Origin of the sequence: Variovorax boronicumulans, from assembly GCF_029892485.1 — a bacterium.
In the GTDB taxonomy this organism is placed as follows: domain Bacteria; phylum Pseudomonadota; class Gammaproteobacteria; order Burkholderiales; family Burkholderiaceae_C; genus Variovorax; species Variovorax boronicumulans_B.
On the sequence record NZ_JARXVG010000010.1, the window covers coordinates 57,256 to 170,170 of the forward strand.

A 112,915-nucleotide genomic window follows, 5' to 3' on the forward strand; every position below is an offset into this window, starting at 1 on the left:
GTGCTGGTGTGCCTGGCGGTCGGCGCCATCAACCCGGGCTTCTTCCAGCTGCCGGTGCTGTTCGACATCGTGCGGGCCTGCACGGTGCTCGGGCTCTTTGCGCTGGGCGTGCTGATCGTGCTGGCCGCCGGCGGCATAGACGTGTCGTTCGCGGCCATCGCCGCGCTCACGATGTACAGCATCACCAAGCTGGTGCTGAACTACTTTCCCGAGGCGCCCATCGCCTTGCTGCTGGCCGCGGGCGCCGTGAGCGGCGCGGTGCTGGGCGTGTTCAACGGCCTCCTGGTGCACTGGCTCAAGGCCCCGTCGCTGATCGTGACCATCGGCACGCAGTACCTCTACCGCGGCATCCTGCTGACGTTCGTGGGCACCGTGTTCTTCATGAACGTGCCCGCGCCGATGGACGCGTTCGGCAAGCTCGCGCTCTGGCGCTTCGACACCGCGCAGGGCCTGCACGTGGTGCTGCCCGCCACGGTGCTGGTGCTGGCCGGCGCGGCGGTGCTGACGTGGTGGCTGCTGAACCGCACGCTCATCGGCCGCGCGGTGTACGCCATCGGCGGCAGCCTCGCGATTGCCGAGCGGCTGGGCTACAACCTGCGCACGGTGCACATCTTCGTGTTCGCGTACGCGGGCTTCCTGTCGGGGCTGGCGGGCATCGTGCACGTCTCGAGCACGCGGCTGGCGAACCCCTTCGACCTGGTGGGCAACGAGCTGGACGTGATCGCCGCCGTGATCCTGGGCGGCGCGCGCATCACCGGCGGCAGCGGCACCGTGGGCGGCACGCTGCTGGGCGTGGTGCTGGTCACGCTGATCAACAACGTGCTGATCCTGGCCGGCGTGCCGAGCACCTGGCAGAAGGTGATCATCGGGGCGTTCATCCTGGTGGCCGGGGCCTGCTTCGCCATGCGCAAGCAGGGCTGAGCATCGCGCCGGGCCGGCCGGCCCGGCAATCGCTTCAGTCGGCCACCGCGCCCGACTTCTTCACCAGCTCGGCCCAGCGCGGAATTTCCCTGGCCATGAAGTCGCGCAGTTCTTCCGGCGTGCTGCCGACGATCTCCATCGCCAGTTGGTCCGAGAGCCTGGCCCGCACATCGGGCTGCTTGAGCGCCTTCACGATCTCGGCATTGAGGCGCTGCACGATCGGTTGAGGGGTGCCCTTGGGCGCATACACCGCCTGCCACGACGACATCTCGAAACCGGGAATGCCGGACTCGATCATGGTCGGCAGATCGGGCACCAGCGCGATGCGCTTGCCGGTGGTCACGGCCAGCAGCTTGAGCTTGCCGCTCTTGACCATCGGCAATGCGGCCGTCACCTGGTCGAACATGAAAGGCACCTGCCCCGCGGCCACGTCGGTCAGTGCGGGCGGCGTGCCCTTGTACGGCACATGGGTGAGCTTCACGCCGATGAGTTCGGCGAACATCTCGCCGGCCAGGTGGGTGGAGGTGCCGGCGCCGGAGGAAGCGAAGATGCGCTTGCTCTCGTCCTTCTTCAGCAGCGCCACCAGTTCGGCCACCGAGTTCACGCCGAGCTGGCTGTTGACGATGAGCACGTTGGGCAGGCGCGCGACCAGCGAGACGGGCTCGAAGTCCTTCATCGGGTCGTAGGGCAGCTTCTTGTAGAGGCTGGCGTTGATGGCGTGCGTGCTGATGGTCCCGCCGAAGAGCGTGTAGCCGTCCGGCGCGGCCCTTGCCACGTAGGCGGCACCGATGCCGCCGGCCTGCCCGGGCTTGTTGTCGACCACCACCGACTGCTTGAGGCTCTCGCCCAGCTTCTGGGCCAGCGTGCGGCCCACGATGTCGGTGGAGCCGCCCGGGGTGAAGGGCACCACATAGACGATGGGCTTGGCGGCGGGCCATTCCGGAGCCTGGGCCGATGCAAGCGCTGGGGCGAGCGCGGCCGAAAGCAGCGCCGCGGCGAGGCAGATGAAACGCATGTCTTGTCTCCGTGGATTCTTGTGGATGGGCTCAGCGGCCCCTGGCCTGGCGCCACGTGGCGAAGTCGCTGCGGCTGCGCTCGTCGGTGGGCGGATACAGGCCGAGGATGGAACGGCCCTCGAGCACCATGTCCTGCACGAAATCCTCGAAGACGGTCATCTCCGTCGCTTCGGCCGCGACTTCGTCGGCCATGTGGGCCGGGATGACGATCACGCCCTCGGCATCGCCCACGACCACGTCGCCTGGGAACACGGGCGCATCGCCGCAGCCGATCGGCACGTTGATGTCGATGGCCTGGTGCAGCGTGAGATTGGTCGGCGCGCTGGCGCGGTGGTGGTAGGCCGCGAAGCCGAGCTTCGCGATGTCGGGACTGTCGCGAAAGCCACCGTCGGTCACCACGCCGGCCACGCCGCGCTTCATGAGCCGCGTGACCAGGATGCCGCCGGCCGATGCGGCGCGCGCGTCCTTGCGGCTGTCGATCACCAGCACGGCGCCCTCGGGGCACTCCTCCACCGCCTTGCGCTGCGGATGGCCGCGATCAAGGAAGACGCTGATCGGGTTCAGGTCTTCGCGCGCCGGCATGTAGCGCAGCGTGAAGGCCTCGCCCACCATGTTGGGCAGGCCGGGGTTGAGCGGCCGCACGTCCTGGATGAACTGGTTGCGCAGGCCGCGCTTGAACAGGGCCGTGCACAGGGTGGCGGTGCTCACCTTCATGAGCTGCTCGCGGGTGGCGGGATTCACGTGATGTCTCCGTTCTCGGTCGAATTGATGGGGGATGAAAGGCGGATCAGAAGATGTCGGGCTCCGGCACCGGCTTGCCGAAGGTGGTCTCCAGGAAGTCGAAGTCGCAGCCCTCGTTGGCCTGCAGGATGTGACGGCCGAACATCCATCCGTAGCCGCGCTCGTAGCGCGGCGGTGGCGGCGTCCACAGGGCCTTGCGGCGGGCGAGTTCCTCGTCGTCGATCTCCAGATGGATGCGCCGCGCGGGCACGTCCACGGTGATGCGGTCGCCGGTCTTCACCAGCGCGAGCGGCCCGCCGATGGCGGCCTCGGGCGAGCAGTGCAGCAGGCAGCCGCCGTAGCTCGTGCCGCTCATGCGGGCGTCGGACAGGCGCAGCATGTCTTTCACGCCCTGCTTGAGCAGCTTGGTCGGAATCGGCAACATGCCCCACTCGGGCATGCCGGCGCCGCGCGGGCCGGCGTTGCGCAGCACCAGGATGTCGTCGCCCGTCACGTCGAGCTCGGGGTCTTCCACCGCCTTCTTGAGCGCGGGATAGTCGTCGAACACCAGCGCACGGCCGCTGTGCCGCAGCAGGTGCGGCGCACAGGCGCTGGGCTTGATCACCACGCCGTCGGGCGCCAGGTTGCCGCGCAGCACGGCCAGGGCGCCTTCGGCGTAGATGGGATTGGCAAGCGGCCGGATCACGTCGTCGTTGTAGACCTCGGCGCCTTCGATGTTCTCGCCGAGCGTGCGGCCGTTGACGGTGCGCGCATCGACCTGCAGATGGCCGCGGATGCGCTCCAGCATCGCGGGCAGTCCGCCGGCGTAGAAGAAGTCCTCCATCAGGTAGGCGTCGCCGCTGGGCCGGATGTTGGCGATCACGGGCACGCGGCGGCTGAAGGCGTCGAAGTCGTCCAGGCTCACCGCATGGCCGGCGCGGCGCGACATCGCGATCAGGTGCACGACGGCATTGGTGCTGCAGCCCATGGCCATCGCGCAGGCGATGCCGTTCTCGAAGCTGGCGCGCGTGAGCAGCCTGGCAGGTGCGAGGTCTTCCCACACCATTTCGACGATGCGGCGGCCGCAGTCGGCGCTCATGCGGATGTGGTTGGCGTCCGCGGCCGGAATGCTGGAGGCGCCGGGCAGTGTCAGGCCCACCGCCTCGGCAATGCCCATCATGGTGGCCGCCGTGCCCATGGTCATGCAGGTGCCCTGGCTGCGCGCAATGCCGGCCTCCATCTCGGCCCAGGCCTGCTCGCCGAGCCGGCCGGCGCGGCGCTCGTCCCAGTACTTGAAGGCATCGGAGCCGGAGCCCAGCACCTTGCCCTTCCAGTTGCCGCGCAGCATGGGGCCGGCGGGCAGGTAGATGAAGGGAACGCCCATGCTGATCGCGCCCATCACGAGGCCGGGCGTGGTCTTGTCGCAGCCGCCCATCAGCACCGCGCCGTCGATGGGGTGGCTGCGCAGCAGCTCTTCCGTTTCCATCGCGAGGAAGTTGCGATAGAGCATCGTGGTGGGCTTGACCATGCTCTCCGAGAGCGAGATCGCCGGCAGCTCCAGCGGGAAGCCGCCCGCCTGCAGGACGCCGCGCTTGACGTCGTCCACCCGTTGCTTGAAGTGCGAGTGGCACTGGTTGGCATCGCTCCAGGTGTTGACGATGGCGATCACCGGCTTGCCCATCCAGTCGGCATGGCTGTAGCCCATCTGCAGCACGCGCGAGCGATGGCCGAAGGAGCGGAAGTCATCGGGCGCAAACCAGCGGGCGCTGCGCAGGGATTCGTAGGTGCGTTTCATCAGGGGGGACTCCAGGATGCGCACCGTGCGTGCGCCCTTGCCGGGGGCAATTTGGCAATTAAAACACTAGTATATTAGTGCGTCAATGACACAATCGCCCGCGATGAGTGCCGCCCCCAAGATCCGAATCGACCGCACCCGCCTTGCCGCGCCGCAAGTGCTGGAGAGGCTGCGCGAGGCCATCCTGTCGATCGAACTCGTTCCGGGGACCGTGCTCGTGCGGCAGGAGCTGGCCGACCGCTTCGGGGTGAGCCAGACGCCGGTGCGCGAGGCGCTTCTGCGATTGAGCGAGGAAGGGCTGGTGGACGTGTACCCGCAGCACGCGACGCTGGTCAGCCGCATCGACATTGCCGCGGCGCGCGAGGCGCACTTCCTGCGCCGCTCCATCGAACTGGAACTCGTGCACCAGCTGGCGCAGCAAGACTCACAAGGATTGGTCGCGCAGCTGAAGGCCATCATCGCCCAGCAGGCAGCGCTGTCGGCGGGACAACGCTATGGCGATTTCGTCGAGGCCGATCGCGTCTTCCATCGGCTGATGTACGAAGCCGGCGACGTGCTCGGCCTGTGGGACCTCGTGGGCCGAGTGTCGGGCCACGTCGACCGGCTGCGCCGCCTGCACCTGCCCACTGCCGGCAAGACCGAGGCGATCCTGCGCGACCACCGCGCCATCGTCCGCGCCATCGAGGCACAGGATCCGGCGGCCGCCCAGGCGGCGCTTCGCAAGCACCTGTCGGGAACGCTCAGCGCGGTGAACGAGATCTGCAAGCAGCACCCCGACTACGTGCTGGTCTGAAACCGGGGGGGAAGCGCGGCCGAAAAAAAACGGCCCGAAGGCCGTTGGATCATTCCGCAGCGCGTGCTGCGCAAGAGATCACTTCTTCTTGGCTGGCGCCTTCTTGGCAACCGGCTTCGCGGCAGGCTTCGCAGCCGGCTTCGCGCTCACCGCCTTGTCGGCCTTGCGCTTGGCCGCCTTGGGATCGACGGCCGCCTTGAATGCCGCGCCCGGGACGAACTTCGGAACCTTCTGTGCGGCGATCTTGATCTTCGTGCCAGCTTGCGGGTTGAAGCCCGTGCGCGCGGCCCGGGCAACCTGCTTGAAGGTGCCGAAGCCCACCAACTGGACGGGATCGCCCTTCTTCACGGCAGCAACGATCGTGCTGGTCACCGTCTCGAGGATTCGAGCAGCTTCTGCTTTGCTGACGGCGTGCTCGCCGGAGATTTTTTCGACAAGTTCGATGCGGTTCACTCAGTAATTCCTTGATCTGAAAAGAGTCTTTTCCTTATGGCCCGACGACCGACCAGGGGCGGCCGTGGGCGCTGGAGTGTAGCTTCACGCCAATGGGCAGTGCCCCCGTCGATGCGCGTCGGTGCTTCAGGCGTCACAATGGAAGCGTCGAGGGGCCCCGGCAACGAGGCCCGGGCTCTCGATATCCCCCACCCTGCGGCCCTGGCGCGATCCGCGCCGACGATCGCCTGTTCTCCCGCAGTCCTTCCCGCTTCATCGCGCATGCGCCCCGCGGCCCCTCCCTTGCCAGCAACCACACGGTTCGAGAAAGCCTTCTTCATGAATCTGCAGCAACGTCACAGCATCCATGCAGCCGGAAGCGGTCCCGCGACCCTTTTCTTCGCCCATGGATTCGGGTGCGACCAGAACATGTGGCGCCTGCTCGAACCCGAATACCGCAAGCGCTACAAGACCGTGGTCTTCGATCTCGTCGGCAGCGGCAGCTCGGACCTGTCGGCCTTCGATCCCGACAAGTACGCAACGCTCGACGGCCATGCCCAGGACGTGGCCGAGATCGTGGCGGCGTACAGGGAAGGCCCGGCCGTGTTCGTCGGACATTCGGTGAGCGCCATGATCGGCGTCCTCGCGGACCTGGCCCATCCAGGCGCCGTCGCGGCGCACGCCATGGTGGGACCGTCGCCCTGCTACATCAACGACGGCGACTACATCGGCGGTTTCGAGCGCGCCGACATCGACTCGCTGCTGCAAACCCTGGAGAGCAATTACCTCGGGTGGTCGAGCACGATGGCGCCGGCCATCATGGGCGCGCCCGACCAACCCGAGCTCGGCGTCGAGCTGACCAACAGCTTCTGCCGCACCGACCCGGAGATCGCGAAACATTTCGCGCGCGTGACCTTCCTGTCGGACCACCGGTCCGCGATTGCGAAGCTGCAGACGCCGTCGCTCATTCTCCAGTGCGACGAAGACCTGATCGCTCCGGTCGCGGTCGGCGAATACATGCACAAGGTGATGCCGAACAGCATGCTCCGGATCATCGAGAACGTCGGGCATTGCCCGCATCTGAGCCGGCCCGGCGCCAGCACCGATGCGATCGATTCCTTCCTCTTGCAGCACGGGCTCTAGGCCATCGTGTCCACGCCCGAGACCGACCGCGAAGAGCTCCTCGACGCAGCACCCTGCGGGCTGATGCAGACGGATGCGAAGGGTGTCTTCCTTCGCGTGAACAAGCCGTTCTGCGTGTGGTTGGGCTATGCCAGGGAAGAACTGGTCGGCAAGAAGCGGCTCCAGGATCTGCTGACCATGGGCGCGCGCATCTTTCACCAGACGCACTGGACGCCGCTGCTGGAGATGCAGGGTTCGATCTCCGAACTGAAGCTCGACGTGAGGCATCGGGATGGAAGCGCGGTGCCGATGGTGCTGAACGTCGTTCGCCATGGGCATGGCCCGAACCACACCCAGGAAGTGGCCGCGTTCGTTGCGCGCGACCGGGACAAGTACGAGCAGGAGCTGCTGCTGTCCCGAAAGAAGCTCGAGGCGCATGTTGCGGTCGTGGAACGCCTCCAGGTCGAGACGAAGGACCGGGCTCTGTTCGCCGAGCAGATGATCGGCATCGTGAGCCACGACCTGCGCAATCCGCTGTCCGCGGTGAACACCGGCATCCAGCTGCTTTTTCGCCATGCACCGACGGACAACCAGGCACGCGTGCTGTCGCGAATGGCGCAATCGGTGGACCGCGCGAACCGGCTCGTCTCCGACCTGCTGGACTTCACAGTCGCTCGCGTGGGAAAGGGCATCGCTATCAACGCCCGGCCCGTCGATCTGCACGAAGTCGTGGCGCAGAGCCTGGCCGAGCTTGCGCTGTCGTTTCCCGGACGAACGCTGCGCCATGAAACGCAGGGCCATGGGGAGTGCAGCGTCGATCCGGACCGGCTGTCGCAGCTCGTGGGCAACCTGGTGGCAAACGCCGTGGCCTATGGCGATGTGGCCAGGGATGTCACCGTAACGACGTCGGTGCTGGATCGGGGCATCGAGATCGCCGTGCACAACTGGGGACCGGCCATTCCCGCCGATCTGCTCTCGACCCTGTTCCAGCCCATGGTGCGCGGGACGGTTGCCAGCACCGGCCGAAGCGTCGGCCTCGGCCTCTTCATCATCATGGAAATTGCCAAGGCCCATGGCGGCACGGTGACGGTGGATTCGAGCGACCTCTCAGGCACCACTTTCTCGGCATCGCTCCCCGCGCCAGACGCGAACCCGAAAGCACCCTCCTAGGACAAGGCGCACCATCCGAAGAACTGATCGAGTTCCGTCGATTTGTCGAAGATCGCATCGGCACCCAGTGCCAGGCTTCGGCGCCGCATCTCGTCGGAAGGGTAGTTCGTCAACACCACCACGCGCTGATGCGCGGAGCGCCCCTGGCAAGCCCGCAGGACCGTCAGGCCGGAGCCCTCACGCAGGAAAAGATCGACCACGGCCAGCTGCCACGTGTCGTCGAGTTTTTCAAGAATGGCAATGGCCTCGCTCGCCGTCTCCGCAGTGGCCACGACATCGGCATCGGCAAGCTCTTCCAGTGCCGGAATCAGGTTGTCCCTGATGGTCTTGCTGTCTTCGACAAGGATGGTTGTCAGCGGCATGGCGATGCGCGGAGGCGCTGTTCTTCAGTGTTGTATCGAGTTGCAGACCGCGTAGTCACCATTTATACGGGGCTGTCGCGCAATGCCTGTAGGCCATAAGCGCAACTTGTCCGAGGCGTGTTGATTTTTGAATAGCATCCGAATTGTTGCCAGCTACAAGGAATGTCATGCAAAAGCAGACACGGTCTTCGAGCGCGAAGAATGCGACCGGCCTGGCCAAGGCCCTGAAGGAGAACAAGCAGGCGACAAAGGCTGTCCAGGCTGCTGCGGACGAACTGGCCGTCGTGCACACGGTTCTGGACATGAAAGTGCCCAAGGACGCGCTGTCGCCCGATGCGCATCGGGCGGTGCAACAGACGAGCCAACTCGAAAAGCAGCTCACGGCCTCCAGCAAGAAGCTGGAGAAAGTGAATGAGTCGCTGGAAAGCGCATTGCCCAAGGACGGAGACTGAGCCAGCGCCGGCTTCGACAAGGCAAAGGGCTCCGCCTCTCAGACCCGACGGTGCGTGGCCAGGCGATCGAGCAGTTCGAAAAGGAGCGCCCGTTCCCCCGGGCTCAGGTGCGAGAGCAGCTCGCTCTCCATGCCTGTCGCCACGGCTTCTGCCTTGCGCACCAGTTCGCGGCCGCTGCGGGTGAGCCGGACGTTGGCCGAGCGCCGGTCCACTTCGCTGCGGCTTCGGCCGAGAAGGCCGCGCTCTTCGAGCCGGTCGAGCGTGACCGTGAGGTAGGGCACCGAAACGCTGAGCGTCTTGGCCAACTGCTTGGGCGTCGCATCCGGGTTGGCGTCCAGCAGCACCAGCAGCGAGTACTCGACGGGCCGCAGGCTGAAAGTCTCGCCGACATGCTTGCGGTACAGGTTCGCGGTCGGGATCGTGGCCTGCGCCAGGCTGTAGCCGAGCAGGCACCGCAAGCGCTCGTCCTGGAGGCCGCCACGCACGGGGTGAGGGGCAGGCTCAGGCGAGGGATTGGGGGTGCGGGCCGTCATGCAGGCCGGCAGTGTAGCTGCCGGCCTGCATGCGGCGCGCGGCGTACGACCGGCACATGGCCGCCGCGCGCCGCCGTGGATCAGTTGGTGCAGACGAACTTGTCCGGGTCGTTCTGCTCCGCACGCGCGGACGGCGTGGTGCCGGTGTCGCCCACGAACTTCGCGTACTGCGGGTAGGGGCACAACGGCCTCACCCGCGTGGCCGCGCCGGCGGGCAGCATCGACGCCCAGGCCGCGGTGTCGGCATTCGCTGCGCGCGAGCTCGCGATCAGGCGGTCCGGCGCCTTGCCTTTCTCCACCCAATCGACCGCCGCACTGAACACCGGGAAGCTGTCGGTGGCGGGCCCGCCCGAGCAGTGGTTCATGCCGGGAACGCCGAACAGGCGCACGAAATCCTTCACCGTGCCGTTGGCTGCGTTTCCGGACAATGAATCCACCCACTTGGCCGTGTAGTTGAAGGAGAAGACAGGGTCGCTGGTGCCGTGGTAGAGGATCAGCTTGCCGCCCTTGGCCTTGAACCTCGACATGTCGCTCGAGTGCGTACCCATGAAGCTGTATGCCGACTCGGTGTAGAGCATGTCCGTGGCCATGATCCTGGCTGCATCGGCGTTCCAGTCGAAGTTCAGCTGGTACTGCACCAGCGCGTTCGCGCTCGACAGGCCCTGCGTCGGCGGCGTCGTGAAGATCAGCGGGCCCGCGCCGCCGCCGAGGGTCACGTTGATCGCGGTGTTGGTGCCGGTGGTGGCCGGTTGCCCGGTCTTCCAGGCCAGCCAGCCGCCGGCGCCGATGCCGGCATCCCAGGGCCAGTCGGCGTAGAGGGCATCGCCCGCGCCGTTCTTCGGGCCGCGCATGACCTTCTGCATCGCGCTCACTTGCGCGGGCGCAAGGCAGTTGGGCGCGCCCGGCGCACCCGCCGCGCCGCAGGCCAGGGTGCTCACATCGAAGGTGCAGGACTTGTTGATCATGCCGTCGACCAGCCCATCGTCGGCATCGCACTTGGCGAGGATGGCCGTTCGCATGGTGCTCCATTGCGGCCCGGTCAGCGCCGCATTGAGCAACGGCGTCGTGCCCGCGCCGGCGCCGGTGGTTTCGAAGAAGCCCTGCGCTGCGGCAGCGGCGGCGAACTGCTGCGTGTCCCACGCTTCCGCGAGCCAGGCCTTGGGCAGGTCGGAGCCCGGGTCGCCGGCGACGACGCCGTCGAACTCGTCGCCGAAGCGCTGCGACACCATCATGGCTTCGCGCCCGCCTTCGGAGCAGCCCATGAAATAGGCGTAGTCCTGCTTCTTGCCGTAGTAGCGCGCGAGCAGCTGGTTGGCCAGTTGCTTGGTCTGGCCGATGGCGTTGTAGCCGAAGTCCACGCGCGCCTGGGGATCGAGGCCGAAGGCCGCCGTGCCCGCATTGTTGGGATCGAAGTTGGTCGCGTTGCTGTGGCCGCTGTCGTTGGACACCGTGGCATAGCCCGCGAGCAGCGGCTGCACCGCCTCTCCGGCGGTGATGGTGCCGGTCGTGTCGGGAATGGAGCCATCGCTGCCGCCGCCGCCGCTGAAGAACATGCGGCCGTTCCACGAGGTCGGCAGGTTGATCTGGAAGGCGATCGCATAGGTGGACTGCGCATCGGTCTGGCCGCTGGCCTTGAAGCCCTGGCGTCCGCCATTGATGGTGCCGGTGACCGCGCAATAACTCTGCGCATTGCCGCTCGCATCGGTCGCGGTCGTCCTGGCAATCTTGGTCGAGGTGATGCTCACGGTCCGGCCGGTGGCCGACAGTGCGGCCGAAAGACCTGCCACGGCCGCGCAGCCGCCGGCCTCGTCGGGGGTGTTGATCAGTCCTGTCGGTGCAGGGGCCGGTGCCGGTGCGGGTGCCGGTGCGGGGGGCGGCGTGATCACCGGGAAGCCGCTGAAGCCCCCGCCGCCGCTTCCACCGCCGCAACCGCCAACCGCGATTGCGGCCACCACGCTCGCCCACAAGGCGTTCCGTGTCTTGCGTTCCATAGATATCTCCATTTGTTAATTAATCTTCGGAGGCGCTGGATGTCGACCCATGAAACTTTCAGAGAGGCGGATGTGTCGGCATGCACAAAGCGCCGCTCAGAATAGTTATCCAACTTAACTAAAAACATGGTGGATACCCGCATCCGCCGGCAAGCGCCCTGCGGAGAGTCGGCGACACGCTCACGCAGATGCTGCTGCGTAGCGATGCCTGATCGACGCGGAGGCGAGACCGCGAATCTCCGACCATTCAGTTACGGATATCGCAAATTGATGATGTGAAATAACAGTCCGCGTGGACAATAGCGGGGAACATCAGAGCAGCCGAAGGCCGAAGAGCCTGGCAGAGGAGCGTCTCGGAAATGTCCTCAACCCTGGATCCCATGTCCCAACTGTTTTTCGCCTTCACAGGCCGCTCCGATCGCTCGGGGCACCTGGTCCGGCCCGCATCGCCGCAGCGCTTCCCACGCCTCCCTGCACTGTCGATACCTCGCGGCGAAACCGCAGGGCGACAGCCATGAGCGGCACTTTCACGGAGCGCCTGAAGGAACTCACGGCGGACATCAACCGGGGGTGGCAGGCCGACCTCGCCCGCCGCTGCGGGGTGACGCGCGCGGCAATCACCAACTGGCTATCGGGCCGGAACAGGGGGATCGAGTCGACCCACCTGTTCACCATCGCCGATTACTTCCGGGTCAATGCCCGATGGCTGGCCACCGGTGCCGGGCCCAAGTGGGCCGAGATGCCGATGCACCTGACGAAGAAGGTGCACCCCACCGTGGGCGAAGTGCTGGTCAAGCTGGAAGAAATGGCCGCGCGGCCCAAGAAGGTGAGCGATGCCGAACGGATCGAGCTCTACGTCTGGCTGGCCGGCGAAAGACTGAACTTCCAGGAAGCGCCGGAGCCGGAACCCGCCAATTCCGCTGACTCCGCCGATTGAAGGCCCGGCCTCTCAGTCCACCTTCACGCTGAACAGCACCGCCCCCGTGCCACCCGGCGCGAGCGAACCGGTGAACGACCAGCGCAGCCCGCCGGTGCCGCCCGCCGACTGGGAGGCGGTGCAAAGCACCGCAGGCGCGGGCGCCGCATTGGCCGGCGTGTTCTTGCTGCAGGCGGTCAGCGAGGCGGGCGTGGTGCCGGCCTGCGCGGCCACGAAGCTGGTGTACTGGGGCGTCGTGTCGTTGACCGTCATGCCCGAGATCGGCGAGGTTCCGTTGTTGGTGTAGGTGACGCGGTACTCCAGCGTCTCGCCCGACTTGGCCTGGTTGTTCACGCCGAAGCCCGCGCCCTGCGTGACGTTGCGCACTTCCTTCCTGAGCTCCAGCGCGCTGTTCGAGACGGTCGTGGTGTCCAGCACCGTGTAGCTCGCACTCAGCGCGGGGCCGGCGTTGGTGAAGTCGAAGCTGGCCTGCACCGTGCTCTGGTTGTTGTTGCCGTTGGCCGCGTTGGCGGGAATGAACTCCTGCATCACGATGCAGACGTTCTGCCCCGCCACCACCGTGAGCGGTGCCGACGGCGGATACAGCAGCGCGGCACCGGGCTGCTGCGCGCCGGTGCAGCCGGTGTCGGCAAAGATCTTTCCGTTCCAGCCGCTCACGGCCGGCGAATCGACCGAGCTGGAGATGCCGAAGCGCACCGTGCCGCCGGTCCGCGCGATGAAGGTGTGGGCATAGCTGACGGTGCTGCCCGGCATGCCGCTCTTGGCGCCATCGGCCGCGAAGGTGTTGCGGTCCACGTCGCCGAAATTCAGGCCCGCATGGCCCGTGCCGTTCCAGGTGAAGGCGATGCGGTCGGGCGTGCCGGTGCGCGTATAGGTGTAGCTCGTGCCGCCGCTCGCCACCGCCGAGCCCGAGGGCAGCGCCACGCTGCCGAACGAGGCGCCGGTCGACAGGCGCGAAGCGGTGTTGGTCTCTTCCACGCACAGCGGTGCGTTCGCGGCGGTGGCGAAGGGCACGGCGAGCGCGTAGTTGCCGGCGCCGTCGGTGGTGGCTGTCGACAGCACCGTGGCGCCGCAGTTGGTCAGCCGCACGCCCACGCCGGCGATGCCGCCTTCGGTGCCGTTGACCAGGCCGTCGTTCGCCACGCCCGAGCCCGTGCCGTTGTCGAGGAACACGCGGCCCGTCACGCTGAAGCCGAAGCTGTTGACGAAGGTACAGGTGATGTTGGCGCCGGCCACCATGTTGGCCGCGGGAACGGTGAGCTCGTTGCCCACCAGCGTGCCGAAGGTCACGGTGGGCGTGGCGCTGGCCGCGTCCAGGCAACTCGCGCTGACCGGGTTGGCGGGCCAGCCGGTGGGCACGCTTTCCGTGATCTTCGCCAGCTGGCCGGCCGTGCCGGTCAGGTTGGCCGCGCCGCTGGCGGTGCCGGCACCGGTCACGGTGATGCTGTCGGTCGAGGCCGAGAGCCCGCTGAGCGCAAAGCCGAACAGGTTGGTGCCGCTGCCGCCGGTGGTGGTCTTCACGATCCGCAGCCGGGGGAACGGCGGCGTGAAAGTGTTGGTGAAGGTGCAGGCGATGTTGCTGCCCGCCACAGTGGCGGCCGCATCGAGCGTCACCTTGCGGTTGGGCAGGTCGGGCGTGGCGGTGCCGCCCGCGCCCAGGCCCGTGCAGCTCACGCCGGTGAGCGCGTAGTTGGCGGGCAGCGGGTCTTCGGTGATGGTGGTGGCCACGCCGGGCGCGGTCAGCGTCTGGATCGCACCCGCGACGGCGGTGCCGGCGGTGACGGTGGTGATCGTCTGCGCCGCCAGGCCGTTGCTGCCGGTGAAGCCGAAGGGGCCGGCGCCGCCGTTGCTCACCTTGCTGACCGTCACCGTGGCCGAGGCCGCATTGGTGAAGGTGCACACCAGCGGCCTGCCGTACTGCACGCTGGCCGCGGGAATCGTGTAGGTGCGCGCATCGGTGCCGCTGCCCAGGCTGCCGACGGGCGTGCCGGCATCGGTGCAGGTCGCGCCTGCCAGGTTCCAGCCCGGCACCGCCGGCTCGGCGATGGTGATCGCGGCGCCCTGGGTCGTGGCCGAGAAAGGCTGCGTGCCGGCCGTCGCCGTGTTGCCGTCCACCTGCACCGCCGTCCCCGCGGCCACGGTGCTGACCACGCCGTTGGTCTGGGTGGTGTTGCTCAGCGTGAAGTTGAAGGGGCCGCCGGCGCCGCCGGTGGTGGTCTTCGACAGCACCACGGTCGGCGGCGTGCAGACTGCGGTGGTGGTCGCCTGCGCCAGGAAGCCTTCGGCGTTCGCCCCGCTCTTGATGTGCACCACCACCGTGTTGCTGCCCACGCGCCAGTTGCTCGAGAGCGTCGCGCTCGCCTGCTGGCCCGCCTGGTAGCCGCGGAAGTTGTAGGGATCGCCGCCGCCCTGCGGCACGCCGGGCACGGTCTGCAGCACGCCGTTGACGAACACTTCCGCCACCGAGTTGTCGGAATAGAAGTCCAGCTTCAGCGAGAAGGTCGCCGGGTTGACCGAGGCCGCCATGTTGAAGGTGAAGCGGTGGTAGACGTCGACGTTGCCCGCGTGGTTGGGGTTGTAGTTCGAATTCCAGTTGGCGTTGCCGAAGGGTGAATTGATCCACGCGCCCGGGGCCTTGTTGCCCACGTAGGCGCGCTGCCACGAGGCCACGGTGCCGGGCCCGCCGCTGGTGGCGCCTTCGCCCGATTCCCACACCGTGTCGCGGCCGCTGCTCAGCGGCGGGCCGTTGATGCCGTTGTAGGCGGTGTTGAAGATGGCGGCGTTCGAGAGGCAGCTCACCGTCGGCGGAATCGGTGGCGACGTGGTGCCGGTGTCGCCGGTGTTGGTGAAGGTGCAGACCAGGTCGGTGCCCGGCGCCGTGGCCGCGGCATTGAGCGTGAGCGTGCGGCCCGAGAGCGTGGCGGTGCCATTGGTCGGCAGGCCGGTGCAGGAGGCGGCGGTCAGCGTGTAGCCCGCGGGCGGCACGCCCTCGGTGATGGTGGTGGCCGTGTTCGCGGCGGTGAGCGTCTGCGTCGGCGCGCTGGCGGCCGTGCCGGCCGCGGTGGTGGCAATGCTCTGGGCTGCGAGTCCGTTGCTGCCGGTGAAGTCGAAGCTGCCGATGCCGTTGAGCGAGATCTTGCGGATCGTCACCGTCGGCAGCGCCAGGAACCTGTAGGCCTGCGGGCTCGGCAGGTAGCTGTTGCCGCTGGCCGTGAAGCTGCCGCCCAGTGCCACACCACCCACTGTGACCGCGGTGCTGCTGTAGGTGGCCGCCAAGGTGCTCGTTGCCGTCACCTGGCAGAGGCTCGCGGCGGTGGTGGTGCAGCTGCCTGCCGCGCCCACGGCGCCGCCGTTGAAGGCCACACCGGGCGTCGCGCCGAAGCTCACGATCACGCCGGCACCGACCAGGTTGCCGCCCGCATCGCGCACGAAGGCCTGCAGCACGTCCTGCGCCGTGCCGTTGGCCAGCTGGCCGTCGGTGACGACGCGCAGGCCCGATTGCGCGGCGCTCGCCGCGCCGACCACGAAGCTGTAGGCCGCCGGGCTCGCGCCATAGCTCTGGCCGCCCGCGGTGAAGACGCCGGTCAGCACGCCGGCCGGGATGCTGACCGCGCTGCTCTTGGCCCCGGCCACGGTGCTGGTCGCGGTGACCTGGCACAGGCCGTTGGCGGCGGTGGTGCAAGTGCCGGCCGCGCCGACCGCGCCGCCGTTGAAGGCCACGTTGGCGGTGGCGCCGAAGGTCACCACCGTGCCGGCCACCGGGTTGTCGGCCGCGTCGCGCACGATGGCTTCGAGCACGTCCTGCGCACTGCCGTTGGCCACCTGGTTGTCGGTGACGGTGCGTTCGCCCGAACGCGCCAGGACGGCGGCGCCGGCCACCACGGTGGTGGCGGCGCTGGCGCAGCTCACCGTGGCGTCGGAGGTGCAGGCCGCGCCCGGTGCCGTGGCCGGGGTTCCGGTGCCGGCCACGTTGCTGTTCGCATAGTTGGTGAGCACCGTGCCCGCGGCCACCAGCGGCGCCGTCGCATTGAGCGTGAAGCTGCGCACACCGCCGTTGGCGGGAATGCCGGCGGCCGGCAGCGTCATCGTGCAGGTCAGTGCAGCGCCGGCGGCGCTCGGGAGCGTGCCGCAGCTCACGGAGGTGACGCCGGTGCCCGCGGCCACCGAGGTGGCGACCACGCCCGGCGGAAGCTGCTCGCGCACGACCATCGACGTGCCGGTGGTTGCGGGGCTGCCGTTGGCGAGGCTCAGGACGTAGGCGATGGCTGCGCCCGGCGCCACGGTCGCCGGGGCCGTCTTGCTCAGCGCGACCGACAGCGGCGCGTTGAACTGGATCACCACCAGGCCGTTGCCGCCGCTGGCATCGCCACCACCGCCGGTGCCGATGCCAGCCGTGTAGTGGGTGTCGCTCGTGGTGGCCGCCGCACCGCCGGTATTGTTGGAGAGCGAGATCGATCCCGCCGCCGACGTCGCACCGGTGACGCCCCCCGTGTAGCCGGAGCCCCCGCCGCCCATGCCGTTGGGCGAACTGCCCTGGCACAGGCCGCCGCCGCCGCCGAAGTAGCCGCCACCGCCACCGCCGCCGCCTTCGTTCTGGTTCTCGTTGGTGGAGCCGCCGTTGCCGCCCTGCAGCGCGGCGCCGGCCGTCGGCGCGCCGAGGTTGCAGGTGCCGCCCGAACCGGCCGCGCCGCCACCCGCCTGGGTGCCGGGCCGCCCGCTGGCGGTCACGCCGTCGTCGGCTCCGCTCGTGCCCCCGCCGCCGCCGCCGGCGGGCGTGCCCACGTCAGCCCCTGGCGACGAGCCACCGCCGCCGCCGGCGATGAGCCGCGCGTTGCCCTGGGTGTAGCTCGTGGTTGCGAACACGCCTGACAGGCCGCCGCCGCTCGAACCGATGGCCGTGGCCTGCGAGGTGCCGCCCGCACCGCCACCGCCGTAGGTCGTCGAGGTGTCGTTGACGCCGCCGCCCTCGCCCACGCGAACGCCCAGCGCGGTGCCGGCCGTCACCGTCAGCGTGCCGGAGGCAAACCCGCCGCCGCCGCCGCCGCGCTGCGTGGGGAAGTAGCTGCTGTTGGGTCCGCCGCCGCCCGCGCCCCAGGCCTTGATGAACACCGAGCTCACGCCGGTCGGCACAGTGAAGCTCTGGTCGCCGCCGGAGTAGGTCACCGTCACGCAAGTGTTGTAGCCCGATTGCGGCGTGCAGGTGCCCTGCCCGGCCAGCGACGGCGCCGATGCCAGCAGCGCCAGCAGTGCCAGCCATGCGAACAGCACAGGCAGCACGCACCTGCGCAGGACGCTCGAAAAGAGGGTGTGAGTCATCTGTCCTGCCATGGCGGCCGAATCATTTCTTGTCATGGGCGGGCCGCCGGGTTTGCAGTGGCAGCGCCGGCCGAGGGGAAGCCGAGCCCCGTCTCGTCGAACTTGAAGCGCAGGCGGATGTACGCGCCCTTGCTGGTGTACTCGTTGGCCGTGAGGTCGCGGTCCTTGAGGCCGACGACGTTGTAGCCCGCCGAGACCCACAGGTTCGCCATGACCTGGTAGCCCACTTCGACGCCCAGCGTCTTCTGCAGCGCGCCGCCCTTGCCGTACAGCACGCCGGCCTGGATGCCGAAGTCCCAGTCCTTGTCGATGTCCTGCGTGTAGCGCGCCTGCAGCAGGTGGGCCCAGTAGGTGCTCTTGAGCAGGCCGTCGTCGGCGCGCGACCACTTGGCCGCATAGCGTCCGTTGATCACGGTGCCGGGCCGCGGGTTGTAGTTGAGGTGGGCCGAGACGATGTCGGCGCTGGTGCTGCCGGGCAGGCTGGCGTTGCCCGAACCCGAACCGAAGACGCTCGCGCCGTCGAGCGCGCCGGTCGAGCTGCCCGTGCCCTCCACCCGCTCCGAACGGCGCTCGTAGCGCATCAGCGCATTCCAGGTGTCGGTATCGACCGGGCGATAGGCCAGCCCGACCTGGTGGCGCGCGAGGTGGTGCGCGTTGCCCGCGTTGGTGCCCTGCCCTTCGCTGTCGCTCATCACGCTGCGCGCGAGCATGCTCCAGGAGCGGTCGATCTTGTAGCCGAAGCCGGCGCTGAAGAGGCGCGTGTTCGCATCGTCGCCGCGCCGGCCTTCGAGCACGCCGCTCGCCTTGATGCGCTCGGTGCTGTACTCGACGCCGCCGGTGATGGCGGTGGACTGGCCCAGGCCGGTCGCGCTCGAGTAGCCGGTGCCGGTGTTGCCGCTGTTGGCCAGGCCGCCGAGCTGGCGCGTGTGCTCGATGCCGCCGGTCAGGCGCCACTGGTCGTTGAGCTTGAAGGTGTTGCGCACGCCGGTGGCCGCCTGCGCAGCGCGGCCGTCGATGCTGTCGGCCAGGCGGTACTCGCTGTACACGCGGCCGCCTTCCATGTAGCTGCTCTCGATGCCCAGGATGCCGACGTTGTTCGATCCGGTGGTGCCCAGTTCGTCCTGGCCGTAGAGGCTGGAAACCAGCTCGTAGCGGCCGTAGATGCGCGTCTTGTCGCTCACGGCGTAGTTGCCGCCGATGGCCAGCACGTGGCGGTCGGACTTGTGGATGTCCTGCTCGCCCTCGACGAACACATTGGCCTGCGGCAGGCCCGGCACCTGGGCCGAGATGCGCGCGCGCACGGTCGTCAGGTCTTCGGCATTCGCATTGGCGGTGGCCGCGGCGCCCAGCGCGGTGACGTTGCCGGCACCCACGCCGCTGCCCAGGTTGCCGCTGTAGGTGGAGATCTGGCCGTAGTCGAAGCCCGAGCTGGTGCCCAGGCCCGCACCGCTCTGGCCGTGGCGCAGGCCCACTTCGGCAACCAGCTGTTCGCCGAGCTTCTTCTGCACGCTGGCGGTGAAGCCGCGGCGGGTGCCGCCGAGCAGCGCGTCCTGGCTGAAGAGCGCCTCGCCGCGCACCGCGGTGCTGGCATCGACGCGGTACTCGGCGCGCGCCGAAGCCTCGGCGCGGCCGGCGGAGAAGCTCGCGCCGGGGTTGTCGAAGCCGGTGCTGGTCTTGCTGGCCAACGCCACCACGGCGAGGTCTTCAGTCTGGTGGCGCAGCTCCACGCGGCCGCCGCTGCCCTTGCCGTTCTTGTCGGACTCGGTGCGCACCCATTCGCCGGCCATGGTGGTGTTGTCGCCCACGCGCGCGATGGCGGTGAGCGCGCCGAGCTTGCGGCGGTTCTCGGGGTTCTCGTCGGTGCTCACGACCACGCCCAGCTGCAGGTTGTCGGTGACCTTCACCTGCACGTCGGTGCCGGCCACGGTGAACTTGGGGCCGCCCGCGTCCACCTCGTAGGTCACGCGGATCGACTGCGGATTGAGGTTCGCATCGACCGAGGAGATCGCATGCGTGAACAGGATGCGGCGGGTGAGCGGCTCGATGGTGTAGTCCACGAAGCGCGCCACCGTCGTGCGCTGCAGCACCAGGTTGGGCTGGTTGCGGTCGCGCACCACCACCTCGACCTGTTCGCTGTTGTCCACGAACTCGCCGCCCGTGGCGCTCAGGTAGTACGGGCCCGAGGTGCCGACCGCGCGGAACTCTTCCACCTGCTGCGTCTGCGCGGTGCGCGAGAAGAAGCTGGTGGCGCGCACGTTGCCGTCGTCGTAGACATGCTTGAGGCCCGTGAGCGCGCGGTTGTTCTGGCTCAGGTTGCGCACCTCGGTGCTGCTGGCGGTGGTGAAGTCGCCGTACAGCAGGTAGGAGCGGTTTTTGTCGATGCGCACATAGAGCTTCTGCGTGCTTTGCGCGTCGAAGCCCTTGACCGACGAATCGCCGTACACGGGATAGAACTCGTCGGGGCGGATGTCGCGGAACAGGCGGTCGTCGCGCGTCTTGTTCGAGTCGTAGGCGGCGGTGAGCAGGTACTCGCCCTTGACGGTGCCCTTGAAGAAGAAGGCGGTGCGGGCGGCGGCCCGGCGGTTCTTGTTGCTCTCGTCGGCCAGGCCGGTGAGCTCGGCCTCGAAGGCGGCGCCGGCAGGCATCGCGCCCAGCGGCACGCCGCCGCGCTTCGTCAGGTCGAGCACGCCTTCGACGATGCCCACGCCGATCATCGGCCGCATCTCGGGCAGCAGGGCCAGGCGCACTTCCTTCACGAAGCTGCCGGCCGTCACGCGCAGGCGCGCATCGCCGGGCTCGCCGGGCGGCAGCAGGCGGAACTCCGCCGTGCCGCCTTCCATGAAGACCTGGGTGCCCGGCTCGGCGGGGTTCAGGTCTTCGTCGAGCCAGCGGCCGCGGTCGGTCTCCAGCGTGAGCTGGGTGCGCGCGGTCACGGGCACGCCGGCGGCATCGGTCAGGCGCACCTTCACGATGACGGGTGTGCGCAGGTCCGCCTGCGCCGACGGGGGCAGCTCGATCTGGATGGCGCCCAGCTTGTCGGGCGCGACCACGGTGATCTGCTGCGCGGTGCCGCGTGCATTGCCGAAGGGGTCCACGCCGTCGAGTTGAAGGCGGTTGGCGCCGGGCTGCAGCACCACGCCGATGTATTCCCATGCGCCGAGCTTCTTCGCATCGAGCTGGGTCTTCTTGCCGACGCGGCGCTCCTCGATGGCTTTGCCGTTGACCGTCAGGCGCAGCGCAAGGCCCGCCTCGCCCTTGACGCGCACATTGACCGACTGGGCCGGCAGCGTGTCGCCGTCCTTCAGGTCGATGAAGCCCAGGGCGTTGCCTTCGATCTGCGGCAGCAGCGCTTCGAGCTCGATGGGGCTGGGCGCGGCCTGAGGCAGCAGGGGGGTGGCGCGCGGCTCCAGCATCTGGGTGCTGGTGTTGACCGGGCGGCTCGCGAAGGCGCCCACGCCGGTCGCGCCGCCGCCGGTGGCCGAGGCGCCCTGTGCATTGGTGGGCAGGCCGTTCAATGCGGAGAACAGGCTGCCCGCGGGCGTGGGCGCCGGTGCGGCGCTGGCGCCGAGCGTGCCGCTCAGGGTGCTCGATGCGCCGTTGACGAAGCTGCTCGCATTGGAAGGCGCCACGGGCATCGCGATCAGCGGTGCCGAGCTGGCGATCGTGGAGCCGGTGCTGCCGCTTACAAGGGCCTGGCCGCTGGCGGGCAGCGAGCGCACATCGCCCACCGGCACGATCCTGCCTTCGGGGTCCAGCCGCATGCGCACCTGCGCCTCGGCCTCGGTGTCGGGAATGGCGGCGATGGCCGCGCGGCGCGCGATCACGTCCTTCATCACCTCGGGTGCGTCGCAGTTGCCCACGATGAAGTTGGCCTTGTGGAACTCGCCCTTCTTCAGGTCGACGAAGCGGCTTTCGGGGCGGCCGGCGTTGCGGTGGTCGAGCACCTCCAGCTGCGCGCCCCGGGGCAGCGTGGTCTGGTCGACGCGCAGCACATGGGTGACGGGCTTCAGGCCGTAGAGGCTCCACTTGCCCTCCACGTCGGTGATGACGTGGGTGCCGTCTTCCATGTAGAGGCGCACGCCAGGCACGCCGATCTCGTCGTCGCCCTCCTGCCGGCCGTCGCGCTTGCAGTCCATGTAGACCTTGCCGAACAGGAAGGCGTCGTCGGAGAACACGCCGCCGGTTACGCGCACCGTCCAGTTGGCCAGGTTCGACTGCATCGGGCCCGAGTTCGCACGGGCGCGGTTGACCGCGTCGCCGTTGGTGGGCGCGCCCACGCCGATGCGCACGCGATAGCGCACCGTGGCCGACTGGTCCACGCCCAGCTTCAGCGCCGGATAGTCGAACACCAGTTGCGGGCCCGCGCCGCCGGCCGGGTTGACGGCGGCCGAACCGTTCAGGCGCACGCTGTTCGCCACATAGGCAAAGCCCGGCGGCAGGGTGTCGGCCAGGCGCACGCCGGTGACCGGAAACCCCGTCTTGTTGGTGACGACCAGCGCGTAGTCCATGAAGTCGCCGAACTCGACCTGGCGCTTGCTGCCTTCCTTGCGCAGCACCAGCCCGAGCACATTGCCCGGATCGAGCGGGATGTGGTTGTGCACCACGTCGCAGGCTGCGCCCGATGCATCGAAGCCCGAGCTGACCGAGAAGTAATGGGTGGTCGGTTCCGCGCCCTGCGGCGGCGCGGCATTGGGCACGACGGCGCCGCAGCGGCCGAAGCTGCCGGCCGTGGCCGGGATGAGCTGCGACGGCGCCACATAACCGCTGCCGGCCGGCGGCACCACGCCGATCGCATAGGTGCACGAGCCGGTGACCGGCGGCGACTGCATGTAGAACTGGTAGGCGCCGTCGGCACCGGTGACCATCGAGACGCTGCCGTTGGCATTCACCGTGTACAGGCCCGACGAGCCGCCATACAGCTGGTCCGCGGTGATCGGCGTGACCGCCCCGCTGCTGCACGACTGGCGCGTGAAGGTGACGACCGCGCCGGCCACGGGCTCGCGCGTGACGGCGTTGTAGACCACGCCCTGCGGATCGACCAGCAGCGACTGCACCGAGCTCGCACTCGCCACCACCAGCATGGCCGGCGTGACGTTGACGGTGTTCTGGTCGAAGGCCGCGGCCCAGCCCTTGTTGGTGATCGCCATGCGGCCGCCGACGGCTGCGGGCTTCTGCGTGATGCGCACGGTGAACGACAGCTCTTCGCTCTGGCCCGGCGCGAGCGCCCGGCTGCCGTCGGTCAGGCTCAGCACGGCCTCGGTCGGCAGCCTGAAGGGGTCGCTGCTCGCGAGGGCTTCGCGGTCGCAGCTGGCGCGGCCGGTGAAGCCGCCCGCGGCATTGAGCACGCCGTTGCGCGCCTTCGGCGGACCGGTCAGTTCCCAGGCGGCCACGAGGCCGTCGGACTTGTCCATGTCGAAGGTGCAGTTCAGGTTGTCGATGAGGCGCAGGTTCGGCGCTGCGGCAACGCCGGTGTTGGTCACCTTGAGGTGGTAGTCGAGCTCGTACACGCCCTGCGACACGCGGCGCGGTGCCGAGGCCGTCTTGACCAGCGAGAGCGTGGGCAGCTGCGTGGAGACCGGCGTGGGCGAGCTGTCGTTGTTCGGATTGCCGTCGCCGTCGGCGTCGGGGTTGCTGCCGTTGACCGAGTCGTCGAAAGCCACGGGCGTGCCGCCCGGCGTGAGCGCGCCCTGCGCGCGCGCGGTGTTGTAGAGCGTGGCGGCGCGGCCGCCGACATTGAAGCGCACGTCGAAGCGCACGGTGACCTGCGCACCCACCGGCAGCACCGCCCCGGGCGCCAGCAGGTTCTGCGCACTGGCGGTGCCGTTGAATGCGCTGTCGACGGCGGCCACGGTGCCGCTCACGCCGTTGCCCTGGTTGCTCGCGATGACCAGCGTGCCCGGCACGATCGTGTACTGGTTCGCAGCCGGCACCGCCGCCGTCGTGAAGCTGCCGAACTGCGTGGTGCCGCCGCCCTCCATCACGTCGGTCGCCTGCACGCCGTAGAGCCACATGGCGCCGTAGTTGCGCACGTTGACGCTGAAGCTCACGGTGGCGGTGCCGTCGAGCTGGCCGTCGGTGCCGTGGTTCATGCGCGGCGTGGAAGCCGCCTTGGCCACGCCGATGCGCGTCTGGCTCGAGGTGATGACCACGGTGTTCGATGGCGACACCGCCGGCGACACGCCGTCGTTGTAGTAGCCCTGCGCGGTGTTGCGGATGTCGCCGGCCTGGTCGGCGGCGACCTGCACCGCGAACTGCATCGCGATCGACGCATTGCGCGCCAGCGCGGTCGGTATGCCGATGGCCACTTCGACAGCCGAGGCGTCGTCCACGGTGCGGTAGCTGAACTCCGCATCGTTCGGCAGCCGGAACAGCCGCACCGCGCCGGCCGCCGTGCTCTGCAGGCTGCCTGCGATGTAGCGCGTGCCCGTGGGCACGAAGTCGCGCACCAGCAGCAGGGCGGTGGCGGTGCCGTTCACCAGCACCGGCGTGCCGGTGGGCGCGGCGGTGCTGCCGGGGGCCGCGTCGCGCGCGCCGATGTTGGTGCCCGACACCGTGAAGTCGATGCGCGTGCTGCCCGGAACCACGATGCCCGGATAGCTCGCGGACTTGGTGAGGGCGAGCACCGCCAGGTCGCCCGCGGTGACGGTGTCGCGGTTGACCGCGCCGAGGTTCTGCAGCGCGGTGGTGGCGCTGAGCGCCACGCAGGCACTGCCGGTGGCCGCGGTGGGAACGGTGCCCTGCACCAGCAGCGAGGCGGTTTCGCCGGGCTGCAGCGCGATCGCGCCGCCGACACCCAGCGGCAGCACCGGGTCGGCCGCATCGACCACGCCGTTGTTGTTGGTGTCGCGCACCACGCGAAGCGCCGAGAGATCGAGCGTATCGGCCGGACAGCCCGCGCCGTTGTTGACCAGGCCGATGGTGTAGCTCGACGGCACGTTGCCGGCGTTGGTGAGCAAGTGGCTCAGCGTGACGACGGAGGCCGGCGGACGGTTGACCGACTGGTCGTGCGTGAGCACCAGCGCCTCCACCGGCAGCACGCTGGCGACGACGCTGTTGGAGCTGGCCGTCTCGGTCTGCGCGAGACCGGCCGGCACGTAGGTGGCGGTGGCAACGTTGCGCAGCACGGCGCCGCCGGGCGGGGGCGCGGCGTAGGCTGCGGTTCCGGCGAGCGTGCAGCACAGAGCCGCCACCGCCGCGACGGCAGCGGCGATGCCGCCTCGCCATCGCTGCGAGCGGATGCTCAGGTACGCCAGAAGAAATTGCACGCCACGAACCTTCCGTTGGCCCGCGCGCGGCGCGGGCCGTCAAAACTCAAAGAACTTTTTCCTCTGCCGCCTGCAGGGACAGGCGCGGTTGCGTGCTGCTTTGTTGGAAGCGGCAAGGGAAAAAGACGAAGCGAGCCGATGCGGCAGCGCCTCGCGAAAGCCGGCGGACCGCTAGGTCCGCCGGCGACTCAAACCCTTGTCGTTACTGGTTGATCTTCACGGCGAAGGTCAACGTGGCCGTGCCGCTCGGGGCCACGGAATTGCTGGCGCTGCCGCAGCTCACCGCGGTGGCGGTCTGCGCGTAGACGAGTGCCGTGCCGGACACGCCGGTCGAGGTGCACTGCGTTGCAGCCGTAGGTTGCGTGGCGCTCAGCGAGGTGTACGCAGGCACTGCATCGTTGATCGCGATGTTGGTGACTGGCGAGGTGCCCTCGTTGGTGGCAACGACCTTGTAGACGATGCACTGGCCTGGCTTGAGCGACAGCGGAGCTGCCGCGAATGCGCCGTCTGCCACGCCATCGCAGGTGATGTCAGCTGCCTGCGTCTTGAGAACGCGGATCTGGCCGGTGATCACGGTGCTGATGTCGGTGGCCGACGGTGCGCCGCAGCCGCCGGTGAAGGTCGCCGTCACGGTCGTGGTGTCGGTCGCGCCGGCGCTGGCACCGCCCGGTGCGAACACACGCACCAGCAGCTTCTGCGATGCGCCCACGGCCAGCGGGCCGGCTTGCGGGCCGGTCACCAGCGTGTCGCCGGCGTCGATCTGGCCGTCACCGTTGACGTCCAGGTAGATCGCGGTGGTCCAGCCGAGCGTGGCGTCGGCCGACGGCACGATGGCCGTCAGCGTGTACGCACCGCAGCTCTGGTTGCCGGTGTTGGTCAGCGTGTGCGGATACACCACGGTGCCGCCCGGTGCGAGCTGGCCGCTGTTGTTCGGCGTGAGCGTGGCGCTCGACACCGGTGCGGTGGTCACGGTCACGGCGTCGGTCTTCGTGTCGGACACGATCACACCGGTCGAAGCGATGGCGGTGGACTGCACCTGGAAGTAGACCTTCTGTGCGGTCACGGGCGACTGCGTGGCAGGCGGCGTCACGCAGGCAGCAACCTGCCCTTGTGCGCCGGCATTGACGGCCACGCTGGTGATCGCTGCCGATGCACAGGTGCCGCCCGAAGCCACGAACTTCACCGTCCAGCCGGTCGGCAGGGTGCCGGGGAAGCTGGTCGACTGGCTGGCTGCCAGGTTGTAGGTGTTGTTCACCGAGTCGTTGTTCTTGACGAACAGCGCGAACACGGTGCCGGTGCCGGCAGCCGTAGCGTTGGTCGTGGTGGGCAGCGGGCTCGGGCCGGGGCCCAGGTCGCCGTCAGCCACTGAACCCGTGCCGGTACCGGCGGCCGAGTTGGTCAGGTCGACCAGCGAACCGACGACGATGGTCACGCGGTCGAGCGTGGCATCGATCTTGGTCGTGTCGCCTGCGGAGCGACCCGTCACCGTGGCCGCGAACGGACCGGCGCCCACTGCCGTGGCGGAAGGCACATTGGCCTGCACCACGATGTTGACGCTGCCGCCAGCCGCGATCGGGCCGGTGTCGGGCACGCCGTCGCCGGTGGTGTCCAGCAGCGGCGTGACGCCGTCGGCCGCGAACAGCACGAAGGTCGTGCCGGCCGGGAAGGTACCAGCCGCCACCGTGAGGTTCACGGTGTCGGTGCCGGTGCCCGCATTGAACACCGTCTGCGGGAACTTGACGCTGCCGCCGGCCACGACCGAAGGACGCGTGGTCAGGTCGGCTGCGGTGCCGTTGGGCGTGCCGGGCGTCGTGTCAGCGGCGGTGGCAGCGGTCGACGGGTTGGTACCCACCGCGATGCTGTAGCTCGCCACGACCGTGTAGGCCGACGGGTTGGTGCTCGAGCCGAGCGTGCCGATGGCCGCTGCCGAGGCTGCAGGCGAATCCGCCGGATTGAACTGGCCCACGTTGGTGGTGGTGGACGTGCCAATCGCAGCGTTGGTGTTCACCAGCACCACGAAGCTCACGGTCTGCGTCACGTTCTGGCCCAGCGAGGCGACCACGGTGTTCAGCGTGTTGCCGGTCACCTGGAAGTCGATGCCCGCCGGATCGCCGGCTGCGCCGTCGCCCAGTGCCGTGCCGGGCGCGCTGCTCCACACCGCGGAACCCGCGACGTAGGTCATGCCGCTTGGCAGCGTGTCGGACATCGCGAACTTGCCTGCGGCGCCGCCCGTGTTGTTGAACGTGAGCGTGTAGACCGTGTATTGGCAGGTCGCGCTGGAAGCGAGGCCGGCCGACCAGGTCGTGGCGCATGCCGCCGTCGAACGCGGACCACCGCTGGTCGCGGTCGGCCAGGCGCCATTGCCCGGAGCGGCCACGGACGGAATGCCGATCGACTTGCTGACGTTGAACGCCGCTGCCGTCGTCAGCTTGATCTCGTCCTTGTCGGCTGCCGAGGTGTTGGGCGCCGTGTACAGCGCCGGGGTGCCTGGTGTGGCGGTGAGCGTTGCCGTGTCGAAAGCGCCGGTGGCGCTGGCGGCCGTACCGGGGATCGTGTAGGCCACGACGAAACGGAACACGCCGTTGTTGCCCGGCACGGTCTGCGCGGGCACGCTGCAGACGCCCGCGGCTGCGGCCGTGCACAGTGGGGTGGTGCCGTCGGGCACGCCGTCGCCGTTGGCGTCGGGGTAGACCTCGACCTTGGAGAACTTGTCGGTGTCGGCGTCGACCGTCAGCGTGAACGTGTCGGAGCCGTTGCCGGTGTTGGTCAGCGTGTGCGGTGCATAGACGATGGAACCCGCCGCGCCGATCTTGGTGTTGACGATGGTCGTCGTGACCGAGCTGACCGAGTCGAGCGTGAACGATCCCACCTGCTGGACCGTGGTCTGGACCAGGTTGGAAGTGGCCAGCTGGGTGGTGCCGGCCGCGTCGGAATAAGTGGCTGAAGCCTGGTTACCGATGACGGTATTGGCAGGCGGTGCCGCGGCCAGTGCGGCTGAACTTCCGAACAGGAAGCCCAGCGTCAAGGCTGCGGCGCCGGCCCAGGACACGGTCGGCTTGAAGCCGATGCCGCGCCGGGTTGGCAGGGTGGAAATCACGTGGTTTCTCCTCGGGTTGTCAAAAGGCGGAACATGAAAAAACCCGCATGCCGTGTTTCGTCGGTCGAAATCGCGGCAGTCGGGTTGCACTCGAAAAATTCAGGCGGCGCGGTGAAGGAAGACCGGCCGGATCAGCGTTGTGCCGTCGCCGGCGGCGCTTGCGGCGTTGCCGCAGAGACCTGCGGTGCGACCGGCACGACCGTCTCGACCTTGGCGCGCACGCTCACGGCGGTGCTGCCGTTGGCGGGCAGCTGGCCCAGCGTCCAGCGCAGCGACCGGTACTCGGCATAGGGCACCGGTTCGGTCTTGTTGCCGGCTGCCTTGCGCACGAGCGGCTCGGGGCCGAACACGGCGTCCTTCGTGGCGGCCTGAACGAGGTTCGCGCCCGGCTTGGCGCTGCGCGGCTGGTATTCCAGACCCTCCGGAATCGGAAGGTTCGCCACCAGGCCGGTGACCGGCTTGCCGGTGTTGTTGGTGTAGACGGCCCGGTATTCGACGATGTCGCCGGGCTTGACCGCGCTGGCGTCGACCAGTTGCTCCCTGCCCTGCGCGTCCTTCACCACCTTGGACTGGGTGAGGACGACGGCAACGGCCTTCTTCTGGCCGGCCTCGAGGGTGGGCGCGGACTGGGCCGCGGCAGTGCTGGTGAAACCGGCGAGCCCGGCGAGCAGGAACGCACACGCTCCCAGGCTGGATAGATGGCGAAGGGACAGGATTTGAGTCAGTTTTTTAATGGACATGGTTGCTCCAGATTCAAGACACACAGGGGTCCACCTCCGGCTCGGGCCGGTGATGAATTGAGCGGCTCGGGCCGCGGGAGAAAGCACCGGCGTTGCAACACCGGTATTTGGAAGAGCGATCGGCGCCCTTTTTCGAAAGGGCGCGATCCTCGGGACTGCCGCGATTTCTCTGTCGCTGTCAGCCGGGTCTCAGACTGTTAACTCTTATTTTTCTAGGTTACCAATTGTGTAATAAATGAGTGATTTGGTATCAATCAGTTGCGACAACCCGCCATTCGGAACGACAGTCCCGATTTCGACAACCATCTGCTGCAACGGCCTTTTCCCTCGAAAGCAGCCGCTTGCGGACGACGAAGTCCCGCCGCAAGCGGAAAGCAAGATGCAGAGGAGGAGGAGGGTCAGACCCGGTTCGGCCGTGCGCGGCCGAGGGTCCGATATGTATCAAGCCTGATTGAAGATATGCAAAACGTAATCCACAAAAGCCTTGATCTTTGGAGACTGACGGCGCGACGGCAAATAGACCAGATTGATTTCCTGCGGATTCAATTTGACCAATGGCAGCACTTGCGCCAAGACGCCGCCGTCGATATGCAATTCGGCCAGCGACAAAGGAAGCAATCCAATTCCCCTGCCCGACAAAGCCAATTTCAAAAGCATTTCCAGATCGTCCGACTGGAATACGCTCCCCGCATTGACCCGATGGGGTCGGCCCGAAATCGGAAGGCTGACTTCCTTCTTGCGCCCTTCGGCTTCGCTGACCAGGAAGGCATGCGAAGCGAGGTCCGACACGGCCTCGATGGCGGGGTGCCGCGCCAGATAGGCCGGCGCGGCGCACAGCACCATCGGCTCGTTCTTCAGATGGCGCGCCACCATCTCGTCGCAGCCCTCGCGGCCGCGCCGGATGGCCACGTCGGCCTCGTCGCGGAACAGGTCGGCGCGGTCGTTTCCAGTTTCGACCACGACTTCGAGCTGCGGGTAGGCAGACATGAATTCGGACAAGTGCCCCGCCAGCAGTTCCCTGCCGTAGTAGTGAGGGACCGCTACGCGAAGCCGCCCCACCACCGTTCCGCCCCCTGAAGAGAGGCTGAGCATGACGTCGTCCAGGATCGAGAGCACATGCTGGGCCGCCACCAGGAATTCGCGCCCCTCCTCCGTGAGTGCGAAGCGCGTGGCGCCGCGATGCAGCAGTTGATGGCCGACCGTCGCTTCCAGCCGCTGGAGCTGGCGCGACGCGGAGGCCTTGGGGACATTCAGCGCATCGGCTGCCGATGTCAGTCCGCCAAGCTGGGCGGCCTTCGTGAATAGCCGCACGTCGGACAAAGAAAAGTCTCTCATTTCCAGCTCAGCGAGGTCCGTTTTCCAATTCCCCGAACATTCCTGCAGGCTTGAACAGCTGTGTTGCAACGCAGGGCCAAATGCATCTGGCGCCATCCGCAAGAAACATTGGTTCACATTCTCAGCTGCAATAGTCCAATCTTGTTAATATTTGTCACGGACTCTGGGTGAGGAAATCGGAAGAATTTCACCTTTTTTCCAGAATTCGCCTCCAATATCTACAAAGTGCGGGAACGGACCCGTCGGACATCGACGCCACCGGAAGTCGGCAGGGGCGCGAGAAGGCATGGCAACGCGCTGGACTCGACATTGGTCAAGGCCCGATTCCTGAAGCGGGTGGCGACGAGCGCGAGAGTGGGGGTCGCCTCATCGAGGCGAACAGCATCAAGGTCGACTGACCAACCGACCTTCGTGGCTGAAGGCCGCCGCCTGAACCCAGGCGATTCGGTGACGCAAAAGAAAAAGGGTCAGGACGCGTTGACGTCCTGACCCTTATGAGTGGTGCGGCTGGCAGGAATTGAACCCACGACCCCTTGGTTCGTAGCCAAGTACTCTATCCAACTGAGCTACAGCCGCGAAGCTCGCCATTCTAACCCTCGTCCGGACCGGAGCCCGGCACCGGCCTGCTCTCCTGATACTTCTCCCACAGGTAGAGGCCCGGCATGGCCACGAGGTGGGCAACGGCCGCGAGCATCCCGGCCGCGAACAACGCGACGGCGACCATCGGGAACGCAGCGACTTCAAACACCGCACGAACATGCTTCATCATTTTTCCGAGGATGACATGGCCGCTGCGGTCATGCGAGCAAAATGAAGTTCCGGGCTCATCGCCGTCGATCGAGCGCGCGGCGACCCAGCCACGTGATCTCTTCCACTCTTGCCTGGGCGTTCATCGGATCCGTACTGACGATGACGGCCTTGACGTAGCCGACCGCCAACAGCATTTCGACGCAGGCAACGGCAGGCGTGCCCTCGACCACCAGGGGAAGCTGCTGCACCTGAATCGAGCGGAGGAAATCCGACGGATTCACCATCGCCTCCATGGTCGATGCGCCCGGGCCGCGCCATCGGGCCCGACAAGGTTCTGACGGAGGGTTGGTCTGTCATGGGTTGGCATCGCTCGTTGCATGCTGGCCTTGTTAAATTGCCAGCAAATTTCGCTCTGCGGCGCAACACCAGCGATCCGTCAATGGCGACAGCGGCTGCCAGCCGTTCTCCTACATGGAGCCCCCTCCATGGCAACCGGAAGGCTCGACATGCCTCGCGCGCGGGCTTCGTCGGGAGCATGCCGCCATTACTGGCGCACGCTCCCGATACGCCGCTCAGGCAACTTCGACCTTGATCTTCCGCGGCTTGGCGTGCTCGGCTTTGGGAATCCGAAGCTTCAACACGCCCTGCGCCAGCTCGGCCGAAACCTTCTCGGTGTCGAGCTCCTTGCTGAGCGTGAACACGCGGCGGAAACGTCCGAGCCCCACCTCGGTGTGGCTGGTCTTCAATCCATCGGGGACCGCCAGGCCCGACTCGGCTTCGATGGTCAGGGTCTCCGCCTCGACCTGAAGGTTCAGGTTGTCCCGCGAGACGCCGGGCAGATCGGCGAACAGCGTGATGCCTCCCGCGTCTTCGACCACATCGACAGGCGGCGTCAACGCAGCAGCGCTGCCATAGCGTGGCCCCTTCTGTCTGGCGTCGGTGCTTTCCGGCGCGCCCGGCGAGCGGGTCTGAATGTCGTTGCTCATGGTGTTCATCTCCTTGATTGATCTCAATGGATGGAAATGCGGCGAGGCTGGGCCGATGCGCGGCGGCGGACGGTGATGCGCAGCACACCGTCGCGCAGCCTGGCGTCGACCGCTTCAGGATCGGCATCCTCGGGCAGCGTGAGCATCCGGCGGAACGGGCCGTCGAAGCGCTCGTTGATGTGCACGGCGGCCTTCGCATCCGCCGCGGGCAGCACGCTCTTGCGCTCGCCTGCAATGGTCATGAGGCCGCGCTCGAGGTTGACCTCCAGCGTGGCCGGATCGACCCCGGGGGCAAACGCATAGATCTCCACTGCCTCCGGCGTCACGCCGACATTCAGTGCGGGAAATCCGTTGCTGCCGAAACCGCGGATCGTCGGCGCCAGGTCGAACGCCTGCTGCATGTCCCGCTGCAGGCGATCCATCTCTGCAAGCATGTCGCGTGGGAAAAAAGATCGGTACATCGCTGAACCTCCAGATCTGGAAATGAAGGAAAAGAAATGGGCCGAGGCCCCTTACTGAGGCAGGCTGTGCGTGCCGGCCGAATGCGGCGAGCCGCTGGCGGCAGTGGAACGGCGCCATGCGGTGATCCGGGGCAGGCGATTTCGCCAGCGTGGCGGGCGTGACTCCGGATAGCTGAATTGAGCCAGTTCCTCGCGTCCCTTCTGGGTGATGGCCAGTACCTGCGCGGCCGTGGGCGAGCCGGACAACGACAACGGGCTCGAAGGCGAGGGCACGAGGGCCACGACGAGCCCGGCGGCCCGCAACACCCGGACCTGATCGATGTCCTCGGTGCGATAGAAGGTGACAGGCAGGCGAGAGCCGGCGATTTGCTTGAGCAAGTTCATGGTCATTTCAATACCTCCTTTTCGGTTGACCAATTTCCGACGGAAGAGAAGATAGGAGACCTCTTGCCCGATTTCAAGGGGGAGATTTTTTCGAAGAGCGACCTCGATCGCCGGGCTCCGCGAGCGCAAAAAAGCCCGGCCACATGGCCGGGCTGAGGTTTACAGCAAGCCTGCGAGGTAGACCGCAGGAGCCGGGAATTTATAGCGGCGCCTTGGCCGCCGGATGTCGGACAAATTCGACTTTTGCCGAGCCTGCTCTCGCGGCAGATTCCTGTACTAACCCTGCGTTGCCGATGCGCAGCCCAGCGGCATGGCAAGGGTGCGCAGGCCGGCGCCGCCTCACCGATAGGCGTCGCACAGCGCCAGGTACTCGTCGCCCGAAATCTCCAGCGCCGTGGCGCGGCGCAGCACGCGCGCCTGCGGCTTGGGCAGGTCGGTCCTGATCTGGATCTGCTTGCCGATGGGAATGCCCATGTAGTTCTGGTTCACCCAGATGTTCTCGACGATGTTGTTCCACGGCAGCAGCATGCCGTTCTCGAGGGTCAGGCCTTGGTGGCCGATCACGAACGCGGGCTTGTCGATGTTGCGCAGCGTGTTGAAGCACTTGAACGCAAGCCACGCCGTGAGCAGCGCAAAGCCGGCGGCGATGAGGATGCCGCTGTTCTTGTCCTGCGCGCGGATGCACAGAACCGCGAGCACCACCGTCACCACTGCCCACAGCGCAGTGCCCGCGATGAGGCGGGAGCGGGAATAGAACACGGGGCGGTCCTGGCGGGTCTTCTCTTGCTGGGCGGCGGAGCTGTAGATTTCCATTTGTCTGATTCGCTGTGAACTTGCGTTGCGTGGTTGAAAAAAGCGGCGAGAAAAGCTCAGTGGGCAGGCAGGCGCTGCATCAGGCAGGCCATCAGTGCGGGCTCGTTGTCGAGCTTCGAGCGGTCGATCTTTCGGGACTTGCCATGGGCGACGATGACCAGGTGCTCGTCGACCTCCATGCCGTCCTCGTCGGACTGTGTGCGGATGGTGTCGATGCTCGACCACGCGATCAGCTGCCCCTTGTGCACCAGGCCATCGGCCTGCATGCCGAGCGCGCCGAACTTCACCGTCTCGCCGGCGTGCAGGCGGCGCTCGACCTCGTGCGCCATGGCGTCGCCGACGGCCTCTTCCACCTCGGCGAGCAACACATCCGATGCGTCCCACAGGTTCAGGCGCAGGCGCAGCGTCTTGCCGTCCCGGCTGCCGAGCAGCACCTGGTTGCGGTTATGGCGGTGGCGAAAGCGCGTGACGTCCGCGAAAGCCAGCGTGCGGTCGCCAAGCTGCAGGCCTTGCGCGCCCACGGTCAGCCGCCCCGGCGCGCGAAGCCATGCGAAGAAGTCGCTGCCCTGCCAGCCGATCAGATAGATCGCGGCAGGAACGGCCAGAAAGAGAACGACGATCGCGCCTCTGTGGTGAATGAAGTCCGGCGTGATGAGATACGGCAGGATGTAGACCTTCGCCGGCACCAGCATCATTGCGCAGAAGACATAGAGGGCGGCAAGACCGCCGAGCACGCAATAGAAGGAATGGCGGGGAAAGATTCTGGCGTGGCTCATGGAAAGTGTCGGGCCCGATGCCAAGACAACGGGCCGTGCAGGCAAAGAAAAACTACCCGGGCACCATACCAGCGCAGTGCAACTTTCAAGGGGCCTGGCGCATCGGTCGGTGTCTCATTCTGCGAATGAAAATTCGATCTGCGCGAGTGGCTAGACAGAAAGATTTAGTTTTCTTTCTTGCACGGTTGCAGCGCCAGCACCGGCACCGCGCAGCGATCACAGCGGCGATGGCAGCAAAGGCGAACGCTCGAACTTGCGCAGCTTCCCGATGAACGCATCGATGTCGTCGAAGGCACGTGCGTTGTCGATGCCAGAAGCCCCGAAATCGTCAACCACCAGGAGCGACGGATCACCCTCGCGACGAAAGTCCAGCAAGACCAGCGCCTCGCGCCTGGCATTCAACACCACCAGCTTGTCTGCCTCTGCAATCGACTCATGCCAGGGCTTTTCCCCAGGCGAAAAGTCGATGCGCCGCGAAAGCTCGGCCAGCGTCACGGCATATTCCATCGGCGCCAGTTCCTCGAAAGGCTCGAACTCTACGTCCGGGCCATCCATCAGAAATCGGTAGGCAACATCGCCACCGTTCTTGGCTCTCCACAATTGCTTGATCACTTCAGGCAGCTTCGCGCCGATCCGCGCTTCCGTCTCGTTGATCAATGCGTCGTCCGCCATGGCCTTCGGATGCCAGCCATCGTCTCTCCCCTTCGCCATGTTGACGAAAGGATGGTTGGCGTCGCCCCAGAACGCGGTCGCGCGACCGTCCCTGGGCAAGTCTCCCAGCGGCTTGCTGCGAAAGAGCTCGCGATCGAAGGGGCGGGGCTTTTCTTCTTTGGGCCGTCGCAACGCCTGGAAGAAAGCATCGAATGTCTCGAACGCGATGCCGGCGGCATCGCCGCTCTTGTCGAAATCGACGATGGAAACCCGGGGCTCACCAGGCCGGGAGTAGTCGAGCAGCGTCATGTCGCCATAGCGCGACTGCAGCACCAGCAGTGTGTCGGCATGGGCGGGGATGTCGTCCGGATCGTCGGTGAAGTCCTCGTAATGGGCGCGCACCGTGCGAAGGTCTTTCAACGGGCTGAGGCTGGAGTAATCGATGCTGAAGGCCCCGCGCCAGTCGTCGTAGACAGGACCCGGGCCCGTCTTCAACGGCACATAGAGTGCACCCACATAGCCACCGTCGAGCATGCGGTAGAGCGCACGCAAGCTCTCCGGCAGTGGGAAACCCAGTCGCTTTTCGGCAGCGGCGATTTCCAGTTCGCTGGCCGCCAGCGCTGGCTTCGCGACGCGTTTGCCGCGACCCTCCATCGCCTCGCGCAAAGGATCGGGCCGCCAGTATCCAGGTGACTTGAAGAAGGTCTCCGGCGTCAGCGGCCTCGGATCCATGTCGAGCTCCACCTCGTCGGTCGGGTGCGCCGCCTGATCGGCGACAGGTGCCGCCCAGGCATCCCGAGTTCCCATCGCGTTCCCCTCCAGTTTGATGATGGCGAGGGAGAAGGCCAGGCCGACCAGAAACACGAGGCCGACGGCAAGAACGTCTGCTGCGCCCAAGGCGGCGATCGGCGCAGGTGCGACCAGGCTCGCCAGTCCCCGCCCGATCAGGTAGAAAACATAGCCGAGACCCAGTTGGATGGGCAATGCCACCAGCACGCCGAGGCCGATGGATTTCAATCCACCGGCGCGCCAGGCCATTTGCCACTGGCGAAACTTTCCCAGTGCATAGAGCAGGGTCAGCGCGGGTGTTGCCAGCACGACGATCCAGGGTGAGCGGCCAAGATACCCCGCTCCCACCAGCGACACCACGACCGTCATTGCCGCGACGATGCGCAATGCGCGAGCGACCTTGCTGCTCATCCGGGCCCCTTTTGCTTCTTGGATCAAGCCATCCTATCCGCAGGGGCCAGAGCTGCCCCCGGTCTCGCGCAGTGGCGGTGCGCGGTCGGCACACAGAAGCAAAAAGCCCGCTACCTTGTGGATAGCGGGCTTTTCTGATGGGACTTGGTAGGCCGTGATGGGCTTGAACCATCGACCAACGGATTATGAGTCCGCTGCTCTAACCAACTGAGCTAACGGCCCACTGGGTCGCGATTCTATTCGCCGCCGCAGCCTACTTGCGGTGGCTCAGCGCATTGCTGACCAGCCGCGAGGTGATGTCGACGATCTGGATCATGCGTTCGTAAGGCATGCGGGTCGGCCCGATCACGCCCAGGGTGCCGACCACCTGCCCGTCGACCTCGTAGTTGGCGCTGACGATGGAGAGCTCTTCGAAAGGCACGACCTGGCTTTCGCCGCCGATGAAGATGCGCACGCCCTCGGCCTTGCTCGACACGTCGAGCAGGCGCATCAGCTGGGCCTTCTGCTCGAAGAGCTCGAAGGCGCGGCGCAGTTGGCCCATGTCGCTGGAGAAATCGGTCACGGCCAGCAGGTTGCGCTCGCCGGAGATCACGACGTCGTCTTCCTGCGCCTCGGTCAGCACTTCGGAGCTCACCTGGACTGCCGCCTGCATGAGCGCGGCAATCTCGCCGCGCAGCTTCTCGACCTCGGACTGGAGGCGGTCGCGCACCTGCTCGATGGTCAGGCCGGCGTAGTGCGCATTGATGTAGTTGGAGGCTTCGACCAGTTGCGATTGCGAATAGTCGGCCTCGGGGAAGATCACCCGGTTCTGCACGTCGCCATCGGGCGAGACGATGATCACGAGCAGCCGGTTCTCGGACAGGCGCAGGAATTCGATCTGCTTGAACACCGAGGCGCGGCGCGGCGCCATCACCACGCCAACGAACTGCGACAGGTTCGACAGGATGTTCGCCGCATTGGCAATCACCTTCTGCGGCTGGTCGGGCGGCAGGCTCGGCGTGTTCATCTGCTCGCGCTGCGCGGTCAGCATGGTGTCGACGAAGAGGCGGTAGCCGCGATGGGTCGGGATGCGGCCGGCCGAGGTGTGCGGGCTGGCAATGAGCCCCAGCGCCTCGAGATCGGACATGACATTGCGGATGGTCGCGGGCGACAGATCCAGCCCCGAGGAACGCGACAGCGTGCGTGACCCGACGGGTTGCCCGTCGGCGATGTAGCGCTCGACGAGCGTCTTGAGCAGCAACTTGGCACGGTCATCCAGCATTGCAAGATTTTAGTGTTGTAATTTGTGAGATATGACCTCTCGCTTCCGTCACGTCGCCCTGATCGGCAAATACCAGGCTTCCGGCGCGAGAGCGCAGGCGGATGCACGCGATGGTGTCATGGAGACCATCGGCACCTTTCTGGAATCGCAGGGTTGCAAGGTCTTCGTCGAGCGCTCGACCTGCGAGGAGGAGGACGCCGGCGCCCCCGCCCACGCGCGCTACGAAGCCCTGTCGGTCGAGGAAATCGGCCAGCGCTGCGACCTCGGCCTGGTGGTCGGCGGCGACGGCACCATGCTCGGCATCGGCCGGCAGCTCGCCAGCTACGGCATTCCGCTGATCGGCATCAACCGCGGCCGGCTTGGCTTCATCACCGACATCCCGCTCGACAACTACCAGGCCACGCTGATCCCCATGCTGGCCGGCGAATACGAAGAAGACCACCGCAGCCTGATGCATGCACAGGTCATGCGCGACGGCGCCTGCGTGTTCGACGCCCTCGCCATGAACGACGTGGTGGTCAACCGCGGCGCCACCTCGGGCATGGTCGAGCTGCGCGTCTCGGTGGGCAGCCATTTCGTGGCCAACCAACGCGCCGACGGCCTGATCATCGCCACGCCCACCGGATCGACCGCCTATGCGCTGTCGGCCGGCGGGCCCCTGCTTCATCCGGCGGTGCCGGGCTGGGTGCTGGTGCCGATCGCGCCGCACACGCTCTCGAACCGCCCGGTGCTGCTGCCCGACGCCGACGAGATCGTGATCGAGCTGGTCGGCGGGCGCGACGCCAGCGCCAATTTCGACATGCAGTCGCTGGCCTCGCTTGCGATCGGCGATCGCGTGGTGGTGCGCCGCTCCGACTTCCGGGTGCGCTTCCTGCATCCGCGCGGCTGGAGCTATTTCGACACACTGCGCAAGAAACTTCATTGGAACGAAGGGGGCTCCTGACATGGCGCTGCGACGCATCGCACTGCGCGACTTCGTGATCGTGCGATCACTCGAACTGGACCTGTCCGGCGGCTTCACGGTGCTGACCGGCGAGACGGGCGCGGGCAAATCCATCCTCATCGATGCGCTGCAGCTGGCGCTGGGCAACCGGGCCGATGCCGGCGCGGTGCGCGAAGGCGCCGAGCGCCTGGACGTGAGCGCCGAATTCGATGCCGACCCGGCCCTGGACGCCTGGCTCGACGAAGGCGGCTTCGAAGCCGGTGATGCGCTGCTGCTGCGCCGCACGGTCGACCTGCAGGGCCGCAGCCGCGGCTGGATCAACGGCAGCCCGGCCACCGCCACGCAGCTGCGGGAACTGGGCGACCGCCTGCTCGACATCCACGGCCAGCACGCCTGGCAGAGCCTGACCCGTCCCGAGGCCGTGCGCGGCCTGCTGGACGCCTACGCGGGCGTGCGCACCGATGCGCTCGACGCCGCCTGGCAAGGCTGGCGGCAGGCGCTGTCCGCCCTGGAACACGCACGCTCGGCGCAAGACTCGCTGCAGCGCGAGCGCGAGCGGCTGCAATGGCAGATCTCCGAGGTCGCCAAGCTCGCGCCGGGCGCCGACGAATGGGAAGAGCTGTCGACCAACCATTCGCGCATCTCCAACGCCCAGGCGCTGATCGACGCGGCGCAGGGCGCCAGCCAGGCGCTCGAGGACGACGACAACGGCGCCCTCGCCGCGCTTTCGCGTGCGGCCACGCTGCTGAAGGACTGCGAGCACATCGAGCCCGAATTCCGCTCGCTGGGCGAGGTGCTGGCCTCCTGCGTGGCACAGGCCTCGGACGCGGCACACACGCTGCACGGCTACCTGCGCAACGCCGAGGCCGATCCACAAAGCCTTGCCGAACTCGACGAGCGCATGGGCCTGTGGATGTCGCTCGCGCGCCGCTACAAGCGCACGCCCGGCGAGCTGCCCGCGCTGCTGGCGGGCTGGCAGGCCGAGCTGCAGGCGCTCGATGCGCAAAGCGACCTCGAAGGCCTGGAACGCGCCGAACAGAACGCGCAGCAGGCCTACCTGAAAGAAGCCAAGGCGCTCGGCAAGGCCCGCAAGCAGGCGGCCCCGCGCCTCGCGCAGGCCGTCACGCAAGCCATGCAGGGCCTGGGCATGCAGGGCGGCCGCTTCGAGGTCGAGCTGCAGCCGCTGGCGCAGCCCGGCCGCGCGGGCCTGGAAGACATCGCTTTCCTCGTGGCCGGCCACACCGGCAGCACCCCGCGCGCGATCGGCAAGGTGGCCTCGGGCGGCGAGCTGTCGCGCATCGCGCTGGCCATCGCCGTGACGACCAGCCAGCTCGGCGCCGCGCAGACGCTGATCTTCGACGAGGTCGATGCCGGCGTCGGCGGTGCCGTGGCGGAAACCGTGGGCCGCCTCATGAAGCAGCTCGGCCGCGACCGGCAGGTGCTGGCCGTGACCCATCTGCCGCAAGTGGCCGCCTGCGCCGACCATCACCTCGTGGTGGCCAAGCGCCAGACGACCGGCACCGGCAAGGGCGGCCCGCGCACCGAGAGCGGCGTGTCGCGGCTCGACGAAGACAACCGCGCCAACGAGATCGCCCGCATGCTGGGCGGCGAGAAGGTCTCGCAGACCTCCCTTGCCCATGCCCGCGAGATGCTCGGCCACAAGACTTCGGCGGCCACGCCATGAGCGCAGCGCCGGACCGCCCCAAGCAAGCGAACGCCCTCTTGGGGGGCGGCGCTTACACGTCAGTGAAGCGGCTGGGGGCACCATGAACCTTGACCTGGTGCTCATCACCGGCATGTCGGGCTCAGGCAAGTCCGTGGCGCTGCATGCGCTGGAAGACGCCGGCTACTACTGCGTCGACAACCTGCCGCCCGAACTGCTGACCTCGTTCATCGCGCTGCAGCACGAACAGCAGGCCACCCGCGTGGCCATCGCGATGGACGTGCGCAGCGGCGTGTCGCTGCCAATCGTTCCGCAGCAGCTCGAAGCGCTGCGCCGCGACGGCGTGTCGCTGCGTTCGCTGTTCCTCGATGCGACCACCGATGCGCTGCTGCGCCGCTATTCGGAAACCCGCCGCCGCCATCCGCTCTCACGCCAGGAAAGCCGTATTGATGTGCCCGAACAGCATCGCGTGCTGATGCAGGCGATCGAACTCGAACGCGAGTTGCTGGCCGACCTGCGCGACGGCGCCGATGTGATCGACACCAGCCTGATCCGGCCCGCGCAGCTGCAGAGCTACATCAAGTCGCTGATCTCGGCGCCGCGCAGTGCGCTCACACTGGTGTTCGAGTCGTTCGCCTTCAAGCGTGGCGTGCCGCTCGATGCGGACTATGTATTCGATGTGCGCATGCTGCCCAACCCGCACTACGTGCCTGCGCTGCGCCAGCTCACGGGCCGCGACACGCCGGTGATCGAGTGGCTGCGCGCGCATGAAGACGTGGCGCGCATGTACGACGACATCGAGCAGTTTCTTTCGCACTGGCTCGACGCGCTGGCACGCGACCACCGCAGCTACGTGACGGTGGCCATCGGCTGCACCGGCGGGCAGCACCGCTCGGTGTTCCTCGTCGAGCAGCTGGCGCACACCTTCGGCGCCCGCTGGGGTGCGCTCAAGCGGCATCGCGAACTCGACGCGAGCTGAGCCGGTCAGGCGGCGCTGCCGTTCTCCAGCAGCTTGCGCACCGGCGCGGGCAGTCCCAGTCGGCCCCACTCTTCGGTTTCGACCCAGCGTGCGACATCGCCCTGGGGCTGCACGCCTTCCAGCAGCACCGGGTGCAGGTGCAGGTCCTTGTGGGTCAGCACATGGACGAAGGGCGGAAGGTCTTGTGCGCCGGGCTGTTCGGCGGATGGCAGCGCCGCAAGCAGCTCGTCGCGGCTGTCGAACACCGGCAGGCAATAGAGACCGGCCCAGATGCCCTTGGCCGGCCGCCTCTCCAGCCAGACACGCCCTTGCGCATCGCGCGCCAGCAGCACCCACAGCGATTGCGCACTGCGCTTGAGCTTGCGGGTCTTGACGGGATAGCGCTCCGGCGATCCTTCGCGCAAGGCCACGCAGCTCTTGTTGACGGGGCAGATCATGCAGCTTGGCTTGCGCGGCAGGCAGACGGTGGCGCCGAGGTCCATCACCCCCTGCGTGTAGCTCGCGATCGCTTCACGCTCTTCGGCGGGAGGAAGGAGTTGCGTCGCCTGATCCCACAGCGCGCGCTCCTGCGCAGACGAAGACATGTCGCCGCCGAAACCGAGCACGCGCGTCAGCACGCGCTTCACGTTGCCATCGAGGATCGCCACGCGCTCGCCGAAGCAGAACGCCGCAATCGCCGCAGCGGTGGAACGCCCGATTCCCGGCAAGGTCACGAGCTCCACCGCGGTGTGCGGAAACTCTCCGCCGAACCGCTCGACGACCTCCTGCGCGCAGCGGTGCATGTTGCGCGCGCGGCTGTAGTAGCCGAGGCCGCTCCAGAGCCCGAAGACTTCGTCCTCGGTGCCCGCGGCCAGCGCCTTCACGTCGGGAAAGCGTTCGAGAAAGCGCGCGAAGTAGCCGAGCACCGTCGACACCTGCGTCTGCTGGAGCATCACCTCCGACAGCCAGACGCGGTACGGGTCACGGGTGTTCTGCCACGGCAGCTCGCTGCGCCCGTGGCTGCGCTGCCAGCTGACGATCTGCGCGGCGAAATCCGGCGGCATCTGCTGCGAACCCGTTGCCGCCGCACAAGCGGAACGCTCAGGCCGCACGCAACTCGCTGACGGCGGCCACGGCCTGCGGCTTGCCCTGCTGCGTGATCAGCGAAGTGAATTCACGCAGGCGGGCGTGCAGCTCGGCCAGATTGGTTTCCTGCGCGGCCAGTTCGAGCAGCCGTTCGTCGAGGTTGCCCGCCGCGCTCTGGATGCGCTCGATCGCCTCGATGCGCTTGCTGAAGTTGCGGCGGCGCTCCTTGAGCTGCGCATCGATCTGCGCGCTCGCGCCCTTGCTCCAGCGCTCGACCTCGGTCATCGCGGCTTCGTTGACCAGGCGCAGGCGGCTGGCCAACGCGCGAACCAGCTTGTCGCAGAAATCGGCCTGCGCGAGCTTCAGCAGGTTGCCCACGCCCAGGTAATGGATGTGGCTGCGCTCGATCTGGCTGAGTTCCTGCTCGAAGCCGGTGAGGTCGGGTTCGGCAGGCGCCTGCAGGGTGAAGCCCTGCTCGGCGTTGAGCTGGCGGAAGGTGGCGTGCAGCATCGACTGGATCTCGGCCGTCGTCGCCTGCACTTCGCGCAGGTTGTTGCGCAGCGAATCGAAGGTCTCGCCGTACACCTTGCGCACGTTGAGCTTGATGCCGGGGCGCTTGAGCGCGGCCGACAGCCGCACCATGTCGGCCTTGAGCGCGGTGCGGCCCAGCACGGCATACACCTCGCGCAGCAGCTTGCCTTGCACCGAGCGCAGCGCCAGGATGCGGGTGTTGCTGCCTTCGAACTCGGCATGTTCCTGGTCGATGCGCGAGCGCATGTGGCGGATCACCGAGACGTTCTTGCCGCGCAGCCCCTGCAGCTCGAGCGCTTGCTCGGACAGGTCGCGCTGGCGCACTTTCAGGATGCGTTCGGCCTCGGTGCGCAGCGCGGTCATGCCCGCATCGACGGCCAGGCGAAGCATGGTCTCGCGCTTGCCGAGCACGCCTTCGCCCAGCAGGGCTTCGAGTGCGGGCAGGCGGCTCGCTTCGAGCAGGCGGGGGTCGTGCTGGATCTTGGCCTGCAGGCCCTTCTGCGCGGACACCGGCAGCACCTGCGCGAGCGGCACTTCGAGCAGCCGGGCCGCGCTGTCGCGCTGGCGCTCGATCTGCGCCTCGATCTGCGCATGGGTGCTCAGCGAGTCCCACATCGTGTCGATCTTGTTGAGCACGACGAAGCGCGTGTCGCCGCCTTCGTCCTCGGTGATCAGGTGTTCGCGCCAGATCGACAGGTCGGAACGGGTCACGCCCGTCTCGGCGCCCAGGATGAAGACCACGGCATGCGCCTGCGGGATCAGGCTCACCGTCAGCTCGGGCTCGGCGCCGATCGCGTTCAGGCCGGGGGTGTCGAGAATCACCAGCCCCTGCTCGAGCAAGGGGTGCGGCATGTTCAGCACGGCATGGCGCCAGCGCGGGATTTCGACGCGGCCTTCGGCGTCCTGCACGGGGTTGTCGTCGGGCGTCTCAGGGTTCCAGAAGCCGAGCGCGCGGGCCTCGTCCTTGCTCACCCAGCGGACTTCGGCCACCTTGCCCATCGCCTGGGCCAACTGCTCGGCGTTGCCGACCTCGATCGGGATCTCGGTCCAGCGGGTCGATTTCTCGCGCCAGTGGGTCAGCGAATGCGGCTCCAGGCGGGTTTCGATCGGCAGCAGCCGCAGCTTGGGCGCGATGGCGGGGTCGTAGCCCAGCTCGGTCGGGCACATCGTGGTCCGCCCCGCGCTCGCGGGCATGATGCGGCGCCCGTAGTCGGCAAAGAAGATCGCATTGATCAGCTCCGACTTGCCGCGTGAGAACTCGGCCACGAACGCGACCATCACCTTGCTGGTGCGGATCTGCAGTTCGAGCCCCCGCAAGCGCTCGGCCACGGCCTGGTCGAGCAGCTCGTTCTCGGTCAGCCAGCGGGACAGCCACTGCAGCCGGTGGGCGAAGTTGCTTCGCCACGCACCGTGCTGATCGAGTTGTTGGTTGAAAGAGCGGCTCAAGGGAAATATGTAAGAAAGAGCTTACAAATATAGCATCGCAAACAGCGCAGCGGTTGTTTGCAGGGTATTCAATCGCAAGCCAAGCCCGCTACTTCTGACAATTGGGGCAAAAATAAGTGGAGCGCTGCCCCTGTCGCACCTGCCGGATCGGCGTTGCACAAACCCGACACGGCTCGCCGGCCCGGCCATAAACGGTGGCTTCGAGCTGGAAATAGCCGTTCTGCCCGTCCACGTTGGAGAAGTCGCGCAGGGTGCTGCCGCCCTTTTCGACCGCCCGAGCCAGTATTTCGCGCACCGCCGCATGGAGCCTGGCCGCCCGCGGCCGGCTGATGCGCGCGGCCGACAGCGTCGGGCGGATGCCTGCCTGGAACAGCGCCTCGGACGCATAGATGTTGCCCACCCCCACCACCACGTCGCCCGCCAGCAGCACCTGCTTGACCGCCGTCTTGCGCTTGCGCAGGCCCGCGTGGAAGGCATCGAGGTCGAAGGCATCCCCCAGCGGCTCCATGCCCAGGCCGCCGAGCAGCTTGATGGCCCAGGGCGCGGCCTCGTCGTCCACGTAGACCACGGCGCCGAAGCGGCGTGGATCGTTCAGTCTCAAGGTGCCGCGGTCTGTGACGAGGTCGAAGTGATCGTGCGTGCCGGGCGGCGGCAGCGCCGCGTCGAAGCGCAGGCTGCCCGACATGCCCAGGTGCAGCAGCAGCAGGCCCCGGTCCAGGTCGATCAGCAGGTACTTGCCGCGCCGCCGCACCTCGCGCACGTGCCGCCCGACCAATGCCTCGGGCAACACCATCAGAGCCCAGCGCAACGGTTTTCCGATGCGCACGGCATCGATGCGCGCGCCGGCGATGCGGTCGGCAAAACCGCGGCGGGTGACTTCGACTTCGGGTAGCTCAGGCATGAAAGTAAAACTCCGGCGAAGACGAAGCCCCACGCGTCGCTCATTCAAAAGCCTCGATTATCATGATTCGATGATTCCATCGCCCCGCCGACACCGCCTTGCGGCGGCCGCGTCTCTCGTGCTGCTGGCTTGCGCGGCCCACGCGCAAACCTCCGATCCCGCCGCCCCCAACAGCCCGGCGCCCATCATCGAGCGCAATGCGCCGCCGAGGCCCGCCGTCCGGCCCCGGGCCGCCGCCCCGAAGCCCGCGAGCGAACCCGCGCCGCAGCCGTCGGCGCTGACCGCCGACCTGTTCTACGAAATCCTGATGGGCGAGATGACCGCCCGTTCGGGCGACCCTGGCTCCGGCTATGCGCTGGTGCTCGACGCGGCCCGCCGGCTGCGCGACGGAAAGCTGTTCCAGCGGGCGGTCGAGATCGCGCTGCAGTCGCGCTCCGGCGACGCCGCGCTGGCGGCAGCCCGCGCATGGCAGGAATCCCTGCCCACGTCGCGCGATGCACGGCGCATCGAACTGCAGATCCTGATCGCGTTGAACCGCATCGGCGAGACGGTCGAGCCGCTGCGCGCCGAAGTGGCAGCCACCTCACAGATCGAGCGTCCGCTGCTGATGGCGGTGATTGCGCGCAACTACTCGCGCGCCACTGACAAGAAGCTGGCCGCTTCGGTGGTCGAGCGGGCGCTGGTCGATGAGCTCAAGAGCCCGACCACCGGCGGCTTGGCCTGGGCCACCGTGGGCCGGCTGCGCCTCAATGCCGGGGACAACGCTGGCGCCCTGGAGGCCGCGCGCAAGGGCCAGGAAATCGATCCGGCTTCCGACGCCCCGCCCGCGCTGGCGCTCGAGCTGGTCGACCCCAACCAGCCGCTGGCCGAGCCGATCGTCACACGCTACCTCGCCACCAACACCAAGGCCACGCCCGACCTGCGCATCGCCTATTCGCGCGTGCTGGTCGAGAACCGCCGCTTCGCCGATGCCCAGGCCCAGCTGCAGGCGCTCACCGCCTCGCGGCCCGAACTCGCGGAGCCCTGGCTGCTGCTCGGCAGCCTGCAGATGCAGGCCAAGCAGGACAGCGCGGCGGAGACGTCCCTCAAGCGCTACATCGAACTCTCCTCCAGCCAGAACAACAAGGACGCCGACGCGGCCGATCGCAAACGCGGCGTGACGCAGGCCTACCTCGCCCTGTCGCAACTGGCGGAACGGCGCAAGGACCTCCCCGGCGCGGAACGCTGGCTCTCGCGCATCGACAGCACCGAGGACCTGACCATCGCCCAGACCCGCCGCGCAGGCCTGCTGGCACGCCAGGGCAAGCTGCCCCAGGCCCGCGAAGTCATCCGCGCCCTGCCGGAGCGCACGGCCGACGACAAGAAGCAGAAATTCCTCGCCGAAGTGCAACTGCTGCGCGACGCCAAGCAATACCAGGCCGCCTACGACATGCTGGCACAGGCTTCCACGGCCGCGCCCGATGACGGCGACCTGGTCTACGACCAGGCGATGGTGGCCGAGAAGCTGAACCGCCTCGACGACATGGAGCGACTGCTGCGCCGGCTGATCCAGCTCAAGCCAGAGAGCCAGAACGCCTACAACGCCCTGGGCTACTCGTTCGCGGATCGCAAAATCCGGCTCGACGAAGCCCGCACGCTGATCCGCAAGGCCGTGCAGCTGGCACCGGAAGACCCGTTCATCGCTGACAGCCTGGGCTGGGTCGAGTTCCGGCTCGGCAACACGGCCGAGGCGATCCGCATCCTCGAAGCGGCTTACAAGACCCGGCCCGATCCCGAGATCGGCGCGCACTTCGGCGAAGTGCTGTGGAGTACCGGCCAGAAAGATCGCGCAGTGACGATCTGGAAAGAGGCGCTGCTGAGCGACGCGGAAAACGAGACGCTGCAGGAAACGCTCAAGCGCCTGCGCGTCAAGCCGTGACCGTGCTCGTCTCCGGACCGCAAGCCGGCCGCCGTGCGTTTCTGTCGGCGGGCGGGGCAACTCTTCTTTCGATAGCAGGCTGCGCCCAGCTGACAGGTGGCTCTTCCACGCCGCGGAGCTCGGACAGCTGGAGCGGCCGGATGTCGCTGCGCATCGACAGCGAGCCGGTCCAAACCTTCGCCGCGCTCTTCGAGCTGCGCGGCTCGGCCGATACGGGCGACCTCACGCTGACGACGCCAATCGGCAGCACCCTGGCCCAGTTGCACTGGGCGCCGGGCGAGGCCCTGCTGAAGAACGGCAGCGAGACCCGCCGCTACGACTCGGTCGATGCGCTGATCGAAGCCGCGACCGGTGCGGCGATCCCGGTCGGCGCGCTGTTCGGCTGGCTCGCCGGGCGCAACGAAAGCGTGCCCGGCTGGCGCCCCGACCTGGGCCAGCTCGCGAACGGGCGCCTCCAGGCCACCCGCGAATCCCCGAGCCCCCGGGCGGACCTGCGCATCGTGTTCGAGCGGTCATGAAGGCCCTCTACGACCTTCCCGCACCGGCCAAGCTCAACCTGTTCCTGCATATCACCGGCCGGCGCGACGACGGGTACCACCTGCTGCAGTCGGTCTTCATGCTGATCGACTGGTGCGACACGCTGCACGTCGAGCTGCGGCGCGACGGCCAGCTGACCCGCGAAGACCTGACCACCGAACTGCCTCCCGACGACCTGATCCTGCGCGCGGCCCGGGCGCTCCAGGTGCACGCGGCGCCAGGCTTGGGCGCACATATCGGCGTCGCGAAGCATGTCCCGGCGCAGGCGGGCATGGGCGGCGGTTCATCGGACGCCGCCACGTGCCTGCTGGCACTCAACCGCCTGTGGAACCTGAACCTGCCGTTGTCACGGCTCACGCAAATCGGACTGAAACTGGGCGCCGACGTGCCCTTCTTCCTCGGCGGACACCACGCATGGGTCGAGGGCATCGGCGAGGAAATCACGCCCGTCACCCTGCCGTCGGCACGGTTCGCCGTGGTCAAGCCCACCGAAGGATTGGATACCCGCCTAATTTTTTCTGCGGATGACCTTGAACGCTCAACTCCTGTTGCTATAATCTCGGGCTTTGCTGCAGATAGCGAACAGCTTGAAGCCCGGAACCTAGATAACAAGGTTTTCGACTTCGGCCACAACGACCTGCAGCCGGTTGCCCAGCGACTTTGCCCCGCGGTCACCGATGCCATCGAATGGCTCGGCGCCCAAGGATTGAAGGCCCGGATGACCGGCTCCGGAAGTTCGGTGTTCGCAAAATTGCCGCAAGGGCCGCATGAAGCGGAACTGGTCGAAGCCCCCGCGGGCTGGCAGGTTCGTCAATGCAGCAACCTGGCTGTTCATCCTCTGGTAGGTTGGGCAGCCTGAAAATGGTCAGATCGTTTTTGCGGTCCGACGCGACATATATCGGTTGATGGTGCAAACCATCGACCCGTGTAGGGGAGTCGCCAAGCTGGTTAAGGCACTGGATTTTGATTCCAGCATGCAAAGGTTCGAATCCTTTCTCCCCTGCCAAACCTATTGAAACTGCGGGCTAACCCCCGCAGTACCTTTGAAACTGCGGCCCGATGGCCGCAGTGTTTCTTCTGCAGCACACCCGCTGCAATAATCGGCGGCCCACCAGCCGCCACGACTCAAAACCTTTTGGCGGCTTCCTCAAAGCCAATTTCGCACTGCCGGGACGCGCTCATGCAGGCTAATCACCCTGACTTCATGGTTTTCACCGGCAACGCCAATCCTGGCCTCGCCGCAGAAATCGCGCACAACCTCGGCACCTCGCTGGGCGCCGCACGCGTCGGCCGCTTCTCCGATGGAGAAGTCACTGTCGAAATCAACCAGAACGTCCGTGCACGCGACGTGTTCGTGGTGCAGCCCACCTGCGCACCGACCAACGAAAACCTGATGGAACTGCTGATCATGGTCGACGCGCTCAAGCGCGCCTCGGCCGAGCGGATCAGCGCCGTGATTCCCTACTTCGGCTACGCCCGCCAGGACCGCCGCCCGCGTTCGAGCCGCGTGCCGATCTCGGCCAAGGTGGTGGCCAACCTGCTGGAAACCGTCGGCGTCGAGCGCGTGCTCACGATGGACCTGCACGCCGACCAGATCCAGGGCTTCTTCGACATCCCGGTCGACAACATCTACGCCTCGCCGGTCCTCTTGGGCGATCTGCGTGCCAAGAACTACGAAGACCTGATCGTGGTCTCGCCCGACGTCGGCGGCGTGGTGCGTGCCCGTGCGCTGGCCAAGCAACTGAACTGCGACCTCGCCATCATCGACAAGCGCCGCCCGAAGGCGAACGTCAGCGAAGTCATGAACGTGATCGGCGAGATCGACGGCCGCAACTGCGTGATCATGGACGACATGATCGACACGGCCGGCACGCTGGTCAAAGCGGCCGAAGTGCTGAAAGAGCGCGGTGCCAAGAGCGTCTACGCCTACTGCACGCACCCGATCTTCTCGGGCCCGGCCATCGAGCGCATCACCAAGGGCTCGGCCCTCGATGAAGTGGTCGTGACCAACACCATTCCTCTTTCCGATGCGGCCCTCGCATGCGGAAAGGTCCGCCAGCTCTCCGTGGCACCGCTGATCGCCGAAACGATCCAGCGCATTGCCAAGGGCGAGTCGGTGATGAGTTTGTTCTCGGACCAGGACAACCTGTTCTGACCTGAGAGCCAAAGAGCGGGCTTCCTTCCGGAAGCCTTTTTGAACCGGAGTCGCACTGGTCGCGGTGGACTCTCACAGGAGCCAGTTATGAAATTCGTCGCTTTTGAGCGCGCCAAGCAGGGTACGGGTGCGAGCCGCCGTCTCCGCGTTTCGGGCAAGACGCCCGGTATCGTCTATGGTGGTGAAGGCCTGCAGCCCCAGCTGATCGAAATCGATCACAACGCGCTGTGGCACGCCCTCAAGAAGGAAGCCTTCCACTCGTCGATCCTCGAAATGGAACTCGGCGGCGCCACCAGCAAAGTGCTGCTGCGCGACGTGCAGTACCACCCGTTCCGCCAGCTGGTGCAACACATCGACTTCCAGCGCGTGGATGCCAAGACCCGCCTGCACATGAAGGTGCCGCTCCACTTCAAGGGTGAAGAAGAGTCCGAAGCCGTCAAGACCGCGCACAACCTGGTGAACCACGTGATCACCGAGCTGGAAATCAGCTGCCTGCCGTCCGACCTGCCCGAGTTCATCGAAGTGGACCTCTCCGGTCTCACGAAGAACGCCACGCTGCACGTCAACGACATCAAGCTGCCCAAGGGCGTGAAGTTCGTGAGCCACGGCAAGACGAACCCCGTGATCGTGTCGGCCGTGCCGCCGCTGGTCGCCGAAGAGCCGGCACCTGCCGCCGAAGGCGCAGCTGCCGAAGGCGCCGCACCGGCTGCCGGTGGCAAGCCTGCCGCCAAGACGGCCAAGCCCGCCGCGAAGAAGTAATTCTTCCCGTCCCCTGCAAAAGGCCCGCCTCGTGCGGGCCTTTTGCTTTGGGGGCGGCGAGATAATTCCCGCCATGATCAAGCTGTTCGTCGGCCTCGGAAACCCGGGCCCTGAGTACGAAGCCACGCGCCACAACGCCGGCTTCTGGTGGATCGACGCCCTCGCGCGCGACTGGAAACTCAACCTCGTGCCCGAGCGCGGCTACCACGGCCTCGCGGCGCGCGCCAGCATCGGCGGCCAGAGCATCTGGCTGCTGGAGCCGCAGACCTTCATGAACCTTTCGGGCAAATCGGTGGCCGCGCTCGCGCGCTTCTTCAAGATCGCGCCGGACGAAATCCTCGTCGTCCACGACGAGCTCGACGTGGTGCCCGGCCAAGCCAAGCTCAAGTTCGGCGGCAGCCATGCGGGCCACAACGGCCTGCGCGACATCCACGCGCAGCTGGGCACCGGCGACTACTGGCGACTTCGCCTGGGCATCGGGCACCCCGGCGTGAAGTCGGAGGTCGTCAACTGGGTGCTCAAGAAACCGCTCAAGGAGCAACGCGAAGCCATCGACGATGCGATCGTCCGCACGCTGCACGCCACGCCGGCGCTCATCGCCGGCGAGATGGAGAAAGCGACCTTGCTGATTCACACGAGCAAACCGCCCCGGCCCAAACCGCCGCGGCGGGAGCCCGGCGACGGGGGCACGCCTGCCGCCACCTAGCCGGCAACCGGAGCGCAGGAGGGAGAGGAATAAAAATGAAGGCGAGAAGAAGAGAAAAGAGGGTGGGGAAATTCGGACTGGCTGTATTTTTAATAGCGGCCTGCGCGTATTCCAACGGCGTGGCGGCCCAGGATTCCGCAAAGACCTGGCGATGCGGCAGCACCTACTCGGACCGCCCCTGCGAGGGCGGCAAGACGGTGAAGGTGGACGATCCCCGCAGCGATGCGGACCGCCGGGCCGCCGAAGCCGGTGCGCGGAACAACAGCAAGCAGGCCGAGCAGATGGAGCGCTCTCGCCTGTCGCAGGAAAAAGCGGCCTACGACCGCGATCGCCAAGCGGCCCGTGAAGCAAGGAGCGCCGCAATGGCAGAGCGGCGCATGGCCTTGGCGGAGCAACAGGCCCGGGAACGCGCCACAAAGGCAGCCGGCGACCCGCGCAAGTCCACCATGAGCTTCAGCAGTGGAGCAGGTGGCAAATCGGCCGGCGATGCGCCAGCGAAGAAAAAGAAGCGGAAGCCCCGCGACTCAGACGCCGGCTGACGGCGAAACCGCCGTCACCTTGATCGCCGTGAGGCGCTGGTACTTCTGCATCAGCGTCTCGCGGCTTTCCACATGCTCGGGGTTCAGCGGGATGCAGGCCACCGGGCAGATCTGCACGCACTGCGGCTCGTCGAAGTGGCCGACGCATTCGGTGCACTTGTGCGGATCGATCTCGTAGTACTCCGCGCCCATGTAGATCGCATCGTTCGGGCACTCGGGCTCGCAGACATCGCAGTTGATGCATTCGTCGGTGATCATGAGGGCCATCCCCCGATTATCGACGGACCGGGCGGCCGGGCCATCTTGTGAATGACAAAGGCCACATTCACGGCACACTTGTTGCAGTAGTCAGTTATGCTGCGCCCCGCCCCATGAGCCTGTTTCTATTCAAGCGCCTCGCCACGTTGATCGGCACGTTGATCGGCGCTTCGGTCATCGTCTTCCTCGTCCTGGAGATCCTGCCCGGCAACGCCGCGCAGATGCTCATGGGCCCCGACGCGTCGCCCGACGCCGTCGCCGCCCTGGCCGCCAAGTTGGGCCTCGACCAGCCCGCCTGGACGCGCTACTGGCACTGGATCGGAGGTCTCCTCACCGGCAATCTCGGCGACAGCTACGCCTACAGCTCGCCGGTGCTCGACCTGATCCTCGAACGCCTCGCGCTCACCGTGCCGCTCGCGCTGCTGGCGATGGCCTTTACCGTGGTCATCGCGCTGCTGGTGGGCGTGACCGCCGCTGCTCGCCATAACAAGCTGGGCGACGTGGGCCTCATGGGCATGGCGCAGGTCGGCATCGCGATCCCGAATTTCTGGTTCGCGATCATGCTGATCCTGGTGTTCTCGGTGCAGTTGCAGTGGTTCTCGGCCGGTGGCTTCGAGGGTTGGGGCGAGGGCATCTTCGCGGGGCTCAAGTCGCTGCTGCTGCCGGCGCTGTCGCTGGCGGTGGTGCAGGCGGCGATCCTCGCGCGCATCACGCGTTCGGCCGTGCTCGAGGTGATGCGCGAGGACTTCGTTCGCACCGCACGCGCCAAGGGCGTGTCGCAGCGCATGGTGCTGTGGACCCACGTGCTGCGCAACGCGATGATCCCGGTCATCACCGTGATGGGCATGCAGTTTTCCGAGCTCTTGGCTGGCACCATCGTCGTGGAGAACGTTTTCTATCTGCCTGGTCTGGGCCGGCTCATCTTCCAGGCCATCAGCAACCGCGACCTGATCGTGGTGCGCAACTGCGTGATGCTGCTCGCGGCGCTCGTGGTCATCGTGAACTTCGTGGTCGACGTGCTCTATGCCGTGATCGACCCGCGCATCAAGGCGAGCGACATATGAGCACCGTCGTCGCTCCAAGCGCAGCCGCGCTCACCGTGCCGGGCTTCTGGCGCCGCGCGCTGCAGCACCGCAGCTTCGTGATCGGCGGCGTGCTCACGCTGCTGCTCCTGCTGGCCGCCGCCCTCTCGCTCGTCTGGACGCCCTGGTCGCCCTACGAAATGGACATGGCCAACAAGCTCAAGCCCCCGACGGGCTCGCACTGGCTGGGCACCGACACCTACGGGCGCGACGTGGCCTCGCTGCTGCTGGTGGGCGCACGCGCTTCCATCCTGGTGGGCGTGATCGCGGTCGGCATCGGCCTCGTGGTCGGCACCGCGCTCGGACTGCTCGCCGCGGCGAAGCGCGGCTGGGTCGAGGAAGCCATCATGCGGCTCACCGACTTCTCGCTCGCCTTCCCCGCCATCCTCTCGGCGATCATGATGACGGCCGTGTTCGGCGCCGGCATCGTCAACGCCATCGTCGCCATCGGCATCTACAACATCCCGACCTTCGCGCGCATCACGCGTGCATCGGCCAATGCGATCTGGTCGCGTGAATACATCGCCGCCGCGCGCGCCTGTGGCAAGGGGCCGTTCTCGATCACGATGCAGCACGTGCTGCCCAACATCTCGGCCGTGCTGATCGTGCAGATCACCATCCGCTTCGCCATCGCGATCCTCGCCGAAGCCGCCCTCTCCTACCTCGGCCTCGGCACGCAGCCGCCGCAGCCGTCGTGGGGCCGCATGCTGAGCGAAGCGCAAACGATGACGTTCCAGTCGCCCCTGCTCGCCGTGTTCCCCGGCATGGCCATCGCGATGGCGGTGCTGGGCCTGAACCTGCTGGGCGACGGCCTGCGCGACCTGCTCGACCCGCGCCTTGCGCGCGCAAGGTAAAGCGACATGCCCCTTCTCCAAGTCAAGGACCTGCACATCGAACTGCAGACGCAGCGCGGCCCCGCCGAGGCCGTGCGCGGCATTTCCTTCTCGCTGGAGCGCGGCGAAACGCTGGGCATCGTGGGCGAATCGGGCTGCGGCAAGTCGATCACCGTGATGTCGCTCATGGGCCTCCTGCCATCGAACGCGAAGGTCACCGGCAGCATCCGCTTCGACGACACCGAGCTCGTCGGCCGCGACGAAAAGGACATGTGCCAGATCCGCGGCAACCGCATCGGCATGATCTTCCAGGAGCCGATGACGGCGCTAAACCCGGTGCACACCATCGTGCGCCAGGTCGGCGAGCCGCTGCGGCTGCACCGCGGGCTCTCGAAGGCCGAAGCGCGCAAGGAAGTGCTGGCGCTGCTCGAACGCGTGGGCATTCCGGATGCGGCCTCGCGGCTCGATGCCTATCCGCACCAGTTCTCGGGCGGCCAGCGCCAGCGCATCGGCATCGCCATGGCGCTGGCCTGCGGCCCCGACCTGCTGATTGCCGACGAGCCGACCACAGCGCTCGACGTCACGATCCAGAAGCAGATCCTCGAGCTCATCCAGAGCCTGGTGGAAGAGCGCGGCATGGCGTTGATCCTGATCTCGCACGACCTCGGCGTGATCGCGCAGACCGTCTCGAAGATGCTGGTGATGTACGGCGGCAGCGTGGTCGAGAGCGGCCCGACCGAAGCCGTGTTCGCGCGCCGCGCCCATCCCTACACGCAGGGCCTGTTCGCCGCCCGCCCGGCACTCGGTGCGCCGCGCGGCGTGCGCCTGGCCACCATCCGCGGCAGCGTGCCCGAACTGGTCGACCTGCCGAGGGGCTGTCCGTTCGCTGGCCGCTGCAGCTACACGATCGACGCCTGCCAGACGACGCGGCCGCCGGCCACGATGCTGCCGCAGGACCACGCGGTGCGCTGCATCCGGCTGGAAGAAATCGCGACGCAGGTCGCCGTTGCCTCATGAGTGAATCCGCCCTCGCCCAGCCACTGCTGGAGGTGACCGACCTCGTGCGCCACTACGACCTGCCGCGCGAAAAACTCTTTGCACCGCCGCCGACCGTCAAGGCACTCAACGGCGTGAGCTTCAAGGTCGAAGCCGGCCGCAGCCTTGGCATCGTCGGCGAATCGGGTTCGGGCAAGTCGACCATCGCGCGCCTCGTGATGGCGCTCGACACGCCGACTTCGGGCAGCGTGAAGCTGCTCGGGCGCGACCTGCACACGCTGCCCAGGAGCGAACTGCGCACTGCACGACGCGATTTCCAGATGGTCTTTCAGGACCCGTACGGCTCACTCGATCCGCGCCAGACCGTCGCGCGCATCGTCGCCGAGCCGCTCGAAGCATTGGCAGAAGCATCGCGCAAGGAACAGCGCGAGCGTGCCGCCGAATCGCTCGCTGCCGTCGGCCTGCGTACCACCGACATGGACAAGTACCCGCACGAGTTCTCTGGCGGTCAGCGCCAACGCATCGCCATCGCACGTGCGCTCATCACACGTCCCAAGCTCATCGTCGCCGACGAACCCGTCAGCGCGCTCGATGTGTCCGTGCAGGCCCAGGTGCTCAACCTCATGCAGGACCTGCAACAGCAGTTCGGCGTGAGCTACCTGCTCATCAGCCACGACCTTGCAGTGGTCAACCACCTGTGCGACGACGTGTGCGTGGTGTGGAAGGGCCTGATCGTCGAACGGGGCCCGCCCGGCGAGCTGTTCCGCAACGCGCAGCACCCGTACACGCGCACGCTGCTCGACGCGGTGCCGCGCACGCCCACCGGCGGCACGCTGCTCGCTGCCTGACACCGAAGCGTCGCCGGCGCTTCGTAGGATGAGTGGGTCATAAGCATCTGGTTGCGCGGAGGTACCCGTCTCGCGGATGATGCTTGCCCCTTCCCGAGGTCACCGAGGACACAGCTTCATGCTCAAACGACGCACCCTGCTCGCCACCGGCGCCGCAGCCCTGACACCGCTCGCGCTGCCGCTCGACGCTTTCGCGCAAAGGAAGAAAGACGCGCTGGTGATCGGCCTCACGCTGGAGCCCACGGGGCTGGATCCGACTGCCAAGGCCGGCGCGGAGATTTCCGAGGTGGTGCTCTACAACATCTTCGAAACGCTCACCAAGATCAACTCCGACGGCAGCGTCACGCCGCTGCTCGCCGACAGCTGGGACATCTCGCCCGACCTGAAGACCTACACCTTCAAGCTCAAGCGCGGCGTGAAGTTCCAGAACGGCGAGCCCTTCAGCGCGAACACCGTGAAGTTCTCGTTCGACCGCGCGGCCGCGGCCAACAGCACCAACAAGGACAAGCGCACCTTCGCCAACATCGCCACGCAGGTGGTCGACGAGCACACCGTGGTGCTGATCAACAAGGAGATCGAGCCCGACCTGCTGTTCCTGCTCGGGCAGGCATCGGCCATTGTGGTGGAGCCGAAGACGGTGGAAACCAACGCCACCAAGCCGGTCGGCACCGGCCCCTACCGCCTGGACAACTGGGCCAAGGGCTCGACCATCGTGCTCGCCAAGTGGGACGGCTATCGCCACGCCGATGCCGTGCAGATCCGCAAGGTGAGCTTCCGCTTCATCTCGGAGCCGGCCGCGCAGACCACCGCGCTGCTCTCGGGCGACGTGGACCTGTTCCCGCATGCCTCGGTGTCGCGCAGCCTTCCGCAGTTCCAGAACGACAAGCGCTTCCAGGTGGTGTTCAACGCCTCGCGTGGCAAGACCATCCTGGCGATCAACAACAAGCGCAAGCCGCTGGACGACGTGCGCGTGCGCCGCGCGATCTCCGTGGCCATTGACCGCAAGGCCGTCATCGAAGCAGCGGTGGACGGCCGCGGCATTCCGATCGGCAGCCACTACGTGCCGGGCGCGCCAGGCTACATCGACACCACGGGCATCAACGCCTACGACGTGGAGAAGGCGAAGAAGCTCCTGGCCGAGGCCGGCGTGAAGACGCCGCTCGAACTCGATCTCGTGCTGCCGCCCCCGCCGTATGCGCGGCAGGGCGGCGAGCTCATCGCCGCGCAGCTCGCCAAGGTGGGCATCGTCGCGAAGATCCAGAACGTGGAGTGGGCGCAGTGGATGAGCGGCACCTACGGCAACAAGAACTACGACCTGTCGCTCATCCTGCACGTGGAGCCCTTCGACCTCGTGAACTACACCAAGCCCGAGTACTACTGGGGCTACCAGTCGGCGAAGTTCAACGAGGTGTTCGACAAGGCGCGGAATGCGCCGCGCGCGGCGGACCGGGCGCGATATCTGGGCGATGCACAGCGGCTGCTGGCCGAGGACGCGGCCAACGTGTTCCTGTTCCAGCCGCAGTTCATCACCGTGGCGTCGCGCAACCTGCGCGGACTCTGGAAGGACACGCCGATCTTCGTGAACGACATCGCCGCCCTGTACTGGGCCTAGCGCAAGCGCTTTCGCGGGCCCCGGCATCCGGGTACGTCCCGAGGAAAAACCGCTTCCGGGGCCCGTCGCCAGCCTGTCTGCTGCGAGAGAATGATCCGCTGCGCACGTGGCATCTTTCGTGCTGCATGCCTTGTCTTTCGCGGCGCTGCGCCTCCCTTCGGGGCAAGGCAGGCGCCCAAGCAGTCATTCGACCCCTGGCCGTTTTCCGGAGATACCCAAGTATGTTGAACCGTCGCACCCTCCTCACCACCGCCGGCGCCACCGTCGCACTGGCCACCCCGCTGGCCGGCATGGCCCAAGGGCGGAAGGACGCCATCGTGATCGGCATGGCGCTCGAACCGCCGGGCTTGGACCCGACGGCCGGCGCCGCCGCCGCGATCGCCGAGATCGTGCAGTACAACATCCTGGAAACGCTCACCAAGATCAACGCCGACGGCAGCGTCACGCCGCTCCTGGCCGAGAGCTGGGAGATTTCGCCCGACCTGAAGACCTACACCTTCAAGCTCCGGCGCGGCGTGAAGTTCCAGAACGGCGAGCCCTTCAACGCGGCCGCGGTCAAGTTCTCGTTCGACCGCGCCGGCGGCGAGAAGAGCACCAACAAGGACAAGCGCACCTTCGCCAACCTCACCACGCAAGCGGTGGACGACTACACCGTGGTCGTCATCAACAAGGAGATCGACCCCGACCTGCCCTTCGTTCTGGGCCAGGCCACGGCCGTGATCGTGGAGCCCAAGAGCGCCGAGGGCAACGCCACCAAGCCGGTCGGCACCGGCCCGTACAAGCTCGACGCCTGGGCCAAGGGCTCCTCGCTCACGCTGAGCAAGTGGGAGGGCTTCCGCAGCCCCGCCACCGCCAAGATCAACAAGGTGACCTTCCGCTTCATCGCCGACACCGCCGCGCAAGCCGCCGCGCTGATGGCGGGCGACGTGGACGTGTTCACCCGCATCGGCACCCGCGTGGTGCCGCAGTTCAAGGCGAACCCGCAGTTCCAGGTGATCCTGGCGGGCTCCCGCGCCAAGACCATCCTCTCGATCAACAACCAGAAGAAGCCGCTGGACGACGTGCGCGTGCGCCGCGCCATCCTCGCGGCCATCGACCGCAAGGCCGTGATCGAAGGTGCCGCCGACGGCCTGGGCGTGGCCATCGGCAGCCACTACGTGCCGGGCGCGGCGGGCTTCGTCGACACCACGGGCGTCAACCCCTTCGACATCGAGAAGGCCAAGAAGCTGCTCGCCGAAGCCGGCGTGAAGACGCCGCTCGAACTCAAGATGACGCTGCCGCCGCCGCCGTACGCGCGCCAGGGCGGCGAGGTGATCGTGGCCCAGCTCGCCAAGATCGGCATCGTGGTGAAGGTGCAGAACGTCGAGTGGGCGCAGTGGCTCAGCGGCACCTACGGCAACAAGGACTACGACCTGTCGATCATTTCGCACGTGGAGCCCTTCGACCTCGGCAACTACGCCAAGTCGGACTACTACTGGGGCTACCAGTCGAAGGCCTTCAACACGCTGTTCGACAAGATCAAGTCCACCGCCAATGCCGCCGAGCGCAACAAGCTGCTGGGCGATGCGCAGAAGATGCTGGCCACCGACGCGGCCAACGGCTTCCTGTACCAGCCGCAGTTCCCGACGATCGCCAAGAAGAACGTCAAGGGCCTCTGGAAGGAGAACCCGATCTTCGTGAACGACCTGTCCGCACTCTCGTGGGGATGAGCGGAACCGTGTCCGATGCCCCTTCGTTGAGCGACCTGTCGGCACAGGAACTCTCGGCCGCGTACCGCGACAAGCGTCTCTCGCCGGTCGAGGTCACGCAAGCCGTGATCGCGCAGATCGAGCGCTGGGAGCCGCACCTGCAGGCGACCTGGCTCTTCCGTCCCGAGGCCGCGCTCGAACAGGCGCGCGCTTCGGAAGCGCGCTGGCAGCGCGGCGATGCGCTCGGCCCGCTCGACGGCGTGCCGGCCACCATCAAGGAAAACATCGCCACGCGCGGTGACCCGATGCCCGCCGGCACGGCCGCCGTCGACCTGAAGCCCGCTGCCGCCGACGCACCACCGGCCGCGCGCCTGAAGGAAGCCGGCGCGGTGATCGTGAGCAAGACGACCATGCCGGACTACGGCATGTTGTCGTCGGGCCTCTCGAGCTTTCACACGCTCGCACGCAACCCGTGGGACCTGAGCAGGACACCTGGCGGCTCCAGCGCCGGTGCTGGCGCAGCAGCCGCGGCCGGCTATGGCCCGCTGCACCTGGGCACCGACATCGGCGGGTCGCTGCGGCTGCCCGCGAGCTGGTGCGGCATCTTCACGCTCAAGCCGAGTCTGGGCCGCATTCCGATCGATCCACCCTACATGGGCCGCGCCGCAGGGCCGATGACCCGCACCGTCGGCGATGCCGCGCTGATGATGCAGGCGCTCTCCAGGCCCGATGCGCGCGACAGCATGAGCCTGCCGGCGCAGGACATCGACTGGGCCGCCTTCGACGTATCGCCCGACCATCTGCGCGGGCTGCGCATCGGGCTGCTGCTCGATGCAGGCTGCGGCCTCGCGGTCGAGCCGGAGATCCAGACGGCCGTCGAACACGCCGCGCGCCTTTTCGAGAAGGCTGGCGCGATCGTCGAACCGATGCAGCCCTTCATGTCGCAAGCCATGCTCGACGGCATGGACCACCTGTGGCGCATGCGCTCGCTGGTGGACATGAAGGCCCTGCGCCCCGACCAGCGCGCCAAGGTGCTGCCCTACATCCGCGAATGGGCCGAGAGCGCCGCCGAATTCAGCGGCGAGCATGTGTTCCGCAGCTTCAGCCAGTTCCATGCAACGCGCGTGGCGGCGGTGCAGGCCTGCGCTCGCTTCGACTATGTGATCTCGCCCGTGTCGCCCAACATGCCCGCGGCTGCCGAGGCCCCTTCGCCGACCAACGACCCGCTGCGGGCGCTGGAGCACATCGGCTTCACGGTGCCGTTCAACATGTCGGAGCAACCGGCGTCGTCGGTGAACTGCGGTTATTCAGCGGGCGGCTTGCCTATCGGACTGCAGATTGCCGGACACCGGTTCGACGATCTCGGCGTGCTGCGCGTATCGCGTGCGTTCGAGCAGATTCGCGAGTTGCAGCGGCCTTGGCCTGTGGTGCCTCAGGTCGCCGCGTAGCGCCCCGGCTTGTGGTTGATCCACAAGAAAAGCCCCATCACCGCTGCGGCCAGCACCGACCACCCCACACGCTGCGGTGAAATCACGAACAGCGCGAGCAGCACCACCGTGCAGTCGATGCCGATCTGCACCTTGCCGGCGGGCCAGCCGCGCTTTTCCTGCAAGTACAGCGTCAGCACCGTCGCGCCGCCGAGGCTGGCGCGGTGGCGCGCGAGGAACAGGCAGCCCGTGCCCAGCAGCAAGCCTCCGAGCACCGCCGCAAAAGCCGGATGGAGTGAATCGATCGACAGGTAGCGCGGCGCCCAATCGGTCATCACCGAAAGCAAAGCGATCGCCGAGAAGGTCTTGAGCGTGAAGGCCCGGCCCATGTGCCGCCACGCGAACCAATAGAACGGCAGGTTCACCAGGAAGAACAACTTGCCGAAGCTCACGCCGGTCGCGTAGTGCAGGATGAACGCGATGCCCGCCGTGCCGCCCGTGAGCAGGCCCGCCTGGCCGAACAGCATCATGGCGATGGCGACGAACAGGGTGCCCGAAAAGATCGCCTGGGCGTCATCGAAACGGGAATGGCGCAGCAGATCCGGCAGATTGGTGGGTTGTGGCGCGTCCATGGCGGGAGCGATGCAAATCCCGCGCCACCCCGGCAGCTTCACACCAAGTGGGTGGCCAGCATCTCGCGGGCGCGGGTCACGAACGCCGTCTCGCCCCGGCGCCCGGGCAGGAACTGGAACGCCACCCGGGGCAACGCCGGCAGGCCGTGCGGCGGCGCCAGCCGGGTCACGCCTTCGCACACCGCGGATTCGTTCAGGCAAGCGACCCCCAGCCCCGCGGCCAGCGCCGACTGCAACCCGGCCACGCCCGACGCCACGTGAGCAAGCACATACGGCACACGCCGCCGCCGGAGCAGCGCCACGGTGAACTGGTGCAGCGAGCAGGTGTCCGGCAGCGCCAGCAGCCGCACCGGTTCGCCCCGCGCCACCCGCAGGCCGGTGGCGCCCAGCCACGCAAGCGATTCGCGCCGGATCAGCGAGGCCTTGGCGCCCTGTGCCGAGGATGACGACGAGGCACCCGCGATATCCATCGCCAGGCCGACGTCGAAGTCGCCGTGCGCATAGGCGGCCCGCAGCGCGTCGCTCTTCAGGATGCTCACGTTCAGGCGCACCTGCGGATAGCTTTCGCCCAGGCGCCCCAGCAGTTGCGTGAGATCGCCGGGACGAAAGTAGTCGGTCACGGCCAGCCGCAGCTCGCCCTGCAGCGTTTCGCCGTGCAGGTCACGAAACGCCTCGTCGCTGAGCGCGAGGATGCGCCGCGCATACGCCAGCAGCCGCGTGCCCGCCTCGGTGGGCGCGACACCGGCCTTGCTGCGCGTGAGCAGCGACTGCCCCGCCCGCTCCTCGAGCTTGCGCATCTGCTCGCTGACGGACGACTGCGAGAGAAACACGCGGGGCGCGGCGGCCGTGAGGCTGCCCGCGTCGATCACCGCGGCCAGGGTGCGAAGTTGTTCGAGGTCGAAGGTCTGCATGGCTCTATCCATCCGTTTAACCGATGGATTCCATCATATCTTCCCGCTTTTCCGATGACCATCGGAATCCCACAATCACCCCATCGTTCATTCATTCACAGGAGTCCACCATGCCCCACATCGTTGTCCACCTCTCCGGCGAGCCCGACGCGGCCCTCACCCGCAAGACCGTCGACGCCGTCGCCGAACTCACGCAGAGCGTGCTCGGCAAGCAGTTGCCGGTGATCGCCATCACCGTGCAGTACATCGCCGCCGACGCCTGGTTCATCGGCGGCCAGACGCTGGCGTCGCTGGGCAAGTCGGCCTTTCACCTGGACATCAGCATCACCGACGAGACCAACACCAAGGCCGAGAAGGCGCGCTACCTGCGCGAGGTGCATGCAGCCATGGCGAAGATCCGGTCCGACCTGCACGAGGTGTCGTACATCCACGTGATCGACGCGCGCGGCGCAGCCTACGGCTACGGCGGAAAGACCCAGGAGTACCGCCACCAGCAGGCCGGGGTTTGAAGGCTTTCCAGGGGCATGGCACCATGACGCCATGCCCTCCGGAAATCCGCATGCCGCCGACAGCCTCGGCAATCCACTCACCCTGGACGACCCCTCCAGGCTCGCGCTGGTCGACGACTTCGTCATGGGCTTCATCTCGACCGAAGCGCGCGCCGTCAATCTCATCGCGCTGGCCGACACCGATGCGAGCCCCATCGTGCAGGCGTACTGCGCGACGCTGCACCTGTTTGCCGAATCGCGCGAGGCCGTCGCCAATGCGCGGCCGTTTCTTGCCAAGGCGCGCGCGGGCGCTTCGCGCGCCACGCCGCGCGAGCAGCGCTACATCGCAGCCATCGAGGCATGGGCCGATGGCGACATCGCCCACGCCATCGCGCTGCATGCGGAGCAGGCGCGCGAGTTTCCGCGCGACCTCGTCTCGGTGAAGCTCGGCCAGTACCACTGCTTCAACACCGGCGACTGCCCCGGCATGCTGCGGCTCGCGCTCGCGGTGCTGCCATCGGCGGCCGATATGCCCTACGTGCACGGCATGGCGGCCTTCGGCTACGAGCAGTGCCACCTGATGCGCGAGGCCGAGACCAGCGCGCGCCGTGCCATTGCCATGTGCCGCAAGGAGCCGTGGGCGCACCATGCGCTCGCGCACGTGATGCTCACCGAAGGCCGGCTTGCCGAGGGGCTCGCGTTCATGGAGAGCGTGAGCGACACCTGGACCGGCCTGAACTCCTTCATGGTCACGCACAACTGGTGGCACGTGGCGCTGTTCCTCATCGACCTGGGCCGCGACGCCGAGGCGCTCACGGTGTACGACGAGCATGCGTGGGGCGTGGCCAAGGACTACTCGCAGGACCAGATCGGCGCGGTGTCGCTGCTCGCGCGACTGGAGCTCGCGGGCATCGACGTGGGTGCGCGCTGGGACGACGTGGCCGGCTACTTGCTGCAGCGCCAAGCTGACCATGTGCTGCCCTTTCTCGACCTGCAATACCTCTATGGGCTCGCGCGCGCCGGGCGGCCCGAGGCCGATGCGCTGCTGCGCAACATCGAGGCCTTCGCGCCCGATGCACCGCCTTCGACACGCGCCGCATGGCAGCGCGTCTGCGTGCCGGCCGCGCAGGGGCTCGTGGCGCATGCGCGCGGCGATTTCGCTGGCGCCATCGACGGGTTGGGCGTGGCGCTACCACGCATGATCGAGATCGGTGGCAGCCATGCGCAGCGCGACCTGTTCGAGCAGGTGTACCTCGATGCGCTGGTGCGCAGGGGCAGCGAATCGACGCTCGCAGCGGCGCAGGGCATCCTGCAGCAGCAGCTCAATGGGCAGCCCGAGTCGCTGAGGCTGCGGCGGCAGACGGGAGCCGTTTATGCACGGCTCGGCCTCGGGCAACTCGCCGCGAGCCCGCCCTTGCACGGCTGATTGCGAAGGCCGCAGCCATGCCTTCCCGTCATGGGAGGTGGTGCAAAAGGAATTAACGGCGGCGCGGATGCGACTCCTAAACTGGGCGCTCCACTCCGACACGATTCCTCACCCCCCCATGCAGAAATCCCTCGTCATGCTGGCCGTGCTCGCGGCCCTCGCTCCGCTCCCACCCGCACTTCACGCCGCCACCGACAGCCCTGTCGAGCTCGATCTGCTGCTGCGCGGCGGCACCGTCTACACAGGCGATGCCGACACGCCGGTCGTGGGTGACGTCGGCATCGTGGGCGACCGCATCGTCTTCGCGGGCAAGGCCGCACCCGCGCAGTTCAGGGCGCGGCGCGTCATCGATGCGAAGGGCATGATCGTCGCACCAGGCTTCATCGATGCGCACACGCACGCCGACACCGACCTGCATTCCACCGATGCGCACAAGCGCCTGAACATTCCGTTCCTCACACAGGGCGTGACCACCGCAGTGATCGGCAACGACGGCTTCGGTGGCTTCGACATCGCGTCGCAGGCGCAGCGCCTGCGCGCCACGCCGGTGGGCACCAACGTCGCGATGTACGTGGGTTTCGGGCCGGTGCGCATCGACCAGCTCGGCGAGGCCAACCGCGCGCCGACGCCCGCGCAGCTGGAGGCCATGAAGCAGCATGTGAGCCGCGCGATGTGCGAAGGCGCGCTGGGCCTCTCGACCGGCCTCTTCTATCCGCCGCAGAACTTCTCGAAGACCGAGGAGGTCATCGAACTTGCGAAGGTCGCCGCCCGGCACGGAGGCCTCTACGACAGCCACATACGCGACGAGTCGATGTACAACATCGGCCTGAGGGGTGCGATCGACGAGGTGATCCGCATCGGCCACGAGGCGCACCTGCCGGTGCACGTGGCACACATCAAGGCGCTGGGTGTGGATGTACAGGGCCAGAGCAGCGACATCATCCGCCGCATCGAGAAGGAACGCGCCGCGGGTCTGGACATCACGGCCGACCACTATCCCTGGACGGCTTCGAGCACGCGCTTTTCCGCCGCGCTGGTGCCGCCGTGGGCGGTCGACGGCGGCCGCGCGGCGATGCTGCAGCGCTTCGACGAAGCGGCCGTGCAGGAGCGCCTTCGCACCGGCATGCGCGAGAACCTGCGCCTGCGCGGCGGGCCGGACACCATCCTGTTTTCCGCCGGCAGCACCAAGTACGTCGGCAAGACGCTGGCCGATGTGGCCAAGGGCGCGAACGCCGATCCGGTGGACGCTGCCATCGCGGTGCTGCGCGACGGCGACCTGATGATCGCCTCGTTCAACCAGAGCGACGACGACGTGCGGGCGTTCATGAAGCGGCCGTGGGTCATGACCTCATCCGATTCGTCGCAGGGCCATCCGCGCGCCTACGGCACCTTCGCGCGCAAGTACGACCAGTACGTGGTGAAGGAGCGCACGATTTCGATGGGGCAGTTCATCCGCAGCAGCTCTTCCCTCACGGCCGACACGCTGAGCCTGCAGCAGCGCGGACACCTGCGCCCCGGCTACTACGCCGACGTCGTGGTGTTCGACCCGGCGCGCTATGCGGCGAAGGCCACGTACACGCAGCCGACCCTGCTATCGGTAGGCGTGGTCACGGTGCTGGTGAACGGCCGGCTCGCGGTCGATGGCGGCAAGCCCACGGGCGTGGGGGCCGGGGTGCCGCTGCTGCGCGTGCCGAAGGCGGGCAGCTGCGGCTGAAGAGAAGAGGTGGGCCTCAGCCCTTGCTCTTGAGATGCCGCGTCTGGTCGTACGTCGGCTGCGGGGGCAGGTCGGCGAGGTGGCGCGTGTCGGCCCATTCGACGATCTCGATCGCATCGGGCGCCGCCGGATCGGCGATGCGGATGCGGTTGAAGCCGGCATTGGGAATGTCGCTCTGGCGCGGTCCGCTCAGGCTCTGCCCCCTGGCGGTGCGCCACACCATGTCGAGCACGCCGCCATGGGTGACGACGATCAGGTGTTGCCCCTTGTGTGCGGTGGCGATGGTGCCGAGCGCCGCAATGATGCGCGCATGGAATTCGCGTGCCGTCTCGCCCTCGGGCATCGCGTGGTCTTCGCGGAACTCCAGCCATTCTTCCCAGGCGCGCGGATGCAGGGTCTGGATCTCGTCGGAGCGCATGCCTTCGACGATGCCGAAGTATTGCTCCCGCAATCCGGCCGAAGTGACCACCGGCAGCGACAGCTGCAGCGCCGCCGGGGCCGCCGTCTGCTGGGCGCGCATGAGATCGCTGCTGATCAGGTGCTGTGCCGGCTCGCCCGCCAGGCGCAGGCCGATGCGGCGCGCCTGTTCATGGCCGATGTCGTTGAGCGGCACATCCGCATGCCCCTGGAAGCGCAACTCGCGGTTCCAGGCGGTTTCGCCGTGACGGATCAGGATGATGTCGGTGGTGTTGTCGGGTTTGGGCGTTGGCATTGCCGCCCATTTTCCACCGCGCGGGTGACGCTCAGGCTTTTGCCGCCGCGAGTTGTTGCACAACTGCCACCGCTTCGCCTGCAAAGCCAAGGCCGACGCGCGCGGGCGACGGCGTGAGCAGCGCCAGCACCCAGGCGATGACAAAGCCGCCGACGATGGCGCAGACCACCACCACCGCGGTGTACGCAATAGCCTTGTCGACCGGGCACTTCATCAGCACCGGCAGGCCCAGGTACAGCAGGTAGATGCCGTAGAGCGCAGCCACAGCGCCCAGTACCGACAGCGAGGGCAGCAGGCTGAAGATGCCGCCCACGAAGGCCGCGGTGCTCGAATAGGCCGAGAGCTTGAGCGCGCTGACCTGGCTCTTGCTGCCTTCGAAGGTCGGCGCCATCGCATCGATGATCAGAGCAAGCACGAACACCATGACCAGCGACAGCACGTAGCCCACGATCATGTTGGCGAGCCCGGAGACGATGGGCACGCGGAAGTTCACGCCGAATGCACCGAGACCCACGACCGACAGGCCGATGAAGCTCGCCACCGCCGGAATGAGCGCAAGGATCATCACGTAGTTCTTGTAGAGCGAAGCGGCATCGGCCGGCTCCGCATCGATCACGGGCCATGTGGCCTTGGGGCGAAGCAGGATGTCCTGCACACGTTGAACCAGGTTCATTTGTTGTCCTCGACATGAAGCTCGAATGCGCGCGCGGGGTGCGTCGCGCAGCGCCGGAAAGTATGTAGCGCAAGCCCCGCAATGGCTGCTGGCCATGAAGCCTATGCCGTTACCTATACCCGTACCTATGCCGTTATGCCGGCTTGCCGCCATCGCGCAGAATCGCCCCATGCCCCACCTCGTTCTACTGCCCGGCCTCGCCTGCGACGAGCGCCTCTGGGAGGCCCAGCGGCCTGCCCTTCCCTCCGCCTTCGATGCCCGCGTGAGCGACGTCCAGAGGCGCAACGACACCATCGAAGCCATGGCCGCGGCCGTGCTGCGCGAGCATGCGGGGCCATTGGTGCTCTGCGGCGCGTCGATGGGCGGCATGGTCGCCATGGAAGCGGCCCGCCAGGCGCCCGAACGCATCGCCGGGCTCGCCCTGCTCGGCACCAGCGCGCGGCCCGAAACGCCCGAGATGTTCACGTTGCGCGAAGGCGCCATCGAACTCTTCGAACGCGGCGAGGCGCGCGACGTGATCGAGGCGAATGTCTATTTCGCCTTTCATCCCACGCAGGCCGACGACCCGGCGCTGGTGCAGCGCTATCTGGACATCGTGCTGGATGCCGGCACGGCCCAGCTCATCGCCCAGAACCGCGCGGTGATGCGGCGCCCTGACGCGCGCACTCACCTCGCTTCGCTGCGCGCGCCGGTGCTGCTGATGTGCGGCGACGACGACAAGCTCGCGCCGCCCGAGCACACGCGCGAGATGGCGGCACTGCTGCCGCAGGCCGAGGTGGTGTGGGTGCCGCAGTGCGGCCACATGCTGACGATGGAAAAGCCTGAATTCGTCAACGCGGCGTTGAACGCCTGGCTGGCGAAGACGTTTCCGTCGGCCTGAAGAAGCTCGGTGCCTCAGTGCAGCTGGCCGCCGGTCTCGGCCACGTCCTGCTGCACCGTGAGCGCAGTGGCGACTGCGATGCGCAGCGCCTCGGTCATCGTGGCCAGCGACATGCTCGGCGCACCCGGAAAACGCGCCGCCTGCTCAGGCAGGTACGGAATGTGGATGAACCCACCGCGCAAGCCCGGCACCGGGTGCGTCGCGATGCGGTGCATCAGCCCGTAGAAGATGTGGTTGCACACGAAGGTGCCCGCGCTGTTCGACACGGAAGACGGAATGCCCGCGGCGCGCAGGTCGCGCACCATGGCCTTGATCGGCAGCGTCGAGAAATACGCGGCCGGGGCACCAGGCACCACCGGCAGGTCGATCGGCTGGTGACCCGCGTTGTCGGCGATGCGCCCGTCGTCGATGTTGATGGCGATGCGCTCGGGCGTGATCTCCGAGCGGCCGCCGGCCTGGCCGACGCAGAGCACCAGTTGCGGCTTCAGCTCGTCGATAGCGCTTGTCAGCGCATCGATGGCGTCGCCGAAAACGCATGGCACTTGCCGGGCGTGCACCGTGGCACGGCCGACCTTCCAGCCGTCGAGTGCGCGCACCGCTTCCCATGAGGGGTTGATGGCTTCGCGGTCGAACGGGTCGAAACCGGTCAGCAGAACGCTCGCAGCTTGCGCTTGTGCCTTGGCCATGCCGCGCTCAGGCCGTTGCGCGGACGGCGATGCCCTCGGCCTGCAGCCGCTCGCGGATGCGGCGCGCAAAGGCCAGCGCATGCGCGCCGTCGCCGTGCAGGCACACGGTCTGCGCGTTGACGGCCACGGTGCTGCCGTCGATGGCGGTCACCTGGTGGTCACGCACCAGCGAGAGGGTCTGCGCGATCGATTGCTCCTCGCTCTCGATCAGCGCACCGGGTTGGCTGCGGGGCACGAGGCTTCCGTCGGGCATGTAGCCGCGGTCGGCGAACACTTCTTCCACGGGCGTGAGGCCGGCGCGGCGCGCGGCGTCGATCATGTTGCTGCCCGCGAGGCCGAAGAACCTGAGCGAGGGGTCGAAGCGGCGCACCGCCTCGCAGAGTGCATCGGCGAGTTCGGGCTCCTTCACCGCCTGGTTGTAGAGCTGGCCGTGCGCCTTCACGTGCGAAAGCTTTCCACCCTCGGCCTTGACGATCGCGGCGAGCGCGCCGACCTGGTAGAGCACGTTCGAGACGATCTCGTCGGGCGGCAAATGCATGGTGCTGCGGCCGAAGTTCTCGCGGTCGGGAAAGCTGGGGTGTGCGCCGATGGCCACGCCGTGTTCGATGGCCCACCGCACGCACTGGTGCATGGTCTTGGCATCGCCCGCGTGCCAGCCGCAGGCAATGTTGGCGGAACTCACGAGGCCGAGCAGTGCTTCGTCGCTGCCGGCGCCTTCGCCGAGGTCGGCATTGAGGTCGATGTGCATGGGGAGGGTCCTTCTTCTTCCGCCGCCCACTGGCGGGTTCTTCGCACAGTCTATGCCGTGCCCGGCCAGCCTGCCACGGCCAGCCCTTGCGCCACCTGCGCCAGGTAGCGCTGCTGATCGGCCCATGCGGCGAGCGCCTCTGCCATGTCGACCTGCACGAGGCGCAGCTTGCCGTTGAGCGGCGCCTGCGCGAGCTTCCACAGGTCGGCGCGGATCACCACGCCGATGCGCGGATAGCCGCCTGTCGTCTGCGCATCCCCCATCAGGATGATCGGCTGGCCCGAGGGCGGCACCTGGATCGTGCCGGGGATCACGCCCGACGAGAGCATGTCGCCCGCGCGCTTGCGCTTGAGTTCGGTGCCCGCGAGCCGGCTGCCCATGCGGTTGCTCTGCGAAGTGATGCGCCAGCGCTCGCCCCACAGCACCTCGCGCGCGGCCAGGGTGAACTGCTCGAACTCGGGACCGGGCAGCACGCGCAGTGCGATCGCGCCATCGGCTTCTTCAGCGCCCCAGCCGGGTCCGCGCAGGCCGAAGGGTTTGCGGGCGCGTTGCGCGGCGTCGAGCCGCGAGGCGCCTAGGGGCAGCTTGTCGCCCTTGCGCAGGGCGCGGCCTTCGTGGCCGCCGAAGCCGGCCTTGAGGTCGGTGCTGCGCGAGCCGAGCACGGGCGCCACGGCGATGCCGCCCGCGACGCCGAGCCAGCTGCGAAGGCCTGCTTTCTTCGCACCGGCTGCATTGGCGCCCATGAGCTTGAGGACCTGGCCCGCAGCCACCGGCACGCTCCAGCAGGGCCAGAGAGGCACGCCGTCGAGCTGCGCGCCGAAGTCGTCACCGCCGAGCGCGATGCGCGTGTCGGTTTCGAAGCGCAATTCGCAACCACCCATCGTGAGTTCGAGCCCCGCGGCGCCATCGGAATTGCCGACCAGCCGGTTCGCGAGCGTGAGCGCCAGCACGTCGAGCGCGCCGCCGGGGCAGATGCCCAGCTGGCGATGGCCGTGCCGCCCCAGGTCCTGCACCGAGGCCAGCAGGCCGGGCTTCTGGACGACGATCATGTCTGCACGCTCTCGACGACGAAGCGCACGCGGTCGCCCGGGCGCAGCAGGGTGGGCGATTCGGCCGCCGGGTCGAACATCTCGAGCGAAGTGCGGCCGATGAGCTGCCAGCCGCCCGGCGACACCAGCGGATAGATGCCGGTCTGCTCGCCGCCGATGCCGACCGAGCGCGCGGGCACGGCGGTGCGCGGCTCCGCGCGGCGGGGCGTGGCGAGTTCGGGTGCGAGGCCGCCCATGAAAGCGAAACCCGGGAGGAAGCCGAGCAGGTACACCACGTACTCGCCCGCGCTGTGGCGCCGCACCACCTCGGCCGGCGTGAGGCCGGTGTGCGCCGCGACGTCGCCGAGATCGGGGCCGTGTTCGCCGCCATAGGCGACGGGAATCTCGACCAACCGCCCTTCGATTGCCTTGGCCGAAAGCTTCGGCCAGACCTGGAGCACCTGCGCCGTGAGCGCATCGAGTTCGATCGCGGTCGGATCGAAAGTCAGCGTGAGGTTGTTCATGCCGGGCAGCACTTCGCCGACGCCGGGCCATTCGCGCGCTTGCGCGGCCAGCGCCCAGATGCGTTGCTGCTGCACCAGCGTGGCCGGTGCCGGCAGCTCGCACAGGAGCGCTGCATCCCCGAGCAGATGCAGACGGGGTGGCGGCGAACCGCTCATCGCGGGTTATTCACGGCCGAGGCTGCGCACTTTCGCCGCGAGCATGTGCTCGACGTTGGGCGAGACGAACTTGTTGACCTCGCCGCCGAGCATGGCGATCTCGCGCACGAAGGTGCTGGAGATGAACTGGTACTTGTCGCTGGGCGTGAGGAACACGGTCTCGACATCGGGCATCAGCGAGCGGTTCATGCCCGCGAGCTGGAATTCGTAGTCGAAGTCGGTCACCGCGCGCAGGCCCCGCACCATGGCCTTGCCGCCGCGCGCCACCACGAAGTCGCGCAGGAGCCCCGAGAAGCTCTCGACGGTGACCTGGTCGCTGTAGGGCTTGACGGCTTCGCGCGCCATGTCCATGCGTTCTTGCAGGTTGAACAGCGCCTTCTTGTGGTGGCCCGCCGCGACGGCGACGATCACCTTGGAAAAAAGCTGGGTGGCGCGACGCACCACATCCTCGTGGCCGAGGGTGATGGGGTCGAATGTGCCGGGGTAAACCGCGATGACGTTGCTGGCCATGGTTTCTTCTTCCTCATGCTGCCGGTGCGGCTTGTTCGGCGGATTATGCAGTTGCGTCCGAGGCCAGACGCAACAGGTGGGCATGCACGGCGCCCGCCTTGAGGTAACGAAAGCTTGCGAGGCCGAGGGCGGCGAGCTCCTCGGCGGTCCACGGGCGAGGAGCCTCGAGGTAGACCACGCCACCGGGGCGCAGCGCGCGCGCAGCGGCGCGCAGGGCGGGTTCGTAGAGCGCGGTGCTCTCGAAGGGCGGGTCGAGGAAGACGGCATGCAGGCTCGCGGCCGTGGTGCGCTCGAGCGCCGTGAGGCCGTTGCCGCGCTCGATGCGCACTGCCTCGGCCGACAACTTGGTCTTCGCGGCCTGGAGCTGCGCGACCAGCGCGGCATCCTGCTCGCACAACAGCACGTTCGCCGCACCGCGCGAGGCGGCTTCCAGGCCCAGCGCGCCGGTGCCCGCGAACGCATCGACGCAATGCCAGCCCGGCAAGTCGCCGCCACCCGCCCCGGCGAGGCTCGCGAGCCAGTTGAACAGCGTCTCGCGGACGCGGTCGGGCGTGGGACGCAGGCCCGGCTTGTCGGCCACCGCGAGGCGGGTTCGCTTCCATTGGCCGCCGATGATGCGGACCTCGTTGGGGCGCACGGCACGTGCGGGGCGCTTGGCGGGCGGACGGGGAGCTGCTGTGGCTTTCTTCTGGGGCATGCGGCGAGCTTAACGCCCGTTGCACCCGGCCGAGGCTCAGGCGCCGGTCAGCGCGCGCCGCGCCAGCATGGCGGCCAGCACGAGCATGGTGACGCCGATCAGCGCATCGAGCATCTGCCATGCGCGCGGCCGCGCAAACACCGGCGCGAGCAGCCGTGCGCCGAAGCCCAGCGCGCTGAACCACAGTGCGCTCGCCATCGAGGCGCCCACGACGAACCAGACCTTGAGCGACCCCGCGTACTGCGCGCCCGCGCTGCCCACGAGCAGCACCGTGTCGAGGTAGACATGCGGGTTCAGCAGCGTGAAGCCCGCCGCCTGGGCTACCACGGCCACGCGCGAAAGCGAGGCGCCCTGCTGCGACGCTGCCTGCAACGCGCCGGGTTGCCGCGACCGCCACAGCGCCCGCAGGCCGTAGCCGCAAAGGAATGCCGCGCCCAGCCCCGCAAGCGCCGTTGCCAGCATCGGCCGCCCGTTCAGCGCCTGCGCCATGCCGGCAACGCCCGCACCGATCAGCACCGCATCGCCGGCCGCGCAGAACAGCACCACGGCGCTCACATGCTCGCGCCGCAGGCCCTGGCGCAGCACATAGGCGTTCTGGGCGCCGATGGCGACGATGAGCACCAGGCTCATGAAGAATCCGTTGAGGAAGGCGGTGGTGGCGAATTCGGCAGGCATGGGTGAGAGCTTGCCGCGCGCTGCGGATTAACTCAAACTAAACCTCCTAAATCGAATTCAGTTTTACTTAATTCACATGCTCGACTACGCCGCCCTGCACGCCCTGGCCGCCGTCGTGCGCGAAGGCAGCTTCGAGCGCGCTGCGCGCGCCTTGAACGTCACGCCCTCTGCCGTCTCGCAGCGTGTGAAGCTGCTCGAGGAGCGCACGGGCGGCGCGCTGCTGGTGCGGGGCCAGCCCTGCGTTGCCACGGAGGCCGGCCTGCAACTGTGCCGCCACATGGAACGCGTGGGCATGCTGGAACATGAGCTGCGCGACGCCCTGCCCGCTCTCGGCATGGGCGGCAATGGCGAGGCGGGCGAGCGGGTCACCGTGCGCGTGGCCGTCAACGCCGACAGCCTGGCGACATGGTTCATGGCCGCGGCCGCCAGCTTCTGCACGCAGGAAGAAGCCGCGCTCCTCGACCTCACGGTGGACGACCAGGACCACACGGCCGAGCGCCTGCGCACCGGCGCCGTGCTCGCGGCGGTGACCGCGCTGGCCCAGCCGGTGGCCGGCTGCAACAGCGAGGCGCTGGGCACGATGCACTACGTGGCGGCCGCGAGCCCCGAGTTCGTGCAGCGGCATTTCGCCAGGGGCGTGGGCGCGCGAACGCTGGCGAGCGCGCCGAGCCTGGTGTTCGACCGCAAGGACCGCCTGCAGGCGCGCTGGGTACGCCGCATCTGTCACCGCAACGTCGAGACGCCACGGCACTGGATTCCGTCGCCGAACGCTTTTGTGGAGGCCGCATGCGCGGGCATGGGCTGGGGCATGCATCCGGCCAGCATGGTGGCCGATGCGATCCGAGCAGGCGCGCTGGTGGAACTGGTGCCCGGATCGACGCTGCCGGTGCCGCTCTACTGGCAGCAGGCGCGCGCCGCGCCGCAATTGCTCAAGCGGCTCGGCACGGCGGTGCGTGCGGCCGCGACGAGCGGCCCGCACGCGCTGTCCTAGCGACCGCCTACTTGCCGCCCACCACCACCGTCACCATCCGCTCCGGCTGCAGCTTGCGCGCAAACGCCGCCTTGACGTCGGCCGCGGTGACCGCGTTCATGCGTGTGGTCCAGGTATCGAGGTAGTCCAGCGGCAGGTCGTGCCAGGCGATGTTGGCGACGTTGCCGATCAGCTTGCGGTTGCTGTCCAGCAGCAGCGGAAAGCCGCCGATCAGGTTGTCCTTCGCGGCCTTGAGTTCGCTCTCGGTCGGCCCTTCGGCCACGAACTTCGCGAGCACTTCGCGCGAGACCTTGATCGCTTCTTCCGCCTGGTCGGGCCGGGTCTGGAACCCGATGCGGAACGCGCCCGCGTCGAGCCCCGGCGCGAAGCCGCTGTAGACGCTGTAGGTCAGCCCGCGCTTCTCGCGCACCTCGTTGGTCAGGCGCGAGACGAAACCGCCGCCGCCCAGCACGTAGTTGCCGAGGTTGAGCGCGAAGTGGTCGGGGTCCTTGCGCGGGTAGCCGGGCTGGCCGATGAAGACATGGGCCTGGGCGGAGTCGAAGGGAATGCGCTCGTCCTTCGGCGCCGTCAGCGCGGCCACCGGCGCGATGGTCGGCAGCGGCGTGCAGGCGTCGTTGGCGGGCAGGCGCGAGAGCAGCGTGGTCGCCACGGATTCGGCCTCGGCCCGCGTCACCGCGCCCACGATGCTGAGCTTGGCGCGGCACGGCACGATGAGCTGCTGGTAGCGCTGGCGCATGGTGGCGGTGTCGATGCGCGCCAGCGTTTCCTCGGTGACTTCCTGCCCGTAGGGATGCACGCCGTACACGTCCTGGCCGAACGCGCGGCCCGCGATGGTCGCGGGCTTGGTGTTGGCCTCCTTGATGGCGGCGTTGATGCGTTCGCGCTCGCGCAGCCACACGTCGTCGGGGAACGAAGGCTCGCCGATCTCGCGCGAGGCGAGCGCCACGGCCTTGCCCAGCAGTGCCGGGTCGGAGAGCGTGCGCAGCAAGTAGCTCATGCGGTCGGTGCCCGCGCTCACGTCGAAGCTCGCGCCCAGGTCGGCCCAGGCTTCGCCCAGGGCGTTCTGGTCGAGCGCGGGTTCGCCGCTCTTGCCGGCGCGCACGCCCTTCTCGACCATCGCCGAGGTCACGCTCGCCAGGCCGGCCTGCGGCGCCGGGTCGCGCCGGCTGCCGGCGTCGAAGTCGACCTGCACGTCGACGATGGGCAACGCGTTGGTCGCGACGAGGTAGATCTTGGCGCCATTGGCAAGCGTCCAGTGCTGGATAGGCAGTGCGGCCTGGGCGCTGCCAAGGCCGAAAACGGCGGTGCCTGCGAACACGGCGCGCAGCGCCAGTTTCTTGAGAGTCATCATGGTTCCGGGTCTTTCAGCGCAGCTCGCCTGCGGGCGCCGCGAAGCCACGGCCGCGGGGCTTGGCTTCGAGCGGCAAGGGACGCAGCGTGGCCACCGTGAGCTGGTCGTCGCCGAAGTACTTGGCGGCCACGGCCTGCACCTGCGCCGCCGTGACGGCCTGCAGCCGGGCGACGATGCGCTCGCTCGCGTCCAGCGGCAGGCCCTGGATCCAGTTGCTGCCGAGTTCGCGGGCCTGCGCCATCACCGAATCGCGCTTGTAGGTCTCGCTGGCCACCCACTGGGTCTTGACGCGGGCCAGTTCGGCTTCGCCTACGCCTTCTTTCGCCACGCGCGCCACCTGGGCGCGCAGCGCGGCTTCGACCGCCTCGGCGCTCTTGCCGTGGGCGGGCACGCCGTCGAGCACGAAGAGCTGCGGACCGCGGCCGATGAAACCCGAATAGGCGCCGGCGGAATCGGCCACCCGGTCCGGGCCCTGGGTGAGCGCGCGATCGAGCCGCGCACCGGCATAGCCGTCGAGCACGGCCGAGAGCACCACCAATGCCCACGAGTCGCTGTTCGTGTCGTCGATGTTCGCGATCTGCGGCACGCGGAAGGCGAGCGACACATAGGCCTGCTCGGCGGGCGCCTTGAATTCGATGCGGCGGATGCCGCGCTGCGCCGGTTCGATGCGCGGCTTGCGCGGGGGAACGGCGCCTGCGGGGATGCGGCCGTAGTATTTCTCGGCCAGCGCGCGGACCTGTGCGATGTCGACGTCGCCGGCCACCACGAGCACCGCGTTGGCCGGCATGTACCAGCGCTTGAAGAATGCGCGCGCGTCGTCGGGCGTCATCGCATCGAGGTCGCTCATCCAGCCGACCACCGGGCGGTGATAGGGCGAGGCGGTGAAGACGGCGGCGTTCTGCTGTTCGCCGAGCAGCGCGCGCGGCTGGTCTTCGGTGCGCAGGCGCCGCTCTTCCTTGACGACCTCGATCTCGCGCTTGAACTCGTCGTCGGGCCACTGGTTGTTGGCGAAGCGGTCGGATTCGAGCTTCATCACCTGCTCGAGGCTGCCGACTGGAATCTGCTGGTAGTAGCCGGTGTAGTCGCGGGTGGTGAAGGCGTTTTCCTGGCCGCCCAACTGCGCCACGCGGCGCGAGAACTCGCCGGGCTTGATGTCCTTCGTGCCCTTGAACATCATGTGTTCGAGCGCATGTGCGACGCCGGAAGTGCCGTCGACCTCGTCCATGGAGCCGACGCGGACCCAGACCATCTGCACCGCGGTCGGTGCGCGCCGGTCTGGCTGGACGATCAGCGTCATGCCGTTCGCGAGGGTGAATTGCTGGGGGCCCGGTGCGGCCGCGGTGGCGGCCGAAGATGCAGCGGGAGCCGGTGTGGACTGGGCCTGCGCAGGCATGGCCCAGGACGCCGAAAGCGCCACCGCCAGCACCGCACCAGACGCAGCACTGCGTGGCGAGAGGTGTTTCATAGAATGGGTCGGATTGTAAAAAGCTCCTGATGTTCAGTTTCTTCAAGAAAAAACCGCCTGCCGAAACCCCAGTCGCGCCGGCGCCTCCCCCGCCCGTTGCACCTGCGCCCGCTGCCGAGCCCGCACCTGCGCGCTCGGTGTTCTCGCCTTCGAGCTGGTTCGGCGGAAAGCCCGCGGCCGAAGAGGCGCCGCCTGCACCGGTCGAAGCGCCCGCGGTGGTCGTGGCCCCTGCGCCGGTTGCGCCGCCGGTACCCGCTCCGGTCCCGATTCCATCGCCCGCGCCGGTTGCAACCCCGGCCCCTGCGCCGGCTCCGGCTCCGGTTCCGCCTCCTGCTCCCGCTCCCGTCCCGGCGCCTGTCGTCACCGAAACGGCTGCGGCCACCGAACGCAAAGGCTGGTTCGACAAGCTCAAGACCGGCCTGCGCAAGACCGGCACCGGCATCCAGGCCGTGTTCGTCAACGCGCAGATCGACGACGCGCTGTATGAAGAGCTCGAATCCGCCCTGCTGATGGCCGACACCGGCGTCAGGGCCACCGAATACCTGCTCGACGACCTGAAGATTCGCGTCAAGCGCCAGATGGCCACCAACGCGGCGCAGGTCAAGCTGCTGCTGGCCGATGCCATCACCGACCTGCTCAAGCCGCTCGAGAAACCGCTGGTCATCGGCCAGTTCACGCCCACCGTGATCATGGTGGCCGGCGTCAACGGCGCGGGCAAGACCACCTCCATCGGCAAGCTCACCAAGCACCTGGCCACCGAGGGCGCCTCGGTGCTGCTGGCCGCGGCCGACACCTTCCGGGCGGCGGCGCGCGAGCAGCTGCTGGTCTGGGCCGACCGCAACACGGTCGAGATCGTGAGCAACGAGGGCGGCGACCCCTCGGCCGTGAGCTTCGATGCGGTGAATGCCGGCAAGGCGCGCGGCAAGGACGTGGTGCTGGTCGACACGGCCGGCCGCCTGCCGACGCAGCTGCACCTGATGGACGAGCTCAAGAAGATCAAGCGCGTGGTCACCAAGGCCGATGCCACCGCGCCGCACGAAGTGCTGCTGGTGATCGACGGCAACACCGGGCAGAACGCGCTCGCGCAGGTCAAGGCCTTCGACGAGACGCTGGGCCTCACGGGCCTGATCGTGACCAAGCTGGACGGCACGGCCAAGGGCGGCGTGCTGTGCGCCATTGCACGCGAGCGGCCGATTCCGGTCTACTTCATCGGCGTGGGGGAGAAGCTCGAAGACCTGGAGACCTTCAACGCGCGCGAATTCGCGCAGGCGCTTCTGGGCTGAGCTCGGCCAAAGCCTGCCAAACCCGGGCAAAAAAAAGCGGCCCCCGCTTGCGCCGGGGCCGCTTCTCCACTTTTCTTCTTCTCTCCCTTCCCCCTGGTTCTGGCTCCGCACCGCCCTTAGGCTGCGTCGGAATGCGGTGAAGATATTCGGCGGGGCGAATGCTCACCAGTGCCGAAAGTCATGGCATTCGATCTTTACGCCAGCGATCGGCGTTTAATTACTACCTATGTTTTCAGGCGTCGACCGCTGACGGCCGGGCCACCGGCTTCGGAGCAGCCAGGTCGGCCATCGCCTGGAGCAACGCGGCCGCCGCGACCGGCTTGAACAGCACCGGCACCCGCGACTCCCGCACACGTTGAAGGCGGGCGGGCGAGGTCTCTCCGGTGATCAGCAGCAACGGGATTTCGGCGCTGCCCTCGCCCGGCCCCTGGCTCAGGCGCAGGCCGGCATCGAGGCCGTCGACGCCATCGGCCAGGCGGTAGTCGCACAGCAGCAGATCGAACGGGCGCCCTTCTCCGTGCGCCTTTTGCAGGGCCGCGGCGGCGCCGGCCTCATCGGCCACGGCGTGCGCATCGATCGAATGGGAGCGCAGCAGGCCCGTCATGGCTTCACGGATCTCCAACTCGTCGTCCAGCAGCAGCACGCGCCCAGGCAGCAGCGGCGCAAACGTGCGCCGCTGCGCCTGCGCCTCACCGGCGTCGGTTGGAAAAGAAGGAAACAGCCCACCTGCCTGCGCACGGGCAGTTGGCAGCACGACGCGAAAGTGGGTGCCCCGACCCGGCCGCGAATGCATCTGCACCGGATGGCCGAGCAGCCGCGACAGCCGCTGCACGATCGACAGGCCGATGCCCAGGCCCCGGGAGCGGTCGCGGCCGGGATTGTTGACCTGATAGAACTCTTCGAAGATGCGGCCCGACTGCTCGGGGGCGATGCCGATGCCGGTGTCGCGCACCTCGACCCACACCGCATCGCCGCGCTCCCGCGCCATCACCGTCACGCCGCCGCGGGCGGTGTACTTGAGCGCGTTGTCCATCAGGTTGGACAGCATGCGGTGCAGCAGTTGCGGATCGCTGTGCACCCACAGGCCGCTGGCGCGCACGCGCAGTTGCAGCTGCTTCTGCTCGGCGCGGGCTGAGAAGGTGTGGTTGAGCGGCAGGAAGAGCGCGTCCAGTTGCACCGGCTGCGCCGTCGGCGTGATCACGCCCGCATCGAGCCGCGAGACGTCCAGCATGGTGTCCAGCGATGCGCCCAGCGCGTTCACCGCGCGCATCAGGCGCTCGGCGTTGCGGCCTTCGGGACGGTCGCGCAGCTCGTTCTCGAGCGCGGCGCCGAAGAGCGCGATGGCGTGCAGCGGCTGCCGCAGGTCGTGGCTGGCGGTGCCGAGGAAGCGGGTTTTTTCTTCGCTCGCGCGCTCGGTGGCGGCGATTTGCTCGCCCAGGCGGGCGGCCAGCGCTTCGTTCTCGAAGCGCAGCATGAGGGATTCGGTCAGCAGCTTGTGCTGGCCGATGCCCGCGCGCAAGGTCAGCAGCAAGTAGGCCGCGCCGGCAGCCGCCAGGAAAAGATGCAGCCCATCGCGCTGCCATGCCAGTGCGGTGATCAGGCCCAGCGACATCGGGAGCGTGTAGCCGAAGAGCGCCGACTTCAGCGGCCAGAGCGACTGCGCCGCGCGGGCGCAGCTGCCGACGATCACCGCCATCAGCAGCGAGGTCATCGGCAGGTTGTCGTACGGCACGATCAGCCAGGGCACCACCGCCGTGATCATGCTGACCAGCGTGACCATGCGGGAGATCTTGCGCGCCCAGTACGCGCTTTCTCGCGCGGGCCGCAGCGGCGTCCAGCGCGGCGTGAAGAAGACGTAGATGTCGGCGATCACCAGGCCGCCGATCCAGAACAGCAGGCTCAGGTTGCGCAGCTGCGAATAGATGATGCAGCCGAACACCACCACGAACGCCATGTGGGTCAGCGTCGAGACGATGTAGGTGTCGTAGACCGAGGCGACGTGCTCGCGCAGGACCCGCTGGCCCAGGGTGTGGTCGGCAGGCAGATCGCTGGACGCCACGGCCGGCACAAATGCTCAGTGCAGCGTGCTGATCAACTGGGCGCGCGAGCGCATGCCGAACAGCAGCAGGATGGTCGAGACGTGGTTCTTCACCGTGCCCTCGCTCAGGTTGGCGAGCTGGGCGATTTCCTTGTTCGCCTTGCCCTCGAGCACCCACTGCAGCACCTGCATCTGGCGCGGCGTGAGCTCCTGCCAGGCGCTGGCGTGGGCGAACCCGGCGTAGCCGGTGAGCGCCTTCGGCGCGGCCGGCGGCGGAATGTCGGCCGCATCGGGGTCGAGCAGGCCGCAGGCGCGGATGAAGCTCACCACCTCTTTCAGGTCGGCCGACTTGGGCAGGAAGGCGCTGGCACCCAGGGCGAGCACGCCTTGCGCCAGCGTGCTGTTGCCGGTGCCGGAGAGCACCACGATGCGCGCCGCCGGAAAGCGCAGCCGGAACTCGGCCAGGCCGCTCAGGCCGTGGGTGTCGGGCAGCGCGAGGTCCAGCAGCACGAGGCCGATGGCGGCCTGGTGGGTTTCGTAGAGCGCGAGGGCGTCGGCGACGTTGCCGGCCTCGAAGACCTCGATGCGCGCGCCGGACGAACTGGCCTGCGCCTGCACCAGCGCACAGACCCCCAGGCGGAGCAGGTCATGGTCGTCCACGACCAGAATCGCGGTCGGCGCGCGAACCGGGAGGCCCGCCCCCGCGGTCACAGGCGGAGGCGTGGAAGAAGAATCGAAGGGAGCCACGCGTTTGATCTTAGCTGCGCAACGCGCTCGCGACAGTGCCCTAAGTCATGGCACGGCCCGCCCAGCGGCGCGGAATTGCTACTTTTTCAGTAGCACCCATCGCACTTGCCATCGCCAGCGGCTCTGGGCACCATCGAAGTTTCGCCGCACCGAACGGCTCCTTTGGAGACTCACCACGATGAATAGCGCCGCCGCCCCGATGGCCGCGAGCGACCGCAAGGTCGACCGGCTGCTCGCGCACTATGAGGAAAGCCACCGCAATCCGACCAACGAGCTGATCCACTACATCGCCATTCCCGCGATCATGCTGAGCATCGTCGGGCTGCTTTTTGCGATTCATCCGTGGGTGGCTTATGTTTTCGTGGCCGCGAGCCTCGTCTACTACGCGCTGCTGCGCGCACCGGCCTTCCTACTGACGATGCTCGTGCTCACCGCGCTCGCCCTGGCGCTGGTGCATGCGATGGGTGGGCTTGTTTTGCCGGTTTCGGCCGCCATCTTCGTGGTGGCCTGGATATTCCAGTTCGTGGGACACAGGATCGAGGGCAAGAAACCTTCGTTCTTCGAAGACATCCAATATCTCTGGGTCGGCCCGCTGTTCGTCCTGTCGAAGCTGTTCCTGAAGCTGGGGGTCCGCTGGTAGCCTTTGGCTATCGAAGCGATAGCGACTCAAGGGGAACCCTTGCCTTAGCACTCCCTCCAACCGAGTGCTAATATGGCCAATACAAAGGAGTTTCCCCTGATGACAACGCTGTCTGGAGTCTCTGCCAACCAGCTGGCCGTCGCCAATCCATGGTCGATGGTCCCCCCGCTGGGCAACCTGGATGCATACATTTCGGCCGCCAACCGCCTGCCGCTGCTCACGCTCGAAGAAGAGCAGGGCTTCGCTCGCAAGCTGCGCGACCAGAACGACCTCGACGCTGCCGGCGCGCTGATCCTGTCGCACCTGCGCCTCGTGGTTTCCATTTCCCGCCAATACCTGGGTTACGGGCTGCCGCACGGCGACCTGATCCAGGAAGGCAACGTCGGCCTCATGAAGGCCGTGAAGCGCTTCGACCCCGACCAGGGTGTGCGGCTGGTGAGCTACGCCATGCACTGGATCAAGGCCGAGATTCACGAGTACATCCTGAAGAACTGGCGCATGGTCAAGGTCGCGACGACCAAGGCCCAGCGCAAGCTGTTCTTCAACCTGCGCTCGATGAAGCAGGGCTTCAAGGCCGACTCGGCGGCGTCCGACAACGGCACGCACCGCGAAACGCTCAGCCCCGACGAGGTGTCGCAGATGGCGATGCGGCTGAACGTCAAGCCCGAGGAAGTGCTCGAGATGGAAACCCGCCTGTCGGGCGGCGACGTGCTGCTCGATCCGGGTCCGTCCGATGACGGCGACGAAGCCTTCGGCCCCATCGCCTATCTGGCCGACGCCACGCAGGAACCGACCGCCCTGCTCGAATCGCAGCAGCGCGACCGCCTGTCGAGCGACGGTATCGCGACCGCGCTCGAAGCGCTGGACGACCGCAGCCGCCGCATCGTGGAAGAGCGCTGGCTCAAGGTGAACGACGACGGCTCGGGCGGCATGACGCTGCACGACCTGGCTGCGGTGTACGGCGTGAGCGCCGAGCGCATTCGCCAGATCGAAGTCGCTGCGATGAAGAAGATGAAGAAGGCTCTGGCGGACTACGCGTAAGCCTGTCTCCATCCATGAAAAAAACCCGGCTCTGCCGGGTTTTTTCATGGGCCTTTGGAGAGCGTCCGCAAGGCCCGTTTCGCGATGTACCGCGTCGCGTCGGTGTCCGATTGCGCGACCCACCGTTTGCACAGCTTTTCGACCCACTCCGCCTGTGTCTTGCTTGCATCGTTGAGCCAGTTCGCGACCGAGTTCTGCACATAGCGGCTGCCGTCCGCGCGCAGCGGCTCGATCAGCGGCAAGGCACGCCAGGGCTCGGCCTTGAGCGCCTCGATCTGCGCGCACCACACGCCCCGCGGCCGCGTGAGTTCGCTGGCGAAGCGGCGGATGTTCGGATCCGCATCAAACACCCACGCCTGCAGCAACTCGAGCGCCTCGTCCAGCGAAGCAATGACCGCGTCGCGCACCGCCATCCAGGCGATCTCGCGCACGCCGAAATGCGGATCGGCGGCGAAGCGGCGCACCGCCTCGAGTTGCGCCGGCAAGGGCAGCTCCGAGAGCGTGACCCACTGCGCCGCCCAGCAGCGCGCCACGTCGCTCGCATGCGTGGCCAGCCGGTGCGCGACGGCATCGCGCTCGGCGTGAAGCGCCGTCAGGTCATAGAGCGCGCGGGCGATGTGGGTGTGGCGTTGCATCGGCTTGAAGGCGCCGAGCATGGCGATGGTGTCGACCAGCCGCTCGCTCGTTGCATCGAGCCCGACATGTCCCGCCACGCTGCGCGCCAGTTGCGGCAGTTCGAGCGCCATGAACTCGTTGAGATTGACGGTTTCGAGCAGCCCGTCGTTGAGGGCGCGCAGCACCTCAGGTGGAATGAGCGCGATGCGGAAGGCGCCCTTGCGAGACTTCAGGTGATCGAGCGAGGCAACAACGACACCGGCGTCGTCCATGACCGGACGTCCTCAGGAACCGAGCAGCGTCTTCAGGTCCGACACCATCGACGGCACGCCCGCGCCGTAACGCGCATAAAGCCGCAGCCGGCCCTGCGGGTCGTAGATGAAGCTCGCGGCCGAGTGGTCCATCGAATAGCTGGTGGGCGTCTTGCCGTCGACCTTCTTGTAGTAGACCTTGAAGTCCTTCGCAGTCGCGGTGAGTTCGTCGGGCGTCGGGATCAGCGCGACGAAGCTCGGGTCGAACGCGCCCATGTAGGCCTTCATCACCTCGGGCGTGTCGCGCGCCGGATCGACGGTGACGAACAGCACCTGCAGCTTGTCGCCGTCCTTGCCCAGTTGCTGCTTGACCTGCGCCATCTCGGTCATCGTGGTCGGGCAGACGTCGGGGCACTGCGCATAGCCGAAGAACAGCACGACCGCCTTGCCCTTGAAGTCGGCCATGGTGCGGACCTTGCCGTCGGCGTCCTTCAGTGAGAAGTCCTTGGCGTAGTCGGCGCCCGTGATGTCGACCGCATTGAAGCTCTGCTTGGTCTCGCTGCACGCCGCGAGACCCACGCCCAGCGCCGCCATGGCCATGCTGCCGGCGATCAATTGGAGAGCGTTGCGCTTGTTCATGGGAGCGGGGGTATTCAATTCAATGGAGGTAGTGATCGACGAGCAGCGCCAGGAACAGCACGCTCAGGTGGATCAGCGAAAACCGGAAGGTCTTGCGCGCGAGCGTGTCGGAATAATTGCGCCAGAGCGCAAAGGCGTACCCCGTGAAGCCGATGCTCACGGCCACGGCGACCGCCAGGTACAGCCAGCCGCTCATGCCGTAGATGAAGGGCATCAGGCAGGCCGCGAAAAGAATGAAGGTGTAGAGCAGCACCTGCAGCCGCGTGAACTCGTTGCCGTGCGTGACCGGCAGCATCGGCAGCCCCGCCTTGCGGTAGTCTTCGACGCGGTAGAGCGCCAGCGCCCAGAAGTGCGGCGGCGTCCACAGGAAGATGATGAGAAAGAGGATCAGCGCTTCGGGGCCTACGTCGCCCGTCATCGCGGCCCAGCCCAGCACCGGCGGCATCGCGCCCGAGGCGCCGCCGATCACGATGTTCTGCGGCGTCAGCGGCTTCAGGATCACGGTGTAGATCACCGCATAGCCGACGAAGGTGGCGAAGGTCAGCCACATGGTGAGCGGGTTGACCGTGAACCACAGCAACGCCGAACCCGCCGCGCACAGCAGCGCAGAGAACACCAGCGCCTGCAGGTCGCTGAGCTGCCCGCGTGCGGTGGGACGCCAGGCGGTACGCTTCATCTTGGCGTCGATGCCCTTCTCGACCAGGCAGTTGAACGCCGCCGCCGCGCCGGCCACCAGCCAGATGCCGATACAGGCGAGCACGGCGCGCTGCAGGTCGAACCACGAGGGCAGCCCGGGCACGGCCAGCACCATGCCGATCAGCGCGCAGAACACGATCAGCTGCACCACGCGCGGCTTGGTCAGCGCGTAGAACTGGCGCAGCACGTTGGCAGTGCTGGTGTGCTGAACAGGGATCGGGGTGCTCACGCGGGGGCTTTCTTCGAGGTGGAGGTCGTGGAGGTACCGCGTGCATTGTCGTCGGCACGCACCGTGGCGGTCGCGGCGGCTTCACGGCGGCTTTCGCACAGCGCCCAGGTCAGCACCACGGCAAGTGCCGCGGCGCCGCCGGTGTGGAGCACGGCAGCGGCCAGCGGCCAGCCGAGCAGCACGTTGCCGAGGCCGGTGGCGAGCTGCAGCAATGCGAGGCCGGCCAGCCAATAGGCTTGCGGGCGCAGCGCGTCGCTGCGGCGCAGGCGCCAGGCGAGCACGCCCAGTGCGACGAACACGGCGTACGCCATCAACCGGTGCGCGTAGTGGATCGCCGTGAGTGCCGAGAAATCGAGCGGCTGGCCGTCGCCGGTCACGCCGAGGTGGCGCCAGATCTCGAAGCCCTGCGCGAAATTCATCGGCGGCCACCAACTGCCCTGGCAGCTCGGGAACTGGGTGCAGGCGAGCACCGCGTAGTTGGTGCTGACCCAGCCGCCGAGGGCGATCTGCAGCACGAGCAAGACGGTGGTTGCGATCAGGCCGTTGCGCAGGGCCGGCGACACGGGCGTCGGCAAGCGGTCTGCAGCAACCTGCCGATAGCGAACCGCCTGGATGCACAGAAGCGCAAGCAGCACGATGGCGCCGAGCAGGTGCAGCGTGACGATCGCGGGAAAGAGCTTCCAGGTGACGGTCATCGCGCCGAAGGCGCCCTGCAGGCACACCCAGACCAATGTCGCAGCGGGCCACCATGCGCTGAGCGTGGCGTGGTCGCCGTCCGCCGGTGCTGCGGGCTTGCGCAGCTGGCGCCGCCGCACGATCCAGGTCGCGCCCGCCAGCGTCAGGATCAGCACGCCCACGCCGGTCGCCAGGTAGCGATGGACCATCTCCACCCACGCCTTGCTGTGCGTCACCGGCCCGGTCGGCTGGGCCGACTGCGCCATTGCGATCTCGTGCCGCGCGCCGACCGGGCTGGCGTTGCCGTAGCAGCCGGGCCAGTCGGGGCAGCCGAGGCCCGAATCGGTCAGGCGGGTGAAGGCACCGAACAGCGTCAGATCGAAGGTGAGGAACAGCGTGAGCACCGTCAGCGCATGCAGCCGCCGCGCCGGGCCGTGCCCCGCATTGCGGCGCCACACCCAGACCAGGGGCCCGAGCGCGATCAGCACGCCGGCCGCCATCAGCCAGGCGATCGGCGTGAGGTCGTACAGGGAACTCGTGTCCGTCATGGGCAGGTCAGCGGCCGGGTTCGTCCCACGAGGAGGAGGCGCGCAGCAGGCGATCGAGGTCGCGCTTGGCGCGGCTCGCGCCGGCGGCGTCCATGCGTGCGGGGAAACGCATCATCCAGTTGCCCATCGGGTCGACCACATAGAGGTGCTCGGCGAGGTTGTGGCCCGAAACAGGCGAAAGCCACTTGGCCAACTGGTCGGCCGGCACGCGCAGCACCGTCGCGCCATGCAGGCCGTTGTTCAGGCGCTCGGGGATGGGCGCGGCATCGCTCACGAGCCAGACACGGTCCATGCGGTCCTTCTCGCGGCCGAGGCTCTCGCGCAGTTGCCGCTGCAGGTAGAGCTGCTGCTCGCACAGCGCATCGCAGGCCGCATCGGCCACCGCCACCAGCAGCCACTGGCCCTTGAGCGTGGCGACGTCGACCGGCGCGCCATTGCGGTCAGTGGCGGTCAGCCTGGGCAGTTCGCGCTGCGGGTTGATCAGCTCGCCGTAGACGCTGCGGCCTTCGGGACGGATCACGTAATAGGTGAAGTACGACGCGATGACCGGCGCCGCGCACATGAGCAGCACCGCGATCATCTTCCAGCGCCCGACGACCGTGCGCCGACCCTCGGCGCCGTCGAGCGCCTGGTTGGGCGACGGCATCGAATGCACCGTCAGGCCCAGCGGTTCGTCAGAGGCGGCGTTCATCGCGTGCGCGGTGCCGCGAGCGGCGGAAGGGGGTGATGAATTGGAACCAGACATAGAGGATGACGACGAGGGCCGAAAGGCCGAACCACTGGAATGCGTAACCGTAGTGCCTCTCCAGGCCCAGCGCCGGGGCCGGCCAGTCGCGTTGCAGGCCCTCGGAGGCCGGCCCGGTCTGCTGCAGCGACACATCGGTTCGCAGCGGCAGCTTGGTCTCGGCACGGAACGCCTCCAGGTCGAGATTTTGCCGGATGGACGAAGACCCCTCGGCGGCCGGTGCCGGCGCAGCGGCGGAACCCGCTGGAGCGGACGCGGCGGCCGCCGGCGTGCCGAGCTCGAGCAGATGGCTCGGCGGCGGCTCGATCAGGCCGGTGACCTCGACGATGCCGGCGGGCGTCTCGACCGCTCCCAACTTCGTGCGGTCGACGAAATTGCGCTGCACCCAGCCGCGCTGGATCATGACCGCCTGCTCGGTGCCTTCGAGGGCGAAGGGCGTCAGCACATAGAAGCCGGGCACGCCGTGCATCTGGCGGTTGTCCAGGTAGACCGTCTGCGGCGTGAGCCAGAGGCCTCGCAGGCGCACCGGGCGATGCAGCGAATCGGTCGCGCTCGGGAGCGCCAGGAACTCGGACTGGTCGAGCGCGGGCTTCTGCTTCTGGGCGTCGATGCTGGCTTGCAGTGCCTCTTTCTGCGCGGCGCGCGAGAGCTGCCAACGGCCCAGGGAGACTGTGGCGGCCAGTGTCAGCACTGTGGCGATGGTGAGGAGCAAAAAGCGGCCACTCCGGCGGGGCGCGGCGGTGTTCAGGGGTGCGGGGGTCACTGGAGAGGACGGGGCGTGCGGCCGATAATGCGGGTCATGAAATATTTCGTCGCCCTGGTCTTCGTGGGCATCTTCGCGAGCCTCGCCTTTGCGCTGTACTTCATGCTGAAGGACGGTCGCAACGGGCGCGCCAAGAGCGGCGGCATGGCGCGCGCGCTCACCTTTCGGATCGGCCTGTCGGTGTTTTTGTTCCTCTGCATGCTGCTCGCCTGGAAACTCGGCTACATCCAGCCCACCGGGCTCCCGCTCGGCAAGTAGATGGTGCTCGTTCCACGAGAACCATGAAAAAGGCGCCTTGCGGCGCCTTTTTTCTGGAGTGACGCGAGGTTCTTCGCTCAAAGCCAGTAAACCAGCATGTAGAGGCCCAGCCACACCACGTCCACGAAGTGCCAGTACCAGGCCGCGCCTTCGAAGCCGAAATGGCGCTCGGGCGTGAAGTGGCCCTTCTGCAGGCGCAGCGTGATGAACAGCAGCATCAGCATGCCGATGAACACATGCAGGCCGTGGAAGCCGGTCAGCATGAAGAAGGTCGAGCCGTAGGTGCCTGAGCTGAGCTTCAGGTTCAGTTCGGTGTACAGGTGGTGGTACTCGTAGCCCTGCACGCCCAGGAAGACGATGCCCAGCAGCACGGTGAGCCACATGAAGCGGATGGTCTGCGCACGATGGCCGGCACGCAGCGCGTGGTGGGCGATGGTGAGCGTCACGCCCGAGCTGAGCAGCAGCGCAGTGTTGATGGTGGGCAGCCAGAACGGGCCCACGGTCTGGAACGGCTCGACGATGCCGGCCGGCGAAGCGGTTGCACCGGCGGCCACGCTGGGCCACACGGCCTTGAAGTCGGGCCAGAGGATCGCGTTGTCCAGGCTGCCGAGCGCCGGCAGCGAGTGGGTGCGGGCCCACCACAGCGCGGTGAAGAAGGCGCCGAAGAACATCACTTCGGAGAAGATGAACCAGCTCATGCTCCAGCGGAACGAGAGGTCGACCTTGTGGCCGTACTGGCCGCCTTCGCTCTCGCCGATGGCGGCGCGGAACCACACGAAGAGCGTGCCGAGCCAGCCGAGCATGCCGGCCGCCAGCGACCAGGCGCCCCACTCATGGCCATTGATCCATTGCGCCGCACCGAGGATCACGAAGAACAGGCCGGTCGCGGCCATGACCGGATAGGCCGATGGTCCGGGTACGAAGTAGTAGGGCGTGGTGCCGTGGGTGGTTGAACTCATATCAGCTCCTGGCTTTCTTTCTTCTCGCGATTCAATGGATTCTGGTTGTCGTGGGTTTCGTCAGGCCGTGGCAACCACATGCCGCACCAGCAGCACCAGCCCGACGACGAAGACGATCACTGCGGCGAACGCCACCGCAATGATGTGCAACGGAGTCAGCTTGCCCAGGTCTTCCTGGTAGGCGCTGTTCTTGCGGACGCCGAAGAACGACCAGCCGACCGCCTTGATGGTGTCCCACAGCGTGGCCTTCTTGCCGGTCGAACTCACGAGCGCGGCTCATTGGCGGGGCTCGTGACTGCGGCCACCGGCGCCGCCGGCGTCTTGCCGCCCACCTCGAAGAAGGTGTACGACAGGGTGATGGTCTTCACGTCCTTGGAAATCTTGGGGTCGATCACGAACGCGACCGGCCACTGCTTCTTCTCGCCCGGATCGAGCGTGTACTGGTTGAAGCAGAAGCACTCGAGCTTGTTGAAATACGGCGCAGCCTGTTGCGGCGCATAGCTCGGAATGGCTTGCGCGGCCATGCGGCGGTTCTGCACATTCTGGAACTCGTACATCACCGTGTTGAGCTGGCCCGGGTGCACCTCGATCGTCCGCTCCGCGGGCTTGAAGTCCCAGAGGCCGCCGCGCACGTTGGAATCGAACTCGACCTTGATCGTGCGGGTCATGTCGACCTGCGTGTTGTCGGGTACGCGCACGTTCTTGCCACCGCTTGCGCCGCCCGGCACCTCGAGCTCGGAGAGCGCGAGGATGTTGATGCCGGTCATCTCGCAGATCGCGCGGTACATCGGCACCAGCGCATAGCCGAAGGCGAACATGCCGCAGGTCACGACCGCGAGCTTGCCGACCATGCGGACATTGGCGCGGCGAATGCGTTGGCCCAGGCTCATGATGGTGTTGCTCGCGTCCGGTGGGCGGTCAGCGACCGCTGAAGAAGACCATGCGCACGATGAAGCCGATGAAGAAGATCACCGCGATGGAGGCCAGCGTGAGCCCCATGCGACGGTTGTTCTTTCTTTGCTCGGGCGTCGTCATCGTCGTGCGGTCGATCAACCGATCACCTTGGTGGCGGTCGCGTCGAGCTTGGGCGGGGTCTCGAAGGTGTGGAACGGCGCCGGCGAGGGCACTTCCCACTCCAGGCCTTCAGCGGCTTCCCACGGCTTCTGCGAAGCCTTCTCGCCCTTGCCGCGCATGGTCGGCAGCACGATGAAGAGGAAGAAATACACCTGCGCGAAACCGAAGAAGAAGGCACCGACCGACGCGAGCGCGTTGAAGTCGGCGAACTGCATCGGGTAGTCGGCATAGCGTCGCGGCATGCCGGCCAGGCCCAGGAAGTGCATCGGGAAGAAGGTCACGTTGAACGAGATCAGCGACCACCAGAAGTGCACCTTGCCGCGCGTTTCGTTGTACATCACGCCGGTCCACTTGGGCACCCAGTAGTAGAAGCCGGAGAACATGGCGAACAGCGAGCCGGCCACGAGCACGTAGTGGAAGTGGGCCACCACGTAATACGTGTCTTGCAGCTGCGTGTCGATGGGCGCGACCGCGAGGATCAGGCCCGTGAAGCCGCCCATCGTGAACACGAAGATGAAGCCGACCGCGAACAGCATGGGCGTCTCGAAGGTCATCGAGCCCTGCCACATCGTGGCGATCCAGTTGAAGATCTTCACGGCCGTGGGCACCGCGATCAGCATCGTGGCGTACATGAAGAACAGCTGGCCGGTGAGCGGCATGCCGGTCGTGAACATGTGGTGGGCCCACACGATGAACGACAGGATGGCGATCGACGAGGTGGCATACACCATCGAGGCGTAGCCGAAGAGCTTCTTGCGGGCGAAGGCCGGCACCACCTGGCTGATGATGCCGAAGGCCGGCAAGATCATGATGTAGACCTCGGGGTGGCCGAAGAACCAGAAGATGTGCTGGTACATCACCGGGTCGCCGCCGCCGGCGGGGTTGAAGAAGCTGGTGCCGAAGTGGCGGTCGGTCAGCGTCATCGTGATGGCGCCTGCGAGCACGGGCATCACGGCGATCAGCAGGTAGGCGGTGATGAGCCAGGTCCAGCAGAACATCGGCATCTTCATCAGCGTCATGCCGGGGGCGCGCATGTTGAGGATGGTCACGATGATGTTGATCGAGCCCATGATCGACGAGGCGCCCATGATGTGCATCGCGAAGATGCCGGCGTCCATCGAGGGGCCCATCTGCAGCGTGAGGGGGGCGTAGAGCGTCCAACCCGCGGCCGGCGCGCCGCCGGGCATGAAGAATGAACCCACCAGCATCAGCGCCGCGGGAATCAGCAGCCAGAAGCTGAAGTTGTTCATGCGGGCGAACGCCATGTCGGAGGCGCCCACCTGCAGCGGGATCATCCAGTTCGCGAAGCCCACGAAGGCCGGCATGATGGCGCCGAACACCATGATCAGCCCGTGCATGGTGGTGAACTGGTTGAAGAGTTCGGGGTTCACCAGTTGCAGGCCGGGCTGGAACAGCTCGGCGCGGATCAGCAGTGCGAGCACGCCGCCCACCATCAGCATCGTGAAGCTGAACAGCAGGTAGAGCGTGCCGATGTCCTTGTGGTTGGTCGCGAAGACCCAGCGGCGCCAGCCGGTGGGCGCCGCGTGATGCTCGTCGTGGCCGTCGTGTGCGTGGTCGCCGTGGGCGTGACCGTGGGGGTCGAGGACTGCACTCATTTCGTTGTTCCTTGCAATTTCTTCTTCGCGGGGCGCTGCTGCTGCCGTATCACTTGCCGCGCAGGGCCAGCACTTCGGCCGGCTGCACCAGCTGGCCCGTCTTGTTCGACCAGCTGTTCTTGGTGTACGTGGCCACTGCCGCGAGGTCGGTGTCGCTCAGTTGTTTCCAGGAAGGCATCGCGCCGTTGTTCTGGCCATTGAGCAGCACCGTGAGCTGCACCTTGTGGTCGGCATCGGTCACCTTGGGCGAGCCGTCCAGCGGCTTGATCGGGCCCGCGCCCTTGCCGTTCGCCTGGTGGCAGGCGGCGCAGTTGGCGGCGTAGACCTTCTCGCCGCGCACCAGCATTTCGGGCAGTGCCCAGACCTTGGTCGGGTCGTCCAGCTTGGCGGCGGCTTCCTTGCGCTTGGCGGCCACCCAGGTCGTGTAGTCGGCCGACGAGACCACCTTCACGTGGATCGGCATGTAGGCGTGTTCCTTGCCGCACAGTTCCTGGCACTGGCCGTAGTAGTCGCCCACGGTCTCGGCGCGGAACCAGGTGTCGCGCACGAAGCCGGGAATCGCGTCTTGCTTGAGGCCCAGTTGCGGCACCGCGAACGCGTGGATCACGTCGTTGGCGGTGGTGATGATGCGGACCTTCTTGTTGACCGGCACCACCAGCGGGTTGTCGACCTTGAGCAGGTAGTCGTCGGGCATCACGCCCTTGGCGCCGGCGTCGGACATCGCGCGCTGCGAACTGTCGAGCGTGGAGATGAAGGCCAGGCCCTCGCCTTCGCCGTTCAGGTAGTCGTAGCCCCACTTCCACTGGTAGCCGGTGGTCTTGATCGTGAGGTCGGCGTTGGTGGTGTCCTTCTGGGCCACCAGCACCTTGGTGGCGGGCAGCGCCATCACGATCACGATGAGGAAGGGAACGATGGTCCAGATGACCTCGACCACCACCGATTCATGGAAATTGGCCGCCTTGTGGCCCACCGACTTGCGGTGCTTCCAGATCGAATAGAACATGACCGCGAACACGGCGACGAAGATGACCGTGCACAGAATCATCATGATCGTGTGGAGCAGATGCTGCTCCTGCGCGATCTTGGTCACGCCGACCGGAAGATTCAACTGGCGAACCGAAGGGCCGCCGGGCAGGTCGTTGACTGCGTGCGCCGCGCTGCTGAAAGCCGCGCCGGCCGCCAGCAACAGATTCGCCGGCCTGTACTTGTTGCGCCAAATGCTCTTCATCGTGTTCACGTTTCTTCAATTTTTTCGACAAACCCAACCGTGCAGCGCTGCGCAAGCCGCTTCAAGCGCCACGCAACGCCATGCGAATCTCGCGCGCCAGTGCCGCACGCAACTCCGGGCGTACATAGCGCCCCACCCTGACCGATCGACCCTGTCCCGAGACCTCGATCAGCGAGCGATCGCTGGTCTGCGGTTCGATCCGCACCTGGTGCGGAAGAAATTCCGTGCGTTCGTAGCGCCCACCGTCCTCGAGCTCCACGACCAGCCGTCCACCCTGCAATGCGATCCGTTCTCCATCGGTCGCATGCCGCGCGTACAGCATGAAGGCAAAACCCACCGCAGCCAGTTCGAGCCAGGCGAATGGCAGCACCAGCGGCGCACCGTGCAGCCAGAACACCGTTCCTATACCGAGCGATACCACGCACAGCGACGCATAGAGCCAGCCCAGCTGGCTCGGCGTTACCGAGCAGTTCCGCTTCAGGAACCAGTGGATGCTCTGGCCTGAAACGGTGGCAAAACGAAACACGGAATTCGACACGGGCGAGTTCAGCAAATCGGTGCGTCGATGGTCGCCAAACCCTTCGTACGCCCTCGTACAAACGGGATCCGACAGGCCCTCGATCGCGGGACAATACCCGCGAGTTTCACGCAACGGCGGATTGTAGCGGGTAGATAACGGCGCTCGCAGGCCCTGTGGGACGCCTACGGGTCACTACTACTAGGCAATCAGGCGCCTGGCCGACCTCGTTGCAGCATCGAGCGCATCTCGCGCAGCGACACCGCGCTTTCGGCCGACAGCGACACGCGCGGCGCGGGCTTGAAAGCGTGGCCGTAGATCACCTCGAAGGTCAGCGCGATGTGGCCATTGCCACCCTCAGCTGGCGCCAGTTCGGGCAGCGCGCCCTTCAGCGCCTTGTGCCAGGTCTTGCCGCGCAGCGCAGGGAAACGCCCAGGGTGCAGGTTGCGCCCCAACGTGCGCAACTCGGCCAGCGCCGCCTCGGGCGTGGCCCAGGTCAGCACGATGCGCTCCATGTCCATCACCGGCTCGGCGAAGCCGGCGTGCACCAGCATGTCGCCCCAGTCGTGCATGTCGGTGTACTCGTGGCCCGCGGCGGGCCAGCCGAGCCGGGCATGCAGCGCGCGCAGTTCGCGCACCGTGTCGGGGCCCAGGCACGAGAACATCAGGAAGCCGTCGGTCGCGACCAGCTTGTGCCATTGCGAGATCAGCGCCTCGGGGTCGGCGGCCATGTGCAGCGACATGTTGGCCCAGAGCAGGTCGACGCCGTCTTCGGGCGGCGCGTCGAAGCGGGCCTTGCTGCCCTGCCAGCGGCGCGCGCTCCACCAGGGCGCGGCCAGCGCCTCGCCGGTCTTGCCGGCCAGAGCGGCTTCGGGCTCGATCACATGGGAGGCGGCGTCGCGGTAACGGCGGGCCACGAGCTCATGCGCCTCGAGGCCGCCGCGCAGCGGCGCCCAGTCGGCCCAGGTGCGGGGCTGCGCCTTGATCCATTGCAGCCGGTCTTCCATGCGGCGGCCGATTTCCTCGTGCAGCCACGGCGAGCCCTCGGCGGGCGCCAGCCGGCGCCAGCGTGCGGCCGCCGTGGGGTCGATGGTCGGCGGTCTTCTTGCGGGGTCGGTGGCCATGGGGCCGTGAGTATATTGAGCCCATGCTCAGCCACCGTCCCCTGAGGCCTTTCACCTCACTTCTTGCAGGCCTCGCACGGCTGCCCAGCCAGTGCGAGGTCTGCCGCGCCTGGCCCTCGCAGCCGGTGTGCGACCCTTGCGTTGCGCGATTCGCTCCGCCGACCGCCCGCTGCGGCGGCTGCGCCCTGCCGGTGCCCGAAGGCGTGGCCCGGTGCGGCGACTGCGTGCTGCACCCGCCGCCGCTGGACGCCTGCCTTGCGGCCTGCACCTATGCATGGCCCTGGCCCGATGCCATCGCCCGGTTCAAGTTTCGCGGCGATGCCGGCTGGGCCACCCCGCTCGCCACGCTGCTGCGCAGCGCGCCCTGGGTGGAGCCGGCACTGGAGCAATGCGACATCGTGCTGCCCATGCCGCTCGCGCCCGAGCGGCTGCGCGAGCGCGGCTTCAACCAGTCGCTCGAACTCGCGCGCCGCATGGCGCCGGCCAAGACCGACGCAAGACTGCTGCTGCGCACCCGCGAGACTCCGGCGCAAAGCGGCCTCGCGCGCGCCGAGCGCCTGCGCAACCTGCGCGGGGCCTTCGCCGTGGAGCCGCTGCGGGCGGACAAGGTGCGGGGAAAGCGCATCGTGCTGGTCGACGACGTGATGACCAGCGGCGCCTCGCTGTTCGCGGCAGCCGAAACGCTCCGGCTGGCCGGCGCCGAACACATCACCGCGGTCGTTCTGGCCCGCACCGACCCGCCGCGCTGACCCCGGCGCAAGCCCGCCGACAATCGGCGCATGTTCCATATCGTCCTGGTCCACCCCGAAATTCCGCCGAACACCGGCAACGTGATCCGGCTCGCGGCCAACACCGGCTGCACGCTGCACCTGGTCGAGCCGCTCGGCTTTTCGATGGACGACCGCCTGTTGCGCCGCGCCGGGCTCGACTATCACGAGTACGCCGAGGTGAAGCGCCATGCCGACTGGCAGGCGCTGGTCGATGCGGAAAGCCCCGCCGCCGACCGGATGTTCGCCCTTACCACCCGCGGCACGCGCGCCGTGCACGACGTGCGCTTCCAGCCGGGCGACTGGCTGGTGTTCGGCTCCGAGACCAGCGGCCTGCCGCCCGCGGTGCGCGATGGCTTCGCCGAGCCCCAGCGCCTGCGGCTGCCGATGCGCGAAGGGCAGCGCAGCCTGAATCTCTCGAATGCGGTGGCGGTGACGGTGTTCGAGGCCTGGCGGCAGAACGGCTTCGGCTGACGGCCCGACCGGCTCACACAAAGAAACAAAGTAGCACCCCCTGCCGGCGGCAAGAGCGCATCCGGTCGGCCGCGCGCGGCGTATTGAAAGACATGCCGGCTCGAATGCAATCCATGCAGCCGGACCGGCATCGAGTCCCTCAACGTCTTGCCCCAAGGAGTTCCATCATGAATGCCAAGTCGATTGCCATCGCGACCTTCGCCACGCTCGCCCTCAGCACCGCCGCCCAGGCCTTCCAGGGCGAACAGAACCCGCTGCCGCCCGCACCGTTCCAGTCGACGCTGTCGCGTGCGCAGGTGCAGGCCGACGCGCGCCAGCCGATGAAAATCAGCAACGGCGGCACGGGCGCGCTTCAGGCACGGGACGGCAGCACCGACCGGGGCACCGTGCGCCAAAGCGCATTGAGCATCACGCGCCAGGGCGCCGCCACCTACGGCGAAGTGACCGACCGCCGGATGTAAGAAGAGAAAGCCGCTGCCTCAGCGGTAGCGGCGCGCCACCGACTCGGCCACGCACGCCGGCTTGGCGGCGCCTTCGAGCTCGATGGTGGTTTCCCAGGTCATCTGGAAGCCATCGTCGGCAATCGGCTCCGAGCTCAGCAGCTTCATGCGCGCGCGCAGCCGCTTGCCCACCGGCACCGGCGACATGAAGCGCACCCGGTTCATGCCGTAGTTCACGCCCATGCGCGACTCGACCACATCGATCGCCGCCTCGAAGAATTTCGGCAGCAGCGACAAGGTCAGGAAGCCATGCGCAATCGGTCCGCCGAAGGGGCCGGCCTTGGCCCGCTCGACATCGACATGGATCCACTGGTGGTCGCCCGTCGCCTCGGCGAACTGGTTGACCTGCTCCTGCGTGACGGTGATCCAGTCGCTCACGGCGACTTCCTGGCCGACGCAGGCGCAGAGATCCTGAAGGGTCTGGAATGTCTTTTTGGTCATGCGGGGCATTCTGGTGCCGGGGGTGCCGGCGCGGCTGTCGGCATCGCGACAACCGGGATCAGGGAAAACCGGGGGGAAGCCCTCAGGCGTCGAGCCATTCGCAAATGGGCTGCCACTGGTCGAGATCGCGCTGCACGCGGCCCGGCGCGATGTCGAACAGCGTGAGCCCGCGCGCCGCAAGCTGCACGTAGTTCTGCGTGTCGCGCAGTTCACCCAGCACCGGCACGCCGAGCCCCGCGATGAATTCGTGCAGCCGGTCGGCCGCCAGGGTGCGCGCGTTCACGCGCATGCCCACTAGGCCGATCTTCGTCTTGTCGGCCTTGCGCTGCTCCAGCAGCCGGTCGAGGAAATCGCGCGTGGCGTAGATGTCGAAGATGCTCGGCTGCAGCGGCACGATCACCCGGTCGGCCAGCGCCAGCACCTCCTTGAAGCGCCAGCCATGCAGGCCGGCGGGCGTGTCGAGCACCGCGTGCGTGGTGCCGCGCGGAGGGCGCACCACGGTGCTGTCGCCGGAGGCTTCCCAGGTGGAGATCGGCCGGGCCATAGGCGGGCGCAGGCCCAGCCAGAGCCGCGAGGACTGCTGGCGATCCACGTCGCCCAGCATCACGGCATGGCCGCGGCTCGCAAAGTAACCCGCGATGTTGGTCGCGATCGTCGACTTGCCAACGCCACCCTTGGGGTTGGCAACCAGAACCACGGGCATGAAGTTCTCCTCCGGAGATTGGACGGCCTCCATGGTAGTGGCTGGTCGATTTCGAGTGCCGCAGGGCGCTGGACTGCGATATGTTCGCGGCATGACGACAACAACATCCCCGGGAAATCCCACCGACGACAGTGGCGGCATCTATGTGATCGCAGCCCATCCGCACTGGCGCGACTCGCGCGTCAACCGCCGCATGCTCGCCGCCGCACGCGCCGTGCCAGGGGTGGAGGTCTGCGACCTCTACGGCAGCTATCCCGACTTCGCCATCGACGTCGAGACCGAGCAGGCCCGGCTCGCGAAGGCCCGCCTGGTCGTGCTGGTGCACCCGATTCAGTGGTATTCGATGCCGGCGCTGCAGAAGCTCTGGCTCGACGACGTGCTCACCTACGGCTGGGCCTACGGCCCCGGCGGCACGGCTTTGCAGGGCAAGGACTTCTGGCTGGTCGCCACCACCGGCAGCCCGGAGCCCAGCTACCACCCCCAGAGCTACCACCGCTATTTCTTCGACGCCTTCCTGCCGCCCTACGAGCAAACCGCCGCGCTCTGCGGCATGCGCTTTCTGCCGCCGCTCGTCTTCTACGGGGCGCGCAGCGCCGACGAAGCAGAGGTGACGGCGCATGTCGACACCTACGCCCAGCGGCTGGGCAGTTATCCCGACTGGTCCGAGATCGAGGAGATCGATGCCTGCGTGGCCTGCCCCGTGCCCGAAGCCGACCGTCCGGCCGAATCCGACGACATGGGCAAGGTGGTGGCCAGCACCTTCCATGCCGCGATGACCAGCGGCCTCGCCTCCATGTCCGCTGCCAACGAAAGCAACAGCAACCACGAAGGCACGGCCTGAGCATGGAACACGCACCTGCCTGGCTGACCAGCAGCCTCATCTATCTGGGCGCCGCCGTGCTGGTGGTGCCGCTGTCGAAATTCCTCGGGCTCGGCTCGATCATCGGCTACCTCGTGGCCGGCATCGCCATCGGCCCGTGGGGGCTGGGCCTCGTCTCCAGCGTGGAGGACGTGCTGCATTTCGCCGAGTTCGGCGTGGTGCTGATGCTGTTCCTCGTGGGCCTGGAGCTCGAACCCAAGCGCCTGTGGAACCTGCGCCGGCCGATCTTCGGCTGGGGCGCGGCGCAGGTGCTGAGCTGCGCCGCGGTGCTCTTCGCCGCGGGCTGCGCGGTCGGCGCCGAATGGCGCGTCTCGCTGGTCGCAGCGCTGGGGCTGGCGCTCTCGTCCACGGCGATCGCGCTGCAGGTGTTCGGCGAGCGCAACCTGCTCAAGACGCCGAGCGGCCAGGCCGGCTTCTCGATCCTGCTGTTCCAGGACGTGGCGGCCATTCCGATCCTCGCGCTGCTGCCGCTCCTGGCGGGCGCCACCGCCGCCGAGCAATCGCTCAGCGGCCTGGACCGCGCGCTGGAAGCGTTGAAGATCGTCGGCGTGATCGCCGGGATCATCCTCGGCGGCCGCCTCTTGCTGCGCCCCATCCTGCGCTGGATCGCCCGCAGCAACACGCCCGAGATCTTCACCGCCGCCGCGCTGCTGCTGGTGGTGGCCATCGCGGCGCTGATGCAGGTGGTCGGCCTGTCGATGGCGCTGGGCGCCTTCCTCGCCGGCGTGCTGCTCGCGGAAAGCGAATACCGGCGCGAACTCGAAACCGACATCGAGCCCTTCAAGGGCCTTTTGCTCGGCCTGTTCTTCATCGCCGTGGGCATGTCGATCAACTTCGGCGTGCTGATCGCGAGCCCCTGGCTCATGGCCGCGCTGGTGGTCGGCTTCATGGTCATCAAGCTGGTCGTGATCTACGCACTCGCCAAGGCGATGGGGCTGGCCTACCAGGAGCGGCCTGTGTTCACGCTGCTGCTCGCGCAGGGCGGCGAATTCGCGTTCGTGGTGTTCCAGGCCGCGGGGCCGGACGTGCTGCCGCCGGAGATCACGTCGCTGCTGATCGGTGCGGTGGCGCTGTCGATGCTGCTGTCGCCGCTGCTGCTGGTGCTGCTCGACAAGTTCGTGCTGCCGCGCTACAGCCGTTCCGGGGGCCCGCAGCTGGAAGAAATTTCCGAGCAGCAAGATGCGAAAGTGCTGATCTGCGGATTCGGCCGCTACGGCCAGATCGTCGGCCGCATGCTGATGTCGCAGGGCCTGCGCGTGACGGTGCTGGACCACGATGCCGACACCGTCGAGGGCCTGCGCCAGTTCGGCTTTCGCGTGTTCTACGGCGACGCGACGCGGCTCGATCTGCTGCGCACCGCGGGCGCCGGATCGGCAAAGGCCATCGTGGTGGCGGTGGACGACATCGAACAGTCGCTCGAGATCGTCGACCTCGTGACCGAGAACTTCCCGCAGGCCCGCATCATCGCGCGGGCCCGCAACGTGACCCATCTTTTCCAGCTGCGCGACCGCGGCGTGAAGGACATCGAACGCGAGGTGTTCGAGTCGTCGCTGCGCAGCGCCCGCTCCACGCTCGAGGCGCTGGGATGGCCGGCGCACGAGGCGCGCGAATCGACCATGCGGTTCCGCACGCGGAATATCAAGTTGAGCGACGAGATCTACCCGCACTACAAGGACCGCGCCAAACTGATCGCGGCCAACAAGGAAGGCCGCCAGCAGTTCGAGGAACAGATGGCGCGCGAGCGCGAGGAGCGGCAGCGGCGCTCGGGGCGCGACTGGGACCGGATCGACGAGAAGGAAGAGGCGGACTCGTAGCGCGCCTCCCTTCTTCCCTTCGTCAGCCTTCCAGCTTCAGCAGCCTGACCGCGTTGCCCTTCAGGATGCCGGGCATCACCTCCGGCTTGAACCCCGCCGCCTCGAAGTCCTTCATCCAGCGGTCGGGCGTGATCAGCGGGTAGTCGCTGCCGAACAGGATGCGGTCCTTGAGCAGCGTGTTCGCGTACTGCACCAGCTGCTTCGGAAAGTACTTCGGGCTCCAGCCCGACAGGTCGATCCACACATTGGGCTTGTGCGTGGCCACGCTCAGCGCCTCGTCCTGCCAGGGGAAGCTGGGGTGTGCCATGACGATCTGCATGTCGGGAAAGTCGATGGCGACGTCGTCGAGGTGCATCGGGTTGCTGTACTCCAGCCTGAGGCCCCCGCCGCAGCGCATGCCCGAGCCGATGCCGCTGTGGCCGGTGTGGAAGATGGCCGGCAGGCCGTACTCGGCGATCACCTCGTAGATCGGCCAGGCCATCCTGTCGTAGGGGTGGTAGCCCTGCACCGTCGGATGGAACTTGAAGCCCTTCACGCCGTGCTCCTCGATGAGCCGGCGCGCCTCGCGCGCGCCCATCTTTCCCTTGTGCGGATCGACGCTGCCGAAGGCAATCATCATGTCGCTGTTGTTTTTCGCGTGCTCGGCGATTTCCTCGTTCGGGATGCGGCGGCGGCCCATGTTCGATTCGGCATCGACCATGAACATCACCAGCCCGATCTTTCTTTCACGGTAATAGGCCACGCTCTCGGCGATGGTCGGGCGGCCGCTCGAGCCGAAGTACTTGTCGGCGGCGCGGTCGTACTCCTCGCCGTAGTTGTCGAACGGGTTCCAGCAACTCACTTCGGCGTGGGTGTGGATGTCGATGGCAATCAGGTTCTTGTGGTCCATGTCTTTGTCTCCAGTACGGGTAAGTCCCTAGGATTCCGGGCTCTCAAATGCCTTGAATTGATTATTTCTCATAACCATAATCGAACGCAACCCCAAAACACATCATGACCAATCCTGACCTCCAACTCGACATTCGCGACGACGTTGCCATCGTCCGCCTCGCGCGCGGCGCCAAACGCAATGCGCTGTCGGACGGCTTGATCCTCGCGTTGCGCGACACCTTCGAGAAACTGCCCTCCAGCGTACGCGCCGCGGTGCTCGATGGCGAGGGCCCGCACTTCTGTGCCGGCCTCGACCTGAGCGAACTGAAAGAGCGCGATGCCGGCCAGGGCATGCAGCACTCGCGCCTGTGGCATGCCGCGCTCGACCTCATCCAGCACGGCCCGGTGCCGGTGGTCGCGGCGCTGCACGGCGCGGTGGTCGGCGGCGGTCTCGAGCTGGCGAGCGCCTGCCACATCCGCGTGGCCGACCGCTCCACCTTCTATGCGCTGCCCGAAGGGTCGCGCGGCATCTTCGTGGGCGGCGGCGGCTCGGTGCGCATTCCCAAGCTGATCGGCGTGGCCCGCATGACCGACATGATGATGACCGGCCGCGTCTACAACGCAGAAGACGGCGAGCGCGCCAACTTCGCGCAGTACCTGGTCGACGAGGGCGCGGCCTTCGACAAGGCCCTGGAGCTTGCCAAGCGCATCGCCACCAACGCGCCGCTCACCAACTACGCGCTCATGCACGCGCTGCCGCGCATCGCCGAGCAATCGGCCGACCACGGCTTCTTCACCGAGGCGCTGATGTCCGGCATCGTGCAGGCCGCGCCCGAGGCGAAGGCGCGCGTGCGCGATTTCCTCGAAGGCCGCGGCGCCAAGGTGAGCAAGGGATGAGCGCCGCACGGCCGCCCGAAGGCGCTCGCCCCCTCCCTTGGGAGGGGGTATGCGAAGCCACGCAGTGGCGCAGCATGGGGGAGACTTCCAAATGACCTCCGTCCGATACCGCCCGCTCGCCTTCGGCGTGACCCGCGCGGTGCTGCGCGACGGCGCGCCAGGCATCCGCTACCTGCAGGCCGAGACGCAGCTCGAGGCCTACCGCGAGCGCATGACGGACCGCCTCGCACACTGGGCCGAACACGCGCCCGAACGCACCTTCATCGCCCGCCGCGAGCGGTTGGCCGACGGCAGCACCGGCGACTGGCTGCGCGTGAGCTATGCGCAGGCACTGGAGGAAGCGCGCGGCATCGGACAGGCATTGCTCGACCGCGGCCTGAGCCCGGAGCGTCCGGTCGCGATCCTCAGCGAGAACGGCATCGAGCATGCGCTGCTCGCCCTGGGCTGCCTCTATGCCGGCGTGCCCTACTGCCCCGTCTCGCCGCCCTACTCGCTCGTGAGCCAGGACTTCGAGAAGCTGCGCCACGTGCTGGACACGCTCACGCCGGGCCTCGTGTTCGCCGCCGATGCGGAACGCTACGGCCGCGCCATCGAAGCCGCCGTGCCGGCCGGCACCGAGGTCGTGCTCGCCAGCGGCCATATTCCGGGCCGCGCCACCACCCGTTTCGACGTGCTCGCTTCCACGCCCGCCACGCCCGCCATCGACGCCGCGATGCGCGCGACCGGCCCCGACACCATCACCAAGTTCCTCTTCACCTCGGGCTCGACCAAGATGCCCAAGGCGGTGATCAACACACACCGCATGTGGTGCGCCAACCAGCAGCAGCTGCGCCAGTCGATCCCCGCGCTGGGCGACGAGCCGCCGGTGCTCGTCGACTGGCTCCCCTGGAACCACACCTTCGGCGGCAACCACAACGTGGGCATCGTGCTGGACAACGGCGGCACGCTCTACATCGACGACGGCAAGCCCACGCCCACGGGCATGGCCGAGACGCTGCGCAACCTGCGCGAGATCGCGCCCACCATCTACTTCAATGTGCCGACCGGCTTCGAAGCGATCGCCAACGCGATGGAGAGCGATGCGGTGCTGCGCCGCAACCTGCTGTCGCGCGTGAAGATGTTCTTCTACTCGGGCGCGGCGCTCTCGCAGCCGATCTGGGACAGCCTGCACAAGACGCAGGAGGCCGAGGTCGGCGAGCGCATCGTGATGGGCACGGGCCTCGGCATGACCGAGTCGGGCCCGTTCGCGCTCTACGTCACTGGCCCCGAAGTGAAGTCCGGCGACGTCGGCCTCCCGGCGGCCGGCATCGAGCTCAAGCTGATCGAGGTCGACGGCAAGACCGAGGTGCGCTACCGCGGCCCCAACATCACGCCCGGCTACTGGCGCGCCCCCGACGCCACGGCCGAGGCCTTCGACGAAGAGGGCTTCTTCTCGACCGGCGATGCGGTGAAATGGATCGACGACGAGAACATCCACCGCGGCCTGCGCTTCGACGGCCGCATTGCCGAAGACTTCAAGCTCGCCACCGGCACCTTCGTGAGCGTGGGCCCGCTGCGCGCGAAGATCATCGCGGCCGGCGCGCCGTATGTGCAGGACGCGGTGCTGACCGGCATCAACCTGAAGGAAGTCGGCGCGCTGATTTTCCCGACGCAGAAGGTGCGGCAGCTTGCCGGCCTCCCCGCAGACGCCACGATGCAGCAGGTGCTCGAAAGCGCGCCGGTGCAGGCGCACTTCCAGCAGGTGGCCAACGACCTGGCCGCCATGGGCACCGGCAGCGCCAACCGCATCGCACGGCTGCACCTGATGGCCGAGCCGCCCTCCATCGACAAGGGCGAAGTGACCGACAAGGGCTCGATCAACCAGCGCGCCGTGCTCAAGCACCGCGCCGCGCTGGCCGATGCGATGCACGACGGCACGCTGCCTTTCACCCTCGTGCCCCGCTAGACATTCCAGGAGACAACACACCATGAAGATCGAAGGACAAGCCGCCCTCGTCACCGGCGGCGCATCGGGCCTGGGCGAAGCCACCGCGCGCGAACTCGCCCGCCTGGGCGCCAAGGTCGCCGTGCTGGACCGCAACGCCGAGCTCGCAGAAAAGGTCGCCGCGGAAATCGGCGGCGTCGCGTGCACCTGCGACATCACCGACACCGACAGCGTGAACGCGGCGCTCGACAAGGCCGCCGCAGCCCATGGCCCCGCGCGCATTCTGATGAACGTGGCCGGCATCGGCAGCGCCAAGCGCATCGTGGGCAAGGACGGCAACCCGGCGCCGCTCGAAGACTTCGTGCGCGTGGTCAACATCAACCTCATCGGCGGCTACAACATGGCGCGCCTCTTCGCCGCGCGCTGCGCCAAGCTCGAAGCGCTCGACAACGGCGAGAAGGGCGTGATGCTCTTCACCGCCTCGGTCGCCGCCTTCGACGGCCAGGTGGGCCAGCAGGCCTACAGCGCCTCGAAGGGCGGCCTCGTCGGCATGACGCTGCCGATGGCGCGCGACCTCGCGCAGCACGCCATCCGCGTGTGCACCGTCGCGCCCGGCCTCTTCGCCACGCCGCTGCTGCTGGAGCTGCCCGAGGCCGTGCAGCACTCGCTGGCCGCCTCGATCCCGTTCCCGCCACGCCTGGGAAAGCCCTCGGAGTTTGCAGAGCTGGCCTGCCATATCGTCACCAACGGCCACCTCAACGGCGAAGTCATTCGCCTGGACGGCGCGCTGCGCATGGCACCGCGCTGAGCCACTCCGCCTTTCCGCGTTCCCGCTTCGCTTCATAACGTACCAGGAGACATCGATGACCTTCAAGAAAACCACCCTCGCCGCCGTGCTGGCGCTCATCGTCGGCATCGCCCATGCCGACATCACCATCGGCGTGGTGCAGCCGCTCACCGGCCCGGCCTCGGGCCTGGGCATTCCGGTGAAGAACGGCATCGCCATCTGGCCCAAGACCATCGCGGGCGAAACGCTCAAGGTGGTGGTGCTCGACGACGCCACCGACCCAACCACCGGCGTGAAGGATGCGCAGCGCCTGGTCACCGAAGACAAGGCCGACGTCATCATCGGCTCCAGCGCCACGCCGGTCGCCATTCCCATGGCCGACGTGACCGCCGAATCCGGCACGCCGCAGATCGCGACCTCGCCCGCGGGCCTGCCGCCCGGCAAGGACAAGTGGTTCTTCCGCCTGCCCCAGTCCAACGACGTGATGGCCTTCGCCCTGGTCGCGCACATGAAGAAGCAGAACGTCAAGACGGTCGGCTTCCTCGGCTACACCGACGCCTACGGCGAGCTGTGGCTCAAGGCCCTGACAAACGAAGCCGCCAAGAACGGCATCAAGATCGTCGCGACCGAGCGCTTCGCGCGCTCCGACACCAGCGTGACCGGCCAGGTGCTCAAGCTCACCTCGGCCAACCCCGATGCGATCCTGATCGTGGCCTCGGGCAGCGGCGCCGGCATGCCGCAGAAGGCGGTGATGGAGCGCGGCTTCAAGGGCAAGGTCTACCAGACGCACGCCGCCGCCACGCAGGACCTGATGCGCACCGCCGGCAAGGACGCCGAGGGTACCTTCGTGGTGTCGGGCCCCGCCACCGTGGCCGAGCAGCTGCCCGACAGCCATCCGTCGAAGGCGGCGGCCGTGGCCTTCGTGCAGGGCTACGAGAAGGTCTACGGCCCGGGTTCGCGCAACCAGTTCGCCGGCCACTCGGCCGACGCGCTCACGGTGCTCGAGAAGGCCGTGCCGGTCGCGCTCAAGAAGGCCAAGCCCGGAACGCCGGAGTTCCGCGCCGCGCTGCGCGATGCGCTCGAATCCATGGGCCGCACGGTGATCGCGCACGGGGTGCTCAACTGGACGGCGCAGGACCACTGGGGCTACACGACCGAGACCGGCGTGATGCTCAAGGTGGTGAACGGCGCGTTCAAGGTCGAGCAGTAATCTCCAGTCGCAGCTGCACCACGCCATGGACCTTTCAATCGCCAGCATCCTGACGCTGGACGGACTCACCAATGGCGCGATCTATGCCCTGCTGGGCATGGGCATCGTGCTCGTCTTCACGGTGACCCGCGTCATCTTCATCCCGCAGGGCGAATTCGTGGCGTACGGCGCGCTGACGCTGGCGATCTTCCAGACCGGCAAGACGCCGGGCACGGTGTGGCTGCTGCTCATCCTGGCCGGCGTTGCCGCGCTGATGGACCTGGCGACCGTCTGGCGCCACAGCGGCAGCGCGGCGAGCGGCCTGAAGGCAGCCCTGCGCACGTTCGCGGCGCCGGCGGTCATCTGCGCGGTCTCGGCCTGGGCCGGGCCGCGCAACCTGCCGATCGGCGTGCAGGCGCTGCTCACGGTGTTCATCGTCACGGCCTTCGGGCCGCTGGTGTACCGCGTGGCCTACCAGTCGCTGGCGGGCGCGAGCTCGCTGGTGCTGCTGATCGTCTCGGTCGGCGTGCACTTCGCGATGACCGGGCTGGGCCTGCTGTTCTTCGGCGCGGAGGGCTTTCGCAACCCGCCGTTCTGGGACGAACGCATGGCGCTCGGGCCGCTCAACGTGAGCGGGCAGGCGCTGATCATCTTCGGCGTATCGGCCGCGCTGATCGTGCTGCTCTACCTCTTCTTCGAGCGCAGCCTGTACGGCAAGGCGCTGCGCGCAACGGCCGTGAACCGGCTGGGCGCGCGGCTCATGGGCATCTCCACGCAGGCCGCGGGGCAGCTCACGTTCGCGATGGCGGCGCTGATCGGTGCGCTCTCGGGGCTGCTGATCGGCCCGACCACCACCGTGTTCTACGACTCGGGTTTTCTCATCGGCCTGAAGGGTTTCGTGGCAGCCGTGATCGGCGGACTCGCCAGCTACCCGGGCGCGCTGCTCGGCGCACTGGCCGTGGGCGTGATCGAGGCCTTCGGTTCGTTCTGGGCGAGCTCCTTCAAGGAAGTGATCGTGTTCACCATCATCCTGCCGGTGCTGCTGTGGCGGTCGCTGCGCAGCGGGCATTCGGACGAGGAGCATTGATGAACACCGGTTCTCCTGCCGATCGCTCTCCGGGTCATCCAGGGCGCACTCGCACCGACGGGGCACCTTGCTCCGCGAACGTCCCCCGCCCTTCGGGCTCCTCCTTGATTTCGCTGCGCAAGGCACCCCATCGGCGCGAGCGTTGCAAGCCGCGGTGGTCGATCGCTCGATCACCGGCGGCGTGCCGCAGTGCGAAGAGCACCGGGTGCTCCACGCAGCGAAATCAAGGAGGAGCCGAAGGCGGGGGACATTCGCGGAGGGGAGTACCCGGTGTTCTTCGCACCCGCCCTGAACAGCAACGACAAGAACACAAGCAACCGGCGAACCAATGCGCCCTGGACCACTGACATGGAAGCGCTACTGAACCCTGCTTCGACCCAAGCGCCCGACAAGAGCCTGCTGCGCACCTGGGGCCCGCTCGCGCTGGTCCTGGTGCTGATCGCGCTGCCGTTCCTGCCGCTGCCCGACTTCTGGATCATCCAGCTCAACTACATCGGCATCTACACGCTGCCGGTGCTGGGCCTGGTGCTGCTCACCGGCGTGGGCGGCCTCACTTCCTTCGGACAGGCGGCGTTCGTGGGCATCGGGGCGTACACCACCGCCTACCTCACGGTGAACACCGGGCTGTCGCCCTGGGTCACGCTGTTCGTCGGCCTGGCGCTCACCGGCCTGAGCGCCGCGATCATCGGCGCGATCACGCTGCGCATGTCGGGCCACTACCTGCCGCTGGCCACCATCGCGTGGGCGCTGTCGCTCTACTACCTCATGGGCAACCTCGATGCGCTGGGCAAGTACGACGGCATCCTGGGCGTGAAGGGCCTGTCGCTGTTCGGCTTCGAGTTCGGCCAGCAGCGGCTGTTCTACGGCGTGGTGTGGGCCTTTGCGGTTCTTGCGGCGCTCGCGGTGATCCGGCTGCTCGATTCGCGCAGCGGCCGCGCCATCCGTTCGCTCGCGGGCGGCTCGCAAATGGCCGAGGCCATGGGCGTGAACACCCTGCGCTTCAAGATCGGCATCTTCGTGCTCGCGGCCATGCTCGCCTCGATCTCGGGCTGGCTGTTCGCGCACTTCCAGCGCACGGTGAACCCCTCGCCCTTCGGCCTGAAGATGGGCATCGAGTACCTCTTCATGGCGGTGCTCGGCGGCGCGGCCCATGTGTGGGGCGCCATTGCCGGCGCGGGCGTCGTCAAGCTGCTGGAAGACCAGCTGCAGGTGCTGCTGCCCAGGCTCATCGGCACGGCCGGCAGCTACGAGCTGATCGTGTTCGGGATCATGATCGTGCTGGTGCTCAAGTACCTGCCCGAGGGGCTCTGGGCCTTCGTCGATCGCCGCCTGCCGCGGCCGCGCCGCAGCGTCGACTGGCAAGGTGCCAAGGACCTGCCCGCGCGCGCCAAGCCGGCCGCCGGCGAGGTGGTGCTCGACGTGCAGGCCATCCGCAAGACCTTCGGCGGGCTGGTGGCGGTGAACGACATCAGCTTCCAGACGCGCGCCGGCCAGATCGTCGGCCTGATCGGGCCGAACGGCGCGGGCAAGTCGACCACCTTCAACCTCGTGACCGGCGTGCTCGGCCTCTCGGGCGGCGCGGTGCGCTTCCGGGGCGAAGCCATCGGCGGTCTGGGCGCGCGGCAGATCGCGCAGCGCGGCATGTCGCGCACCTTCCAGCACGTGAAGATGGTGGCCGACATGACGGTGCTGGAGAACGTCGCGCTGGGCGCGCACCTGCGCGGCCGCAAGGGCGCCATTGCAGCCATGCTGCGCATCGACCGCGCCGAGGAACGCGCGCTGTTCCGCGAGGCCGAGCGCCAGCTGCAGCGCGTGGGCATGGGCGAGCACCTGCACGAGATCGCGGGCAACCTCGCGATGGGCCAGCAGCGCCTGCTCGAAATTGCGCGCGCGCTGTGCGCCGACCCCGCCCTGCTGCTGCTCGACGAACCCGCGGCGGGCCTGCGCCACAAGGAAAAGGAAGCGCTGGGCCAGGTGCTGCGGCAGCTGCGCGGCGAAGGCATGAGCATTCTTCTGGTCGAACACGACATGGGCCTGGTGATGGACATCTGCGACCACATCGTGGTGATGGAATTCGGCACGCACCTGATGGAGGGCACGCCCGCCGAGGTGCAGGCCAGCGACAAGGTGCGCGCCGCGTACTTGGGCACGGAGCATTGACATGACGACACCCCCCTTGCTCCGCATCCGCGACCTGCACGCCGGCTACGGCCGCGCCGAAGTGCTGCACGGCATCGACCTGGAGGCCGGCCAGGGCAGCGTGGTCACCGTGATCGGCCCGAACGGCGCCGGCAAATCCACCCTGCTCAATGCGCTGATGGGCGTGCTGCCAGCCAAGGGCGTCATCGAGTTCAAGGGCCAGCCGATCTCGGCGCTGTCGCTCGAGGAACGCGTGATGCTCGGCATTGCGCTGGTGCCCGAGAAGCGCGAGCTCTTCGGCACCATGCCGGTCGAAGACAACCTCGTGCTCGGCGCATTCCGCCAGGTGCGCCTGCGCAACAAGCAATGGCGCGACCGCATCGACGAGGTCTACACGCTGTTTCCGCGCCTGAAGGAGCGCCGGGCGCAGCTGGCCGGCACGCTGTCGGGCGGCGAACGGCAGATGCTGGCGGTGGGCCGCGCGCTGATGTCGCGCCCCACGCTGCTGATGCTCGACGAGCCCAGCCTCGGCCTCGCGCCGCTGGTGGTGCAGGAGATCTTCCGCACCGTCGATGCATTGCGCGCCACCGGCGTGACCATCCTGCTGGTGGAGCAGAACGCGCGCGCCGCGCTCGAGGTGGCCGACCACGGCTATGTGCTCGAAATGGGTAGCGTGAGCCTCGAAGGCGAGGCGAAGAAGCTGGCGGTGGACTCGCGCGTGATCGACACCTACCTCGGTGCGGCGCGCAAGACCGCCTGAAGACAAGAGCGCCGCGACATCCGCGGCAAGGAGACGACATGACCCGACAGCCTCACCTTCACCTCGGCCTGCGCGCGGCCGCGCTCGGCGCCGCCGGCCTGCTCGCGGCGTGCGCCGGTCGTGCCCCTACACCGAATGCGCCGCATGCACCGCTGGGCGCCGCGCGTCCGGGCACGCTGCAGGCCTGCGCCGACCTGGCCGTCCGCGCCGCGCTGCCGGGCACCGTCTACACCGCCGTCACCGAGGTGCCCGCGGGCACCGTTACGGTCGGCAATGCCGCCATGGCCGCGCCCGCGCATTGCCTGGTGCAGGGCCGCATGAACGAACGCACCAGCCCCGTCGACCAGCAGCGCTATGCCATCGGCTTCGAGATGCGGCTGCCCGTTGCATGGAACGGCCGCTTCTTCTATCAGGCCAACGGCGGGCTCGACGGCGCGGTCGTTCCGGCCCTCGGCGGCATCGGCGGCGGCGGTCCGCGCAGCAGCGCGCTGCAGATGGGCTTTGCCGTCATCAGTTCCGACGCCGGCCACCCGGGCGCGATGGGCCCGCGCTTCGGGCTCGACCCGCAAGCGCGGCTGGACTACGGCTACAACGCCGTCGCGCAGCTCACGCCGATGGCCAAGAACCTGATCGCCAAGGCCTACGGCCGCGGGCCCGACCGCGCCTACATCGGCGGCTGCTCCAACGGCGGGCGGCATGCGATGGTGGCCGCGGTGCGCTCGGCGCAGCAGTACGACGGCGTCCTCGCGGGCGACCCCGGCTTCAACCTGCCGAAGGCGGCGGTCGCGCAGCTCTACGGCGCGCAGCAGTACGCGGCCGTGGCCAGCACGAAGACGCCGGACGGCCAGCCCGACCTGCAGAGCGCCTTCACGCCGGTCGAGATGAAGCTGGTGGCCGACAAGGTGCTCGAGCGTTGCGATGCGCTGGACGGCCTGGCCGACGGCATCGTCTCGAACGTGCAGGCGTGCCGCATGAAGTTCGACATCCAGGTCGCGGTGCCCACCTGCACGCCGGGCACGCGCGACGGCATGTGCCTGAGCGCACCGCAGAAGAATGCGCTCGCCAACGTATTCAAGGGCGCACGCAACAGCGCGGGCCAGCCCATCTACAGCAGCTTCCCGTTCGATGCGGGTGTGAGCGGCGCCAACTGGCGCGAGTGGAAGTTCGCGAGCCCCGCCACACGCGACGCAGGTGCGGTGGCCTTCATCTTCAGCACCCCGCCACTGGCCGACAGGCCGCAGGGCATGCCCTTCGCGCTGGGCTTCGACATGGACCGCGATGCACCGCGCATTGCCGCCACCGACGGCGTGTTCCGCGAGTCGGCGCTGTCGTTCATGACGCCGCCAGCCGCCGCCGACCTGGCCGCGCTGCGCGACAAGGGCGGCCGCATGATCGTCTACCACGGCACCAGCGACCCGGTGTTCTCGTCCGACGACACCGCCGCCTGGTACGAGCGCGTGCAGGCCGCGAACGGCGGCGATGCCTCTTCGTTCGCACGCTACTTCCCGGTACCCGGCATGAACCACTGCGCGGGCGGCCCGGCCACGGACCAGTTTGACATGCTGAGCGCGCTGGTCGATTGGGTCGAGCAGGGCAAGGCGCCTGCATCGGTCGCCGCTGCCGCGCGCGGCGCCGGCACTCCGGTGCCGAACGCCGAAGTGCCGGCCGGCTGGTCGGCGCAACGCACGCGGCCGCTGTGCCCCTATCCGCAAGTCGCCGTCTACACCGGCGGCGACACCGAGCGCGCGAGCAGTTTCGTGTGCAAGGCCTCCTGATTCCGAACCCGAGCCTCCGATGGATTACCAGCCCCGCCCCGACGATGTTCGCTTCCTCCTGAACACCGTGCTCGGCGCGCCCGCGCGCCTGCAGGCGCTCGCGCCTTTCGCGGAGGTCGATGAGGCGCTGCAGTCGCAGGTGCTCGAAGAAGCGGCGCGCTTCGTCGGCGAGGTGGTGGCGCCGATCAACCGCCAGGGCGACGAGGTCGGCTGCCGTTTCGACAATGGCGAAGTCGTCTCGCCGCCGGGGTTTCGCGCGGCCTACCAGGCCTTCGTCGATGGCGGCTGGCCCGCGCTCTCGGCCGCGACGGAAGACGGCGGCCAGGGCCTGCCCTCGGTGCTCGAAGCCGTGCTCTACGAATGGCTCAGCGCCGCGAACCACGGACTCACCATGGCGCCGGGTTTGCTGCACGGCGCCTACGCCTGCCTCAAGCACCACGGCAGCGACGAACTCAAGAGCCGCTATCTGCAGAAGATCGCGACCGGCGAATGGCTCGCGACCATGTGCCTGACCGAAGCGCATGCAGGCAGCGACCTCGGCCAGGTGCGCACGCGCGCCGTGCCGCAGGCCGACGGAAGCTTCCGGGTGAGCGGCAGCAAGATCTTCATCTCGGGCGGCGAGCACGACCTGACGCCGAACATCGTGCACCTGGTGCTGTGCCGCCTGCCCGATGCGCCCGCAGGGCCCAAGGGCCTGTCGCTGGTGCTCGTGCCCAAGCTGCTGCCCGATGGCGCGCGCAACGCAGTGCACTGCGAGCGCATCGAGGAAAAGATGGGCCTGCACGGCAGCCCCACGTGCTCGATGCGCTTCGACGAGGCCACCGGCTGGCTGGTCGGCGAGGCCGGCCGTGGCCTGGCCGCGATGTTCGTGATGATGAATTCGGCGCGCCTGCACGTGGCGCTGCAAGGCATCGGCCTGCTCGACGCCGCCTGGCAGAAGGCCGACGCCTATGCGGCCGAGCGCCGCCAGATGCGCGCGCCCGGCGCCGTGCCCGCCAGCCGCGGCAACGAGCCGGCCGACCTGATTGCCGAGCATCCCGCCATCCGCCGCATCCTCGACACGCAGCGCGCCTGGATCGACGGCGCGCGCACCCTCGCCTACCGCAGCGCGCTGATGCTCGACGTGGCCGCGCACGACGCCGACCCCAAGGCCCGCGAGCGCGCGCAGCGCTGGTGCTCGCTGGTCACGCCGGTGCTCAAGGCCGCCTGCACGCACCAGGCTTTTCACGGCGCGAGCGAGTGCCTGCAGGTGTTCGGCGGCCACGGCTATGTGCGCGAATGGGGCATCGAGCAGGTGGTGCGCGATGCGCGCGTGACGATGATCTACGAGGGCACCAACGAGATCCAGGCCATCGACCTGCTGGTGCGCAAGGTGCTGCCCGATGGCGGCGCGGCCATGTCGGCCGTGCTGCTCGAACTGCGCGACACGCTCGATGCCTCCCGCGAGGCCGATGCCGACGTGCAGCGCCGGCTCGCCCAGCTGCGCTACCTGGGCACGACCATCGCCATGTCCGCGCATGCGAACCCGGTGCTGCCGTACGAGGTGGCCGACGACTACCTGCGGGTGGTGATGCTCACGATGATGGCCTGGGCCTGGGCGCGCATCGAGGCCAGCGGCGGCACCGGCGACGCCGGCAGGGCGCGCGCGGCCGCGGCCTTCCGCCGCTGGGTGCTGCCCGAGTTCGATATGCGCCTGGGCATCGTCAAGCGCGCCTGTGAAGGCGTGGCCCTTTCGCATGCGGCGGCCGATGGCATCGCGCGGTAGGTCCACGGCACCGCCACGGGCGGTT

At 67.7% G+C, this 112,915-nt stretch carries 103 protein-coding genes and 3 tRNA genes (1 of these 106 cut by a window edge); 47 read left to right on the top strand and 59 right to left on the bottom strand.

Annotated elements, in window-relative coordinates; all coding sequences use genetic code 11:
- Positions 1-921: the 3' portion of an ABC transporter permease gene (locus tag M2282_RS21885; protein WP_280810869.1), read on the top strand. 132 nt of this gene lie to the left of the window's left edge; 921 of the gene's 1,053 nt are visible here — the last part of the coding sequence; the start codon falls outside the window, past its left edge; it ends in the stop codon at positions 919-921.
- 34 nt (positions 922-955) lie between these two features.
- Here the strand turns inward: M2282_RS21885 and M2282_RS21890 are convergent, their stop codons facing one another.
- From M2282_RS21890 to araD, 3 genes are read right to left on the bottom strand one after another with little or no spacing between them, the layout of a single operon-like run.
- Positions 956-1,936, bottom strand: coding sequence for a Bug family tripartite tricarboxylate transporter substrate binding protein (locus M2282_RS21890; RefSeq protein WP_280810870.1), 981 nt, complete (start codon positions 1,934-1,936; stop codon positions 956-958).
- A 31-nt stretch (positions 1,937-1,967) separates the two neighbouring features.
- Positions 1,968-2,678 carry a ribonuclease activity regulator RraA gene (locus M2282_RS21895; protein WP_280810871.1) on the bottom strand — a complete coding sequence of 237 codons (711 nt, stop codon included), beginning with the start codon at positions 2,676-2,678 and terminating at the stop codon, positions 1,968-1,970.
- Between the two features lie 46 nt (positions 2,679-2,724).
- Positions 2,725-4,452 carry an L-arabinonate dehydratase gene (gene araD, locus M2282_RS21900; RefSeq protein WP_280810872.1) on the bottom strand — a complete coding sequence of 576 codons (1,728 nt, stop codon included), beginning with the start codon at positions 4,450-4,452 and terminating at the stop codon, positions 2,725-2,727.
- A 103-nt stretch (positions 4,453-4,555) separates the two neighbouring features.
- On the opposite strand from araD, the gene M2282_RS21905 reads away from it, so the two are divergent.
- A complete protein-coding gene (locus M2282_RS21905; protein WP_280810873.1) occupies positions 4,556-5,245 on the top strand; it encodes a GntR family transcriptional regulator in 690 nt (229 codons plus the stop codon).
- Positions 5,246-5,323: 78 nt separating this feature from the next.
- Here M2282_RS21905 and M2282_RS21910 read toward each other — a convergent pair whose 3' ends face one another.
- Positions 5,324-5,698, bottom strand: coding sequence for an HU family DNA-binding protein (locus M2282_RS21910; protein ID WP_280810874.1), 375 nt, complete (start codon positions 5,696-5,698; stop codon positions 5,324-5,326).
- A gap of 318 nt (positions 5,699-6,016) precedes the next feature.
- Between M2282_RS21910 and M2282_RS21915 the strand changes: the two genes are divergently transcribed.
- The gene (locus M2282_RS21915; protein ID WP_280810875.1) at positions 6,017-6,820 is read left to right on the top strand and encodes an alpha/beta fold hydrolase; all 804 of its coding nucleotides are present in this window, start codon (positions 6,017-6,019) and stop codon (positions 6,818-6,820) included.
- Positions 6,821-6,826: 6 nt separating this feature from the next.
- Positions 6,827-7,969, top strand: coding sequence for a two-component system sensor histidine kinase NtrB (locus tag M2282_RS21920; protein WP_280810876.1), 1,143 nt, complete (start codon positions 6,827-6,829; stop codon positions 7,967-7,969).
- On the opposite strand, the gene M2282_RS21925 is transcribed toward M2282_RS21920, so the two are convergent.
- Entirely contained in the window at positions 7,966-8,331 is a 366-nt protein-coding gene (locus M2282_RS21925; protein WP_280810877.1) for a response regulator transcription factor, read from the bottom strand. The two genes, M2282_RS21920 and M2282_RS21925, sit on opposite strands and share 4 nt — an antisense overlap.
- Positions 8,332-8,498: 167 nt before the next feature.
- Here M2282_RS21925 and M2282_RS21930 point away from each other — a divergent pair, with 167 nt between their 5' ends.
- Complete coding sequence (locus M2282_RS21930) at positions 8,499-8,783, top strand: hypothetical protein (RefSeq protein WP_280810878.1); 285 nt, start codon at positions 8,499-8,501, stop codon at positions 8,781-8,783.
- Between the two features lie 38 nt (positions 8,784-8,821).
- On the opposite strand, the gene M2282_RS21935 is transcribed toward M2282_RS21930, so the two are convergent.
- On the bottom strand, positions 8,822-9,316 hold the full coding sequence (locus M2282_RS21935) for a MarR family winged helix-turn-helix transcriptional regulator (protein ID WP_280810879.1): 495 nt from the start codon (positions 9,314-9,316) through the stop codon (positions 8,822-8,824).
- Between the two features lie 80 nt (positions 9,317-9,396).
- Positions 9,397-11,307 carry a tannase/feruloyl esterase family alpha/beta hydrolase gene (locus tag M2282_RS21940; RefSeq protein WP_280810880.1) on the bottom strand — a complete coding sequence of 637 codons (1,911 nt, stop codon included), beginning with the start codon at positions 11,305-11,307 and terminating at the stop codon, positions 9,397-9,399.
- A gap of 514 nt (positions 11,308-11,821) precedes the next feature.
- Here M2282_RS21940 and M2282_RS21945 point away from each other — a divergent pair.
- The gene (locus M2282_RS21945; RefSeq protein WP_280810881.1) at positions 11,822-12,244 is read left to right on the top strand and encodes a helix-turn-helix domain-containing protein; all 423 of its coding nucleotides are present in this window, start codon (positions 11,822-11,824) and stop codon (positions 12,242-12,244) included.
- 12 nt (positions 12,245-12,256) lie between these two features.
- Here the strand turns inward: M2282_RS21945 and M2282_RS21950 are convergent, their stop codons facing one another.
- The 16 genes from M2282_RS21950 to hrcA all read right to left on the bottom strand — a co-directional run bounded on the left by M2282_RS21950 (position 12,257) and on the right by hrcA (position 37,279).
- Positions 12,257-17,560, bottom strand: a complete 5,304-nt coding sequence (locus M2282_RS21950) for a beta strand repeat-containing protein (protein WP_280810882.1) — start codon at positions 17,558-17,560, stop codon at positions 12,257-12,259.
- Between the two features lie 32 nt (positions 17,561-17,592).
- Positions 17,593-24,825, bottom strand: a complete 7,233-nt coding sequence (locus tag M2282_RS21955; protein WP_280810883.1) for a hypothetical protein — start codon at positions 24,823-24,825, stop codon at positions 17,593-17,595.
- Positions 24,826-25,027: 202 nt separating this feature from the next.
- Complete coding sequence (locus tag M2282_RS21960) at positions 25,028-27,922, bottom strand: beta strand repeat-containing protein (RefSeq protein ID WP_280810884.1); 2,895 nt, start codon at positions 27,920-27,922, stop codon at positions 25,028-25,030.
- 131 nt (positions 27,923-28,053) lie between these two features.
- The gene (locus M2282_RS21965) at positions 28,054-28,662 is read right to left on the bottom strand and encodes a hypothetical protein (RefSeq protein WP_280810885.1); all 609 of its coding nucleotides are present in this window, start codon (positions 28,660-28,662) and stop codon (positions 28,054-28,056) included.
- Positions 28,663-29,103: 441 nt separating this feature from the next.
- Positions 29,104-29,997 (bottom strand): LysR family transcriptional regulator, encoded by an 894-nt coding sequence (locus M2282_RS21970; RefSeq protein WP_280810886.1) that lies wholly within the window; start codon positions 29,995-29,997, stop codon positions 29,104-29,106.
- A gap of 499 nt (positions 29,998-30,496) precedes the next feature.
- A tRNA-Arg gene (locus M2282_RS21975) sits at positions 30,497-30,573 on the bottom strand.
- A gap of 13 nt (positions 30,574-30,586) precedes the next feature.
- A complete protein-coding gene (locus tag M2282_RS21980) occupies positions 30,587-30,766 on the bottom strand; it encodes a hypothetical protein (RefSeq protein WP_280810887.1) in 180 nt (59 codons plus the stop codon).
- A 55-nt stretch (positions 30,767-30,821) separates the two neighbouring features.
- A complete protein-coding gene (locus tag M2282_RS21985) occupies positions 30,822-31,040 on the bottom strand; it encodes a hypothetical protein (RefSeq protein WP_280810888.1) in 219 nt (72 codons plus the stop codon).
- A gap of 279 nt (positions 31,041-31,319) precedes the next feature.
- A complete protein-coding gene (locus M2282_RS21990) occupies positions 31,320-31,733 on the bottom strand; it encodes an Hsp20/alpha crystallin family protein (protein ID WP_280810889.1) in 414 nt (137 codons plus the stop codon).
- 23 nt (positions 31,734-31,756) lie between these two features.
- Positions 31,757-32,194, bottom strand: coding sequence for an Hsp20/alpha crystallin family protein (locus M2282_RS21995; protein ID WP_280810890.1), 438 nt, complete (start codon positions 32,192-32,194; stop codon positions 31,757-31,759).
- A 51-nt stretch (positions 32,195-32,245) separates the two neighbouring features.
- A complete protein-coding gene (locus M2282_RS22000; RefSeq protein WP_280810891.1) occupies positions 32,246-32,584 on the bottom strand; it encodes a hypothetical protein in 339 nt (112 codons plus the stop codon).
- 333 nt (positions 32,585-32,917) lie between these two features.
- On the bottom strand, positions 32,918-33,391 hold the full coding sequence (locus tag M2282_RS22005; RefSeq protein ID WP_280810892.1) for a hypothetical protein: 474 nt from the start codon (positions 33,389-33,391) through the stop codon (positions 32,918-32,920).
- 56 nt (positions 33,392-33,447) lie between these two features.
- Positions 33,448-34,167: a hypothetical protein gene (locus M2282_RS22010; protein WP_280810893.1), complete on the bottom strand. Its 720-nt coding sequence runs from the start codon at positions 34,165-34,167 to the stop codon at positions 33,448-33,450.
- A 216-nt stretch (positions 34,168-34,383) separates the two neighbouring features.
- Positions 34,384-36,018 (bottom strand): SMI1/KNR4 family protein, encoded by a 1,635-nt coding sequence (locus tag M2282_RS22015; RefSeq protein ID WP_280810894.1) that lies wholly within the window; start codon positions 36,016-36,018, stop codon positions 34,384-34,386.
- A gap of 145 nt (positions 36,019-36,163) precedes the next feature.
- Positions 36,164-36,240: transfer RNA gene (locus M2282_RS22020), tRNA-Ile, on the bottom strand.
- Positions 36,241-36,271: 31 nt separating this feature from the next.
- Entirely contained in the window at positions 36,272-37,279 is a 1,008-nt protein-coding gene (hrcA, locus tag M2282_RS22025) for a heat-inducible transcriptional repressor HrcA (RefSeq protein ID WP_280810895.1), read from the bottom strand.
- Between the two features lie 31 nt (positions 37,280-37,310).
- Between hrcA and M2282_RS22030 the strand changes: the two genes are divergently transcribed.
- From M2282_RS22030 to rapZ, 3 genes are all read left to right on the top strand, one after another.
- Positions 37,311-38,222 carry an NAD kinase gene (locus M2282_RS22030; RefSeq protein WP_280810896.1) on the top strand — a complete coding sequence of 304 codons (912 nt, stop codon included), beginning with the start codon at positions 37,311-37,313 and terminating at the stop codon, positions 38,220-38,222.
- Position 38,223: 1 nt separating this feature from the next.
- Positions 38,224-39,906, top strand: coding sequence for a DNA repair protein RecN (gene recN / locus M2282_RS22035; protein ID WP_280810897.1), 1,683 nt, complete (start codon positions 38,224-38,226; stop codon positions 39,904-39,906).
- Positions 39,907-39,988: 82 nt separating this feature from the next.
- Positions 39,989-40,864, top strand: coding sequence for an RNase adapter RapZ (gene rapZ, locus M2282_RS22040; RefSeq protein WP_280810898.1), 876 nt, complete (start codon positions 39,989-39,991; stop codon positions 40,862-40,864).
- A 5-nt stretch (positions 40,865-40,869) separates the two neighbouring features.
- On the opposite strand, the gene mutY is transcribed toward rapZ, so the two are convergent.
- The 3 genes from mutY to mutM form a co-directional block, all read right to left on the bottom strand.
- The gene (gene mutY, locus M2282_RS22045) at positions 40,870-41,907 is read right to left on the bottom strand and encodes an A/G-specific adenine glycosylase (RefSeq protein ID WP_280810899.1); all 1,038 of its coding nucleotides are present in this window, start codon (positions 41,905-41,907) and stop codon (positions 40,870-40,872) included.
- Positions 41,908-41,944: 37 nt separating this feature from the next.
- Positions 41,945-43,906 (bottom strand): dynamin family protein, encoded by a 1,962-nt coding sequence (locus tag M2282_RS22050; protein WP_280810900.1) that lies wholly within the window; start codon positions 43,904-43,906, stop codon positions 41,945-41,947.
- A gap of 88 nt (positions 43,907-43,994) precedes the next feature.
- Positions 43,995-44,807 (bottom strand): bifunctional DNA-formamidopyrimidine glycosylase/DNA-(apurinic or apyrimidinic site) lyase, encoded by an 813-nt coding sequence (gene mutM / locus M2282_RS22055; protein WP_280810901.1) that lies wholly within the window; start codon positions 44,805-44,807, stop codon positions 43,995-43,997.
- A 70-nt stretch (positions 44,808-44,877) separates the two neighbouring features.
- Between mutM and M2282_RS22060 the strand changes: the two genes are divergently transcribed.
- The 8 genes from M2282_RS22060 (at position 44,878) to M2282_RS22095 (ending at position 51,421) form a co-directional block, all read left to right on the top strand.
- A complete protein-coding gene (locus tag M2282_RS22060) occupies positions 44,878-46,725 on the top strand; it encodes a tetratricopeptide repeat protein (RefSeq protein ID WP_280810902.1) in 1,848 nt (615 codons plus the stop codon).
- A 140-nt stretch (positions 46,726-46,865) separates the two neighbouring features.
- Positions 46,866-47,243: a lipoprotein insertase outer membrane protein LolB gene (locus M2282_RS22065; protein WP_280810903.1), complete on the top strand. Its 378-nt coding sequence runs from the start codon at positions 46,866-46,868 to the stop codon at positions 47,241-47,243.
- Positions 47,240-48,121: a 4-(cytidine 5'-diphospho)-2-C-methyl-D-erythritol kinase gene (ispE, locus tag M2282_RS22070; RefSeq protein WP_280810904.1), complete on the top strand. Its 882-nt coding sequence runs from the start codon at positions 47,240-47,242 to the stop codon at positions 48,119-48,121. Before M2282_RS22065 ends, ispE begins: the two co-directional genes overlap by 4 nt.
- Before the next feature lie 70 nt (positions 48,122-48,191).
- A tRNA-Gln gene (locus M2282_RS22075) sits at positions 48,192-48,268 on the top strand.
- 174 nt (positions 48,269-48,442) lie between these two features.
- Positions 48,443-49,417 carry a ribose-phosphate pyrophosphokinase gene (locus M2282_RS22080; RefSeq protein ID WP_280810905.1) on the top strand — a complete coding sequence of 325 codons (975 nt, stop codon included), beginning with the start codon at positions 48,443-48,445 and terminating at the stop codon, positions 49,415-49,417.
- Between the two features lie 87 nt (positions 49,418-49,504).
- Positions 49,505-50,176, top strand: a complete 672-nt coding sequence (locus M2282_RS22085) for a 50S ribosomal protein L25/general stress protein Ctc (protein WP_280810906.1) — start codon at positions 49,505-49,507, stop codon at positions 50,174-50,176.
- 73 nt (positions 50,177-50,249) lie between these two features.
- Positions 50,250-50,882, top strand: coding sequence for an aminoacyl-tRNA hydrolase (gene pth / locus M2282_RS22090; RefSeq protein ID WP_280810907.1), 633 nt, complete (start codon positions 50,250-50,252; stop codon positions 50,880-50,882).
- Between the two features lie 35 nt (positions 50,883-50,917).
- A complete protein-coding gene (locus tag M2282_RS22095) occupies positions 50,918-51,421 on the top strand; it encodes a hypothetical protein (RefSeq protein WP_280810908.1) in 504 nt (167 codons plus the stop codon).
- Here the strand turns inward: M2282_RS22095 and M2282_RS22100 are convergent.
- Positions 51,407-51,688, bottom strand: a complete 282-nt coding sequence (locus M2282_RS22100; RefSeq protein ID WP_280810909.1) for a YfhL family 4Fe-4S dicluster ferredoxin — start codon at positions 51,686-51,688, stop codon at positions 51,407-51,409. The two genes, M2282_RS22095 and M2282_RS22100, sit on opposite strands and share 15 nt — an antisense overlap.
- A gap of 104 nt (positions 51,689-51,792) precedes the next feature.
- Between M2282_RS22100 and M2282_RS22105 the strand changes: the two genes are divergently transcribed.
- The 7 genes from M2282_RS22105 to M2282_RS22135 all read left to right on the top strand — a co-directional run bounded on the left by M2282_RS22105 (position 51,793) and on the right by M2282_RS22135 (position 60,186).
- Positions 51,793-52,743: an ABC transporter permease gene (locus M2282_RS22105; RefSeq protein WP_280810910.1), complete on the top strand. Its 951-nt coding sequence runs from the start codon at positions 51,793-51,795 to the stop codon at positions 52,741-52,743.
- Entirely contained in the window at positions 52,740-53,615 is an 876-nt protein-coding gene (locus tag M2282_RS22110; protein WP_280810911.1) for an ABC transporter permease, read from the top strand. Before M2282_RS22105 ends, M2282_RS22110 begins: the two co-directional genes overlap by 4 nt.
- 6 nt (positions 53,616-53,621) lie before the next feature.
- Positions 53,622-54,611 (top strand): ABC transporter ATP-binding protein, encoded by a 990-nt coding sequence (locus tag M2282_RS22115; protein WP_280810912.1) that lies wholly within the window; start codon positions 53,622-53,624, stop codon positions 54,609-54,611.
- Positions 54,608-55,438 carry an ATP-binding cassette domain-containing protein gene (locus tag M2282_RS22120; RefSeq protein ID WP_280810913.1) on the top strand — a complete coding sequence of 277 codons (831 nt, stop codon included), beginning with the start codon at positions 54,608-54,610 and terminating at the stop codon, positions 55,436-55,438. Before M2282_RS22115 ends, M2282_RS22120 begins: the two co-directional genes overlap by 4 nt.
- Before the next feature lie 118 nt (positions 55,439-55,556).
- On the top strand, positions 55,557-57,050 hold the full coding sequence (locus tag M2282_RS22125) for an ABC transporter substrate-binding protein (RefSeq protein WP_280810914.1): 1,494 nt from the start codon (positions 55,557-55,559) through the stop codon (positions 57,048-57,050).
- A gap of 221 nt (positions 57,051-57,271) precedes the next feature.
- A complete protein-coding gene (locus M2282_RS22130; protein WP_280810915.1) occupies positions 57,272-58,759 on the top strand; it encodes an ABC transporter substrate-binding protein in 1,488 nt (495 codons plus the stop codon).
- Positions 58,760-58,767: 8 nt separating this feature from the next.
- On the top strand, positions 58,768-60,186 hold the full coding sequence (locus M2282_RS22135) for an amidase (protein ID WP_432422926.1): 1,419 nt from the start codon (positions 58,768-58,770) through the stop codon (positions 60,184-60,186).
- On the opposite strand, the gene M2282_RS22140 is transcribed toward M2282_RS22135, so the two are convergent.
- Both M2282_RS22140 and M2282_RS22145 read right to left on the bottom strand, forming a co-directional pair.
- Positions 60,171-60,797, bottom strand: coding sequence for a YitT family protein (locus M2282_RS22140; RefSeq protein ID WP_280810917.1), 627 nt, complete (start codon positions 60,795-60,797; stop codon positions 60,171-60,173). The two genes, M2282_RS22135 and M2282_RS22140, sit on opposite strands and share 16 nt — an antisense overlap.
- Positions 60,798-60,835: 38 nt before the next feature.
- Entirely contained in the window at positions 60,836-61,708 is an 873-nt protein-coding gene (locus M2282_RS22145) for a LysR family transcriptional regulator (protein WP_280810918.1), read from the bottom strand.
- Positions 61,709-61,818: 110 nt separating this feature from the next.
- Between M2282_RS22145 and M2282_RS22150 the strand changes: the two genes are divergently transcribed.
- From M2282_RS22150 to M2282_RS22160, 3 genes are all read left to right on the top strand, one after another.
- A complete protein-coding gene (locus tag M2282_RS22150) occupies positions 61,819-62,217 on the top strand; it encodes a tautomerase family protein (protein WP_280810919.1) in 399 nt (132 codons plus the stop codon).
- A gap of 31 nt (positions 62,218-62,248) precedes the next feature.
- Positions 62,249-63,622, top strand: coding sequence for a tetratricopeptide repeat protein (locus tag M2282_RS22155; RefSeq protein WP_280810920.1), 1,374 nt, complete (start codon positions 62,249-62,251; stop codon positions 63,620-63,622).
- Positions 63,623-63,740: 118 nt separating this feature from the next.
- Positions 63,741-65,336: an N-acyl-D-amino-acid deacylase family protein gene (locus M2282_RS22160; protein WP_280810921.1), complete on the top strand. Its 1,596-nt coding sequence runs from the start codon at positions 63,741-63,743 to the stop codon at positions 65,334-65,336.
- 16 nt (positions 65,337-65,352) lie between these two features.
- Here the strand turns inward: M2282_RS22160 and M2282_RS22165 are convergent, their stop codons facing one another.
- Together M2282_RS22165 and M2282_RS22170 are read right to left on the bottom strand one after the other, a co-directional pair.
- Positions 65,353-66,048: a histidine phosphatase family protein gene (locus tag M2282_RS22165; RefSeq protein WP_280810922.1), complete on the bottom strand. Its 696-nt coding sequence runs from the start codon at positions 66,046-66,048 to the stop codon at positions 65,353-65,355.
- A gap of 31 nt (positions 66,049-66,079) precedes the next feature.
- Positions 66,080-66,721 carry a Yip1 family protein gene (locus tag M2282_RS22170; protein WP_280810923.1) on the bottom strand — a complete coding sequence of 214 codons (642 nt, stop codon included), beginning with the start codon at positions 66,719-66,721 and terminating at the stop codon, positions 66,080-66,082.
- A 169-nt stretch (positions 66,722-66,890) separates the two neighbouring features.
- On the opposite strand from M2282_RS22170, the gene M2282_RS22175 reads away from it, so the two are divergent.
- Positions 66,891-67,601, top strand: a complete 711-nt coding sequence (locus tag M2282_RS22175; RefSeq protein WP_280810924.1) for an alpha/beta fold hydrolase — start codon at positions 66,891-66,893, stop codon at positions 67,599-67,601.
- 14 nt (positions 67,602-67,615) lie between these two features.
- Here the strand turns inward: M2282_RS22175 and pcp are convergent, their stop codons facing one another.
- The 7 genes from pcp to M2282_RS22210 are packed head-to-tail and all read right to left on the bottom strand — an operon-like array spanning position 67,616 to position 72,625.
- Positions 67,616-68,287 (bottom strand): pyroglutamyl-peptidase I, encoded by a 672-nt coding sequence (pcp, locus tag M2282_RS22180; protein WP_280810925.1) that lies wholly within the window; start codon positions 68,285-68,287, stop codon positions 67,616-67,618.
- A gap of 7 nt (positions 68,288-68,294) precedes the next feature.
- Positions 68,295-69,035, bottom strand: coding sequence for a 5-oxoprolinase subunit PxpA (gene pxpA, locus M2282_RS22185; protein WP_280810926.1), 741 nt, complete (start codon positions 69,033-69,035; stop codon positions 68,295-68,297).
- A gap of 50 nt (positions 69,036-69,085) precedes the next feature.
- A complete protein-coding gene (locus tag M2282_RS22190; protein WP_280810927.1) occupies positions 69,086-70,084 on the bottom strand; it encodes a biotin-dependent carboxyltransferase family protein in 999 nt (332 codons plus the stop codon).
- Positions 70,081-70,743 (bottom strand): 5-oxoprolinase subunit PxpB, encoded by a 663-nt coding sequence (pxpB, locus tag M2282_RS22195; protein WP_280810928.1) that lies wholly within the window; start codon positions 70,741-70,743, stop codon positions 70,081-70,083. Before pxpB ends, M2282_RS22190 begins: the two co-directional genes overlap by 4 nt.
- 6 nt (positions 70,744-70,749) lie before the next feature.
- Positions 70,750-71,253, bottom strand: coding sequence for a pantetheine-phosphate adenylyltransferase (gene coaD / locus M2282_RS22200; RefSeq protein ID WP_013543389.1), 504 nt, complete (start codon positions 71,251-71,253; stop codon positions 70,750-70,752).
- A 43-nt stretch (positions 71,254-71,296) separates the two neighbouring features.
- Positions 71,297-71,950, bottom strand: coding sequence for an RsmD family RNA methyltransferase (locus M2282_RS22205; protein WP_280810929.1), 654 nt, complete (start codon positions 71,948-71,950; stop codon positions 71,297-71,299).
- Between the two features lie 36 nt (positions 71,951-71,986).
- Positions 71,987-72,625 (bottom strand): LysE/ArgO family amino acid transporter, encoded by a 639-nt coding sequence (locus M2282_RS22210; protein WP_280810930.1) that lies wholly within the window; start codon positions 72,623-72,625, stop codon positions 71,987-71,989.
- Positions 72,626-72,701: 76 nt separating this feature from the next.
- Between M2282_RS22210 and M2282_RS22215 the strand changes: the two genes are divergently transcribed.
- A complete protein-coding gene (locus M2282_RS22215) occupies positions 72,702-73,616 on the top strand; it encodes a LysR family transcriptional regulator ArgP (RefSeq protein ID WP_280810931.1) in 915 nt (304 codons plus the stop codon).
- 7 nt (positions 73,617-73,623) lie between these two features.
- On the opposite strand, the gene M2282_RS22220 is transcribed toward M2282_RS22215, so the two are convergent.
- A complete protein-coding gene (locus M2282_RS22220; protein WP_280810932.1) occupies positions 73,624-74,967 on the bottom strand; it encodes a M16 family metallopeptidase in 1,344 nt (447 codons plus the stop codon).
- Positions 74,968-74,980: 13 nt separating this feature from the next.
- Complete coding sequence (locus M2282_RS22225; protein ID WP_280810933.1) at positions 74,981-76,432, bottom strand: M16 family metallopeptidase; 1,452 nt, start codon at positions 76,430-76,432, stop codon at positions 74,981-74,983.
- Positions 76,433-76,461: 29 nt separating this feature from the next.
- On the opposite strand from M2282_RS22225, the gene ftsY reads away from it, so the two are divergent.
- Positions 76,462-77,715 (top strand): signal recognition particle-docking protein FtsY, encoded by a 1,254-nt coding sequence (gene ftsY / locus M2282_RS22230; protein WP_280810934.1) that lies wholly within the window; start codon positions 76,462-76,464, stop codon positions 77,713-77,715.
- 232 nt (positions 77,716-77,947) lie between these two features.
- Here the strand turns inward: ftsY and M2282_RS22235 are convergent, their stop codons facing one another.
- Both M2282_RS22235 and M2282_RS22240 read right to left on the bottom strand, forming a co-directional pair.
- Positions 77,948-79,774, bottom strand: a complete 1,827-nt coding sequence (locus tag M2282_RS22235) for a hybrid sensor histidine kinase/response regulator (protein ID WP_280810935.1) — start codon at positions 79,772-79,774, stop codon at positions 77,948-77,950.
- A 15-nt stretch (positions 79,775-79,789) separates the two neighbouring features.
- Entirely contained in the window at positions 79,790-80,500 is a 711-nt protein-coding gene (locus tag M2282_RS22240; protein WP_280810936.1) for a response regulator transcription factor, read from the bottom strand.
- 178 nt (positions 80,501-80,678) lie between these two features.
- On the opposite strand from M2282_RS22240, the gene M2282_RS22245 reads away from it, so the two are divergent.
- Both M2282_RS22245 and rpoH read left to right on the top strand, forming a co-directional pair.
- Positions 80,679-81,140 (top strand): DUF962 domain-containing protein, encoded by a 462-nt coding sequence (locus M2282_RS22245; RefSeq protein WP_280810937.1) that lies wholly within the window; start codon positions 80,679-80,681, stop codon positions 81,138-81,140.
- A gap of 99 nt (positions 81,141-81,239) precedes the next feature.
- Positions 81,240-82,181: an RNA polymerase sigma factor RpoH gene (rpoH, locus tag M2282_RS22250; protein ID WP_280810938.1), complete on the top strand. Its 942-nt coding sequence runs from the start codon at positions 81,240-81,242 to the stop codon at positions 82,179-82,181.
- Positions 82,182-82,225: 44 nt separating this feature from the next.
- On the opposite strand, the gene M2282_RS22255 is transcribed toward rpoH, so the two are convergent.
- Genes M2282_RS22255 through M2282_RS22280 form a run of 6 tightly spaced genes read right to left on the bottom strand, consistent with a single transcriptional unit; the run spans position 82,226 to position 87,342 of the window.
- A complete protein-coding gene (locus M2282_RS22255) occupies positions 82,226-83,068 on the bottom strand; it encodes a DNA alkylation repair protein (protein ID WP_280810939.1) in 843 nt (280 codons plus the stop codon).
- Positions 83,069-83,080: 12 nt separating this feature from the next.
- Entirely contained in the window at positions 83,081-83,686 is a 606-nt protein-coding gene (locus M2282_RS22260; protein ID WP_280810940.1) for an SCO family protein, read from the bottom strand.
- 19 nt (positions 83,687-83,705) lie between these two features.
- Entirely contained in the window at positions 83,706-84,611 is a 906-nt protein-coding gene (gene cyoE, locus M2282_RS22265) for a heme o synthase (protein WP_280810941.1), read from the bottom strand.
- On the bottom strand, positions 84,608-85,834 hold the full coding sequence (locus M2282_RS22270; RefSeq protein ID WP_280810942.1) for a COX15/CtaA family protein: 1,227 nt from the start codon (positions 85,832-85,834) through the stop codon (positions 84,608-84,610). Before M2282_RS22270 ends, cyoE begins: the two co-directional genes overlap by 4 nt.
- Positions 85,835-85,841: 7 nt before the next feature.
- Positions 85,842-86,525: a hypothetical protein gene (locus M2282_RS22275; protein ID WP_280810943.1), complete on the bottom strand. Its 684-nt coding sequence runs from the start codon at positions 86,523-86,525 to the stop codon at positions 85,842-85,844.
- A complete protein-coding gene (locus tag M2282_RS22280; protein ID WP_280810944.1) occupies positions 86,509-87,342 on the bottom strand; it encodes an SURF1 family protein in 834 nt (277 codons plus the stop codon). The genes M2282_RS22275 and M2282_RS22280 overlap by 17 nt, the downstream gene beginning before the upstream one ends.
- Before the next feature lie 27 nt (positions 87,343-87,369).
- On the opposite strand from M2282_RS22280, the gene M2282_RS22285 reads away from it, so the two are divergent.
- The gene (locus M2282_RS22285) at positions 87,370-87,600 is read left to right on the top strand and encodes a twin transmembrane helix small protein (RefSeq protein WP_042582813.1); all 231 of its coding nucleotides are present in this window, start codon (positions 87,370-87,372) and stop codon (positions 87,598-87,600) included.
- A gap of 77 nt (positions 87,601-87,677) precedes the next feature.
- Here M2282_RS22285 and M2282_RS22290 read toward each other — a convergent pair whose 3' ends face one another.
- From M2282_RS22290 to M2282_RS22325, 8 genes are all read right to left on the bottom strand, one after another.
- The gene (locus tag M2282_RS22290; protein WP_280810945.1) at positions 87,678-88,559 is read right to left on the bottom strand and encodes a cytochrome c oxidase subunit 3; all 882 of its coding nucleotides are present in this window, start codon (positions 88,557-88,559) and stop codon (positions 87,678-87,680) included.
- Between the two features lie 60 nt (positions 88,560-88,619).
- Positions 88,620-88,826 carry a DUF2970 domain-containing protein gene (locus M2282_RS22295; protein WP_280810947.1) on the bottom strand — a complete coding sequence of 69 codons (207 nt, stop codon included), beginning with the start codon at positions 88,824-88,826 and terminating at the stop codon, positions 88,620-88,622.
- Positions 88,823-89,449 (bottom strand): cytochrome c oxidase assembly protein, encoded by a 627-nt coding sequence (locus tag M2282_RS22300; RefSeq protein ID WP_280810948.1) that lies wholly within the window; start codon positions 89,447-89,449, stop codon positions 88,823-88,825. The genes M2282_RS22295 and M2282_RS22300 overlap by 4 nt, the downstream gene beginning before the upstream one ends.
- A 28-nt stretch (positions 89,450-89,477) precedes the next feature.
- Positions 89,478-89,594: a cytochrome oxidase small assembly protein gene (locus tag M2282_RS22305; protein ID WP_007836360.1), complete on the bottom strand. Its 117-nt coding sequence runs from the start codon at positions 89,592-89,594 to the stop codon at positions 89,478-89,480.
- Between the two features lie 14 nt (positions 89,595-89,608).
- Positions 89,609-91,249, bottom strand: a complete 1,641-nt coding sequence (gene ctaD / locus M2282_RS22310; RefSeq protein ID WP_280810949.1) for a cytochrome c oxidase subunit I — start codon at positions 91,247-91,249, stop codon at positions 89,609-89,611.
- Positions 91,250-91,298: 49 nt separating this feature from the next.
- The gene (gene coxB, locus M2282_RS22315; RefSeq protein ID WP_280810950.1) at positions 91,299-92,477 is read right to left on the bottom strand and encodes a cytochrome c oxidase subunit II; all 1,179 of its coding nucleotides are present in this window, start codon (positions 92,475-92,477) and stop codon (positions 91,299-91,301) included.
- A 61-nt stretch (positions 92,478-92,538) separates the two neighbouring features.
- Positions 92,539-93,015 carry a DUF2244 domain-containing protein gene (locus M2282_RS22320; protein WP_093439357.1) on the bottom strand — a complete coding sequence of 159 codons (477 nt, stop codon included), beginning with the start codon at positions 93,013-93,015 and terminating at the stop codon, positions 92,539-92,541.
- 188 nt (positions 93,016-93,203) lie between these two features.
- A complete protein-coding gene (locus tag M2282_RS22325; protein ID WP_280810951.1) occupies positions 93,204-94,118 on the bottom strand; it encodes a biotin synthase in 915 nt (304 codons plus the stop codon).
- A gap of 23 nt (positions 94,119-94,141) precedes the next feature.
- On the opposite strand from M2282_RS22325, the gene M2282_RS22330 reads away from it, so the two are divergent.
- The 3 genes from M2282_RS22330 (at position 94,142) to M2282_RS22340 (ending at position 95,820) form a co-directional block, all read left to right on the top strand.
- Positions 94,142-94,867: a ComF family protein gene (locus tag M2282_RS22330; RefSeq protein WP_280810952.1), complete on the top strand. Its 726-nt coding sequence runs from the start codon at positions 94,142-94,144 to the stop codon at positions 94,865-94,867.
- Positions 94,868-94,897: 30 nt separating this feature from the next.
- Complete coding sequence (gene trmL / locus M2282_RS22335) at positions 94,898-95,359, top strand: tRNA (uridine(34)/cytosine(34)/5-carboxymethylaminomethyluridine(34)-2'-O)-methyltransferase TrmL (protein WP_280810953.1); 462 nt, start codon at positions 94,898-94,900, stop codon at positions 95,357-95,359.
- A 167-nt stretch (positions 95,360-95,526) separates the two neighbouring features.
- Entirely contained in the window at positions 95,527-95,820 is a 294-nt protein-coding gene (locus M2282_RS22340) for a DUF4148 domain-containing protein (protein ID WP_280810954.1), read from the top strand.
- 18 nt (positions 95,821-95,838) lie between these two features.
- Here the strand turns inward: M2282_RS22340 and M2282_RS22345 are convergent, their stop codons facing one another.
- Positions 95,839-96,309 carry a MaoC family dehydratase gene (locus tag M2282_RS22345; protein ID WP_280810955.1) on the bottom strand — a complete coding sequence of 157 codons (471 nt, stop codon included), beginning with the start codon at positions 96,307-96,309 and terminating at the stop codon, positions 95,839-95,841.
- Positions 96,310-96,382: 73 nt separating this feature from the next.
- Positions 96,383-97,003: a ParA family protein gene (locus M2282_RS22350; RefSeq protein ID WP_280810956.1), complete on the bottom strand. Its 621-nt coding sequence runs from the start codon at positions 97,001-97,003 to the stop codon at positions 96,383-96,385.
- A 91-nt stretch (positions 97,004-97,094) separates the two neighbouring features.
- Between M2282_RS22350 and M2282_RS22355 the strand changes: the two genes are divergently transcribed.
- Positions 97,095-97,844: an NAD(P)H-dependent oxidoreductase gene (locus M2282_RS22355; protein ID WP_280810957.1), complete on the top strand. Its 750-nt coding sequence runs from the start codon at positions 97,095-97,097 to the stop codon at positions 97,842-97,844.
- 2 nt (positions 97,845-97,846) lie between these two features.
- Entirely contained in the window at positions 97,847-99,697 is a 1,851-nt protein-coding gene (gene kefC, locus M2282_RS22360; protein ID WP_280810958.1) for a glutathione-regulated potassium-efflux system protein KefC, read from the top strand.
- A 22-nt stretch (positions 99,698-99,719) separates the two neighbouring features.
- Here kefC and M2282_RS22365 read toward each other — a convergent pair whose 3' ends face one another.
- On the bottom strand, positions 99,720-100,586 hold the full coding sequence (locus tag M2282_RS22365) for an amidohydrolase family protein (RefSeq protein ID WP_280810959.1): 867 nt from the start codon (positions 100,584-100,586) through the stop codon (positions 99,720-99,722).
- Positions 100,587-100,690: 104 nt separating this feature from the next.
- Between M2282_RS22365 and M2282_RS22370 the strand changes: the two genes are divergently transcribed.
- From M2282_RS22370 to M2282_RS22410, 9 genes are all read left to right on the top strand, one after another.
- The gene (locus M2282_RS22370; RefSeq protein WP_280810960.1) at positions 100,691-101,464 is read left to right on the top strand and encodes a crotonase/enoyl-CoA hydratase family protein; all 774 of its coding nucleotides are present in this window, start codon (positions 100,691-100,693) and stop codon (positions 101,462-101,464) included.
- Between the two features lie 91 nt (positions 101,465-101,555).
- Entirely contained in the window at positions 101,556-103,409 is a 1,854-nt protein-coding gene (locus tag M2282_RS22375; protein WP_280810961.1) for a feruloyl-CoA synthase, read from the top strand.
- Between the two features lie 22 nt (positions 103,410-103,431).
- Positions 103,432-104,196: an SDR family NAD(P)-dependent oxidoreductase gene (locus M2282_RS22380; protein ID WP_280810962.1), complete on the top strand. Its 765-nt coding sequence runs from the start codon at positions 103,432-103,434 to the stop codon at positions 104,194-104,196.
- Between the two features lie 55 nt (positions 104,197-104,251).
- On the top strand, positions 104,252-105,385 hold the full coding sequence (locus M2282_RS22385) for an ABC transporter substrate-binding protein (protein WP_280810963.1): 1,134 nt from the start codon (positions 104,252-104,254) through the stop codon (positions 105,383-105,385).
- Positions 105,386-105,410: 25 nt separating this feature from the next.
- A complete protein-coding gene (locus M2282_RS22390; RefSeq protein WP_280810964.1) occupies positions 105,411-106,451 on the top strand; it encodes a branched-chain amino acid ABC transporter permease in 1,041 nt (346 codons plus the stop codon).
- 348 nt (positions 106,452-106,799) lie between these two features.
- Positions 106,800-108,611: a branched-chain amino acid ABC transporter ATP-binding protein/permease gene (locus M2282_RS22395; RefSeq protein ID WP_280810965.1), complete on the top strand. Its 1,812-nt coding sequence runs from the start codon at positions 106,800-106,802 to the stop codon at positions 108,609-108,611.
- Position 108,612: 1 nt separating this feature from the next.
- Complete coding sequence (locus M2282_RS22400) at positions 108,613-109,350, top strand: ABC transporter ATP-binding protein (RefSeq protein WP_280810966.1); 738 nt, start codon at positions 108,613-108,615, stop codon at positions 109,348-109,350.
- Positions 109,351-109,388: 38 nt separating this feature from the next.
- Positions 109,389-111,125: a tannase/feruloyl esterase family alpha/beta hydrolase gene (locus M2282_RS22405; protein ID WP_280810967.1), complete on the top strand. Its 1,737-nt coding sequence runs from the start codon at positions 109,389-109,391 to the stop codon at positions 111,123-111,125.
- A 19-nt stretch (positions 111,126-111,144) separates the two neighbouring features.
- Positions 111,145-112,890, top strand: a complete 1,746-nt coding sequence (locus tag M2282_RS22410; protein ID WP_280810968.1) for an acyl-CoA dehydrogenase family protein — start codon at positions 111,145-111,147, stop codon at positions 112,888-112,890.
- Positions 112,891-112,915 lie beyond the last annotated feature (25 nt).

Coding starts and splice junctions, on each gene's coding strand:
- M2282_RS21890 (WP_280810870.1), bottom strand. CDS start 1,936: ATGCGTTTCATCTGCCTCGCCGCGGCGCTGCTTTCGGCCGCGCTCGCC.
- araD (WP_280810872.1), bottom strand. CDS start 4,452: ATGAAACGCACCTACGAATCCCTGCGCAGCGCCCGCTGGTTTGCGCCC.
- M2282_RS21905 (WP_280810873.1), top strand. CDS start 4,556: ATGAGTGCCGCCCCCAAGATCCGAATCGACCGCACCCGCCTTGCCGCG.
- M2282_RS21915 (WP_280810875.1), top strand. CDS start 6,017: ATGAATCTGCAGCAACGTCACAGCATCCATGCAGCCGGAAGCGGTCCC.
- M2282_RS21925 (WP_280810877.1), bottom strand. CDS start 8,331: ATGCCGCTGACAACCATCCTTGTCGAAGACAGCAAGACCATCAGGGAC.
- M2282_RS21930 (WP_280810878.1), top strand. CDS start 8,499: ATGCAAAAGCAGACACGGTCTTCGAGCGCGAAGAATGCGACCGGCCTG.
- M2282_RS21935 (WP_280810879.1), bottom strand. CDS start 9,316: ATGACGGCCCGCACCCCCAATCCCTCGCCTGAGCCTGCCCCTCACCCC.
- M2282_RS21940 (WP_280810880.1), bottom strand. CDS start 11,307: ATGGAACGCAAGACACGGAACGCCTTGTGGGCGAGCGTGGTGGCCGCA.
- M2282_RS21945 (WP_280810881.1), top strand. CDS start 11,822: ATGAGCGGCACTTTCACGGAGCGCCTGAAGGAACTCACGGCGGACATC.
- M2282_RS21950 (WP_280810882.1), bottom strand. CDS start 17,560: ATGACTCACACCCTCTTTTCGAGCGTCCTGCGCAGGTGCGTGCTGCCT.
- M2282_RS21965 (WP_280810885.1), bottom strand. CDS start 28,662: ATGTCCATTAAAAAACTGACTCAAATCCTGTCCCTTCGCCATCTATCC.
- M2282_RS21970 (WP_280810886.1), bottom strand. CDS start 29,997: ATGAGAGACTTTTCTTTGTCCGACGTGCGGCTATTCACGAAGGCCGCC.
- M2282_RS21980 (WP_280810887.1), bottom strand. CDS start 30,766: ATGATGAAGCATGTTCGTGCGGTGTTTGAAGTCGCTGCGTTCCCGATG.
- M2282_RS21985 (WP_280810888.1), bottom strand. CDS start 31,040: ATGGAGGCGATGGTGAATCCGTCGGATTTCCTCCGCTCGATTCAGGTG.
- M2282_RS21990 (WP_280810889.1), bottom strand. CDS start 31,733: ATGAGCAACGACATTCAGACCCGCTCGCCGGGCGCGCCGGAAAGCACC.
- M2282_RS21995 (WP_280810890.1), bottom strand. CDS start 32,194: ATGTACCGATCTTTTTTCCCACGCGACATGCTTGCAGAGATGGATCGC.
- M2282_RS22000 (WP_280810891.1), bottom strand. CDS start 32,584: ATGACCATGAACTTGCTCAAGCAAATCGCCGGCTCTCGCCTGCCTGTC.
- M2282_RS22005 (WP_280810892.1), bottom strand. CDS start 33,391: ATGGAAATCTACAGCTCCGCCGCCCAGCAAGAGAAGACCCGCCAGGAC.
- M2282_RS22010 (WP_280810893.1), bottom strand. CDS start 34,167: ATGAGCCACGCCAGAATCTTTCCCCGCCATTCCTTCTATTGCGTGCTC.
- M2282_RS22015 (WP_280810894.1), bottom strand. CDS start 36,018: ATGAGCAGCAAGGTCGCTCGCGCATTGCGCATCGTCGCGGCAATGACG.
- hrcA (WP_280810895.1), bottom strand. CDS start 37,279: ATGCTGGATGACCGTGCCAAGTTGCTGCTCAAGACGCTCGTCGAGCGC.
- M2282_RS22030 (WP_280810896.1), top strand. CDS start 37,311: ATGACCTCTCGCTTCCGTCACGTCGCCCTGATCGGCAAATACCAGGCT.
- recN (WP_280810897.1), top strand. CDS start 38,224: ATGGCGCTGCGACGCATCGCACTGCGCGACTTCGTGATCGTGCGATCA.
- rapZ (WP_280810898.1), top strand. CDS start 39,989: ATGAACCTTGACCTGGTGCTCATCACCGGCATGTCGGGCTCAGGCAAG.
- mutY (WP_280810899.1), bottom strand. CDS start 41,907: ATGCCGCCGGATTTCGCCGCGCAGATCGTCAGCTGGCAGCGCAGCCAC.
- mutM (WP_280810901.1), bottom strand. CDS start 44,807: ATGCCTGAGCTACCCGAAGTCGAAGTCACCCGCCGCGGTTTTGCCGAC.
- M2282_RS22060 (WP_280810902.1), top strand. CDS start 44,878: ATGATTCCATCGCCCCGCCGACACCGCCTTGCGGCGGCCGCGTCTCTC.
- M2282_RS22065 (WP_280810903.1), top strand. CDS start 46,866: ATGTCGCTGCGCATCGACAGCGAGCCGGTCCAAACCTTCGCCGCGCTC.
- ispE (WP_280810904.1), top strand. CDS start 47,240: ATGAAGGCCCTCTACGACCTTCCCGCACCGGCCAAGCTCAACCTGTTC.
- M2282_RS22080 (WP_280810905.1), top strand. CDS start 48,443: ATGCAGGCTAATCACCCTGACTTCATGGTTTTCACCGGCAACGCCAAT.
- M2282_RS22085 (WP_280810906.1), top strand. CDS start 49,505: ATGAAATTCGTCGCTTTTGAGCGCGCCAAGCAGGGTACGGGTGCGAGC.
- pth (WP_280810907.1), top strand. CDS start 50,250: ATGATCAAGCTGTTCGTCGGCCTCGGAAACCCGGGCCCTGAGTACGAA.
- M2282_RS22095 (WP_280810908.1), top strand. CDS start 50,918: ATGAAGGCGAGAAGAAGAGAAAAGAGGGTGGGGAAATTCGGACTGGCT.
- M2282_RS22100 (WP_280810909.1), bottom strand. CDS start 51,688: ATGGCCCTCATGATCACCGACGAATGCATCAACTGCGATGTCTGCGAG.
- M2282_RS22105 (WP_280810910.1), top strand. CDS start 51,793: ATGAGCCTGTTTCTATTCAAGCGCCTCGCCACGTTGATCGGCACGTTG.
- M2282_RS22110 (WP_280810911.1), top strand. CDS start 52,740: ATGAGCACCGTCGTCGCTCCAAGCGCAGCCGCGCTCACCGTGCCGGGC.
- M2282_RS22115 (WP_280810912.1), top strand. CDS start 53,622: ATGCCCCTTCTCCAAGTCAAGGACCTGCACATCGAACTGCAGACGCAG.
- M2282_RS22120 (WP_280810913.1), top strand. CDS start 54,608: ATGAGTGAATCCGCCCTCGCCCAGCCACTGCTGGAGGTGACCGACCTC.
- M2282_RS22125 (WP_280810914.1), top strand. CDS start 55,557: ATGCTCAAACGACGCACCCTGCTCGCCACCGGCGCCGCAGCCCTGACA.
- M2282_RS22130 (WP_280810915.1), top strand. CDS start 57,272: ATGTTGAACCGTCGCACCCTCCTCACCACCGCCGGCGCCACCGTCGCA.
- M2282_RS22140 (WP_280810917.1), bottom strand. CDS start 60,797: ATGGACGCGCCACAACCCACCAATCTGCCGGATCTGCTGCGCCATTCC.
- M2282_RS22145 (WP_280810918.1), bottom strand. CDS start 61,708: ATGCAGACCTTCGACCTCGAACAACTTCGCACCCTGGCCGCGGTGATC.
- M2282_RS22150 (WP_280810919.1), top strand. CDS start 61,819: ATGCCCCACATCGTTGTCCACCTCTCCGGCGAGCCCGACGCGGCCCTC.
- M2282_RS22155 (WP_280810920.1), top strand. CDS start 62,249: ATGCCCTCCGGAAATCCGCATGCCGCCGACAGCCTCGGCAATCCACTC.
- M2282_RS22160 (WP_280810921.1), top strand. CDS start 63,741: ATGCAGAAATCCCTCGTCATGCTGGCCGTGCTCGCGGCCCTCGCTCCG.
- M2282_RS22165 (WP_280810922.1), bottom strand. CDS start 66,048: ATGCCAACGCCCAAACCCGACAACACCACCGACATCATCCTGATCCGT.
- M2282_RS22170 (WP_280810923.1), bottom strand. CDS start 66,721: ATGAACCTGGTTCAACGTGTGCAGGACATCCTGCTTCGCCCCAAGGCC.
- M2282_RS22175 (WP_280810924.1), top strand. CDS start 66,891: ATGCCCCACCTCGTTCTACTGCCCGGCCTCGCCTGCGACGAGCGCCTC.
- pcp (WP_280810925.1), bottom strand. CDS start 68,287: ATGGCCAAGGCACAAGCGCAAGCTGCGAGCGTTCTGCTGACCGGTTTC.
- pxpA (WP_280810926.1), bottom strand. CDS start 69,035: ATGCACATCGACCTCAATGCCGACCTCGGCGAAGGCGCCGGCAGCGAC.
- M2282_RS22190 (WP_280810927.1), bottom strand. CDS start 70,084: ATGATCGTCGTCCAGAAGCCCGGCCTGCTGGCCTCGGTGCAGGACCTG.
- pxpB (WP_280810928.1), bottom strand. CDS start 70,743: ATGAGCGGTTCGCCGCCACCCCGTCTGCATCTGCTCGGGGATGCAGCG.
- coaD (WP_013543389.1), bottom strand. CDS start 71,253: ATGGCCAGCAACGTCATCGCGGTTTACCCCGGCACATTCGACCCCATC.
- M2282_RS22205 (WP_280810929.1), bottom strand. CDS start 71,950: ATGCCCCAGAAGAAAGCCACAGCAGCTCCCCGTCCGCCCGCCAAGCGC.
- M2282_RS22210 (WP_280810930.1), bottom strand. CDS start 72,625: ATGCCTGCCGAATTCGCCACCACCGCCTTCCTCAACGGATTCTTCATG.
- M2282_RS22215 (WP_280810931.1), top strand. CDS start 72,702: ATGCTCGACTACGCCGCCCTGCACGCCCTGGCCGCCGTCGTGCGCGAA.
- M2282_RS22220 (WP_280810932.1), bottom strand. CDS start 74,967: ATGATGACTCTCAAGAAACTGGCGCTGCGCGCCGTGTTCGCAGGCACC.
- M2282_RS22225 (WP_280810933.1), bottom strand. CDS start 76,432: ATGAAACACCTCTCGCCACGCAGTGCTGCGTCTGGTGCGGTGCTGGCG.
- ftsY (WP_280810934.1), top strand. CDS start 76,462: ATGTTCAGTTTCTTCAAGAAAAAACCGCCTGCCGAAACCCCAGTCGCG.
- M2282_RS22245 (WP_280810937.1), top strand. CDS start 80,679: ATGAATAGCGCCGCCGCCCCGATGGCCGCGAGCGACCGCAAGGTCGAC.
- rpoH (WP_280810938.1), top strand. CDS start 81,240: ATGACAACGCTGTCTGGAGTCTCTGCCAACCAGCTGGCCGTCGCCAAT.
- M2282_RS22255 (WP_280810939.1), bottom strand. CDS start 83,068: ATGGACGACGCCGGTGTCGTTGTTGCCTCGCTCGATCACCTGAAGTCT.
- M2282_RS22260 (WP_280810940.1), bottom strand. CDS start 83,686: ATGAACAAGCGCAACGCTCTCCAATTGATCGCCGGCAGCATGGCCATG.
- M2282_RS22270 (WP_280810942.1), bottom strand. CDS start 85,834: ATGACGGACACGAGTTCCCTGTACGACCTCACGCCGATCGCCTGGCTG.
- M2282_RS22275 (WP_280810943.1), bottom strand. CDS start 86,525: ATGAACGCCGCCTCTGACGAACCGCTGGGCCTGACGGTGCATTCGATG.
- M2282_RS22285 (WP_042582813.1), top strand. CDS start 87,370: ATGCGGGTCATGAAATATTTCGTCGCCCTGGTCTTCGTGGGCATCTTC.
- M2282_RS22290 (WP_280810945.1), bottom strand. CDS start 88,559: ATGAGTTCAACCACCCACGGCACCACGCCCTACTACTTCGTACCCGGA.
- M2282_RS22300 (WP_280810948.1), bottom strand. CDS start 89,449: ATGAGCCTGGGCCAACGCATTCGCCGCGCCAATGTCCGCATGGTCGGC.
- M2282_RS22305 (WP_007836360.1), bottom strand. CDS start 89,594: ATGACGACGCCCGAGCAAAGAAAGAACAACCGTCGCATGGGGCTCACG.
- ctaD (WP_280810949.1), bottom strand. CDS start 91,249: ATGAGTGCAGTCCTCGACCCCCACGGTCACGCCCACGGCGACCACGCA.
- coxB (WP_280810950.1), bottom strand. CDS start 92,477: ATGAAGAGCATTTGGCGCAACAAGTACAGGCCGGCGAATCTGTTGCTG.
- M2282_RS22325 (WP_280810951.1), bottom strand. CDS start 94,118: ATGGCCACCGACCCCGCAAGAAGACCGCCGACCATCGACCCCACGGCG.
- M2282_RS22330 (WP_280810952.1), top strand. CDS start 94,142: ATGCTCAGCCACCGTCCCCTGAGGCCTTTCACCTCACTTCTTGCAGGC.
- trmL (WP_280810953.1), top strand. CDS start 94,898: ATGTTCCATATCGTCCTGGTCCACCCCGAAATTCCGCCGAACACCGGC.
- M2282_RS22340 (WP_280810954.1), top strand. CDS start 95,527: ATGAATGCCAAGTCGATTGCCATCGCGACCTTCGCCACGCTCGCCCTC.
- M2282_RS22345 (WP_280810955.1), bottom strand. CDS start 96,309: ATGCCCCGCATGACCAAAAAGACATTCCAGACCCTTCAGGATCTCTGC.
- M2282_RS22350 (WP_280810956.1), bottom strand. CDS start 97,003: ATGCCCGTGGTTCTGGTTGCCAACCCCAAGGGTGGCGTTGGCAAGTCG.
- M2282_RS22355 (WP_280810957.1), top strand. CDS start 97,095: ATGACGACAACAACATCCCCGGGAAATCCCACCGACGACAGTGGCGGC.
- kefC (WP_280810958.1), top strand. CDS start 97,847: ATGGAACACGCACCTGCCTGGCTGACCAGCAGCCTCATCTATCTGGGC.
- M2282_RS22365 (WP_280810959.1), bottom strand. CDS start 100,586: ATGGACCACAAGAACCTGATTGCCATCGACATCCACACCCACGCCGAA.
- M2282_RS22370 (WP_280810960.1), top strand. CDS start 100,691: ATGACCAATCCTGACCTCCAACTCGACATTCGCGACGACGTTGCCATC.
- M2282_RS22375 (WP_280810961.1), top strand. CDS start 101,556: ATGACCTCCGTCCGATACCGCCCGCTCGCCTTCGGCGTGACCCGCGCG.
- M2282_RS22380 (WP_280810962.1), top strand. CDS start 103,432: ATGAAGATCGAAGGACAAGCCGCCCTCGTCACCGGCGGCGCATCGGGC.
- M2282_RS22385 (WP_280810963.1), top strand. CDS start 104,252: ATGACCTTCAAGAAAACCACCCTCGCCGCCGTGCTGGCGCTCATCGTC.
- M2282_RS22390 (WP_280810964.1), top strand. CDS start 105,411: ATGGACCTTTCAATCGCCAGCATCCTGACGCTGGACGGACTCACCAAT.
- M2282_RS22395 (WP_280810965.1), top strand. CDS start 106,800: ATGGAAGCGCTACTGAACCCTGCTTCGACCCAAGCGCCCGACAAGAGC.
- M2282_RS22400 (WP_280810966.1), top strand. CDS start 108,613: ATGACGACACCCCCCTTGCTCCGCATCCGCGACCTGCACGCCGGCTAC.
- M2282_RS22405 (WP_280810967.1), top strand. CDS start 109,389: ATGACCCGACAGCCTCACCTTCACCTCGGCCTGCGCGCGGCCGCGCTC.
- M2282_RS22410 (WP_280810968.1), top strand. CDS start 111,145: ATGGATTACCAGCCCCGCCCCGACGATGTTCGCTTCCTCCTGAACACC.